Origin of the sequence: Pseudonocardia sp. Ae717_Ps2 (genome assembly GCF_001932475.1) — a bacterium.
GTDB lineage: Bacteria > Actinomycetota > Actinomycetes > Mycobacteriales > Pseudonocardiaceae > Pseudonocardia.
Genome location: NZ_MCIS01000001.1, coordinates 1,909,516 through 2,021,889 on the forward strand (window position 1 = coordinate 1,909,516; position 112,374 = coordinate 2,021,889).

A 112,374-nucleotide genomic window follows, 5' to 3' on the forward strand; every position below is an offset into this window, starting at 1 on the left:
CTCGACGCGGTCTACCCGCCCCGGCTCGCCATGGACTGGGACGCGGTCGGCCTGGTCTGCGGCGACCCCGACGACACCGTCTCCCGGGTGCTGGTCGCCGTCGACCCCACCCCGGAGACCGTCGACGAGGCGATCTCCTCCGGCGCCCAGCTGCTGGTCACCCACCATCCGCTGCTGCTGCGCGGGGTGCACGGTGTCGGCGCCGACACCCCGAAGGGCGCGATGCTGCACCGGCTCATCCGGGCCGGGGTCGCGCTGTTCACCGCGCACACCAACGCCGACGTCGCCGACCCCGGTGTCTCCGACGCGCTCGCCGCGGCCCTCGGCCTGACCGTGTCCGGCCCGCTGGAACCGGTCCCCGGCCCGGCCCTGGACAAGATCGTCACCTTCGTGCCGGTCGGCCCGGCGATCGCCGCCGTGCACGCCGCGCTGTCCGACGCCGGGGCCGGCGCGATCGGCAACTACTCCCACTGCTCGTTCGCCACCGCCGGGACCGGCCAGTTCCTGCCCCTCGACGGCGCCGCCCCGGTCATCGGGTCGGTCGGCCGCCTGGAGCGCGTCGCGGAGACCCGGCTGGAGATGGTGCTGCCCCGGTCGCGCCGCCGCGACGTCGTCGCCGCGCTGCGGGCCGCGCACCCCTACGAGGAACCGGCCTTCGACCTGCTGGAGATGGCGCCGCTGCCGTCGTCGCTGGGGCTGGGCCGGATCGGCGAGCTCGACGACGCCGAGCCGTTCGCCGCGTTCACCCGCCGGGTCGCCGCGGCGCTGCCCGCCACCGCCTGGGGGGTGCGCGGTGCCGGGGACCCGGACCGTCCGATCCGCCGGGTCGCCGTCTGCGGTGGCGCCGGGGACTCGGCCCTGGACTCCGCGGCCCGGGCCGGCGTCGACGCGTTCGTCACCGCCGACCTGCGCCACCACCCCGCCTCCGAGCACGCGCTCGCCGGGACCGGCCCCGGCGGCCCGACACCCGCGCTGGTCGACGTCGCGCACTGGGCCTCGGAGTGGCCGTGGTGCGGGCAGGCGGCCGGGGTCGTGGCCGAGGCCCTCGCAGGTAGCGTCTCGGTCGCGGTCTCGCAGGCCCGTACCGACCCCTGGACCACCGCCGCCCCGAGCAGCGGATCCGACACGACAGCAGGACAACCGGAGGCGAGTGCATGAAGGCCGATCCCACCGCGCAGGCGAAGCTGGTGACGCTGGCCGAGGTGGACGCCGAGATCGGCCGGCTCACCCACCGGCGCTCGACGCTGCCCGAGCTCGCGCAGCTGGACGAGGCCGAGCAGCGCGTCCGGGCGGCACGCGACGCCGTGGTCCGCGCCGAGACCCGTGCCGGTGACCTCGACCGCGACATCGCCCGGCTCGAACGCGACATCGACGGCGTGCGGGCCCGCACCGAGCGCGACCACACCCTGCTCGCCGGCTCGGGCATCTCCGCCAAGCAGGCCACCGAGCTGCAGCACGAGCTCGACACCCTCGCCCGCCGCCAGGGCATCCTGGAGGACGAGCAGCTCGGGATCATGGAGGAGCGCGAGGCGGTCGGCATCGAGCTCGACCACGCCCGTGGCGAGCTGGCCGAGGCCGAGACCGCTGTCGGCGAGGTGACCGCGAAGCGCGAGTCCGCCGAGGGCGACATCGACGCCACCCGCGCCGGGCGCGACCGTGCCCGCACCGAGCTCGTCGCCGCGCTGCCCGCGGACCTGCTCGCCGACTACGAGCGCATCCGCGCCGGCGGCCGGGTCGCTGCCGGGCAGCTGCGCGAGTCCCGCTGCGGCGCCTGCCGGCTCGAGCTCGACCGGACCTTCCTCAGCCAGGTCCGCACGGCGCCCGCCGACGAGGTCGTCCACTGCGAGGAGTGCGGAGCGATCCTGGTGCGTGGCCGGTGAAGCTGGTCGTCGAGGCGGACGGCGGCTCCCGCGGCAACCCCGGGCCCGCCGGCTACGGCGCGGTCGTGCTCGACGCCGGAGCGCGCCAGGTGCTCGGTGAGGTCTACGACGGCCTCGGGATCACCACCAACAACGTCGCCGAGTACCGCGGCCTGATCGCCGGGCTGACCGCTGCCCGTGACCTGGGGGCCACCGAGGTCGAGGCCCGGATGGACTCCAAGCTCGTCGTCGAGCAGATGAGCGGGCGCTGGAAGATCAAGCACCCGCCGCTGCAGGAGCTCGCCGACGCCGCGCGCGAACTGGCCGCGGGCTTCGACGCGGTGACCTTCGTGTGGATCCCGCGCAAGGACAACGCCCGCGCCGACGCGCTCGCCAACCGCGCGATGGACGGCGAGTCCAGCCCGACTCTGGACCCGTCCGCCGCGGCAGGGCCCGCGCCGAAGCCACCCGCCGGGGCGACCGCGTCGACGGACTCGGCGGCAGCGGCGGCCTGGACCGGGCAGACCGGGTCCCCGGTGCGGCTGATCCTGCTGCGTCACGGCCAGACCGAGCTGTCGATCGAGCGCCGCTACTCCGGCCACGGGGATCCCGAGCTGACCGAGCTGGGGCAGCAGCAGGCCGCCGCCGCCGCCCTCGCGATCGCGAAGCGGCTCTCGCGCCAGGGCGTCGAGCCGGCGGCGGTGCTGTCCTCGCCGCTGCGCCGGGCCCGCCAGACCGCCGCGGCCGTCGCCGAGTCGACCGGGACCGAGCTGGAGGTCCGCGAGGGGCTGATCGAAACCGACTTCGGCGGCTGGGAGGGCCTCACCTTCACCGAGGCCCGCGAGCGCGACCCCGAGCTGCACGGCCGCTGGCTGGGCTCCGCCGACGTCGAACCGCCGGGCGGGGAGAGCTTCCGCGCGGTGGGGGAGCGGGTCGAGGCCGAGCGGGCCCGGATCGTGGAGGAGTTCGCCGGGCGGACGGTGATCCTGGTCAGCCACGTCACGCCGATCAAGATGCTGCTGCGCACCGCGCTCGGCGCCGGCGACGAGGTGCTGTACCGCATGCACCTCGACCTGGCGTGTCTCAACATCGCCGACTTCTACCCCGACGGGGGCGCCTCGGTGCGTCTGGTCAACGAGACGTCCTACCTGGACGGCCTCCGGTAGCCAGCGGCCCGTCAGGGGCCCGCCACCACCTGCTGGATCGATACCGTCCTGACCCGTTCGGGCGGTGTCGACTCCGGACAGTTGTCCCCTTTCCTCGCCTGAGCGATGCTTCGCGTGCACCGTACGGGGCGGTCAACCTACGGAGCGTGAACGACGGTCTCGGTGGCGGCGGGGAACAGAGAGACGGTGAGGACAGCGATGTCGCAGATCCACGAGCACGACTACGGCTACGACCTGGCACACGAGATGAAGGTGATCGCCCGGCTGCCCCAGCAGCGGCGCGGCAGCTCGCGCCCGATGGGCGTCCCGGCCCGCGAGATGGACCCGGACACCGACCTCGGCCACGACATGGCCCACGAGTTCTGATCCCTGTCCACCGTCCGCGACGGCCCCGCCCTCTCCGGGCGGGGCCGTCGTGCGCTCGGGGCTACTGCGGCAGGACCGCGAGCGCGGCCCACAGCGCGGTCGTCGCGGCGAGCAGGCCCAACGGGACGGTGAGCGCCCCCAGCCGCAGGAACGTCCCGAGCTGCGGCGGGTCGCCGTAGCCGGTGGCGATGCGCCGCCACAGCAGCGTCGCGAGCGACCCGGCGTAGGTCAGGTTCGGCCCGATGTTGACGCCCAGCAGCATCGCGAGCACCAGCCCGGGGTGCGCGGCCGGACCGAGCGCGGAGAGCAGCACCAGCGTCGCGGGCAGGTTGTTCACCAGGTTCGCCAGTACCGCCGCGACGGCCGCGGTGACCAGCAGCCCGGTCAGGTCCGGGGTGGCGGGCAGCAGTGAACCGATCCAGCCGGACAGCCCCTGCGCGCCGAGCCCGGCGACGACCACCCCCAGGGCCAGCACGAACAGGCAGAACCCGGGGGAGGCGGCCGCGACCAGGCGCAGCGGCCCGGTCTCGCGCCGCACCAGCGCCCGCACCGCCAGCACCGCGGCACCGGCCGCGGCGACCCAGCCCGGCGCGACGCCCAGCGGCGAGGCCACCGCAAACCCGGCCAGGGTCAGCCCGAGCACCACCAGCGCGACGACCGGCGCCGCCGGCACGGGCACCGCGGGGTCGGCGGGGACCGGCACCGGCGATGCGGCCAGGTCCCGCCGGAACACCCACCGCAGCACCAGGTACTCGACGGCGATCACCGCCACCCACGGCCCGGCCATCAGACCGGCGAAGGTCAGGAACCCCACCCCCGACGCCGAGAACGCGAGCAGGTTCGTCAGGTTCGACACCGGCAGCAGCCCCGACGCCGAGTTCGACAGGTGTGCGCAGGCGAACGAGTGCGGCCGCGACGCCACCCCCAGCCGGGCCGCCGTCGCGAGCACCACCGGGGTCAGCAGCACGACCGTCGCGTCCAGGCTCAGCACCGCCGTCGTCCCGGCCGCCGCGACGAACACCGCGGCCAGCAGCCGTCGCGGGGACCCGGCCGACGCCGTCGCCAGCCGCGCGCCCAGCCAGCGGAACACGCCCTCGGCGTCGGCGAGGTGCCCGAGCAGCAGGATCGCGGCGAGGAACCCGACGGTCGGGGCGAGCTCGCCGATCTCGGTCCACGCCCCGGCCGGGGTCACCAGCCCGGCGACGACGGCGACCAGCGCCGCCGGGACCGCCACCACGGCCTCGGGGAGCCCGAACGGGCGCAGCGTCGCGGCGGCCAGGACCGCGGCCAGCAGGGCGACCGCCAGCAGGAGGTCGATCACCACCGGACGGTATCCCGCTGCGACGTCGCGGTGCTCCCCGGCGGCCGACCGTTCGGGTCCGTAGCCTGGAACCCATGACCGCAGCCACCGAGATCGCGTTCGAGAACACCTTCGTCCGCGACCTGGAGGGGCTCTTCGTCCCCTGGCAGGCCGCCCCGACGCCGGACGCGCGGCTGGTGCTGCTCAACGAGTCCCTGGCCCGTGAGCTGGGCCTGGACCCGGCGCAGCTGCGCACCCCCGAGGGGGTCGCGCTGCTCACCGGCACGACCGTGCCCGACTCGGCGACAACCGTCGCGCAGGCCTATGCCGGCCACCAGTTCGGCAACTACTCGCCCCGGCTCGGCGACGGCAGGGCACTGCTCGTCGGGGAGCTCGTCACCCCGGGCGGCACCCGCCGCGACCTGCACCTGAAGGGATCGGGGCGGACCCCGTTCGCCCGCGGCGGCGACGGGAAGGCCCCGCTCGGGCCGATGCTTCGCGAGTACGTGATCTCCGAGGCGATGCACGCGCTCGGGGTTCCGTCGACGCGCTCGCTCGCCGTCGTCGCGACCGGTGAGCCCGTGCTGCGCGACCGCGGCCCGGAGCCGGGTGCGGTGCTCGCCCGCACCGCGGCCAGCCACCTGCGGGTGGGGACGTTCCAGTTCGCGGCAGCGAGCAGCGCAGGCGGATCGCGCAGCGACACCGCGACCGGTGAGGTGGACCTGCTGCGCCGGCTCACCGAGTACGCCATCGCCCGGCACCACCCGCAGGCGTCCACGCCGCTGGAGTTCTACCGCGCGGTGATCGCCGCCCAGGCCGAGCTGATCGCGCGCTGGATGCAGATCGGGTTCGTGCACGGCGTCATGAACACCGACAACATGACGATCTCCGGGGAGACCATCGACTACGGCCCGTGCGCGTTCCTCGACGCCCACGACCCGTCGACCTGGTACTCCTCGATCGACTCCGGCGGCCGCTACGCCTACGGCAACCAGCCCGGCATCGCGCAGTGGAACCTCGCCCGCTTCGGGGAGTCGCTGCTGGGCCTGTTCGCCGACTCCCAGGAGGAGGCGGTCCGCCTCGCGACCGAGGAGCTGGCGGGCTTCGCAGGCGCCTACCGCGCCGCCCACGACCGCGGCTACCTGGCCAAGATCGGCGTCGGGACCCCGGAGCTGCTCGCCGACCTGTTCGCGGTGATCGAGGACCAGAAGCCCGACCACACCCTGTTCTTCCGACGGCTGTCCGAGGCCGCCCGCGGCGACGCGGGGCCGGTCCGCGACCTGCTGTCCGACCCGGGCGCGCTGGACCCGTGGCTGGAGTCCTGGCGGGCCGCCGGCCCGGACGCCGACGCGATGGACCGGGTCAACCCGGTCTACGTGCCGCGCAACCACCTGGTCGAGGAGGCGCTGGGCGCCGCCGTCGAGGGGGACCTGGAACCGGTGCAGTGGCTGCTGCAGGTCCTCGCGGACCCGTTCACCGAGCGCGAGGGCTACGAGCGTTACGCCCTGCCGGCCGGGCCGGACGCGCCGCCGTTCAGGACGTTCTGCGGGACGTGAGCAGCGAGCATCGGGCGACCGAGACCAGCCAGTCCCGGTAGCGCGCGACCGGCCAGCCGCGCAGTGCGACCAGTCGGCGCGCCGCTGTCCGAGGACTCGGGCCGCGCCGAACCGGCGGAGGCCGTGCGGGCCGCCGTGGCGACATGAGTATCCTCGTCGTTGCGGACGAGTCGGTCGGGCGGCCGCGGCGGGACCTCCGGGTCCTGCCGAGGAAAGTCCGGACTCCACAGGGCAGGGTGGTTGTCAACGGCAACCCGGGGCAACCCGCGGGACAGTGCCACAGAGAACAGACCGCCACCGGCCTCAGGGCCGGGGGTAAGGGTGAAACGGTGGTGTAAGAGACCACCAGCACCCCGGGTGACCGGGGTGGCTCGGTAAACCCCACCCGGAGCAAGGTCGAGAGGCCGTACATGTACGGCTGCGCAGGCGTTCGAGGGCTGCCCGCCCGAGCCTGCGGGTGGACCGCTGGAGCCTGCCGGCGACGGCAGGCCGAGATGGATGGTCGCCGAACGGAGCACCGTGAGGTGTCCGGGAACAGGATCCGGCTTACAGACCGACTCGTCCGCCCCGTTCTCCCCGACATGCGCCGGGGGAGCGGGGTTCGTGCGCTGAGCAGCGGAGATGCTCTCGCGACCTCTCGTCGTCTCTCCGCGACGTGCCACAGCCCGGCGATGGGCCCGGGACATGATCATGCGCGGCGCGCCGTGCGCAGGTCACCGGCCCTGCCGCACCTCCCTGATCTCCGAGCGGTGCCGGGTCCGGGCGGAGCCTGATGTGTGCGCTTCCTCGGGGGTGGCGCCGTGGGCCGTCTGCTCGCTAGCGTCCGGCTCCGTGAGCGACTGGGAGATTGCACAGGTCAACATCGCGCTACCGGTGGTTCCGCTGTCCGAGCCCGAACTCGGGTGGTTCGTCGAGGCCCTCGCCCCCGTGAACGCTGTGGTCGACAACGCGCCCGGATTCCGGTGGCGCATGCAGACCGAGGACGGCGACGCCACCGCGGTCCGGGCGTTCGGAGACGACCGGCTCATCGTCAACATGTCCGTGTGGGCCTCGGTCGAGGCGTTGGCCGACTTCGTGTACCGCGACCCGGCCCATGTCGCGGTGCTCCGCCGCAAGCGGGAGAGTTTCGTGCGCCTCGGCGAGATGCATCAGGCGCTGTGGTGGGTCCCGGCCGGGCATCGGCCTTCGGTGGACGAGGCAGAGGAGCGGCTCGCCCATCTCCGGGCTCACGGACCGACGCCTCGGGCGTTCACGTTCCGGATCCAGTTCCCGATCCCCGGCACCGAGGCCGACTCGATCTCCGGACACGACGATTGGTACTGCCGCGCTTGAGACATGAGGCCTCCCGTCGTCGGTGACGCGGGTCGGCCTGGCCGGCCCCGGGCCGGGGGCACACAGGGGGCACAAGGCCTGCTTGCTGGTTCGGTGGCTCGGCGAGACAGTGCAGAGATGCTCGTGGACGAGGTACCCGCCTGGGTCGGGCCGTGGTGCCGGGAGAACCTGGGCAGCGAGCCGGTCGAGGTGCTGTTCGCTGTTGCGCAGATGTCCGTGGTTCTGGGGCTGTGCCTCGATGACGGGGCTGAGGTGGTCCTGAAGGCCAGGGAGGACGACAGCCGTGCGAAGGCATGTGTGCTGGCACAGGCGCAGCTCGCCGAGCGCGGGTTCCCGTGCCCGAGGCCGTTGACCGCGGCGATCAGTTCCGGCGGGATGGTCCTCCATGCCGAGGAGTTCAGGCCCGGTGGGGAGGTCTCGGGTGGTGACACTCCCGAGGTCGCGTCGCGCTATGGGGGAGTCTTCGGCTGGCTGCTCGCCGAGTTGCAGAACGTGCGGGTGGCGCCGCCGTTGCCGAATCCGCGCTGGGTCTGCTGGGACCACGCCGGCCGCGGTGTCTGGCCGAGCATCGGGTTCCTGGACCAGCGGGACCAGAGTGTGGTGCCGCAGTTCGTCGAGGACATCGCGCAGCGAGTGCGGGCCAGGCTGCGCGGGGCGGACGCGCCCTGCGTCCTGGGGCATTCCGACTTCGAGGCGCAGAACCTGCGCTGGCACGGACCGACGCTGTGGGCGCTACACGACTGGGACAGTCTTGCCTGGCAGCCGGAAGCTGCGCTCGTCGGTGCTGCGAGCGGGGCGTTCCCCCGCTCGCCCGGTGAACCACCGACGCTGGCGAGCCTCACCAGCTCCGAGGCGTTCCTGAACGCTTATCAGAACGTGCGCGGTCGACCCTTCACGCCCGACGAGCTGGAACTCGCGTGGGCAGCAAGTCTGTGGCCGGCTGCTCACAACGCCCGCTGGGACGCTCTGCACGGGGAACCGGAGTCACCGTCGACCACGGCTCTGATCGAGCAGGCGGCAGATCGGTTGGCCCGCGCCGGAGTGCGACCGGTCGGAGGCATTCGCGCGCGCTAGCCCGGCGATGATGCGGGTGGTGGCTCCGGTTCCACGAACCCTCGGACGGACTGCGAGGCGCGGACGGCGGGGTCGGGGAAGCGCACAGATCCCCGTCGACGAGCCGACTACCGCCCCCGGAGATACGCAGTGATCATCGCGGTCAGCTCGTTCTCCAGCCGTCGCGCGGGGATCCGGTCCGGTGCCGCCGACAGCGCGTGGACCATGAGCTCCAGGGTGGTCGTGACGATCTGCGCGGCGGCCTCCGTGTCCTCGACGCCCGCCTCGGGATGACGGACCAGGAGGTCCCGGAACCTGCGCATCCGGCCGCGCTGGTACGCCTCGATCTTCGTCATGACGGCGCCGGCGCGGGGCGCTTCCTCCATGAACAGCCGCAGCAGTCGTGGGTCGTCGCGGTGGTTCGCGATCGCCGTGCGCACCATCGCCCGCACGAGCTCCTCCAACGGCTGATCGCCTGCGTCCTCACCGGTCGTCAGCGGCGCGGCGCCCTGGTCCAGGTGCCGGGTCAGGAGCTCGGCCAGGATCGCGTCCTTGTTCGGGAAGTACTGGTACAGCGAGCCGATCGAGCACCGGGCCTCCTCGGCGATCCGGTTCGTGGTGCCTGCGGCGTAGCCGTACGTGGTGAAAACGTGAGCAGCCGCGGTGAGGATCCGCTCGCGGGTGAGTTCTGCCCGGACCTGACGCGGCCGCCGACGTGCGGCGATCCGGCGCTGTTGCGGGGTCATGTCCCTCCCGGGTGCGCGGGCCGAAAGCGAGTAGCCCAGAAAGTGAGCTCCTACTTAGAATATGGCTTCTACCTGCGACGATACAACCAAGGGAAGGCTCACCATGCTCCAGGTGCTCAGCACGCTCGACCCGCGAACCGCCGCCGTCCTCGAACGGCTCTACGTCGAGTCCGACAGCCGGCCCGAGCCTGTCCCGCCGAAGGACCTCGCGGAGTACCCGCGTCCCGTCGAGCTCACCGAGGAGCAGGTCCGCGCGTTCGACGACGAGTTCCTGACCCTGGAGAAGGAGCAGGCGGCGTACTGCTACACCCAGGCCCGCGCCACGGGCGCGCGCACGATCGTCGAGTTCGGGACGTCGTTCGGGATCTCGACGATCTGGCTGGCCGCCGCGGTCCGGGACAACGGCGGCGGAACGGTGATCAGCGCCGAGCGGGTGCCGCGCAAGGCGGAGCGGGCCCGCGCCCACATCGCCGAGGCGGGTCTGGAGCAGTACGTCGAGATCCGGGTCGGCGACGCCCGCGAGACCCTGCGCGCCCTCGACGGCCCGGTCGACATGTTTCTCAACGACGGCTTCCCGGACGTCGCACTCGAGGTCCACCGCCTGGTGACCCCGGCACTGAGGCCGGGCGCCCTGGTCATCACCGACAACGTCGGGCTGATGCCGGACCTCTACGCCGACTACCTCGCCTGGATCCGCGACCCGGCGCACGGGTTCGTCTCGGTCCGCATCCCGTTCCACGGCGGCACCGAGTTCTCCGTGCTGACCGAGGCGGTGCCCGCGTGAAACGACTCATCGACACCCTGCTCCGGACGGCGACCGTCGAGCACGTCGAGCCCCTCGCGGGCCGCTTCCGGGCGATCACCCTCACCGGCGCCGGGATCCGCGACCTCGAGGTGAAGCCCGGCCAGCAGATCCGTGTGCAGGCCGGGGCGGCCAACCCGGTCGTCGACCTGCTCGTCGGCGCGCTGCGGACCTACTCGATCTGGGAGTACGACCGAACCCGCATGGAACTGCGGATCTTCGATCACGGCGAGGGCCCGGGCGCGCAGTGGGCACGGCGGGTCCGTCCGGGCGAGGAGGTCAGCGTGTTCGGACCGGAGGGCTCGTTCGTCACCCGGCCCAGCGCCTACCACCTCTTCGCCGGGGACGAGACCGCCGCGGTCGCGTTCGGCGCGATGATCCGCGGTCTGGACGACGGCGCCCCGGTGCACGCGGCGATCGAGGTCGACACCGAGCAGGAGCGGCTGCCGATACCCGGCGAGGTCACCTGGATCCACCGCAACGGCCGATCGGCCGTCAAGTCCGCCGATCTCGTCGCGGCCGTGGCGAAGCTGGACTTGCCGGAGACACCGGGGACGGCGTACCTGGCGGGCGAGGCCGGGACCATTCAGATGGTGCGCGAGCACCTGGTCCGCGACCGGGGCTGGCACCGGCGCAACGTCGTGACCAAGCCGTTCTGGGCGCCGGGGAGGACCGGAATGGACTGACTCCCGCGGTCGGGGCGGGTCAGCTCGTCGCCGGGCCGGGGCGCAGTGGCCGGCCGCCCACCGGTTTCCCGGCCTCCTCCGCCACCGAGGACCGGACCTGACCGCATCGGGCGGCAGGGTCGTCCTCGACCGCTCCCGAACACCCCGGAGGACGCCATGTACGCACCCGCCCGCCACGACGAGACCACCGGACTCCTCCACTACATCGACCAGCAGCTCACGGCGATCCGTTCGGCCCTGTACGGCCTCACCGAGGAGCAGGCCCGTGCGACCCCGTGCCGCAGCGCGCTGTCGATCGGCGGCCTGGTCAAGCACGCCGCCTACTGCATGCGCGGCGCGGTGCAGCGGCTGACGACCGAGGTCACCACCCAGCCCCTCGACGCGGCCGCGGTCGCCGAGTTCACCGCCGGCTTCGCGATCGGCGACGACGAGACGGTCGCCGGCACCCTGGCCCAGTTCGACGACGCACGGACCGAGCTGCTCGCCGTCGTCTCGCGGACCGACCCGGCGGCGGAGTCCACGGCGCCGCCCACCCCGTGGAACGGGATCCACGACGCGCGCCCGATCCACACCCGCTACTACCTCGTCCACCTGGTCGAGGAGTTCGCCCGGCACGCGGGCCACGCCGACATCATCCGCGAGCAGATCGACGGTGCCACCGTCCCGGCGCTGGAGCTCACCCTCGCCGGGGCCCCCGCGAACGACTTCTTCACCCCGTACGAGGCCGCGCCGGGCACCGTGCTGGCCTGAGCGGTGCCAGGATCGTCGCCATGCGGATCGCGGGGGAGATCGTGCACTGGCGGGGTCCGGCGCCGTACCACTTCGTCCGGCTGCCGGACGATGCCGCGGCGGTCGTCGCCGACGTCGCGCGGGACGTCACCTACGGCTGGGGCATGGTCCCCGTCGACGCCGTGCTGGGCGCGACCCGGTTCAGCACCTCGCTCTTCCCGCGCGACGGCGGGTTCCTCCTACCCGTGAAGGACGCCGTACGCCGGGCCGAGGAGGTCGAGGTCGGCGACGTCGTGCAGGTCGAGCTGGAGATCCGTACCCGTCGGTGACGGTATCCCCGCGCCGGTCCGGTCGTTGACCAGCACGGACCCGCTCGAGGAGGACGGATGCGTCGACGACGACGGAACGGAGCGGTCGCGGTCGCCCTCGCGGTGGCGGCCCTGGTCGGGCTCGCCTCGCTGCAGCCCGCACTGGCGATCGGCCCGTTCGGCCCCTCGGGGCGGGTGACCGTCACCCCGACGGCCTCCAACCAGTTCGCCGGGACCCTCGACGAGGGCTCCGGCAGCCGCGAGTACACCGCCCGCCACGGTGCCCCGCCCGACGGCGGCACCGGCGCGCTCGAGCTGCGCACCCCGGGCGACGGCGACAAGCGTCAGTACGCCACCGACGAGGTCGCCGGGCCGTTGTCCCGGTTCACCGACGCCAGCTACTGGGCGTACCGCGACCCGGCGTCCTCGAGCGGGCAGATGCCGTCGTTCGCGATCGCCGTCGACGTCAACGGGAGCACCCTGGAAGCCCGTGACCTGTACGTCCTCACCTACCTGCCCGACCGGGCGCCCGCCGGCACCTGGACCCGCTACGACGTCGGCGCCGGCACCTTCTGCCTGACCCACCAGATCGGCCGGGTGGACGCCTACCGGCAGTGCCGCGACGGCGGCGAGCAGCGCACCCTGGAACAGATCATGGCCGAGTACCCGCAGATGACCGCCTACGCCGCCGGGTTCAACCAGGGCGGGGGCGACGGCGGCCTGGTCGGCGCGGTCGACCTGATGCAGGTCGGCGGCCGGGTCTACGACTTCGAACCCGCCTGAGCCGGGCGGGTCTCAGCTCACACAGAACTCGTTGCCCTCGGGGTCGCAGAGCGTGGTGGTCACCGGGCCCCGGTCGCTCGTCGTCCACAGCACCCGCGCCCCGAGCGCGACCAGGCGCTCCACCTCCGCGGGCGCCTCGGTCGGCCCGACCTGCAGGTCCAGGTGCACCCGGTTCTTGGCCGACTTCGACTCGGGGACATGCTGCACGAACAGCCGCGGCCCCGGCCCGCGGGCGGTGGCGACGTCCCGGAACCCGCGGCGGTCGCCGTCGGCCAGCACGTCGGCCTCGCCGAGGTGGCCGGCGGCCAGCAGGCCGTCGACGACCGTCGTGTGGTCCTCCACCTCGTAACCGAGGGCAGCCGCCCAGAATCGCACGAGGGCGTGCGGGTCCGCGGCGTCGAACGCGATCTGCAGGGTCGGGCTCATGGCGACGATCCTGGCCCATGACGAGGACAGCCCCTGTCCGCCTGAGGAGACCCACTGGGTTCGGCACTGCCATAGGCTCGCCGGGTGCTGTACGACTTCACCGACCTGCGACTGTTCCTGCACGTCGTCGCCGAGGGCTCCATCACCGGTGGCGCCGCGCGGGCCAACCTGAGCCTGCCGTCGGCGAGCGCGCGGGTCCGGGCCCTGGAGCGGCACGCCGGGGTCGAGCTGCTGGTCCGGGAGCGGCGCGGTGTGCGCACCACCCCGGCCGGGCGGGCACTGGCCCGGCACGCCCGCGACGTCCTCGACCGGGCGGCGCGCCTCGACGGCGCGATCGCCTCCTACTCCCGGCCGGCGAGCGCGCCCCTCTCGCTGCTCGCCGGGAGCTCCGCGATGCACGACCTCGTGCCGCGGGCGGTGACGGCGTTCCTGCTGGCCCGGCCGCACTCCGACGTCGACGTCACCCTGCGGCGCAGCGTCGAGACCGCCCGCACACTCGCCGACGGTGGAGCGGACCTGGGGATCGTGCTCGACCAGGTGGCCGCCGGGCAGGGACTGCGCGCGGAGCCGCTGTGCGACGACTCGCTGGTCGTCGTCGGCACCGGGCACGGTGTGCTCGACGGTCGGGACTCGATCGCGTTCGCCGAGGCGGCCGAGCACCCGATGGTGGGGCTGGCCGCGTCGGCGCCGCTGCAGCTCTCGCTCGACGCGCAGGCGGCCGAGGCCGGGCTCGCGCCGCGGTACCGCACCCGTGCCGCGGACCTGGGCACGGTGGTCGCGCTGGCCGAAGCGGGGGCCGGACTCGCCGTCGTGCCCCGTCGCGCGGCCGCCGTCCCGTCCCGTGCCGGCCGCCTGCAGGTGGTCGCGCTGGACGAGTCGTGGGCCCGGCGCGGGCTGTCGCTGTGCTGGGGCGCGGCCCTGGAGCCGAGCTCGCCGGGGTGGCCCGCGGTGCAGGCGCTCGCCGACCACATCCGCTCTGTCTCTGCCACTGCCGAAGGCTGAGAGCGGAACTTCCGCATTGTCCGGTGGACCGGACGGGCCGACCCTCGACCCATGAACCTCTGCGACGAGCCCGACGGTGTCGAGCGGGCCCTGGCCGGACTCCGGCGGGTCGTCGTGCCCGTCGCGGCCGGGCTGCTCCTGCTCTTGGCGATCGCGGCCGGCGACGCCGCCGAGACCGCCGCCGCCGAGTCGACCGGAACCACACGGGTGGGCGCGACCGTGCTCGGGACGACCGCGGGGCCCGGGCCGGTCACGGTCGGCTGGACCGACGACCGCGGCGTGGTGCGGACCGCCACGGTGACCGTCGGCGGGCGGGTCGACCCCGGCCGGACGGTCGGGTTGTGGCTCGGCCCGGACGGTGCCCCGGCCGCGCCGACCCGCCCGACCGAGGTCCGGACGGCCGGCATCCTGCGGTCGGCGACGGTGCTGGCCGTCGGTGGGTTCCTGCTGGTCGCGCTGTACACGGCCGCCGGCGTCCTGGGCCGGGCCCGGGCGTCGGGACGGGTGGACCGCGAGTGGCGCGCGGTCGAGGCGCGCTGGCGGGAGCTGCCCAGCGGGTGAACGGAACTGTCGGGGGTCCGGTGCAGCATGCGTCCCGAACCCGCCCCCGAGCGCCGGAGGACCCGTGGACCAGCCCGCCACCACCGACCCCGTCATGGACCCGGTCATGGACGCCGTCGTCGTCGCCGTCGAGGCGGGTCGTGCCGGGGACCGGACCGGCGCACGTGCCCGGTTCGACGCCCTGTGGGAGCAGGTGGGTGTCGACGGCGACCCGTTCCACCGGTGCACGCTGGCCCACTACGCCGCCGACGTGCAGGACGACCCGCACACCGAGCTGATGTGGGACGAACGCGCCCTGGCCGCCGCCGACGAGCTGACCGACGAGCGGGTGCAGCGCCACCACGCGTCGCTGAGCGTCGGTGGGTTCCTGCCCTCGCTGCACCTCAACCTCGCCGACGTGCACCGCCGCCTCGGCGACGACGAACGGGCGCGCCACCACCTGTCCCGTGCCCGGGACCGGGTGGGGGCGCTGCCCGACGACGGCTACGGCGCGATGATCCGCGCCGGGATCGACCGCTGTGGTGAACGCCTCGACCTCGGTGACCGCTCGTGACCCGCGCGCACTCAGACGACCGCGCCGTCGCCCGCGCGGCGCCGTGCCCGGTCGGCCTTCGACGGGTGGCGCCGTCCCGCCTTGCCGACCGGCTGCTTCGCTCCGGACGTCCGCGGCGCGGGCCCCGGCCAGCGCCGCTGCAACAGGATCGACACCGGCCCGGCGACGACGATCGTCGACACCGTCCCGACCACGATGCCCACGATCAGCGCCAGCGCGAAGTCGCCGAGGGTCGCCCCGCCGAGGAAGAGCAGCACGGTCAGGATCGTCAGCGTCGAGATGCCGGTGTTCACCGTCCGCGGCAGGGTCGAGAGCACCGCCGACCCCACGAAGGTGTGGAACGGCAGCGTCGCGTTGCGTGCCCAGTGCTCGCGGACCCGGTCGAACACGACGACGGTGTCGTTGACCGAGTAGCCGATGACGGTGAGCAGCGCCGCGAGGAACACCCCGTCGGCGGTGCGGCCGGTCCAGGCGAACACCCCGACCACCACGAGGACGTTGGTCAGCAGCGCCGCGACCGCGCCGGCGCCGAGCGTCCAGCGGAACCGGAACGCCAGGTACAGGAACTGCGCGGCGAGCGCGACACCCAGCGCGATGATCCCGCCGCGGGCCAGTTCGGCACCGAGGCTGGGCCCGATGAGCTCGTCGCGGAGCAGCTCGGCGCCGCCACCCGCCGCGCCGACGGCCTCGCGCAGCTGCCCGACCTGGGCGTCGGTGAGCTCGCCGGAGCGCAGGGCCACCGCGCCGTCGCCGGTCTCGGTGACGGTGAGCCCGCCGATCCCGGTGGCGTCGACGGCGTCGCGGACCTGCTCCACGCTCACCGGGTTCGACGTCGTGAACTCGACCAGCCGGCCGCCGGTGAACTCGACACCGAGCTCCAGGCCGCGTACGAACAGCCCGGACACCATCACCACCACGACGACCCCGGCGACGGCGAGGTAGCGGGCCGGGCGCCGCAGGAACCCGGGGTCGCTCGCCTCCAGCCTGCGCCGGACCGGGCCGATCTCGGTGATGCCGGTGATCCTCGGCCTGCGCTTGACCGCGGGGATCCGCAGGACGGCGAGGGTGAGCAGCCGGGACAGCACCAACGCCGAGAACAGCGACACGACCACACCGATGACCAGCGTGACACCGAACCCGCGGACCGGCCCCGACGCGAGTCCGAACAGCAGCACGGCGGCGAGCAGCGAGGTCACCGCGACGTCGCCGACCGCGGACAGCGAGTTGGCGTAGCCCATCTCCGAGGCGCGTTCCAGGCGTGGCTTCGCCGCGTACTCCTCGCGGGAGCGTTCGGCGATCAGCACGTTCGCGTCGACGGCCATGCCGACCGCGAGGACGAAGGCGGCCAGGCCGGGCAGCGTGAGCGTCGCGCCGAGCCCGGTCTGCACCGCGTAGGCGACGAGCGCGTACCCGCCGAGCGCGACGACGGCGACGAACCCGACGAGCCGGTACACCACGATGAGGAAGGCCCCGGCCAGCGCGGAGCCGATGATCGCGGCCCAGGCGCTCGCGGAGATCGCGTCGGCGCCCAGGGTCGGGCCGACGGTCCGCTGCTCGATGATCTCCACCGGCAGCGGGAGGGCGCCGCCCTCGATCAGCACGGCCAGCTCGGAGGCCTGCTCGGGGGAGAAGTTGCCGGTGATCTGGGTCTGCCCGCCGAGCATGCCGACGTTGCACGGGATGTCCTCGACGACCTGCGGGGAGGAGATGACCTGCTGGTCGAGCACGATCGCGACCCGACGCTGCGGGTCGCCGGACGGCGCGCAGGCGGCCTGGCCGGTGAGGGCCTGCCAGCGGGCGGGGCCGTCACCGTCGAAGGAGATGTTGACGATGTGCCCGACACCCTGCGGGTTGGGCGAGGACATCGCCGAGCCGACCATGTCGCCGGTCAGGGCCGGCGGGCCGAGCTGCAGCGGTTGGCCCTGCTCGTCGACGCCGGTCCCCCCGGCGGCGGGGTCACCGACCCCCAGCACCGGGTGCATCGTCAGCTGCGCGGTGCGCCCGAGCGTCTCCGCGGCCTCCGCGGGGTCGGTCAGCCCGGGGAGCTCGACGATGATCCGGTTCTCCCCGGACTGGGCCAGGCTCGGCTCGGCCACACCGAGCCCGTCGATGCGCCCGCGCAGCACCTCCAGCACGCGGTCGGTGGCCTCACCGTCGGCGGCGACCTCGGGGGTGTCGCGGGTCTCCAGGACGATCTGGGTGCCGCCGCGCAGGTCCAGGCCCAGCGTGGGGGCGGTGGTGAGCGCGACGACGGAGGACAGGGCGAGCACGGCGAGCGCGATGAGCGCCCGCCAGAGCACGGGGCGTGGCTTCACAGGGATCCTCGGCGGCGGGCACCCCGGTCGGGACCGGGGCACGGCGGGGGTGCGGGGGAGTCGCGGGCGGTGGCGACCGGTGGGGTCGTCCGGTCAGGCCCGCGGGGGTCCCCGCGACCCGATGTCCGCGCCGGTCCCGGGCGCCGGGGCGGCGGCCGGCGCGTGGTCGTCGACGCGGCCGGGCGCCTCGTGCGGGAGCCCGGCGGCGTCGAGGACCAGCAGGTCCAGGGCGGGGCCGGGGTGGCCGGCCGCGTCGGGTGCGACCGGACCGTCGTGGGCGGAGCGCCCCAGCAGCGCGGGCCGGGGCGCCTCGGCGGGAGCGACGTCCTGCCCGACCGAGGCCGCCGCCGTGGCCGGGACGGCCTCGGCGGTCAGCGACCCGGCGACCGGGGCGAGCGCGGCCACCAGCGACAGCAGCAGCACCGCGACGAGGCGGCGGGCCGGGCTGCGGGTCGTGCGCACGAGGGTGATCCGTCCGGTTCGGGGGTTTCCGCCCGCGACGGTACCGGTCACCGCGCCGCCGACGACGGAGCAGGGGGCGGACTGGGGGGCGCGCGACCGTCCCGGTTCGGCACAATCGTGACCGCACCACCCCGTGAAGACCCGAGAGGACGACTGACGTGAGCACGGATCCGTCGACCAGCCAGAACACCGACTCCGCGGAGACCGGCGGCGGGACGACCGGCGGCGAGACGATCGAGTTCCAGGCCGAGGCCCGGCAGCTGCTGCGGTTGATGATCCACTCGATCTACTCGAACAAGGACGTCTTCCTGCGCGAGCTGATCTCCAACGCCTCCGACGCGCTGGACAAGCTCCGTCTCGCTGCCTACCAGGACAAGGACCTGGGCGCCGACACCGACGACCTGCACGTCGAGCTCGTGCCGGACGCCGAGGCGCGCACCCTCACCGTGCGCGACAACGGCATCGGCATGACCCGCGACGAGGTCGTCGACCTGATCGGCACGATCGCGCGGTCGGGCACCGCGGAGCTCCTCGCGAAGCTGCGGGAGGCGGGTGACGACGCCCGCCAGGAGCTGATCGGCCAGTTCGGCGTCGGCTTCTACTCCTCGTTCATGGTGGCCGACCGGGTCGAGCTCGTGACCCGCAAGGCCGGCACGTCCGAGGGCGTGCGCTGGAGCTCCGACGGCGAGGGCACCTACACGATCGAGCCGGTCGCCGACGCCCCGCAGGGCACCGCGGTCACGCTGCACCTCAAGGCGTCCGACGCCGAGGACCAGCTGCACGACTACGCCGACCCCTCGGTCCTGCGGCGCATCGTGAAGACCTACTCCGACTTCATCACCTGGCCGGTCCGCATGCCTGCCGGAACCGGCACGGCGGGGGACACCGACGACGCCGCGCCCGAGACGCTGAACTCGATGAAGGCGCTGTGGGCCCGCCCGCAGAAGGACGTGACCGAGGAGGAGTACGCCGAGTTCTACCGGCACGTCAGCCACGACTGGCAGGAGCCGCTGGAGACGATCCGGCTCGCCGCCGAGGGCACCTTCGAGTACCAGGCGCTGCTGTTCCTGCCGAAGGTCGCACCGATGGACCTCTACATGCGCGACGCCCGCCGCGGGGTGCAGCTCTACGTCCGGCGGGTGTTCATCATGGACGACTGCGAGGCGCTCGTCCCCGAGTACCTGCGGTTCGTGAAGGGCGTCATCGACGCCGCGGACCTCTCGCTGAACGTGTCGCGGGAGATCCTGCAGCAGGACCGCCAGATCTCGGCGATCCGCAGGCGCCTGGTGAAGAAGGTGCTGTCGGTCCTCGGGTCGATGCGCGACAACGAGCCGGAGAAGTTCGCGACCTTCTGGGAGCAGTGCGGCCGGGCGCTCAAGGAGGGCCTGCTGTCCGACGCCGACAACCGCGACACCATCCTCGGGGTGTCGGTGTTCGAGAGCACCCACGACGCGGAGAAGCCGACCTCACTCGCGGCCTACAAGGAGCGGATGCGCGAGGGCCAGGAAGCGATCTACTACATGACCGGGGACTCGCGGACCGCGATCGAGGCCTCCCCGCACATGGAGGCGTTCCGGGACAAGGGCTACGAGGTCCTGCTGCTGACCGACCCGGTCGACGAGGTGTGGGTCGACGCCGTCGACGGCTTCGACGGCACCCCGCTGCGCTCGATCGCCAAGGGCCAGGTCGACCTGCAGACCGACGAGGAGAAGGAGGAGGCGGCGGCCAAGCAGGCCGAGTTCGCCGACCTCTGCACCTGGATGGCCGAGGTCCTGACCTCCGACGTCAAGGAGGTGCGGCTCTCCACCCGGCTCACCACCTCCCCGGCCGTCCTCGTCGGCGACGAGTTCGACATGACCCCGACCCTGGAGAAGATGTACCGGGCGATGGGGCAGGAGCCGCCGAAGGTGAAGCGGATCCTCGAGCTCAACCCGTCGCACCCGCTGGTCACCGGGCTGCGGGACGCGCGCGCGGCCGGCAAGGACGAGAGCGGCACCGTCGAGCTGCTGCACGGCATGGCGCTGCTGGCCGAGGGCGGCGAGCTCGCCGACCCGTCCCGGTTCGTGGGGCTGCTCGCGGAGCGGCTGCAGCACACCCTCTGACGCCGCGCGGCGCGGGGACCGGCCCCTGACGAGAGCCGCACATCTGAAGAGCTAATCAGGTGTCGTGGCTATGCTGTCGCGGTGATCGGGAACCCGCGCCGCTGGGCGCCGCTGCTCGCCGGGCTGCTGCTCCTCGCGGGGTGCGGCGCGGGTGACCCGGCTCCGGCGCCCGGCGACCTCGGCGACCACAGCGCCGCACCTGCCACGGCGTCGGTGGTGAACTGCGGCGTCGACGTCCCGGTGCAGCGCCCGGAGCGGGTCGTCGCGATGTTCCAGAACGGCATCGAGGCCGTCCTCGCGCTCGGGGCGGGGGACCGGCTCGTCGGAGCGGCCTACCTGGACAACCCGCTGCCGGCGCAGCTCGACGGTGACTTCCGCCCGCAGAGCTACTGGCCCGAGGAGTACCCGTCGCGCGAGGAGGTGCTGCGGGTCGATCCGGACCTCGTCGTCTCCGGCTTCACCGGCGCGTTCACCCGGGAGGGCCTCGGCACCCGCGCCGAGCTCGGCGCCACCGGCACGGAGACCTTCCTGTTCAGCGCCTACTGCCCGACCGCCGACGGCGGCGGTCAGCAGAGCATCGGCGCCAACGACGTGTCCTTCGCCGGCGTCGAGCGCGACCTCACCGACCTCGGTCGGCTGCTCGGCGCCGAGGACCGGGCCGCGGAGGTCGTCGCCGGCATGCGCAGCACCCTCGGCGACGTGGCGGGCCGGCTCGCCGGGGTCGCCGACCGTCCGCGGGTGGCGATGCTGAACTCCCCGGGCAGCACCGGTGAGCTGCGGGTCTTCGGCATCGGCGACGTCGCGACGACGATCATCGAGGCCGCGGGCGGGCGGCAGGCGTTCGACACCATCGCCGGCCGGCAGCGCACCGTGTCGCTGGAGGGCATCGTCGCGGCCCGCCCGGACGTGATCGTGATCCCGGCCTGCTGCGGGCGCGATGTCGGACCGGAGGGCGCGGAGCCGCTGGCCGAGCGTCTGCGGAACGACCCGGCCCTGGCCACGGTCCCCGCGGTCCGCGACGGCAAGGTGTTCACCACGACCTTCGCCGAGGTCAGCCCCGGCATCCGCAACGCCGACGCGGTCGCGACGCTCGCCCGCCGGCTGCACCCGGACCGGTTCGGCGGCTGAACCCCGGCGTCGTCGCGCGCGGTCCGGTCGGGCGCCGGGCGGCGTCGCGCGGTCCGTTTCGACGGCCGGGTCCCGGCCCGGCGCGGGGCCCGGCGGCTGCGGTCGGACCGCTGCAGCACCCGGTGCGACGAGGCGGAGGAGTGCGGATCCGCCCGGCGCCGTTGCCGAGCGGACGGCCAGAACCGTATCCGGTCCGCGCCGCCCGCGGGAGCCACCGTGCCCCGATCGTTGCTAGGTCTCCGACCCCGCGGGCAGCGGCGGGTTCCCCGGGCGCAGCCCGTCGAGGAGCAGCGCCAGGTAGCGTGCGCGGTCCTCGCCCGACGCCGTCGCCGCCGCGTCCGACCCCTCGGCGACGGCGAGCGCCATGACCAGCACCGCCGACAGGTCCCGTGGGGTGAGCTCCGGGCGGACCGCGCCCGCCTCACGCGCCCGCTCCAGCAGCCGGGTCAGCGTCCGGCCGTAGCGCTCGGCGGACTCGACATCGAACGCACCGGTCTCCCGGGCCAGCTGCAGGAGCGTCCGGCGTCCGGCGATGGCCTCGACCGCCCGGCCCAGCGACCCGGCCAGGTCGGCCCACGGGTCGCCGTCCCCGGCGGCCGCGGTCGGCTCGATCTCGGCGACGAACACCTGGTCCAGCACCGCCCGCACCAGCACGTCGCGGGTCCGGAACCGGCGGTACAGCGTCGCGACGCCTACCCCGGCCCGGCGCGCGATCTCCTCCAGCGGGACGTCCGCTCCGTCCGACTCGAACGCCGCGGCCGCCGTGTCGATGATCCGGCGGTGGTTGCGGGCGGCGTCGGCGCGCAGCGGACGGCCCGCCGGGGAGCCGTCGAGCGACGAGGCGGTCATCGGAGCACGGTATCGCCCTGGCTCACCAGGTCACCGGCAGCGTGTGCATGCCGTAGACGAAGTGGTACGCCCGGAAGGCCTCGGGCGGGACCGGCCCGGCCGGGGCGAGCGTGGGGAAGCGGCGGAGCAGGGCGGGGAACGCCGTCGCCATCTCCATCCTGGCCAGCGGGGCGCCGAGGCAGTGGTGCACGCCGTGCCCGAACGCGACGTGCCCGGCCGCACCCCGGGTGACGTCGAGCCGGGCGGGGTCGTCGAACCCGGACGCGCTGTCGCGGTTGGCCGCGGGGAGCGAGCACATCACCAGCGACTGCGCCGGGATCGGGGTGTCACGCAGCACGGTGTCGGTCGTCGTCACCCTGACCACCCCGGTGTGCACGATCGACAGCCACCGCAGCAGCTCCTCCACGGCGGGGCGGGCGAGCTCCGGGTCGCTGCGCAGCAGCGCGGCCTGCTCCGGGTCCTCCAGCAGTGCCAGGGTGCCCAGCGACAGCATGTTCGACGTCGTCTCGTGCCCGGCGATCAGCAGCAGCGACGCGATCCCGACCAGCTCGTCGTGGCTGATCTCCTCGCCGTGCTCGCGGATCAGCATGCCCAGGATGTCCTCGCCCGGGTCGGCCAGCGCCCCGTCGACGAGCCGGCTCATGTAGGCCCGGTTCTCCCGCCCGACGGCGAGCCGCTCCTGCGCCGGAAGGGACACGTCGAGCAGGCGGGTCGAGCGTGCGGTGAACTCGTCGCGGTCGGTGTAGGGCACCCCGAGCAGCTCGCAGATGACCATCGACGGTACCGGCAGGGCGAACAGGGTGACCAGGTCGGCACCCGGCCCGGCGGCCTCCAGCGCGTCGAGGTGCTCGTCGACGATCTCGGTGATCCGCGGCGCCAGGCGGGTCATCCGGCGCTGGGTGAACTCGCGGGTGAGGAAGCGGCGCAGCCGGGTGTGCTCCGGCGGGTCCTGCGCCAGCAGCTGGCCCGCCCGCATCTGCTCCTGCTCCCGCTCCGAGAGCGGCGGGGCGTCCGGGCGGGTCAGCGCGGCGCTCCCGGCGTTGGAGTAGGTGGCGGCGTCGCCGAGCACCTGGCGCACGTCGTCGTAGCGGGTCACGAGGTAGGCGTCGGCGCCGAACGCGGTCCGTACCCGCGGGATCTCGCCGGAGTCCCGGATGCGCTCCAGGTCGGCGTCGGGTCGGAACCGGTCGCGGCGCATGTGCAGCGGGAGCGAGAAGTCCGTGGCGGTGTCGGTCATGGTGCTGGCCTCCGGTGGGTGGGCGGCGCGTCGCTCTCCACGGTAGCCGCTCAAACGACAGTGCGCTCTCGTTTTGTGTGCCCTGTCCGGTACGCCCCGGACGGCCGCCGAACCGGTGAAACCGGGCGAAGCGTGACAGGCTGCGACCGTCAACGGCGACGGCACCCCGGGGGGCGACCTGTGTTCCAGCACGATCCCGAACCGCTCGGCAGCGTCTGGCTGTCCGCGCTCGTCGCACTGCTCCCGCTGGTGGCGATCTTCGTGACGCTGGGTGCCCTGCGCTGGAAGGCGCACTGGGCCGGGCTGGCCGCGCTCGTCGTCGCGGTGGTGGTCGCGGTGGCGGCCTTCGGAATGCCCGTTCACCTGGCCCTGCTCTCGGCCACCGAGGGAGCGGTGTTCGGTCTCTTCCCGATCATGTGGATCGTCTTCACCGCGATCTGGCTCTACCAGCTCACCGTGGCGGCGGGCCGGTTCGAGGACCTGCGCGCCGCCTTCGGGCTGATCTCCGACGACCCCCGGGTACAGGCGATCATCATCGCGTTCTGCTTCGGCGGGCTGCTCGAGGCGCTGGCCGGGTTCGGCGCCCCGGTGGCGATCACCGGCGTCATGCTGATGGCGCTCGGGTTCTCCCCGGTCCGGGCGGCGGTCGTCGTGCTGCTGGCCAACACCGCACCCGTCGCGTTCGGCGCGGTCGGCACCCCGATCATCACCGCGGGCACCCTGACCGGGATCCCGTACGACGAGATCGGTGCCGTCGTCGGACACCAGACCCCGGTGCTCGCGGTCGTCGTCCCGACGCTGCTGGTGCTGCTCGTCGACGGCAGGCGCGGCGTGCGCCAGGTCTGGCCGGTCGCGCTCGTCATCGGACTCGCGTTCGCCCTCGCCCAGTGGCTGGCCGCCACCTACCTGTCGGTCGAGCTCACCGACATCGTCGCCTCGCTGGCCGGGCTGGCCGCCGGCGTGCTCCTGCTGCGCTTCTGGCAGCCGCGCGGCGGCGCCGAGGCGAGGGAGACACTGCGCATCGAGCGCACCGCCGACGCACCTGTCGAGGAGCCGGGCGGAGCCGACGGCGGCCGGTCCGTCGCGACCGAGCAGCGCACCCTCGCCGAGCGCTCGCAGGCACTGTCGGTCGGCCGGCTGGTCATGGCCTTCGCCCCGTACCTGCTGATCATCGTGGTGTTCTCGGTGGCGAAGCTGGTCGGCCCGGTGACGTCCTTCCTGTCCGGGACCGACGTCAGGATCGGGTGGCCGGGCCTGGACGGGCAGGTCCTCGGCGCGTCCGGAGACCCGGTGTCGACCACGGTCTACAGCCTCCAGTGGCTGTCCTCACCCGGCTCGCTGCTGCTGATCTGCGGCATCGGCGTCGCCGCGCTGTACCGGCTGTCGCCCGCGACGGCCGTCCGCGAGTTCACCGGGACCGCGTACCGGCTGCGGTTCGCCTTCCTGACCGTGGCCACCGTCCTCGCCCTCGCCTACGTGATGAACCTGTCCGGGCAGACGATCTCCATCGGCACCTGGATCGCCGGGACCGGCGCGGCCTTCGCCTTCCTGTCGCCGATCCTCGGCTGGCTCGGCACCGCGGTCACCGGCTCGGACACCTCGGCCAACGCCCTGTTCGCGACGCTGCAGCAGACTGCGGCCGAGCGGGCCGGGCTCGACCCGCACCTGATGGTCGCGGCGAACACCTCCGGCGGCGTCGTCGGGAAGATGATCAGCCCGCAGAACCTGACCATCGCGGCGACGGCCGTGGGCATCGCCGGCCGGGAGTCCGAGCTGTTCCGGCGGACCGTCCTGTGGAGCGTCGGGCTGCTCGCGGTGCTGTGCGTGCTGGTGTTCCTGCAGTCGACCCCGGTGCTCGGATGGATGCTCCCGACCTTCTGAGGCACGGAGTGGGGCCCTGCGGAAGGATCGGCCGGGTGCGCCTGACCGTCCTGCCCACCGCCGATCTCGGGCGCGACGGGCTCCGGGGCCTGCGCGCCCTGCTCGACGCCGCGTTCCCCGCCGACGCCGACGGGACCGGCGGGTTCGACGACGCCTCGTTCGACCACGCACTCGGCGGGGTGCACGTGCTCGCCGGGCCGGTGCACGACCCGGTCGGGCACGCGGCCGTCGTGGGGCGGCGGCTGCTGCACGACGGCGTCGCGCTGCGCACCGGCTACGTCGAGGCCGTCGCCGTGCGGCCCGGGCTCCAGGGCGGCGGGCTCGGCGGGCTGCTGATGGCCGAGGTGGACCGGATCGTGCGCGGCGGGTACCGGCTCGGGGCCCTCGGCGCCGCCGCCCGTGCCGCGCGGCTCTACCGCAGGCTCGGGTGGGAACCGTGGCGCGGCCCGCTCGCGGCGCTCACCCCGGACGGCATCGTCGACACCCCCGACGAGCGCGGCAGCGTGCACGTCCTGCCCGTCGACGCGTCGCTCGACCCGACCCACGCGCTGGTCTGCGACTGGCGCGACGGCGAGCTGTGGTGACCGCCGCGACGCCCCGGAGGCCGCCGGCCCCGGAGTGACGCGGCCGGTTCACCCGGAAGTCGACCGGGAGACGGGTGATCGTCATCCGGCGCCGGTGGAGTTCACCCGTGCAACTGGCGGTGCTCGATCTGGCGGGTACGACGATGGCCGACGACGGGCTCGTGCTCGCCGGTCTGCGTGCCGGCCTGCGCGCCGCCGGGGTCCGTGTCGACGGCCCGTGCTACCCGGCGCTGGACCGCCAGGCCCGCGCGACGATGGACCGCCCGGTCATGACGGTGCTCGGCGAGCTGCTCGACGGCGACATGTACCGGGCCCGCCGCGCGCACTCCGCGTTCGCCGACCACCTGCACGCCGCGTTGGACGCGGGCCGCGTGCGCCCGGTCCCCGGCGCCGCGCAGACCCTCGACGCACTCCGCGACGCCGGCCTGAGCGTGGCTCTGACCTGCGGGTTCGACCCCGAGCTGCGGGACCGCCTGGTGTCGGCGCTCGGGTTCACCGAGCGGGCGGACATGGTCCTGTCGCCCGCCGACGTCGACGGTCGCGGCCTGCCAGAGCCCGACCTGCTCCACGCCGCCGCCCGTCGGGCCGGGACCGAGCCCGCGCAGGTCGCCGTGACCGGTGACGCGACCGCCGACATCGACGCCGCCGTCCGGGCGGGGGCGGGCCTCGCCGTCGGGGTGCGGGGCGGGGCACACGGCGAGCCGCGGCTGCGCGCCGCGGGTGCCGACGCCGTCATCGACTCGGTCGCGGACCTGCCCGCGCTGCTCGGCCTGCCCAGCTGAGCCCCGCGGCGTAGCGTCCGTCCTGATCATGACCGGTCAGCGGTGACGACGGGGGTGGCGGCGTGGCCCGACGCACGGTGGCGGTGGCGTCGCTGGGTACGACGTTGGCCCTGGTCAGCTACACCGCGCCGCTGGCGACCTTGGCCCCGATCGCGGCCGACCTGGGCTCCTCGCCGTCGGGGCGCTCCTGGATCCTGAGCTCGATGAGCCTGGGGCTCACCGCGGTGCTGCTGACCGCGGGGACCCTGGCCGATCGGCTGGGGCGGCGCGCGGTGTTCACGACCGGCGCGGTGGTGCTGGCCCTGGCCTCGGCGGGCGGGGCGTTCGCCACCGGCACCGCCGGGTTCGTCGCCGGCCGGATCGGGCAGGGCGTCGGGGCGGCCGCGGTCGTCGCGTGCAGCCTCGCCCTGATCGGGCACGCGCTGCCGCCGGGCCCGCGCCGCTCGGCCGCGACCGGGCTGTGGGGCGCGGCGCTGGCCGCCGGGATCGCCGCCGGGCCGTTGCTCGCCGGGGTGCTGCCGTGGCGGGTGCTCTACCTGGCCGTCGGCGTCGCCGGGCTGGTGCTGGCCGTGGCCGCGTGGGTGCTGTTGACCGAGTCCACCGCCGGCGCCCCGCGGCCGGTCGACGTCAGCGGGATGGTGCTGCTCGCGGCCGGGCTGACGGTGCTGCTCGCGGGCCTCACCGAGGCGCGACGGCTGCCGGTCACCACCGCGACGGTCGTGCTGCTCGCGGTCGGGGCGGCGCTGCTGGCCGGGTTCGTCGTGGTCCAGTTCGTCGTGCCGCACCCGATGGCCGGCCCCCGGCTGTTCCGCCACCCCGGGCTGGTCGGGGCGACGGTCGCGAGCCTGGCCACCGGGCTCGGCATCATCTCGCTGAGCTCGCACCTGCCCGCCGTGCTCGCCCCGGTGCACGGCACCGCCCCCGCGACGGCGGCGCTGCTGCTGCTCGGCTGGTCGGGCACCAGCATCGTCACCGCGCTGCTGACCCGCCGGATCAGCGAGCGGGTCACCGGCGGGGTCCGTCTCGGTGTCGGCCTGCTGGTCATGACGGCCGGTCAGCTCGGACTGCTCGCCACCGGCTCCGGCACCGGGGTGGTCCTGGCCGCGCTGGTCGTCGTCGGTGTCGGCACCGGGGTCGTCAACGCGACGCTCGGCCGCGAGGCCGTGGCCTCGGTGCCGCCGGACCGCGCGGGCACCGGCAGCGGCATCAACAACACCGCCCGCTACCTGGGCGCCGCCGTCGGGGTCACGGTGACCTCGGTGCTGACCTCGCCGGCCGGGAACGAGCCGGTGGCTCAGCTGCTGGCGGGCTGGCAGGTGGCGGTGCTGGTCGCGACCGGGTTCACCCTGCTCGGCGCGCTCGTGGCGCTCGGCTGCGCCCGCGCCGCCGCCCCGGCCGGGCGGTGACGCGGGCACTGACGCGGGTGGCGCTCAGACGACCGGGGTGATCGCCCGCAGCGCCCCGGAGCCGCGCACCGCGGTGGTCAGGTCGGCCAGTGCCCGCCCGTGCGCCGCCGCGAGCTCCGCGGACTGCTCGGTGAGGGTGTTGCGGTCCAGGTATCCGGAGTGGTCGAGGTAGAGCCCGGGGGAGAGGACCTGCACGGCGAAGAACCCGGCCAGCACCGAGCGCAGCCCGTCGACGGCGAGGAAGTGGTGCCCGCTCGCCCCGGTCAGCACGACCGCGGCCGCCTTGCCCTGGAGCGGGGCGGTCTTCTCGCCCCACTTGCCGCGCTCGGTGGCCTCCAGCAGTGCCCGCAGCGACGCCGTGTGCCCGGCCCGGTAGACCGGGCTGCCGAACACGACGGCGTCGGCGTCGGCGAAGGCCGCGGTGACCTCGGCGACGGGGGTCTGCGACAGCTCGATCAGCGCGGTGTCGGCCCCGGTGCCGGCGAGGATCCCGGCGACGGCGGCCGCTGTGCGCCCGCCCGGCTCCGGCCCGGCGACGACCCCGATGATGCGGCCCGCACCACCGCTCACGACACCGCTCACGACGCGGCCCGCGGGGTCAGGGAGTAGGTGCCGCGGTGGAACAGCAGCGGCAGCCGCTCCGGGTCCGCGCCGAGCGCGTCGACCCGGGCGGCGACGATCGTGTGGTCGCCGCCGTCGTACTCGTTCCACAGGGTGCAGTCGACCCAGGCGCCGACGCCCTCCAGGACCGGCGAGCCGGACGGCGCCGCCGTCCAGGACACCCCGGCGAACTTGTCGACCCCGGAGCGGGCGAAGCCGGCGCTGTGGTGCTCGTGGTCGGCGGCCAGCACGTTCACGCAGAACCGGCCCACCTGGCGGATGCGCGGCCAGGTGGAGGACCCGCGCGAGGGCGCGAAGCTCACCAGCGGCGGGTCCAGCGACAGCGAGGCGAAAGACTGACAGGTGAACCCCATCGGCCCGTCCGGTCCGACCGCGGTGACGACGACGACGCCGGACGCGAACGCGCCCAGTGCGTCGCGCATGGTCTCCGGGGTCACCGAGGGGGTCACCGGGGCGGAGTGCGCGCCCACGGCCGGTCCGGTGGAGGAGCGGGACATGACTCGACTGTAGGCGCGCCGACCCGGCAGCGACAACGATCTCGGCCGGGGGTGGCACGCGCCACCCCCGGCCCGTCGTCGTGTCGCGCCACCCGCCGCGGAATCGATCCGGTAGAACTCCCCGTGCCGTGCATCCCGAACTCGTGGGGAGCCCCGGGGTGCCCGAGACGGCAACGGCCGGCGGAGCGATCGCTCCGCCGGCCGTCCTTCACCGGAGCCGGGTGGGGGGACGCCCGGCCGATCCGGCTCAGCTCGCGTAGGCGCGCAGCTTGTCGGCGCGCTCCCCGACCCGCAGCTTCGACATGACCTCGCGCTCGATCTGGCGCACCCGCTCGCGGGAGAGCTTGAAGGCGCGCCCGATCTGGTCGAGCGTGTGCGGCTGCCCGTCGTCGAGGCCGAACCGCATCCGGATGACCTTCTGCTCGCGGTCCTCCAGGGTGGCCAGCACCCGGCGGAGGTCGTCGTGCAGCAGGCTCGAGATCACGGTGTTCTCGGCGTCGGTCGCCTCGGCGTCCTCGATGAAGTCACCGAGCGGCGCCTCCTCCTCGGACCCGACCGGCATGTCCAGGCTCACCGGGTCGCGGGCGTGGTCGAGCAGGTCCTGGATCTTGTGCTCCGGGATGCCCGACTCGGCCGCCAGCTCGGCCTCGGTGGGCTCGCGGCCCTGGCGCTGGTGCATGTCGCGCTTGATCCGGGCCAGCTTGTTGACCTGCTCCACCAGGTGCACGGGCAACCGGATGGTGCGGGCCTGGTCGGCCATGCCACGGGTGATGGCCTGCCGGATCCACCACGTCGCGTAGGTCGAGAACTTGAAGCCCTTGGTGTAGTCGAACTTCTCCACCGCGCGGATCAGGCCGAGGTTGCCCTCCTGGATCAGGTCCAGGAGCGGCATCCCGCGCCCGGTGTAGCGCTTGGCCAGGCTCACCACGAGGCGCAGGTTCGCCTCCAGGAGGTGGTTCTTGGCCAGCAGCCCGTCGCGGACGACCGCGCGCAGGTCGCGGCGGTACTGCGGGTCCAGCTCGTCGAGCGTGCCGTCGGCGGCGGCGGTGTCCAGCCGGTGCTGGGCGAACACGCCGGCCTCGATGCGCCGGGCCAGCTCGACCTCCTGCTCCGCGGTCAGCAGCGCGGTCTTGCCGATCCCGTTCAGGTAGACGCGCACCAGGTCCGCGGCGGGGCTCTGGGCGTCGAGATCCTCCGCCACGGCGGCCGCGGCACCGGGTACGGTGGTCTCCAGCGCGGTGCCTCCGTCGCCGTCGGTGCGACGGCGGGAGCTGCGGGCGACCGGCGGGGCGGTCCGCTTCGTGTCGGACGACGACACGGTGGCGCGAGCGGGGGCCTCGGTCGTGAGGCGCGGGCCGGGTACGGCCGGAGCGGTCGTGGTCACCGTCATGTGCAATTCCTCCCCTGCGCGGGCTGCGGCGGGCGATTGATGGGCCTCGCCGCTTGCCCTGTACGGAGTCAACGCATCCGTTCCGGGGATCGTTCCCACGACAAGGCCCCGCAGGCCGGTAAAAGTGGCTGCGGGGCCGTGTCGTCGGTCACATGCAGTTGCGGTGCTCTCAGGGTCCTCTTAGTGAGCGACCCGTCGGGGCGGGGCGGTCACGGTGCGGGCACCCGCGGGGTGTCCCGCGGGTCGGCCACCGCCCGGACACTGCTGCGCCGCCGCGACGCCTTGCCGGCGCCGGTGTTCTTCCGGCTCGGCACCGAGTGGCCGTACACGGTCTCCATCAGCACCGGCCAGTCGTGGCGCAGCGCGTCGCGGCCCATGAACAGGCCCAGGTGACCGGCGCTCGCCGTCCGGTAGGTGACGTCCGTGGCCGGGGTCCCGACCTTCTCCGCCGCGGCGAACAGCTGCGGCGCCGGGGTGATGTGGTCCGACGAACCCGCCAGGAGCAGCAGCGGGCAGTCGATCGCCCCCATGTCGACGGTCCGGCCGTCGACGGTGAGCGTGCCCTTGATCAGCCGGTTCTTCCAGAACAGGTTCTCCACCAGCCACAGGTAGAACGCGCCGGGGATGTCCTGGGTGTACTTGAACCAGTCCTCGAACACCCGGTAGCGCTCGACGTGGGTGGGGTCGTCGATGTTCTCCAGCAGCTGCAGCTGGCGGGAGATCTCCGACTGCGGCTGGATCGAGATGAAGTTCGACAGCACCGCCGAACCCGGCATGTTGCCGCCGCCCGCGGCGACCAGTGCCTTGTACGGCGCCATCCCCATCGTGCCCGCCATCAGCCGGGTCGAGGCGGCGATGACCGACTCGCCGGCGTGGAAGTCGATCGGCGCCCCGGCCAGGGTCAGGGTGTTGACCCGGTCCGGGTGCAGCGCGGCGTAGATCGTCGCCAGCCAGCCGCCCTGGCAGTCGCCCAGCAGGTTGGCCTTGCCGCCCATCCGCCGGATGGACCGGTCGATCACCGCGAGGTAGTCGGTGATCGTGACGTTCTTCGTCGCGGTCGTCGCGGGCCGCCAGTCCAGTGCGTAGACCTTCGTCAGGCCCGAGGCGCGGATCATGGCGATCTGGCTCTGCTGCGGCGAGTAGTCCACGACGGTCGAGGAGTGCCCGGCCTGGGGCGGCAGCACCAGGGTGGGGACCACGTCGTCGTCGCGGTGCTCGGCGGCGGTGAAGTCGCGCAACGACGCGAACGGCGTCGACAGCACCACCTCGTTGGCCAGGTGCCAGGTCGGCTCGCGCCGGTCGGCCATCGCCGAGAGCCACAGCAGCCCGCGCCGGGCGGCGTCGCCGGGCCGGGCCATCCGCTGGACCGCGTCGATCCAGTAGGCGCCGGTGGCGCGACCGACCTCGGTCACGACCTTCGTCAGGTTCCGGGTGTTGTACGACACGAGGTACCGGAGGGGGTCCGGCCGGTCGTCGCTCCCGGTGGCCGCGGCCACGGGGGTCTCGGGAAGGGCACGTGGTCCGTGCTCCCCGGAGGGTGCGGACCGTCGGGTGATCGCCGTGCTCATGGGCCTCTCCCATCAACTCTGATGACCGGGGGCTAACCGGGTTACCGAACGGTAAAGCGCGTTCGGTATCTCAAGCAAGCGCTGACTACTCCGGAGTAGTGCTTGCTTCCCTTAGCGCAGGTGAGAGGCCTTACAAGACTCAGGGGCTGCCTACCGGTGAGTACCCGGTCACCATGTGTCCATCCCGTTGCGCGTCCCGACACCCGTGGGAGCCCGGGAACCCAGGCACGGAGACCGAACCGGCCGTCAGGAGTGACGAACAGTGACCACGCAGCCCCTGTCCCAGCCCGAGTCCGAGAACGGCAGCGCCGCCGCGTCGAACCAGGCCGCGGAGGTGCTGCGGCGGCAGGCGGCCGGCCTCGTCCGGGACCTGCGCGAGCTCGCCAGCCCGGAGGGCGTCGCGGCGAAGGTGGACCCGGTGGGCTTCGCCGGGGCCCTCGGCGAGGCCGCCCGCTCGCTCGCCACCCGCCCCGGCGCGCTGCTGCGAACCGGGCTCGGCTTCGGCGTCGACTCGGCCAAGGCGGTGACCGCCGCCGCCGCGCGCGCCGTCGGCGGGACGACCACCGGCCCGGCGTCGCTGCCCGAGAAGGACAAGCGCTACGCCGACCCGGCCTGGGAGGGCAACGCCTGGTACTACCTGGCCCGTCAGGAGCACGCCCTGCTCGCCGACCGGCTGACCGAGCTGTCGCAGGCGGCCCGCGTCTCGCCGACGGCACGCCGCAAGCTGGACTGGCTGGTCGGTCAGATCATCGAGGCGCTGGCCCCGCCGAACGCGATCGTCACCAACCCGGCCTGGCCGAAGAAGATCGTCGAGACCGGCGGGCTGAACATCGTGCGGGGCGCGCGCAACATGCTGCGCGACGCCGTGCAGAACCAGGGGATGCCGCGTCAGGTCACCCCCGGCGCCTTCCAGGTGGGCAAGGACCTCGCGGTCACCCCGGGGCACGTCGTGTTCCGCAACCGGCTGATCGAGCTCATCCAGTACGAGCCGCAGACCGCCGAGGTCCACGAGATCCCGCTGCTCATGAGCCCGCCGTGGATCAACAAGTACTACATCATGGACCTCGCGCCGCAGAAGTCGCTGGTGGAGTGGGCGGTGCAGCACGGCCACACCGTCTTCATGATCAGCTACCGCAACCCGGACTCGTCGCTGGCCGACGTGACGATGAGCGACTACCTGCAGGAGGGTCCGGTCACGGCCATGGAGGTCGTCCGGGAGATCACCGGGCAGGACAAGGTCAACGTCGCCGGGCTCTGCCTGGGCGGCGCACTGTCCGCGGCGATGACGGCGTGGCTGGAGGCCAAGGGCGACCAGCGCGTCAACTCGCTGACCCTGATGAACACGCTGCTCGACTACTCCGGCCCCGGCCAGCTGGGCGTGTTCACCGACGAGAAGACAGTGAACCGGCTCGAGCGGAACATGCGCAAGGACGGGTACCTGCCCGCCACCAGCATGAAGACGACCTTCGACCTGCTGCGGTCCACCGACCTGGTCTGGAACTACGTCGTCAACGACTGGATGCTCGGCGAGGACCCGAAGCCCTTCGACATGCTGACCTGGAACTCCGACTCCACCCGCATGCCGGCCGCGATGCAGACCGAGTACCTGCGGACGCTGTACCTGGAGAACCGCTTCGCCGAGGGCAAGCTGGAGCTGGCGGGGGAGCGGCTCGACGTGGCCGACATCCGGCCCGACAGCTACGTCGTCACCGCGGAGTCCGACCACATCGCGCCCTGGAAGTCGGTCTACACCGGGGCGTCGAAGATCGGGGGCACCGTGCGCTTCGTGCTGTCGAACTCCGGGCACATCGCCGGCGTGGTGAACCCGCCGTCGCCGAAGTCGCGGCACTGGTTCGGCGAGAGCGACGACCTCCCGGCCCGCGCCGAGGACTGGCGCGACGACGCCACCGAGCGCAAGGCCTCCTGGTGGGAGGACTGGACGCCGTGGATCGCCGAGCGTGCGGGCGCGGAGGTCGCGGCGCCGAAGAGGATCGGGTCCGACGCGCACCCGCCGCTGGAGCCCGCTCCCGGCCGTTACGTGCTGCGGGGCTGATCCGCCACCCCGGCCCCGTCGCCGCCCCGATGATCACCGCTGGTCACCCGGGCGGCGCGGTGTCCACGATGGCCGGCGATCAACGCCGTCCATCATGGACACAGCATCGGATGCGTGCACAACCGCCGTCCGGCGGGGAGAATGCGTCGCCATGGACCGCGTACGTTCTGTGCCCGCGCGCCGGCGACCGCCGCGCGGGTCCCTCCGGGCGGGGACGCCGTGAGCCGCGCGGGGGAGACCCGCGCCCGCGGCGGCCGCCGGACACCGAGCGCCGGGGGGACCACTGCCGACGAGCTGCACGAGAACGGCCGCAGGGCCGCCGAGGACGCCTGGAGCGCGCAGGTGAACGCCCTGGGCGGGTTCATCCGGGCGCAGCGGCAGATGGCGAAGCTCTCGCTGCGGGAGATGGCGGCGATGACCCAGGTGTCCAACGCCTACCTCAGCCAGGTCGAGAGGGGGCTGCACCAGCCGTCGCTGAAGGTGCTGCGCTCGATCGCCGACGCGCTGCACCTCAACACCGACCAGATGCTCAGCCGGGCCGGCTGGGCGGTCGGCGACCCGGACACCGCGGGCGACGCCGCCCCGCCCGAGGAGGCCGCGGCCGCGGCCACGTCCCCGCCGGGTGTCGAGGCGGCGATCGAGGCCGACGCACGGCTGTCCGACGAGCAGAAGGCGGCGCTGCTCGGGGTGTACCGGAGCTTCGTGCAGCGGGACTGAGCAGGCGTGCTTGACATACTTAACGGGCGTGCGTAGTTTTCTTGGCATGCCGGGGTGCTCGTCGTGCTCCCCGTCCGCACCCCAGACACGTCTCCCGGGAGGGAAGCACCGATGACCGCCTCCACCGAGCAGTTCGTCGACATCGCCAAGCGTGGCCAGGACCTGGTCACCGAGTCCGTCCGCGGGTGGACCGAGGCCGCGAGCGGCCTGGCCCGCCAGTTCGGCGCCGGGGACCGCCCGCAGCTGCCCGACGCGGGCGCCGCCGTCGAGCGCGTCTTCGACTTCTACGAGCAGGTGCTGGGCCACCAGCGCGAGTTCGCGCGGACCGTCGTCAGCGCCGGTACCTCGGTGTTCGACCAGGTCACCGAGCAGGCGACCAAGGCGGCCGAGGCCGTGACCGAGCACGCCGGGCGCGGCGCCGAGGCCGTCGCGGAGAAGACCGCGCGCGCCACCCGCAGCACCACCAAGTGAGTCCCCGACCCGGGACTCCCTGAACGACCTCGACGGCCCCCGCCCGGTCACCCGGGCGGGGGCCGTCGTCGTGTGACGGGACCGGGTGTCCCTACCGGCGGGTGGGGGAGAGGCTGGGCCCGCCGTCACCCCGAGGACGGTCAGAACGGGATCAGCGGCACCACGAGGACCCGGGCGAGCAGCACGACCACGAACACGATCAGGACCGACAGGTCCAGCCCGACCGCTCCCATCCGCACCGGCTGCACCCGGCGGCGGATCGGGGCGACGACCGGTTCGGTGAGCCCGTGGGTGATCCGCCGGGCGGTGTCGAGCACGGCGCCACCCCGCCCGGACCCGAGCACCTCGATCCAGTCCACGACGACCCGCGCGATCAGGACGAGCTGGAACAACCCCAGCAACGACGACAGCAGATACGCGACCATGCCCACATCGTCCCCTTTCCGGCTGAGAGTCCGGTGAGAGGACGCTGTGACGCGGTGACGAGCTCGGCGTTCAGACCTCGACGAGCACCGTGAACGGCCCGTCGTTGACCGACTCCACGGCCATCCGCGCCCCGAACTCGCCTGTCCGCACCGTCGCGCCGCGCCCGCGCAGCGCGGCCACCACGGCGTCGACGACCGGCTCGGCGTCCTGTGGGCGCGCGGCCGCCGACCAGGACGGCCGGCGGCCCTTCCGGGTCTCGCCGTACAGGGTGAACTGGCTGACGACCAGCAGCGGGGCGCCGGTGTCGGCGCAGGACAGCTCACCGCCGTCCGCCCCGGTGAGGATCCGCAGCTCGTGCAGCTTGCGGGCCATCGTGTCGACCTTCCGTGCGGTCGCGGCGGGGTCGGTGCCGACGTCGTCGACGTGCACACCGAGCAGCACCAGCAGCCCGGGCCCGATCTCCCCGGACACCCGCAGCGGTGTGCCGTCGGGCGCCTCGATGGTCACCGACGCCCGTCGCACCCGCGCGACGACGGCCCTCACCCGACCGGCCCCGACGGCGACGCGGCCGCGGTCCGCGCGGGCACCGGGTGCGGCCAGCCGTCCACCGGCTGCAGGAGCCCGTGCCGCACGAACTCGCGCACCGCGGGCAGGGTCGCCGCGACCAGGGCGTCGGTCGGCAGGTCGTGGGCGTAGGACAGCAGCGCCAGCAGCTCCGACAGCGGCAGCTCGCCGCGGCAGCCGGCCAGCAGCGCCGCGGCCGGGCCGTCGACGGGGTGCTCCCAGCCGGGGCCGCCCCAGCGGCGCACGGTGGTGGACAGCTCGGCCCAGCCGCCGTCGGGGTCGACCGACGACGCCGACTCCAGCACGGTCTCCGGGGCGAGCAGCAGCCGCGCGCCCAGCAGGTCCTCGTCGCGGGTGTGGGCGCGCAGCCAGTCGACCCGGTCCAGCCAGCCGGTCATCTCCCGGCCCAGGCCCTCGCCCAGCTCGCCGGGCAGGTCCTCGACCACGACGGTCGGCTCGGCCTCGGGGTCGGAGGTGCGGCGCAGCATCAGGAAGCCGAACCCGACCCCCTCCACCCGCTCGGCGGCCATCCAGTCCAGCCAGGCCCCGGCCTGCTCGCGCGCCGCCCGCGAGCTCGGGACCAGCCCGGCGTCGCGCTGCCAGGTGCCCACGTGCAGGCCCGGGTCGACGACCTCGCGCTGCAGCACCCAGGCGTCGACGCCGTCGGGCAGCCAGGAACGCACCCGGTCCGGCCAGTCCTCGCCGCGCACGTGCAGCCACGACCCCAGCAGCTGCGCGACCCCGCCCGGGTTGAGCAGGCCGGGCAGCTCGCCCAGCAGCGCGGCCAGCGCGGAGTCCCCGGCGGTGCCGGAGTCGCGGTAGACGTAGTCCACCCGCGGCGGGCCCGGCACGAACGGCGGATTGGACACCACCTGGTCGAAGCGCTCCCCGGCCACCGGGGCGAACCACGGACCCTCCCGCAGGTCGACCTCCACCCCGGACAGCCCCAGCGACAGCCGGGCCAGCGCCAGCGCCCGGGGCAGCACGTCGGTGGCGGTGACCCGCATCGCGTGCCGGGAGCCGTGCAGCGCCTGCACCCCGCAGCCGGTGCCCAGGTCGAGCAGGGTGCCGACCGGGCGGCGGACGGTCGCCGCGGCCAGCGTCAGCGACGCCCCGCCGACTCCGGTGACGTGCTCGCGGTCCTGCCGCGCGGCGGGGGTGTCGATGTCGGACACCACCCACCAGTCGGTGCCCGGCTCGCCCTCGGCGCCGGCGACCTCGCCGTAGGGGCGCACGTCCAGCGCGGCCCGGATGCCGTCGGGGGTGCGACGCAGGATCCGGCCCTCCAGCAGCGGGTCCAGGTCGCCCAGTGCCGCGGTCACCGCCGGCTCGGGCTCGGTGTCCTCGAGCAGGAACAGCCGCACCAGGGTGCCGAGCTCACCGCCGTCGCGGCTGGCACGGGCGGCGGGCTCCGGTTCGCCGCGGGTCAGCGCGTCGTGCGCGGAGCGGCCCAGCAGGGCGCGCACGCCGTCCGGGGTGTAGGCCGCGTCCAGCAGGCAGCCGCGGACGCGTTCGATGGCACCGGCGTCGAGATGGGGGAGCACCCCGCCATTGTCGCGTGCCATCCTGTGCGGCATGAGCGGGATCTGCATCGCCCAGGAACCGGAGGCCGACGCGCTGCTGGAACGCGAGCCCCTCGCGTTGCTGATCGGCATGCTGCTCGACCAGCAGATCCAGATGGAGGTCGCGTTCCGTGGCCCGCTGAAGCTCTACGAGCGCCTCGGTGGGCTCGACGTGCGCGTCATCGCCGACCACGACCCCGAGGCCTTCGCGACGCTCGCCACCACCCCGCCCGCCATCCACCGCTACGGCGGCTCGATGGCCAAGCGGGTGCAGGAGATGTGCCGCGCGATCGTGGAGGACTGGGACGGGGACCCGGCCGCGATCTGGACCCGGCCCGGGGCCGACGGCGCCGCGCCCGACGGACGTGAGGTGCTGCGCAGGCTCAAGGCGCTGCCCGGCTACGGCGAGCAGAAGGCGAAGATCTTCCTCGCGATCCTCGGCAAGCAGTACGGGGTCACCCCGGACGGCTGGCGGGAGGCCGCCGGGGACTACGGCGCCGACGGCACCCGGCTCTCCGCGGCCGACGTCGTCGACGGGCAGACCCTCCTCGAGGTGCGCGACACGAAGAAGGCGATCAAGGCCGCGGCACGCGAGAAGAAGGCCGCTGCGGCGAAGTGATCCGCCGACAGGGCTAGCATCACAGGCGTGCACAAGGTTCCGGAGGCGCTCGCCGGCGCACGCGTGATCGACCCGGACCAGGTCTGCGACGCCGTCGCGGTGCTCGCCGACTCGGAGAAGGTGGCCGAGGCGGCGACCGTCCTGGACGTCCTGGGCGAGGCCAACCGTCTGTCGCTGCTGCTCGCGCTGCAGCACGCCGGGGACCTCTGCGTCTCCGACCTCGCCGTCGCCGTCGGGATGAGCGACTCGGCCGTGTCGCACGCGCTGCGCCTGCTGCGCGCACACGGCATGGTCACCGCCCACCGCGAGGGACGGCTGGTCCGCTACCGGTTGACCGACGGGCTCGCCCGCCGCGTGCTGGAGATCGTGTCGGCGGTCGCCGTCGCCCCGGGCGCGCTGCACGCGCACGGCGCCGACGACGGGGAGGCGTCGTGACCCCCGCCATGATCGAGCAGGTCCGCCCACCGGTGCCGGCCGAGAAGCTCGACCACGAGATCGCCCGGCTGCTCGACGCCCTCCAGTCGGTCTACGACGACGGCTGGTACCCCGAGCTCGAGGTCGTGCGCCCCTGGTCGACGCACAACCCGCGGATCTCCGGCGAGTTCGCCCGGCCGTGCGCGATCCGCCGCTACCTGCACCGGGAGCTGCGCGGCCTGCTCGCCGCCGGGGCCACCGTCACCGCCCGCGCCGCCCGACCGGCCCGGGCGTTCACCGACCCGGAGTTCTTCGCCGCGCTCGACGAGGACCGTTTCGACCTGCGCGTGAAGAAGCTGTTCCTGTTCGGCCCGGAACGCATGGCGCTCTCGCTCGACCGGCTCTCGCACTACACCGGCACCCCGGCCGAGTCCTTCCAGCGGCACGTGCTGTTCACCAACTACGCCATGCACGTCGAGTCGTTCCTGGAGCGCTTCCCCGACGCCGAGCGGCCCGACCGCGCCGGTGTCCAGATGCCCGCCTACCACCACCCGGGCGCCGACGGCGACGGCGTGACCCTGGTGAACATCGGCGTCGGCCCGGCCAACGCCAAGACCGTCACCGACCACCTCGCGGTGCTCCGTCCGGACACCATGATCATGATCGGGCACTGCGGCGGCCTGCGGAACCGCCAGGAGCTGGGCGACTTCGTGCTGGCCACGGCCTACCAGCGGGCCGATCACGTGCTCGACGAGGTGCTCCCGGCGGACGTCCCGGTCATCCCGAGCATCCGGCTCAACGGCTACCTGATGGACGCGCTCGGCGCGGCCGAGGCGACCTGGCGGCCAGGTGTCGTGCACACCACCGACAACCGCAACTGGGAGTTCAACCAGGCCGCGACGCTGCACCGGATGCGGCTGGCCCGGGCCGTCGCGGTGGACATGGAGTCCGCGACGATCGCCGCCAACGGCTTCCGTTACCGGATCCCGAACGCGACCCTGCTGTGCGTGTCGGACAAGCCGCTGCACGCCGAGCCCAAGCTGGCCGGCGGCGCGCGGGCGTTCTACGAGACGAGCAAGCGCAAGCACCTCGGGATCGCGCTGGACGCGCTGGACCGGGTCCGCGCCGAGCACCCCGACGGGCTGCCCGGCTCCGAGGTCCGCTCCGCCGACGAGCCGCTGCTCGGCAACGGGCCCGACGGGGCCTGAGCCGCCCCGCCGGCCGGCAGGGTCAGAGCGGCAGCGCCAGAGGGGCAGGGGTCAGAGCGGCCGGGTGTACCCGGCCCGGTCGGGCTGGTAGCCGAACCGCGCCAGGAACGGGTGCGGCCCGTCCCCGGCGGTGTCCCCGGCCCGGGCCAGGACGGCGCCGCGGGCGCGCCCGTGCTCGTGCGCCCACTCCAGCAGCGCCGACCCGACCCCGCGCCGCCGCCACCCGACGGCGACCCGCAGCCCCTCGACCTGCAACCGGGTCGTGCCACGCAGGACGGGCCCGGGCAGGATCGTGAGCTGCACGGTCGCGACCACCCGGCCGTCGCCGGCGCGGGCGACCGCGAGGAACCGGCCGGGGTCGCGGTCCAGGGCGTCGAAGGCCTCCTCGTAGGGTGCGAGGTCCGGGTCGTCCGGGTCGTCCGGGTCGGCGGCGTCCCCGGCGCCCGACAGCAGTGCGACGACCGCGGCGACGTCGGCTCGGCTGGCCCGGTCGACGACGAGCCGCCCCCCGGCCAGCACGACGTCCGCACCCGCCGGGTGGGCCGAGGCCCGGACGCCGTCGACGACCCGGTCGAGCCAGGCGCCGACGTTCTCCCTGGCCTCGTCGGTGTCGGGGTAGCGGCAGCGCAGGTGCAGGCCGGCCTCGTCGAGGATGAACCAGACCATCACGCCGTCGGCGTCGCCCGCGGAGCTGACGTACTGCGCCTCCAGCCCGGCGTGGTCGATGCGCACCGGCAGCCGCCGCAGGTCCAGCCAGGAGATCGCGAACATGCCGGGGGCCTCGGGCATCCCGCCCCAGGGGGCCAGCACGTCGTCGAGCGGCCAGGACCCGAGCCGCACGGCCTCACGGACGGCGTCGGCGCAGGCCCGCGGGTCCGGGTCGCCCGCGTCGATCACCGCGTTGGTGATGAACCAGCCGACCGAGCCGTGCCAGCGGTCGTCGTAGCGGCTGTGCACCGGGAACACCGCGCGCAGCGGGGCGTGCGCCAGCTCCCGGGTGGTGCGGGTCATGACCGAGGTGACCAACGCCAGCGTCGACACCCCGGATGCGCGTGCCCGGCGTTCGAACAGCGCGCAGTCGTCGACGCCGAGCACGTCGCGCACCTCCACGCGCTCCGGGGGAGCGGGGGCGAGCTCCCCGAGCGGCAGCGGGAAGCGGGGCATCACGTCGCCGCCCGCGGCCAGGATCTCCGCCCAGCGCTGCCGGACCTGGTCGGGTGCGGGCTCGCGGTCGGCCAGGGCGGCGGTGTGCTCGGCGAAGGGGCGCACGGTGCCGGCCGGCAGCGTCCCGCCCAGGCCCTGCACGAGGTCGCGCAGGATCACCAGCAGCGACCACATGTCCACGTGGGCGTGGTCGGCGGCCACGACGAGCGTCGGCCGGTCCGCGGTGAGGATCACACAGAGCCGGTGCGAGGGCGCCGCGTAGGGGGTGCAGCGCTCGTCGAGCATCCGCCGGACGGCGTCGTCGACGGCCTGGCCGGGCGCGATGGGGTGGGTGACCCAGCGGCCGGGACGCAGGTCCACCTCGTGCAGCCGGGGACCGGCCGGGCCGGGGGAGAACACCGTGCGCAGCGTCCCGTGCCGGCGCAGCACCGCCAGCCAGGCCTCGGCCAGCGCGTCGAGGTCGACCGCGGGCAGCCGGCAGGTGATCGCCATCCACGAGCCGGGCCGGTCACCGCGGTCGACGTGGCGGCGCTGGTCGAACGAGACCGGGACCGGGTCGCCCCGGCGGCCGACGGTGACGTCGTAGCCGAGCAGCGTCCCGTAGGGAAGGCGCAGGTGCGTCACGCTCGTCAGCCGCATGGCCATAACCTAGGCCGACGATGATCAGGAGGCGTAGCGCATGGCCACGTTCGGGATCGCCGGGGCGACGCTGGACTTCGACGTACGCGACGAACCCGGCGCTCCGGCGGTGGTGGCGCTGCACGGCCTCACCTCCAGCCGTCGCCGCGAGACCCTGATGCGGCTCGACATCGCCTCCCGGGTCGAGGGCATCCGGCTGCTGCGCTACGACGCGCGCGGCCACGGCCGCTCCGGCGGCACCACCGACCCCGCCGACTACCGGTGGCCCGCGCTGGCCCGGGACCTGCTGGGGCTGCTCGACCACGTCCTGCCCGGTGAGCGGGTGCACGGGGTCGGACCGTCGATGGGAGCCGGGACGCTGCTGCACGCCGCACTGGCCGACCCGGGCCGGTTCGCCAGCCTCACCCTGATGCTGCCGCCGACCGCCTGGGAGACCCGGCGCGCCCGGGCCCGCGACTACGAGCGCTCCGCGCTGGCCGTGGAGGCCGCGGGCATCGCGGCGCTCGACGCCGGCGCCGACGACGCGGATCTCCCCCCGGCCGCCCGGGGCCGCCCGCGGACCGAGCCCGACGTGCGCGCCGACCTGCTCCCGGCCATCCTGCGCGGCGCGGCCGCCACCGACCTCCCCGCACCGGAGGAGCTGGAGCGGATCACGGTGCCGGTGCAGATCCTGGCCTGGACCGGGGACCCGGGGCATCCGGAGTCCACCGCGCAGACCCTGCGGGAGCGGCTGCCCGCGGCCGGGCTGTCGATCGCGGCGACCCCGGACGACGTCGTGTGGTGGTCGCGGCTGCTCGCCGCGCGGCTGCGCCGCTGGGAGTCGCTGGATCCCACCGTCGACGGACCCGCGGATGTGCGCGAGGCGCCCCGCGGGCGCCCGCGCAGAGAACGCACAGGGGTGTCACCATGGAGAGGGAGGTGGTTCGACAGTGGCTGACCAGCGACGCGAGGACCCCGTTCTCATCACGGACGCGCAGATGTCCTACGAAGAGGAACTGGAGATCCGCAAGCGGCGCTACAAGTGGACGATGGGCATGCGGATCCCGTGCATGGTCCTCGCCGGCGTCTTCTACACCTACCCGTGGGTCGCGGTGACCCTGCTCGTGATCTCCGTGCCGCTGCCGTGGATGGCGGTGCTGATCGCGAACGACCGGCTGCCGCGCAAGGCCGAGAAGCCCAACCGGCACCGCCAGGGGCACCGGGCCATCGAGGCCCGCCCGCACCCGGTGATCGACCAGGCGGACGAGCCACCGCCCGCTGACGGGCCCACGACCGACGACGAGCAGCCCACGGGCACGGCCGGCGGCGGCACCACCTCCACGCGTTGAGGCCGTGTTCGGGCATCATGGGCGCCATGTCCACGACGACGCTGCCCGAGGTCGACACCCGGCCGGAGACCACCGACAAGACCGGTGACGACCGGCCGGACATGTTCCACTACGTCAAGAAGGACCGGATCGCCGAGAGTGCCGTCCTGGGGAACATGGTCGTGGCACTGTGCGGCGAGACCTTCCCGGTGACCAAGTCGCCCAAGCCGGGGTCGCCGGTGTGCCCGCAGTGCAAGGAGATCTTCGACGGGCTCCCCCCTGGTGGCGGCGACGGCGAGTGAGACCCGCCCGAGGCGGCGCCGAGAGGGCGCCGCGCCTGCGCTGAGGGCACGCCGGGACCGGCTCAGCCCCGCGCGAGCAGCAGCCGCAGCGGGGTGGAGCACGGGTCACCGGGCACGGCGCGCAGCACGGTCTCGGTGACCATCCCGGCCGACCGGTAGAGCGCCAGCGCCGCGGCGTTGTCCGCGGCCACCTCGAGCCACAGCCGCCCCGTCCCCGCCCACGGCGGCCGCTCGGGGGTCTCCCCGGTCGCACCGGGCACCCCGGCGACGGCGAGGGCGGCACCGAGCAGTGCCCGCCCGGCGCCGGTGCCGCGCCGGTCGGGATGGACCACGAGCCGGTGCAGCTCGACGCCCGGTTCCGGGCCGCGCGGCGCGGCCAGCACGACGTAGCCCGCCGGGCCGGGCTCGCCGTGACGTTCCAGGACCAGGTGCATCCGGGCCGGGTCGGCCGCGGCGTCGTCGTGCCACTCCGGTCCGGTGGTGTCGCCGATGCCGGGGGCGCCGTCGTCGAGCGCGGCCAGTGCCGCCGAGTCCGCCGGGCCGCGCCACGGCCGCAGGACCGTGTCGCGGGCCTGGTGAGCGGGCGTCGTGCGTACACCGGTCGTGCGTGCACCGGTCGTTCGTGCGGGGGACACCACCCGGCCATCCTGCGTCCACCCGCGCGGACCCGCTCGGCCGGGGGCCGGGTGGGACCGGGATCAGGACCGCAGGAAGGCGTCGATCTCCGTGGCGAACGGCTCCGGATCGAGCAGCAGCTCCAGGTGTCCACCGGGGTAGCGGCTGATCCGGGAGCGGCGGATCCCGCGGTGCAGCATCGTGGCGTTGCCGCGCGGGACGATCGGGTCGTCGTCGCCGGCGATGATCAGGGTGTCCGCGGTGATCGCCGGCAGCAGCGGCAGGCTGGTCCAGCCCGAGAGCGCCATCAGCTGGTAGTAGTAGCCGCGCATCGGGCCGCGCCGGGCGCCCGCGCCGAGTGCCTCCGCGGCCCGTTCCGGGTGGTCGCGCAGCGAGCCGCCGTAGATGCGGGCGGCGACGGCGTCGATGTAGGGCGGGTCCTGGTGGCGCTTCGGCGAGGTCATGACGGCCATCACCCGCGGCGAGGCGGGGATCATCAGCGCCCCCGGCCCGGTCGCGACGAGCACGAGCTTGCGGACCCGTCGCCGACGGCTGATCGCCAGCTGCTGGGCCAGCATCCCGCCCCAGGAGAACCCGAGGACGTCGGCCTCGCGCACGCCCAGCTTCGTGAGCACCTGGCCGAGCCGGTGCGCCATCCACGTCAGGTGGTACGGCATCCGCGGCACCGCCGACCCGCCGATGCCCGGCGGGTCGAACCGGATGACGTCGAGGTCCGCGGGCAGCGCCGCGACCAGCGGGTCGAGCACGTCGGTGGCGGCGCCGATGCCGTTGCACAGCAGCAGCGGGGTACGGCGGGGGCCCGGGCCGGAGGCGGGGCGACGCACGACGCGCAGGGCCCGGCCGCCGACGAGCACGTCGTGCTCCTCGAGGCCTGCCCCGCTCACGGGACGGGAGCTGGAAGTGGTCATCACCGCCGAGCCTAGGCGCCGTGGCCGGGCGGTGGGGTGCCGGAAAGGCCGGGGTGTGATGATCCCGGGCCCGCCCTCAGACGGGGGCGGGTTCGCCCAGGTAGGTGCCCGGCGCGGGGAACAGCGGTCGCAGGCGGCGTCCGCCCAGCTCGGGGGGTGCGTCGCGCACCGTGCCGGACCGCTCGACCAGCCAGCGGGCCAGGTCGTCCCACCAGGAGCCCTCGACGGCCTCGGCCCCGGCCCGCCAGCGCTGCGCCACGCCGTCGCCGGTGGAGCAGGGGGCGGCCCGGAACCCGGTCGCCATCGACGGCGGTGCGATCAGCGCCCCCGCCTGGTCACCGGGGGCCAGCACGAGCCGGCAGCCGCCGCCGAGGCGCTGCGCGGTGCGGTACCCGCCCGTCCAGGGCTGTACCGGGTCGTCGTCGGCGGCCACGAGGTAGCTGTCGCGCCGCAGCTCGGCGAACCGGACGGGGGTGCCGAGGACCCGCACGTCGGGCCGGTCGGGGTCCGCGCCGTCGCCGGTGGCCGCGGCGAGCGCGGCGAGGTCGGTGTGCAGCCCGGCGGGCAGCGGCAGCAGGTCGGCCACCCAGGCCCGCATCGCCCGCGCGGCGCGGCCGTCCAGGTCGGCGGTCCCGCCACCGTGCGGCACCGCCCACGGCAGCACCCGGTCCGGGCCGCGCCGCCACGCCCAGGCCCGCACCGCCGTCGCGCCGTCGAGAACGCCGTCGCGGGCGGCCAGGTCGGCGGTCTCCGCGACGGTCGCCGGGTCGGGCGCGAAGCCGGGCAGCGCGTCGGACTGGTCGAGGACGGTGGCGAGGTAGGCGACCGCGGCGACCCGGTCGTCGAGCCCGATCGCGGCCTGGTGGGCCTGCACCGCCGCGGTCAGCAGCCCGCCGGTGCGCACCCCGAGCAGCGACACCCGCGGGGCGCGGGTGATCCGCCCGCAGGCGTCGACGGCGTCGAGGACGGCGGCGGCGTGCGCGTCGAGGTCTCGGTCGGCGTCGGCCGGGCCGGCCGGGCGCCAGGACAGCGCGAACACCTGCAGCCCCTTCTCGAGCAGGTGCTCGACCAGCGAGTACCCCGGCGCGAGGTCGGCCAGCCAGTAGCGGTGCACCAGCGGCGGGACGACCAGCACCGGGGTGTCGCGCACCTTCTCGGTCCGCGGCAGGTACTGGAGCAGCTCGAACATCGGGGTGCGCAGGACGACCGCGCCGGGGGTGGCGGCGACGTCGCGGCCGGGGACGGGGCCGCCCCGGGCGTCGCGGGCGCCGGTGTCGAACGGGACCGAGGGGGTGTCGGCGCCGGGGGGTGTGAAGACCCGCTCGGCGGCCTCGGCCGGGGCCGGGCAGGGCTCGTCGGCGGTCGCGGTGTCGGTGGCCACGCTCTCGGTGGTCACGCCGTCGGTGGCGACCACGCTGTCGGCGGTGTGGGCGGTCACGGTGTCGGTGGCCACGGTGTCGGCGGTGTCGGTGGCCGCGGTGGCGTCGGTCACGGCGGTGGTGGCGGCCCGACCGCGGTCGTCCTGCCGGCCGGGACCGGTCCTTGCCGTGGCAGCGGTGCCGTCCGGGGCACCGGCTCCTGCTGATCCGGTGATCACGAGCGGGCCGCCGCCCGGCAGCAGCAGGGACGTGAGGCCCGCGAGGGTCGCGCGCAGCCGCTCGGCGTCCGCGGCGGGCAGGGGCATGTCGGGGCTCGCGACGGCGTCGTCGAGCAGCCCGGCCACCGCCCCGGTCGTCGCGAGCAGCACCTGGGCCGCGCACCGCGCCACCGGTGCGACCGGGCCGGCCGGCACGTCCGGAGCGAGGTCGGAGCGGCCCAGGCCGACCCGGCCCAGCTCGGCGACCCAGCCGCCGCCGCGGCGCAGGAGCAGCAGCGGCCGTGCGGACACGGCGGCCGCCAGCCGCAGCCCCGCCGCGGGCAGGGCGAGGGGGCCGGCGTCGGCTGGGGTGCGGTCGCGCTCGCTCATCGCCTCCATCATCCCCACCGCGACCGGTCGCGGCGCGTTCACCCCGTCGTCGGGCGGCGTTCGGACCTGACCGGCACGGTGGCCCGGTCGCGTCGCACGAGACCCCGGAGCCCGATGAGCACCGTCGCACCGTCCACCCTGTCCCCGGCAGCGCAGCCGTCACCGCAGACGGCAACGCAGACGGCAACGCAGACGGCAACGCCGACCTCCACGGCCGGGGCGGGTGCGTTCCTGCGGGAGTTCCTGCGCGACCCGCTGCGCACGGCGTCGGCGCTGCCGAGCTCCCGGGCGCTGGCCCTCGCCGCGACGGCGCCGGTCCCCGCGACCGGGGACCCGGTCGTCGTCGAGCTGGGGCCGGGCACCGGGGCGTTCACCGACGTCATCGCCGAGCGGCTCGGCGGCCGCGGCCACCATCTGGCCGTCGAGCTGAACCCGCGCCTGGCCGCGCTGCTGCGGGCCCGCCACCCCGGCCTCGACGTCGCCGTCGCCGACGCGGCCGAGCTGCCCGCGCTGCTGGCCGCCCGCGGGCTCGCCCGTGCCGACGTCGTCGTGTCCGGGCTGCCGTGGGCGGCCTACCCGCGCGAGGAGCCGTGGCTGACCGACGTCGTCGCCGGCTGTCTGCACCCCCACGGCGCCCTGACCCAGTTCGGTTACTCGGTGACCCGGGCCCTGCCGCCCGCCCGCCGGCTCCGGCTCCGGCTCGCCGCGGCCTTCGAGGAGGTCGTGCACGGCCGCGCGGTGCTCGCCAACCTCCCGCCCGCGTTCGTCCTCACCGCCCGCCGCCCGCGGCCGCCCCGGGGCTGACCTGGCCCGTCGCCGTCGGGGAGGCTCCCGGCCCGCCCACCGGGCGGCGCCGTCACGACGCCCGGCTACCCTGATCCGCGCCCCGCAGCCGTGTCGGCGTCGACGCGCGGACGTGGCGGGGAATCGCCGGTTCCCACCCGGGAACGACCCACGGACCAGGGGAGACGTGTGTCGCAGACCCAGCTCGTGTCGCCCGACACCCGCCCGCTGCGCGCGTGGCAGCGCAGCGCACTCGCCCGCTACCTCGCGACCTCGCCGCGGGACTTCCTCGCGGTCGCGACCCCGGGCGCGGGCAAGACGACCTTCGCCCTGCGCGTCGCGTCGGAGCTGCTGCGCGACCGGGTGGTCGACGCGATCACCGTCGTCACCCCGACCGAGCACCTGAAGTACCAGTGGGCCGAGTCGGCCGCGGCCGCCGGGATCGCGCTCGACCCCGAGTTCCGCAACTCCGCGGGCGGCACCTCGCGGGACTACCAGGGCATCGCGATCACCTATGCCGGCGTCGCCGCGCACCCGATGCTGCACCGCAACCGCACCGAGAACCGCCGGATGCTGGTGATCCTCGACGAGATCCACCACGCCGGCGACGCCAAGAGCTGGGGCGAGGGCGTCTACGAGGCGTTCGAGCCCGCCACCCGCCGCCTGGCCCTGACCGGTACGCCGTTCCGCTCCGACGACAACCCGATCCCGTTCGTCGAGTACGTCCCCGACGCCGAGGGCGCCCCACGCAGCCGCGCCGACCACCAGTACGGCTACGCCGAGGCGCTCGCCGACAACGTGGTCCGGCCGGTCGTCTTCCTGGCCTACTCCGGCACCTCCAACTGGCGCACCAGCGCCGGCGAGGAGATGTCGGCCCGGCTGGGGGAGCCGCTGACCCGCGAGCAGACCGCGATGGCCTGGCGGACCGCGCTCGACCCCTCGGGGGACTGGATGCCCGCGGTGCTCGCCGCGGCCGACCGCCGCCTGCAGAGCCACCGCGACGGGGGCATGCCCGACGCGGGCGGCCTGGTCATCGCCACCGACCAGACCGCGGCACGGGCCTACGCCGCGTTGCTGACCGGCATCACCGGGGTACGGCCCGCGGTCGTGCTGTCCGACGAGGCGGGCGGCTCGGAGCGGATCGCGGAGTTCTCCCGCTCCACCGAGCGGTGGATGGTCGCGGTCCGGATGGTGTCCGAGGGCGTCGACGTGCCGCGCCTCGCCGTCGGCGTCTACGCCACCAGCGCCTCGACCCCGCTCTACTTCGCCCAGGCCATCGGCCGCTTCGTGCGGTCGCGGCGGCAGGGCGAGACCGCGTCGGTGTTCGTCCCCAGCGTCCCGGTGCTGCTCGGCCTGGCCAGCGAGCTGGAGGCGCAGCGCGACCACGTCCTCGGCAAGCCGCAGCGGCCCGAGGAGGTCTGGAACGACGCCGAGCTGAACGAGGCCAACAAGGTCAAGGACGAGCCCGGTGAGCAGGAGCAGGCGTTCACCTCCCTCGGCGCCGACGCCGAGCTGGACCAGCTGATCTACGAGGGCGCCACCTACTCCGCCGACGAGGAGGACTACCTCGGGCTGCCCGGTCTGCTGGAGCCCGACCAGGTGCGCACCCTGCTGTCCCAGCGGCAGGCGGAGTGGATCGCGAAGGGCTCACCGCGCACCGGTGCCCAGGCCCGCGCGACGCCGGCGACCGAACCGACCCCGCCGCTGGCCGCCGAACGCGGGCAGAGCGTCCGGGAGCGGCTGCAGACCCTGCGCAAGGAGCTCAACACCCTGGTCGCGCTGCACAACCACAAGACCCGCAAGCCGCACGGGAAGATCCACAACGAGCTGCGGGCGCACTGCGGCGGCCCGCCGGTGGCGATGGCGACCATCGAGCAGCTCGAGGAACGCATCGCGACCCTGCGTTCCTGGCGCTGAGAGCCGCCCTCGCGGGCCGCGACCGCGCGCGAGCCCGTGCCTGCGCGGGCGGGGCCCGCAGGCAGCACCGTCGTGCCGGGACCACCGCGCAGGCCGGGACGGGAGGGCACGGCGGCCCGTGCCCGGGCGATGGGGCGGCCTGTCGCCGTCGCGGGGCTGCAGCGCCACCGCAGCGCCACCGCCGCACCACCGGGACGCCGGTGCGGCCGAGCACACGGTGATCCGTTCCGCGCGCGCTGATCCGCTCGGCGCGCGCGTCCGGACACGCGCGGACCGCGTATCACCGCGCAGACTGCGGATCACCGCGCAGACTGCGGATCACCGCGCGGACTGCGGATCTGCGCGCGCACCGCGGATCACCGTGGGGATGGCGGATCAGCGCGCGGACTCCGGATCAGCGCGGACTGGGGATCAGCGAGCGCCGCGGATCAGTGTGCGGACTCCGGAGGACCGTGCGCGGACGGATCAGCGTGCGGACTCCGGATCAGCGCGCGGACGGCGGATCACCGTGCGGACTGCGGATCACCGCGCGCGGAACGGATCACCGTGGGCGTCGTGTCGCCGTGCCGGTCAGGGCGGATCGGTCAGGACGGGGCGGCCCGGTCCCGGGCGGACGTGGCGGGCAGGGGGACCGGTTCGTCGCCGTCACGGGACCGCAGGGCCACGGCGAGGACCACCAGGCCGATCCCGACCGCCTCCAGCGTCCCGGGCAGCTGACCGAGCACCACGAGCCCGACCAGGGTCGCGGTGGCGGGCAGCAGCGCCAGCAGCACCGCGAACCGGGCCTGCCCGACCCGGCGCAGCACGACCTGGTCCAGCACGTAGGGGATCAGCGAGCTGAGCACACCCAGCCCGATGGACAGGGCGAGCACCGCCGGATCGGCGAGCGGTGCGAGGTTCGCGACGCCGAACCCGGTCACGGCTCCCGGACCCCCGACGAACAGCAGCGGGACCAGGACGACGGCGGCCACGGTGAACCCCGTCGCCAGGTCGTCGATGCCGGAACCGGCGCGTGCGACCCGTTTGCCCAGCACGATGTAGACGGCCCACATCGCCGCCGCGCCCAAGGCCCACAGCACCCCGGCCGGGCTGCCGGACCAGCGGACGTCGGCGATCAGGAGCACGCCGGCGGCGGCCAGGCCGACCGCGCCGATGTCGCGGAACCGGCGGGAGGCGAGCGCCGCGACCAGGACCGGTCCGGTGAACTCGACTGCCACCGCAGTGCCGAGCGGCAGCCGGGCGATCGCCTCGTAGTAGGCGACGTTCATCAGGGCCGTGGCCAGCCCGAACACCCCCGCGCGGACGAGGCGGACGCCGCGCCAGGCGTCGCGGCCGGGGCGGCGCCAGGCCAGCAGCAGCAGCGCGGCACCGATCAGCCGCAGCTCGGCGACCGCCGACGGCGCCAGCCGGTCGAACAGCCCGACGGCCAGTGCGGCCCCCACGTACATCGAGATCCCACCGGCCAGGAACAGCAGCGGAGCGGGAACACGATCGGGCGACGGGCGGGGACTCACTCGCCCACCGTAGTCCGCGACACACCGTATTTACCGTGGCGCGCTTGCACGTCGGCCGAGTTCCCCGCATGATTCACACGCAGTCAACTTCATACGCAATCGGTCACCGCGGGTACATCGCGGCGCCACCAGACCGTGCGGCCCGCGCCACACGTGACGGACGTCGCGACGCATCCCGGGAACACGTACAGGGGCCTCGAGCGTCTGTACAGGTGTGGGCGAGCCGCTCGTGCGGTCGTCACAGTGATACGGCGGCGAGCGCCCGAAGCCCGCCGCCGCGACGGAGGGAGACCGCTATGCAGCCCGAAACGCTGACCCGGCCCGAACTGACCCTTGCCGACCGTTGCGACCGCTGCGGTGCGGCTGCCAAGGTGCGCGCGATCCTGCCCTCCGGTGGGGAACTCCTGTTCTGCAACCACCACGGTCGTGCCCACGCCGAGAAGCTGCGTGAGTCCGGGGTGCAGGTGCAGACGGGGGAGTGACGCCCGGGGCCGCCGCGGCCCCCACACACAGACCCGCGAACGGGGCGGGGATCCGATCGGATCCCCGCCCCGTTCGGCATGTCGGGGGTGTCAGGAGGTCGGGCGCCTCAGGATGCCGGTGCGAACGGCTCCTGCCCTGAGCCCGTGCCCTCGTGCGTCCCGGCCCGCCGCGACGGCGCCGGGTCGGCGGGCAGCGGGGTCGCGCCGGTGACGATGTCGGCGGCCCGCTCGGCCACCGCCACCACGGGGCCGTAGGTGTTGGCGTTGGGCACGTCCGGGAAGATCGACGCGTCGACGATCCGCAGGCCCTCGGTGCCGTGCACCTGCAGCGTCGACGGGTCCACGACGGCGTCGGCGTCGGTGCCCATCCGCGCGGTGCTGGTCGGGTGCAGCCCGTTCTGGGCGCGCCGGGACACCCAGTCGAGGATCTCGGCGTCGGAGCGGACGGCCTCCCCGGGGAAGGTCTCCCCGGCGTCGAGGTCGGCGAACGCAGGCTGGTTCAGGATCTCCCTGGCCAGGCCGACGGCCTCCACCCAGCGACGCCGGTCGCCGTCGGTGACCAGGTAGTTCTGCACCAGGCGCGGCGGGACCGCGGTGTCGCGGGACACCGCGCGCACCGTCCCCCGGACGTCGCCCGCCATCACCGAGACGTGCATCTCGTAGCCGTGCCCGACCGGCGGGACGTCCGGCGCGAAGCGCATCGCGACCGGCGCGAACAGCATCATCACGTCCGGGATGTCCCCGGCCATCGAGGTGGAGGCGAACCCGCCGATCTCGAAGTGGTTGCTCGCCCCGACCCCGGTGCCCGAGACCAGCCAGCGGGCCGCCGCGGCGGGCAGCCGGTGCGGTGCCCGCTGCGGCGCCAGCGAGATCGGCTGGGAGCAGGCGTGCTGCAGGTGCACCGCGAGGTGGTCCTGCAGGTTCGCGCCGACCCCCGGCAGCGCCACCCGGGTCTCGACGCCGATGCCCGCGAGGTGCTCCGGGTCGCCGAAACCGGACACCTGGAGCAGCTGCGGGGTCGCGATGGAACCGGCGGCCAGGATCGTCTCGCCGGCGTCGACGTCGCGGATGGTGCCGTCGGAGGCGCGGTAGCGGACCCCGATGACCCGGGTGCCGCGGGCGTCGGTGCGTAGCGCGCGGACCAGGGCGCCGGTGCGCACGGTCAGGTTGGGCCGGGAGCCGGCGACCGGGTGCAGCCACGCATCGGTGGCCGAGAAGCGGCGCCCGCGCGAGATCGTGCGTTCGGTGCGGGAGAAGCCCTCCTGGACCGGACCGTTCGTCGAGTCGACCAGCGCGTGCCCGGCCTGCTGGGCCGCGGCCAGGAACGCCGCGTTCAGCGGGCCGGCCGCCGGGGCCCGCTCGAGGACCTGCGGGCCGTGGCCGCCGTCGGGCAGCGGGGTGCCGTGCTCGGAGGTCCGACGCTCCAGGCGGCGGAAGTAGGGCAGCAGGTGGGCCGAGCTCCACTGCTCGCAGCCGGGCAGGCGGGACCAGCGGTCGTAGTCGCCCGGGTGGGCCCGCTGGTAGACCATCCCGTTGATGCTGCTGCTGCCGCCCAGGACCTTCCCGCGCGGGACGGCGATCCGCCGCCCGGCCAGACCCGACTCGGGCTCGGTGACGTAGCACCAGTCGTAGCGCGGGTTGCCCCACGCCTTGGACAGCGCGGCGGGCATCCGGATGATCGGGTCCCAGCGGTGGTCGGGGCGGCCCGCCTCGAGCATCAGCACCCGGCGTGTGGGATCCTCCGTGAGCCGCGAGGCCAGCACCGCCCCCGCGGATCCTCCGCCGACGATGACGACGTCGTACCGGCCCATTCGCGTCCTCCACACGTACTGTCGGGATTGCCCTGTTCGAGGGAGCAACCCCCCTTGCGTGGATCACGGTACGCCGCGGCCACCGCCCGTCGTCGCCGCCCCCGTACGCTCGACGGCGTGACGACGACCGAGCGTGGTGCGGACGACGGAGCGGACCTCCGCGACCGGCCCGCGGACGACGCCGACACCGCGCTGGCCGCCCTCGCGGCCCAGCTGGACGCGTCGGTCGCCGCGCTGTCCTCGGCCCGCCGACGGGTGGCCGAGCTGCAGGAACTGCGGGCACAGGGGCTGAGCTGGCGGGAGATCGTCCCGCGCGAGGCACGGCCGCTGATCGTCGAGACCCTCACCCGCACCCTCGACGGCCTGGGCGCCGTGGGTGGCCGGTTCCGCCGTGAGGAGGCCGTCGCGCTGCACGGCGAGGGCGAGTCGATCGCCGGGATCGGCAGGCTGTTCGGGGTCAGCCGCCAGCGCGCGTCGGCCTACCTGCAGGAGCACCAGCAGCTCCTCGAACGGGGCGCGTCCCGCGAGGACCGGCCGGAGACCTGACCCCGGGGATCAGGTCTGGTCGCGCCGGCGGTGCCGGGCCTGCCGCTGGGCGGGCACCCGCGGCGCCACCGGTGCCGCGGGGGAGCGGCGGGCCGCCGGGATCAGCGCGGTGCGGTCGACCGCGTCGGACTGCTCGGGCACCGCGGAGGCCGCGGTGCGCAGCTGCAGCCGGGCCAGCTCGCGGACGTCGGTGAGCCGGGCCGCGAGTGCGGTGACCACCGGCGCCAGCGCGACGACCAGCCGCTCGCCCAGCGGGTCGTCGGGCCCGCCCCGGGCGAACAGCTGCAGGGCGCCCGCGGTGCGCCCGGCGACCGGGACCGGCACGGACAGCGAGCGGACCAGGCCGCAGTCGGCCGCGGCCGCGGCCAGCTCGGGCGGCCCGGTCCGGGTCAGGTCCGGGGTGGTCAGCGTGCGGTCGCCGCGCTCGGCGGCGGGGCCCGGCCCGGCGTCGGCCCGGCGCTGCAGCTCCCCGAGGCGCAGGGCGGCGGTGTCGGACCCGAAGACCCGCCGAGCCTCGGGGTCGCGGGGGTCGGCGGGCTCGCGCAGCAGCAGCGCCGCACCTCCGACCCGGGCGGCGGGCACCAGTGCGACGCAGATCCCGGACAGCATCGCGGCGACGTCCGCGTGCGCGACGGAGACGGAACCGGCCTGCAACGCGACCCGCACCAGGGCGGGTGCCGGGTCGGGCGTCGGCCGCCCGGTCGTGCCGGAGGTCCAGAGCGAGGCCGCCATCTCGTCCCTTCCGCGTCAGCTCCCGCGAGCGAGGTCCGTGACACAGCGTCGCGGGTGTGGTGGGTGAGGATAACGATCGTGGTCACCGCCGCGGACGGCGGCTCGCCCGGCGCGTCCGACCGATCACCGCAGGTGACCGAAGTCGCGGCTCCGGTGACGGGGGGTGTCCGAACGGTGCGGTGCGACCGACGTCGCCCCGGCGGGACCGGGTGGGCCGCGTAAGGTCTCCGGACGTACCGCGGGAGCCCGCGCACCGAGGCTGAGAGGGCGGCAGGACCGGCCGCCGACCGTTCGAACCTGATCCGGGTCACACCGGCGTAGGGAGGCCGCCCCGTGCTGTCACGTGCTCTCCGTCCACTGGCCGTCGTGCTGGCGCTCGCGCTCGCCCTGTCCGGCTGCGCCGCGGGCGACGGCTCCGGGGCCGCGGCCGGGGGTGGGCCGATCCGCGTCGCGCTGGACTGGACGCCGAACACCAACCACATCGGGTTGTTCGCAGCCCAGCAGGCGGGCTACTTCCGCGACGCCGGTCTCGACGTCGAGTTCCTGCCCTACAACCAGACCTCGCCGGACACCCTGGTCGGCTCCGGCGCCGCGGACTTCGGCGTCGGCTTCCAGGACTCGTTCACCTTCTCCAAGGCCGCGGGTGCCGACATCACCTCGGTCATGGCGATCCTGCAGCACTGGGCCACCGAGATCGCCGTGCGCGCCGACCGGTCCGACCTCACGCGGCCGCGCGACCTCGACGGGAAGGTCTACGCCGGGTTCGGCGGGCCCGGCGAGAACCAGAAGATGCAGGCCGTGATCCGGGCCGACGGCGGGCGCGGCGACTTCCGCACCGAGGTGCTGTCCACCGCCGCCTACGAGGCGCTCTACTCGGGGCAGGCCGACTTCACCGAGCCGTTCGTCAACGTCGAGGGGATCGAGGCACAGCTGCGGGGCGAGCCGATCCGTACCTTCCGCTACACCGACTACGGCTTCCCGGACTCCTACAACGTGCTGCTGCTGGGCAACTCGACCTGGCTGCGGGACAACCCGGACACCGCCCGGAGGTTCGTGCAGGCCGTCCAGAAGGGCTACGCGCTGGCCGCGCAGGACCCGGCGACGGCGGCGCGGATGCTGAAGGAGGCCAACCCCGGCGCGTTCACCTCCGACGAGCTGGTCGACCGGGGCGCGCAGATGCTCAGTGAGCGCTTCCTGCGCGACGCGCAGGGCCGTGTGGGGTTCCAGACCCCGCAGCAGTGGGCCGGCTTCTCCGGGTTCCTCTACGACACCGGCACCGTCGCGGGGCCGGACGGGGCCCCGGTGCGGCAGAAGCCGGACTTCTCGACCTGGTTCACCAACGACTACCTGGCACCGTGACCCGTCGGCTGTGGCCGGCCGCCGCGCTGGTCACCGCGCTGCTGCTCACCTGGCAGGTCGCGGTCACCGTCGCCGGCACCCGGCCCCAGGTGCTGCCCTCGCCGCTGCGGGTGGTCGAGCAGGGCTGGGCGTTCCGGGCCGAGCTCTGGGCGAACACCCTCCCGACGGTCCAGGTGACGCTGATCGGGTTCACCGTCTCGATGGCGCTGGCCTGGGCCGCGGCGGTCGCGGTGGACTTCTCGCCCTGGCTGCGGCGGGCGCTGACCCCCCTCCTGGTGGCCTCGCAGACACTGCCGGTGGTCGCGATCGCGCCGCTGCTCATCATCTGGTTCGGTTTCGGCCTGCTGCCGAAGGTGCTGGTCATCGCCCTGGTGACGTTCTTCCCGGTGACGGTCGGGCTGATCGAGGGCTTCGCCGCGACCGACCGCGCCACGACCGCCCTGCTGCGGTCGATGGGTGCCTCGCGCTGGCAGCGGTTCCGCTACGTGCGGCTGCCGGGGGCGCTGCCGTCGTTCTTCACGGCGCTGCGGATCGCGATCACCTACGCGGTGACCGGGGCGATCTTCGCCGAGTACGTCGGCGCCCGGGCCGGCCTGGGGATCTTCATGCAGCTCCAGAAGAACCAGTTCCGCACCGACCTGGTGCTCGCCGCGGTCGGCGTCACCGCCGTGCTGTCGGTGACGTTGTTCGCACTGACCTTCCTGCTCCAGCGCCTGGTCACGCCCTGGTACGTGGCCGACCACGACGGAGGAGGTGCGCGGTGAAGGTCGTGGTGCGCGACCTGTCGGTGTCCTACGGCGACCTGCCGGTGCTGTCCGGGGTGCACCTGGACGTCGCGCCGGGGGAGTTCGTGTCGCTCGTCGGGCCGTCGGGATGCGGCAAGTCGACGCTGTTCGGGGCGCTGGCGGGCATCCTCGACGGGGCGACGGTGACCGGCGACATCGAGGTCGACGGCGGCCCGGTGCGCGGTGCCCCGTTCGGTCTGATGCCCCAGCAGGACCTGCTGTTCCCGTGGCGCACGGTCCTCGACAACACCGCCCTCGGGCTGGAGGTCGCCCGCGTGCCGCGCCGCGAGGCCCGCGAGCGCGCCCGCGCGCTGTTCGAGCCGTTCGGGCTGGCCGGCTTCGAGGACGCCCGCCCGGGCGAGCTCTCGGGCGGCATGCGCCAGCGCGCGGCGCTGCTGCGCACCGTCGTCGCGGGCCGGCAGGTGCTGCTGCTCGACGAGCCGTTCGGCGCGCTGGACGCGCTCACCCGGACCGCGATGCAGGACTGGCTGGAGTCGGTGCGCGCCCGCTACGGCTGGACGACGGTCCTGATCACCCACGACGTGCGGGAGGCGGCCCTGCTCTCGGACCGGGTGCTGGTGTTCTCGCCGCGCCCGGCGACGGTGGTGCGGGAGCTCGTCGTCGACTCCGGGCGCCCGCGCAGCCGTACCGACCCGGCGCTGGCCGCGGTCGAGGCGGACCTGCTGGACACCCTGCGCGGCTGAGGCAGGGCCGGCGTTCCGGCGCTCCGGATCGTGCCCGAGGGCAACAAAGTCGGCGTTCGTGACCGGATCGTGATGACGAAACGGGAACTGTCTCGATTCAGAAGGCTGTTGCGGAGCCGGTTCCGCCCAATACGTTGGCGCTCGCAACATTCACCCGTTCGTGATCATGCGAGCGGTCCACAACGTCGTGGAGGGAGACCCCGATGGGGGCACGGAACACGGGGCGCGGTCCCCGGCTGCGTCGGGCGGTCGCGGCGGCGGGCCTCGGCCTGCTGCTGGCCGTCGCGGGCTGCGGACAGAACAGCGCGGGCGGCGGCGGGGACACCGCCGGCGGTGGCTCCGGCGGGTCCGGCGGTGGGGTGAAGGTCGGGGTGATCCTCCCCGAGACCGACTCCTCGGCCCGCTGGGAGGGCTTCGACAAGCCCATGCTGGACGCGGCGCTGCGCGCCGAGGGCATGGACCCCGACATCCAGAACGCCCAGGGCGACGAGCAGAAGTTCTCCACCCTGGCCGACGGCATGATCTCCAGCGGCGTCAAGGTCATGATCATCGCCTCGATCAGCAGCGACGGCGGCACGGCCGTCGCCCAGAAGGCGAAGGCCCAGGGCATCCCGGTCATCGACTACGACCGGCTCAACCTCGGCGGCGTCAGCGACTACTACGTCTCCTTCGACAACGAGAAGGTCGGCGCCCTGCAGGGCGAGGGCCTGGTCCAGGGCATCGGCAACAAGCCGGGCGCCCAGGTCATCGAGATCGAGGGCGCGCCGACCGACAACAACGCGACCCTGTTCTACAACGGCCAGCAGAGCGTGCTGAAGCCCAAGTACGAGTCCGGGGCCCTGAAGCTGGTGCAGAGCCAGAAGATCGACAAGTGGGACAACCAGGTCGGCGGCACCACCTTCGAGCAGATCCTCACCGGCAACGGCGGCAAGGTCGACGGCGTCGTCGCCGCCAACGACGGCCTCGCCGGCGCCATCGTCACGGTGCTGGCCAAGTACGGCCTGAACGGCAAGGTCGTGGTCACCGGCCAGGACGCCACCGCCGACGGCCTCGCCGCGATCCTGCGCGGGGACCAGTACATGACGGTGTTCAAGCCGATCGAGCAGGAGGCGCAGGCCGCCGCGAAGCTCGCCGGCGCCCTGGCCAAGGGCGACACCGCGGCCGCCGACGGCGTCGCCACCCAGACGGTCAAGGACCCGAAGGGCAACCGTGATGTCAAGTCGCTGCTGCTCGAGCCGCAGCTGATCACCAAGGACTCGGTCAAGAAGGTCACCGACGCCGGCTACGTCAAGGCCTCGGAGATCTGCAACGCCGAGACCCAGGCCGCCTGCGGCCAGCTCGGCATCAAGTAGGACCCGCAGCCGGTCCGGGCCGCGGCGGTGATCCCGCCGCGGCCCGGCCGGCGCCCACGTGGAAGGTGCCCGAAGTGGCCGACCCCATCCTCTCCCTGCGCGGTGTCTCCAAGAGCTTCGGCGCCGTGCAGGTCCTGCACGACGTCGACCTGACCGTGCGCGCCGGCGAGGTCACCGCGCTCGTCGGCGACAACGGCGCGGGAAAGTCCACCCTGGTCAAGTGCGTCGCGGGGATCCACCCGATCGACTCCGGCGAGGTCCTGTTCGAGGGGGCTCCGGTGACCGTCGCCGGCCCGTCGGACGCCGCCAAGCTCGGCATCGAGGTCGTCTACCAGGACCTCGCGCTCGCCGACAACCTCGACATCGTCCAGAACATGTTCCTCGGCCGCGAGCGCGGGCGCTCCTGGATGCTCGACGAGGGCTCGATGGAGCAGGCCGCCCGCGACACCCTCGCGTCGCTCTCGGTCCGCACCGTCACCTCGGTCCGGACCCCGGTCGCGTCGCTGTCCGGCGGGCAGCGCCAGACCGTCGCGATCGCCAAGGCGGTGCTCTGGGACTCGCGTGTCGTGCTGCTCGACGAGCCGACCGCGGCGCTCGGCGTCGCCCAGACCCGCCAGGTGCTCGACCTCGTGCGACGGCTGGCCGAGCAGGGCCTCGGCGTCGTGCTCATCAGCCACAACATGGCCGACGTCTTCGAGGTGTCCGACCGGATCGCCTGCCTCTACCTCGGCCGGATGGTCGCGCAGGTCCCGACCCGCGAGGTCACCCACTCCGACGTCGTCGCGCTCATCACCGCGGGCCGCTCCGGCGAGCTCGGGCTGCCGCGGCCCGAGCAGGCGGTGTCCTGATGGCCCCCCACCCCGACCCGTCCGGCCCGGCCGGCCCGGGAGGAGACACCGTGACCGAACGGACGCCCGCGCCCGAGCAGGAGCAGAGCGCGGCCCGCCGGGCGAACCCCGCCAACCGGGCCGCCGACTTCGGCATCGACACCACCGCCCGCACCACCCGCGAGGCGATCACGGCCTACCTGCGCGGGCTGCGCGGCGGCGACCTGGGCTCGCTGCCCGCGCTGCTCGGCCTGGCCGCGCTGTTCGTGCTGTTCAGCGTGCTCGACTCGGGCGGCACGTTCCCGAGTCTGCTCAACCTCGCCAACCTGCTCCAACAGGGCGCCGGTCCGACCATCATCGCGATGGGCCTGGTGTTCGTGCTGCTCACCGGGGAGATCGACCTGGCCGCCGGCACGGCGTCCGGGCTGGCCGCGGCGCTGATGGCGCTGCACCTGATGAGCGACGGCAACGTGCTCGGCGCCACCGGCACCACCGTGTTCGTCCTGCTGGTGGCGGTCATGCTGGCCGGTGCCGTGCTCGCGGCGCTGGTCCGGGTGTGGGCCGGGTCGGTGATCAGCCTGCTCACCGCGGTCGTGCTCGTGATCGGGGTCCCGGCGAACGCGTTCACCGTGATGGGGCTCGCCGTCGGCGTCGGGGTGGTGATCGGCTGCCTCACCGGGTTCCTCGTGGCCCGGATCGGGATGCCGTCGTTCGTCGTGACGCTGGCGTTGTTCATCACGTGGCAGGGGGTGATCCTGCAGCTCATCGGCGACGGCGGCACCATCGCGCTGCGGGACCCCTTGATCAACGCGGTGGCGAACGGCAATCTCTCGGTCACGGCGTCGTGGGTGCTGTTCGTGGTCGTCGCCGGTGGCTACGCTCTGGTCCAGACGGTCCGGCTGCGGACCCGGCTGCGCAGCGGGCTGGTCGCGCCGCCGACGGGCCTGGTCGCGTTGAAGATCGGAGCGGTGGTGGTGCTCGGCGGCCTGGTGACGTTCGCGCTGGTCCAGGACCGTTCACCGGGCGTCATCGCGATCGCCGGGGTGCCCTACGTCGTCCCGATCGTGCTCGTCCTGCTGGTGCTCGGCACCTGGGTGCTCGACCGGACCCGGTTCGGCCGCCACGTCTACGCCGTCGGCGGCAACCGGGAGGCCGCGCGCCGGGCCGGCATCGACGTCGCCCGCATCCGGGCGTCGGTGTTCGTCATCTCCACCGCCTTCGCCGCGATCGGCGCGATCGTCTACTCGTCGAAGATCGGGTCGGTGAACCCGGCGGCCGGTGGCGGCAACACCCTCCTGTTCGCGGTCGGCGCCGCGGTCATCGGCGGCACCTCGCTGTTCGGCGGACGCGGCCGGATCAGCAACGCCGTCATCGGCGGCACGGTGCTGGCCACGGTGCAGAACGGCCTCGGCCTGCTCAAGCAGCCCGCCGCCGTCGTGTTCGTGGTGACCGGCCTGGTGCTGCTGCTCGCGGCCGGTGTCGACGTGGCGTCACGGCGCCGGGCGGCGGCCACCGGCCGGTGACATGACCCAGCCCGGATCGGGGACCCGACCCGACGACGCGCGCCGGCACAACCGGGCCGTCCTCTTGCGTCGGCTGCACGTCGAGGGACCCTGCACCCGCGCGACGCTGGCCGGCGAGCTCGGCCTCAACCGCAGCACGATCAAGGCGGTGGTGGACGGGCTCGCCGAGGCGGGCGTCGTCACCGAGGCCGTCCCGGCCCGGCGCTCGGGGGCCGGACGGCCGTCGCTGCTGGTGCTGCCCGACCCGCAGGCGGCGGTGGTGCTCGCCGTCGACATCCGGGTCGAGCAGGTGGCGCTGGCGATGGTCGGCATCGGCGGCCAGATCCTCGGGCGGCACAGCTGGAACCTGCACCGCACCACCCGGCTGCCCGGCGAGGTGATCACCCACCTCGCCGAGTCCGCCGCCCTGCTCCGCGACGAGCTGGGCGTCGCCGAGCAGGCGGTCGGGGTGTCGGTGCCCGGCGTCGTCCGGCGCTCCGACGGCTTCGTGCACGAGGCACCCAACCTCGGCTGGCGCGACGTCGACCTGGGCACCCGGCTCGCCGCCGTCCTGGCCCGGCCGGTGCAGGTCGCCAACGACGCCGAGGCCGGAGCACTCGCCGAGCACCTGCGCGGGATCGGCCGCGACGTCGCCGACATGGTCTACCTGTCCGCCGACGTCGGCGTGGGCGGCGGTGTCGTGTCCGGCGGGACGCCGCTGCGCGGCACCGGCGGCTACGTCGGCGAGCTCGGGCACCTCATGGTCCGACCGGACGGGCGGGAGTGCTTCTGCGGCTCGCACGGCTGCTGGGAGACCGAGGTCGGCGAGCCCGCGCTGTGCCGCGCGCTGGGGCTGCCCGAGGACACCCCGCGCGGGGTGCTCGTCGCCGAGCTGCGCGACCTGGCCGCGGTACCGGGGCGGGCCGACCGGCTGCTGGCGGACTACGCCGGATGGATGACCGCCGGGCTCGTCACGGTGGTGAACATGCTGGCCCCGGAGCTCGTCGTACTGGGGGACCTGTTCGGGGCGCTGCCGCCGTCGGTCGTCGAACGGGTCGGCTCCGAGCTGCGCCGACGCAGCCTGGTCAGCCGGGCCACGGGCGGGACCCGGCTCGCGGTGTCCCCGCTCGGCCGCGACGGCGCGCTCGTCGGCGCGGCCGAGATCGCGTTCGAGCCGGTGCTGGCGGCGGTCTGACGCCGTGCCGGGGCCGGCCCGGCACCACGGCCGGCCCGCGGGCTCAGGCCAGGTGGCCGGCCAGCGCCGCCAGCGCGCCGACGGTGAAGGTCGGCGGGGTGAGGTACCCGGGCCAGGTGTCGCCGTGGCGGTCCAGCCAGGCCGTCGCCATCCCGACCCGCGCGGCGCCGTGCAGGTCCCACGGGTGCACCGCGACCATCACCGCCTCGCCCGCGTCGACCCCGCAGGCCCGCAGCGCGTACCGGTAGGACTCCGGCGCCGGCTTCCAGATCCCGGCGTCCTCGACCGACAGCACGGCGTCGAACTGCTCGCGCAGGCCGTGGTCGCCGAGCAACCGCTCGGCCACCGACGCGGCGCCGTTCGACAGCGTCACCAGCCGCAGCCCCGCGGCCCGCAGCGCCGCGACCCCGCCGTGCACGTCGTCGTGCACCGGCAGCTCCAGAAATCCGTCGACGACGTGCCGGGCGCCCCGGTCGGGGTCGGTGACCCCGTGCCGGCGCAGCAGCCCGGCCGCGGTCGCCGTCGCCAGCTCGGCGAAGGTCGTCAGCTCCCCGCCCGCGGCCTGCGCCATGCCCTCGCGCAGGGTCGCGGCGAACCACAGGGGCCCGAGCGACTCCGGTGCGCCCAGCGCGGCGAACCGGGCCCCCATGGGTGTCAGGTCCGACAGGGTCTCGTTGACGTCGAACACCACGGTCGTGATCGCCATCCCCCTACCCTGACGGGTGTGAGTGCTCCCCGCACGGTGCTGGTCCTCGGCGGTACGACCGAGGGCCGTGCCGCGGCCGCCGCGCTGGCCGTCCGCGACGACGTCCGGGTCGTGTCGTCGCTGGCCGGGGCCGTGCGCAGCCCGGCCCTGCCCGACGGCGAGGTCCGGATCGGCGGGTTCGGCGGTGCCGACGGGCTGGCCGCGCACCTGCGTACCGAGCGGGTGGCGGTGGTGCTCGACGCCACCCATCCGTTCGCGTCGACGATGACCGCGAACGCGGCCGCCGCCTGCGCGGGCACCGGGGTGCCGCTGGTCGTGCTGCGCCGGCCGGGCTGGACGCCCGGGCCGGGGGACCGGTGGCACCGGGTCCCCTCGGTCGCCGCCGCGGCGGCCGCGCTGCCCGACCTGCTCCCCGGCCCCGCCGGGCGGGTCCTGCTCACGACCGGCCGCGGGGGACTGGCGCACTTCGCCGATGTCGACGCGGCGTTCTGGATCCGGGCGGTCGACCCGCCCGACGGCCCGCTGCCCGCCCGGCACGAGCTGCTGCTCGACCGGGGCCCGTTCGCCCTCGACGACGAGCGCGCCCTGTTCGACGCCGTCGTCCCGCACGTGCTGGTCACCAAGGACTCCGGCGGCGCGGCGACCGCGCCGAAGCTCGCCGCGGCCCGGGAGCGCGGGGTGGCGGTCCTGCTCGTCGACCGGCCGCCGCTGCCCGGTGGGGTCGCGGTGGAGTCCACGGTGGAGGCGGCTCTGGCCCGGCTGCTCGGGGACTGATCACCAGGGGACCGGCTCGCCCGTCCAGTCGACGAAGGTGCCGGTCGGGCCGCCGTCGGGGGCCAGCAGGAGCCGCACCGCGCCGGCGGCGGCCTCGGCCGGGTCCCCGGCGGACGTGGCCGCGCGGGCGTTGAGGTTGGTCGCCCGCAGCCCCGGGGCCAGCGCGTTCACCGCGATCCCGGCGTCGGCGAGCGACTGGGCGTAGGACACGGTGAGCGCGTTCAGGGCCGTCTTCGACGACCGGTAGGCCGCCGCGCCCCCGCCCGAGCGGTGGTCGAACTGCCGGTTCGGGCCGGTGCTCCAGGTCAGCGACCCGGTCCCGCTGGAGACGTTGAGGATCCGTGGATGAGCCGAGCGCCGCAGCGCGGGCAGGAACGCGTTGGTCACCGTGACGACGCCGAACACGTTCACCTCGTAGACCCGGCGCAGGTCCTCTGCGGTCGACTCCGGGGCCGTCGCGAACGAGTCGCCCACCCCGGCGTTGTTCACCAGCAGGTCCACCCGTTCGACGGCGGCAGCCGCCGCCGCGACCGAGGCCGCATCGGTCACCTCCAGCGCGAGCGGCCGGGCGCCCGCACCGAGTGCGGCGACCGCGTCGGCACCGCGGGCGGCGTCGCGCGCCCCGACGTACACGGTGAGTCCCGCGGCCAGCAGCCCGCGGGCGATCTCGAACCCGATCCCGCTGTTCGCGCCGGTGACGACGGCGACGTCGCCCGCACCCGGTCCGGTCGGCTCGGTCATGACGGCCTCCATCTCGATCTCCAACTCCAACTCCAACGATGGCGTTGGAGATGAGCGTACGCCCCTCCGCTACCGTGCGGCCATGGCCTGGGACACCGAGGGGACGCGACGCAGGCTGAAGGACGCGGCCACCGCCGAGTTCGCCGAGCGCGGCCGCGAGGGCACGACGATGAGCCGCATCGCCGCCCGGGCCGGGATCAACAAGGAGCGCCTCTACAGCTACTTCGGCGACAAGCAGGCACTCTGGGACCTCGTGCTGGCCGAGCAGCTCGAGCTGCTCGCCGCCGGCGTCCGCGCGACCGGGACCGGCCTCGACGACGTCGGCGAGTTCGCCGGGGCCACGTTCGACCACCACGCCGACCACCCGGTGCTCGCCCGGCTGCTGCAGTGGGAGGGGCTGGACGCCACCGGACACGTCGCCGGGCGCCCGGGGCGCAGCCGGCACTACCGGGAGAAGGTCGAGCGGTTCGCGGCCGCGCAGCGCGCCGGGACGATCGACGACGGCCTCGACCCGGCCCATCTGGTGTTCGCGCTGATCGCGCTGGCCGCCTGGTGGCACACGGTGCCCCAGCTCGCCTCGATGGTGACCGGTGCCGAGCCCGGTGACCCGGCCGAGCGGGCCGCGCGCCGTGCCTTCGTCGTGGAGGCCGCCCGGCGCCTCGCCGCGCCGCGGCGGTCCCCGGACGAGGTGCCCGGCCCGGATCGGGGGTAGCGGCCGGCCCACCGGTCGCGCGTCGTCCGTCGGGGCATCCGGAACCCGGGGGCTGCCGGAACCCGGGGGAGGCCGGAACGTGGGCACGCCGCACCCCGGGGCGGACCGGGTCCCGGGGCAGGCCGGGGCTCAGGGCAGGCCGACGAGGATCCCGCCCGGTTCCGGGGCCGCGGCCAGCGCCCCGGCGAGCGCGTCCAGCCCGGTCCGCCGGGTGACCAGCCGGCCCGGGTCGAGGCGGCCCTCGGCGACGAGTGCCATCAGCTCCGGGTAGTCCGCGGCGGCCATGCCGTGGCTCCCGGTGACCGTCAGCTCGTGCGCGATCATCAGCGGCACCGGCACCACCGGCTCCCGGGCGAGCAGGCCGATCTGCACCAGCGTCCCCTGCCTGCGCAGCGACCGGACGCCGAGGTCCAGGGCGTCCGCCCGGCCCGCGGCCTCCACCGCGAGGCGGGCGCCGCCGTCGCCGACGGCCTCGCGGACCGCGTCCGGGCCGTGGGCGGTGTCCACCGCCGCCGCCGCGCCCAGCTCGACCGCCCGGGCCCGGGCCGCGGGCGAGGGGTCCGCGACGACCGACTCGGCGCCCAGCGCCGCCGCGATCAGCACCGCGGCCAGGCCGCCCCCGCCCGCGCCGAGCACGAGGACCCGCTCCCCGGCGACCAGCCCGCCGCGCCCGACCAGCGCCCGGTGCGCGGTGGCGACCCGGCAGCCGAGCAGCGCGGCCCCGGCGGCGTCGGCGTCGTCGGGGACCGGCACCAGGTTGTGGTCGGCATGGTGCAGCGCGACGAGCTCGGCGAAGGAGCCGTCGTGGGTGAAGCCGGGCTGCTGCTGGTGCGGGCAGACCTGTGCGCGGCCCGCCCGGCAGTCCGGGCACACACCGCAGCCGCAGACGAACGGCGCCGTGACCCGGTCACCGGCCCGGAACCGGGTGACCCCGGTGCCGGTCGCGACCACGCGCCCGACCAGCTCGTGGCCGGGGACGTGGGGGAGCGTCACGTCGCCGTCGTGCCCGGCCCAGGCGAAGCGGTCGCTGGCACACAACCCGGTCGCCTCCACCTGCACGACCACCCCGCCCGCGGGCGGCGTGGGGTCCGGCAGGTCGACGACCTCGGGTGGCGCACCGAACGCGGTGATCCGTACTGCTCGCATGGAGGGGATCCTTCCAGGCTCGATATGCTCGCCGTCCGAGGGAAAGGGGTGGTGCGGTGTACGCCGCGATCCTGTTCGACATGGACGGCACCCTGGTGGAGTCCGACGAGGCGGTCGCCCGGTCCTGGGCCGCCTGGGCCCGCGAGTACGGCGTCGCCGAGGCCGACCTGGTCCGCGTCGCGCACGGGGTGCCGAGCGACGGCACGATCCGGCTGCTGCGCCCGGACCTCACCGGTGCCGTGCTCGACGCGGCCGCGGCCCGCCAGCTCGAGCTGCAGTACGACGACCTCGACGACGTCGTCGCGCTGCCCGGCGCGCACGCGCTGCTCGCCGCCCTCGACGCGGCGCGGATCCCGTGGGCCGTCGTGACCAGCGCCGACCGGCGGCTCGCCGAGGCCCGCCTCGGCGCCGCCGGGATCGTCGCACCGGTGCTCGTCGCCCGCGACGACGTGCGGCACGGCAAGCCGGACCCGGAGGGCTACCGCGCCGCGGCGGCCGCACTCGGGGTGGACCCGGCCACCTGCCTCGTCGTCGAGGACGCACGGGCCGGGCTCGACGCGGGCCGGGCCGCCGGCGCGGCGACCGCGGCGCTGCGGGGACTCGACGGGGACCTGCGACTCTCCGGGCTGCCCGAGCTCACGGCCCTGCTGGGGCTCGCGGACGCGGTCAGACCGGGCGGCTCATGACGGTCAGCCCCGGACCGGGCACGCCGTCGGCGACGAACCCGGTCCGGAGGTAGAAGGCGATCGCGCGGGCGTTGTCCGGCTCCACCTTCAGCGACAGCGTGCGCGACCCGTTCTCGCGAGCGACGGCGGTGACCGCGTCGACCAGCGCGTCGGCCACCCCGGTACCGCGAAGGTCGGGGTGCACCCACATGCCGTACAGCAGGCCGTCGCCGTCGTCACCGGCCCGCCAGCACGCGGTGCCGACCGGGCGGTCGCCGTCGAAGGCGGCGAAGCGGACGTGCTCGGTCAGGACCACCCGCCAGGCGGCCGGTTCGAGGGCGGCCTGCTCGCGGTAGAAGTCGCTGTCCTCACCGAACCCGTCCCGCACCGACGCGAGGCGGGCCACGCGGGCCTGCTCCCAGTCGTCGGGCCCGAATCGCCACACCCGCAGTTGCACGGCGTGACGCTAGCGCGGAACCGGCATCCGTCAGGATGTCGTCAACGAGCCGATGTGATCAGTCGGTCGTCGTGCCGCCGGGGCCGTAGTGCCGGGGGGTGAACACGACGGTCGTGCCGCCGCGCTCGACCGCCCGGGTCGTCGACGAGCCGACGACCACCAGGGTCCGCATGTCCACCTGCTCCGGGTCCAGCTCGCCCAGCGTGGTGACGACGACCCGCTGCCCGGCGCCGCCGACGTCGCGGCCCAGCACCACCGGCGTGTCCGGGGCGCGGTGCTCCAGCAGCACGTCGCGGGCCGCCCCGACCTGCCACGGCCGGGCCTTCGAGCGCGGGTTGTAGATCGCGATCGCCAGGTCGGCCGCGGCCACGGCACGCAGCCGGTCCGCGACGACGTCCCACGGCTTGAGCCGGTCCGACAGCGAGATCAGGGCGTGGTCGTGCCCCAGCGGGGCGCCGACGGCGGCCGCCACGGCCTGCGCCGCGGACATGCCGGGCAGCACCCGGACCGGGACGTCGTGGTACTTCGGCTCCGCGGCCACCTCCAGCACCGCGGTCGCCATCGCGAACACCCCCGGGTCCCCGGCGGAGACGACGGCGACCCGCCGACCCGAGGCGGCGAGGTCCAGCGCGTGCGCGGCCCGCTCGGACTCGACCTTGTTGTCCGAGGCGTGCCGCGTCTGACGCGGGTTCGGCGGCACCCGGTCCAGGTAGGGGCCGTAGCCGACGAGGTCGTCCGCCTCGGACAGCGCGCGGGCGACCTGCGGGGTCAGCCAGTCCCGCCCGGCGGGCCCGGTCCCGACGACGACGACCTCACCCGGCCCGCGCACCGACCGCTCCTCGGCCGCCGCGCCCCCGCGCTCCGCGACGGACGCCACGGCCTCCTCGGGCACCGATGCGGCGACCTCGCCGGGCACCAGGGTGATCGCGAAGTAGGGCACGTCCGAGGGGTCCACGTCGGACAGTGCCCCGGTCCGCTGCCCCTCCATCGTCGCCCGCTCGACGTAGCGGGCCCGGTCGAGCACGCCGGCGTCGGCCATCGCCCCGCGGACCGCGGTGAAGGTGCGCCCGAGCTTCATCACCGCCGCCGAGTCGGTCCCCGCGAGCCGCCGGGCCAGCTCCTCACGGGGCAGCGTGCCCGGGAGCACGGTGAGTACCTCGTCGCGCTCCACCAGCGGCTGCCCGATCGCCGCGGCCGCACCGCTGATCGAGGTCACGCCCGGCACGACCTCGGTGCGATAGCGCCCCGCCAGGCGCTTGTGCATGTGCATGTAGGAGCCGTAGAACAGCGGGTCGCCCTCGGCGAGCAGCACGACGTCGCGGCCCGCGTCCAGGTGCGCGGCGAGCCGGGCGGCGGCCTCGGCGTAGAACGCGTCGATCGCGCCCTGGTAGCCGCCGGGGTGGTCGGTGGCCTCGGTGGTGACCGGGTAGACCAGGGCCTCCTCGATCGCGGTGCCCGACAGGTGCGGCTCGGCGATCCGGCGCGCGATGGAGCGGCCGTGCCGCGCGGAGTGGTAGGCGATGACGTCGGCGTCGCGGACGAGCCGGGCGGCCTTAATGGTCGTCAGCTCGGGGTCGCCCGGACCGAGGCCGACGCCGTAGAGGGTGCCCGTCACGCTGTGCTGCTGCGCGTCACTCGCAGGCTCGTTCTCGCTGTGCTGATGCGCGTCACTCGCAGGCTCGTTCTCGCTGTGCTGCTGCGCGTTCACGCGATGATCTCCTGTTCGTGGGCCAGCGCGTTCAGCGCCGCCGCGGTGATCGCCGACCCGCCACGACGGCCGTGGACGACGAGGTGCTCCAGGTCGGTCCGCTCGGACAGGGCCACCTTGGACTCGGCGGCACCGATGAACCCGACCGGGATGCCGATGATCGCGGCCGGGCGGGGTGCGTCGCCCCGGTCGATGAGGTCCAGCACGTGGAACAACGCGGTCGGGGCGTTCCCGATCGCGACCACCGCGCCCTCGAAGCGGTCGGCGAGCAGCTCCAGCGCGGCCGCGGACCGGGTGTTGCCGATCCGGCGCGCGTGGTCGGGGACCCGGGCGTCGCGCAGCAGGCAGAGCACCTCGTTGTCCGCGGGGAGCCGGGCGGCGGTCACCCCGGAGGCGACCATCATCGCGTCGCACAGGATCGGGGCACCGGCCCGCAGCGCGGAGCGGGCGGCCGCGACGACGCCGTCGGAGGCGGCGATGTCGTCGACGAGGTCGACCTGGCCGCAGGCGTGGATCATGCGGACGGCGATGTCGTCGACACCGGGCGGGAGCCCGGAGAGATCGGTCTCCGCGCGGATCGTCGCGAACGAGCGGCGGTAGATCTCGTTGCCGTCGGTGATGTAGTCGTACCCGCTCAGCGGAGCTCCTCGGTCGTGATCGTGCGTCCGTCGATGACGTAGGTGTCGCGCCCGGTGGCGACCGCGTCGCGGTGCGCCGTGTGCGGGGCGCCGCAGCGCCGGCCACAGCCGACGACGTGCACCGCGTCGGGCCCCGCGCCCGCTCGCGGCCCGCCCCGCGCGATCAGCACGAGCGCGTGCGCGCGGACGTCGGCCCGGGACTTCGCGCAGCCCGGAGCGCCCGCGCAGGCACTGACCCGCACCGCCGGGTGCCCGGGGTCGACGACGAGCCCCGCCGCCGCCAGCCGGGCCGCGGCACCGGGTGCGGGGGTGGGCAGCACCAGGGTGCGCCACGGGGTGACCAGCAGCTGCGCAGCCGACTCGGCCAGCAGGTCCAGCTGCCCGGCCGACAGCTCCCCGAGCACCGGCGCGACCCCCAGCGCGCCGCCACCCAGCGCTCCGACGAGCACCGGGCCGGGACCCCCGGGCGTGCTGTCGTCGAGCCCCGGACCGGGGGAGGACACCGACCGGTGTCCGCGCAGCCGGGCCGCCACCCCGGTCGCGGCGCCGGGCAGCTCCGCGGCGCGCCAGGCCCGCGCGGCCGGGTCGGCGGCGTGCGCGGCCCGCAGGTCGAGGAACGCCGCGGCCGCGTCGAGCAGCAGCGCGGGCGCCTCGGCGGGGGAGCAGCACAGGCCGGTCGGGACGCCCGCCACGAGGAGCTCGCCCTCCTCGGGGCCCCGTGCCCGCCAGCACAGGTCGGCACGCTCGGCGGCGACGTCGCCGCGGCCGTCGTCGAGGGCGAACAGGAACCGGCCGGGCAGCGCCGACAGCGCGGGGCGTGCGCACAGGCCGCGGTCGAGCGCGGTGGCCAGACCGCGGACGTCGGCAAGACCCCCGGCGATCCCCGAGAGCGGGGAGGCCAGCACGTTGCGGACCCGCTCGTGGGTGGTCGACGGCAGCAGCCCGGCCACGGTCAGCCGCTCCACCGGGCGCGGGTCGGCCGGGTCGAGGCCGCGCAGCTGCAGGTTCCCGCGCGAGGTCAGGTGGACGGCGCCGTCCCCGGCCTCGCGGGCCAGGGCCGCGACCGCCCGCAGCGCCGCCGCGGTGACCATCCCGCCCGGCAGCCGGATCCGCGCGAGCGCCCCGTCCGCGGCCGCGTGCGGCGAGACGACGCCGGGACAGGCGTCGGTGCGGGTGCGGGTGGTCGGCGACGGCACGCCGGACACTGTAGGCATCCGAGACCGCCGAAGGGACCTGCCGGGGCGGCGGTCACACCTCGTCAGGTGTTCAGATCACGGCAGGTACCGGCGGGCCCCGGAGTACGTCGCGTCGAACCGCACCGGGGTCACCCGGACCGGGGTGGCCGCGTCGAACGCCTCGATCATCCTGCCGCCGCCGGCGTACATCGCGACGTGCGTCGCGGGGGAGTTCCAGAACAGCAGGTCACCGGGCCGCAGGTCGGCGGGGTCGCCGACCGGCCGTCCACCGCGGGACTGGTCGGAGGCGTCGCGCCCGACGGTGATCCCGTGCAGCGCGTAGGCCAGCCCGGTCAGGCCCGAGCAGTCCGGGCCGAACCCGGAGCGCCCGCCCCAGAGGTACGGACGGTCCAGGAACAGCCGCGCGGTCGCGACCAGCCCCTCCCCGGTCGGAGAGGGTGGCGCCCCCGGCCGGAGGGTCTCCGCCGCCGTCCATGCCTGGTCGCCGCCGGGCAGCGCGACCCGGACCGCGTCGCCCGCCTCGCCGACGACCGGCAGCCGGGTACCGACGCTGATCTCGCGCAGCCGCTCGGTGCGGGCCGGGTCGCGGTACAGCCAGGTCGTCGCGACGTCGTCGACGGTGCCGGCGGGCGCCCCCGCGGCGAGCGCGCCGAACGCGGGGTCGTCGACGAGCTGGGCCTCGGGGACCCAGCCGGGGTAGCCACGGTGGTCCTTGGCCGACGGCTGGCCGGGCACGACGATCTGCGCCCAGCCGTCGCGACGCGCCGTCACGGTCACGGGGGCGCCGAGCAGCACCTGGGTCTGGGTGCGCGAGGCGGTGGTGAGCTCGCGGCGGTCCTCGCTGCTCATCGACCCCAGCCACCCGGCCGGGTCGGCCGGGGTGGCGACGGCGGCCCGGTCCCGCGGGCGCGGACTGTCCGGTGAGGTCCACACCGTCGCGACCGACACGGCGACGAACGTCCGCCCCTGTCCCTCGGCGGCCGCGGGGACGGCGGCCGCGGGTAGGACGGCGCAACCGAGCACCGCGGCGAACAGGACGGGCAGGACACGGGGCACGGCCGGGACTCTCGACGGCGGGAGGCGTCGGGGCAAGCACCCACACCGCCGGGTCATCACGACGAGTGGGGTGGCCCCGCTCACCGTTCACGACCCGCCTCGCAGGTCGTCGCCGGGTACCGGGAGGTGAAACGCGCGGCCCGAACGCCGTCAGCCTCTTGTCAGGTCCCCCCGCTGCTCTTAGTGTATGCGTATGCATCTTACTGAAGCGGACCTGCGGCGCATCGGGTCGCCCGTCACCGTGGCGAAGGCGCCTGCCGTCGTCGACAGCGCGGACCTGCGCGACCCGGCCGTGGTCGCCACCGTCTCGGAGATGCTGCGCACCATCTCCGCCGGCGGGATGGACGCGGTGCTGCGCTACGCCCGGGAGCTCGACGGGTTCACCGGCACCGACCTGCTCGTCGGCCCCGCCGAGCTGGCTCGTGCCGGGGACGAGCTGCCCGCGGACCTGCGCGAGGCGCTGGAGGCGGGCGCGGACCGGACCCGTCGGTTCGCGCGGATGCAGCGGGACCGGCTGCAGGACTTCGAGGCCGAGGTCCTGCCCGGGGTGGTGTGCGGTCAGCGTCTGATCCCGGTCGGGAACGTCGGCGCCTACCTCCCGGCGGGCCGGTTCCCGCTGCTGGCCGGCGCGTTCATGACGGTCGGGGTGGCCGGGGTGGCGGGCGTGCCGAACATCGTCGCGGCGACCCCGCCCTCGCGCGACGGGCGCCCGCACCCGGCCGTGCTCTACGCGGCGCACATCAGCGGTGCCGACGCGGTGTACGCCGTCGGCGGTGTGCAGGCACTCGCCGCCATGGCGTTCGGGCTGCTCGACGGGACGCCCTCGGACATGATCGTCGGCGCCGGCAACGCCTACGTGGCCGAGGCCAAGCGCCAGCTCTACGGGCAGGTGGGCATCGACGTGCTGGCCGGGCCGTCGGAGATCGCGGTGATCGCCGACGACACCGCCGACGCCGCGACCGTCGCCGCGGACCTGCTGGCCCAGGCCGAGCACGGGCCGACCTCGCCCGCGTCGCTGGCCACCACCTCCGAGCGGCTGGCCGAGGAGGTCCCGCGGGAGATCGAGAAGCAGCTCGCGGGCCTGGCCACCGCGGAGATCGCCGGCGCGGCCTGGCGCGACCACGGCACGGTCTACCTGGCGCCCGACCGCGAGACCGTCGCCCGGGTCATGGACACCCTCGCTCCCGAGCACCTCGAGGTGATCGCCGAGGACCTCGACTGGTGGCTGGGGCGGCTGCGCAACTACGGCTCGCTGTTCCTCGGCCCGCACTCGACGGTGGCCTACGCCGACAAGGGCATGTCCGGCACCAACCACGTGCTGCCGACGACCCGGGGGGCGCGCTACACCGGCGGGCTGTCGGTGGCCGGCTTCCTCAAGCAGCTGACCTACCAGCGGGCCACGCGCGAGGCGACCCGGGCCCAGGCCGAGCCGACCGTGACCGTGTCCGACTTCGAGCAGCTCGTCGGACACCGGGACAGCGCCCGCATCCGACTCGACGCGCTCAGGAGCTGAACGCGCATGCGTATGTATACACGGGGCGTGGTCGCCGGCCGCGGCGCCCGCCTTCCGGTGGTCGCGGTGGGGCTCGCCGTCGTCCTGCTGCTCGCGGGGTGCGGCGCCGGGTCGCGGACCCCCGCCGCCACCGCCACGCTCGTCCCGTGTGACTTCCCGCCGCCGCCGTCGTCGGTGGACGTCAACGTCCTGGCCTACAACTCCTCGGCCATCGACCCGTTCACCAACTCCATGGTGCGCAGCTGCTCCAAGGACGGGGTGACCCTGCACCACGAGCCGGTCGACTACGCGGGCCAGTCGCAGAAGACGACGGCCACCCTGGCCGGGCGCTACGGCACGTACGACATCCTCGAGACCTACGGATTCGTCGTCCCGCAGCAGGCCTCGACCGGCAAGCTGCACCCGCTCGACGATCTGATGGTCCGCTACGGCGCGGAGCTCGGTCTCGACCGGCTCAACCCCGAGATGCGCGAGGCGCTGTCCTACGACGGGAAGCTCTACGGCATCCCGATGCAGGCCCAGACCTTCGTCATGGCCTACCGCCGCGACGTGTTCGACCGCCTCGGCATCGCCCCGCCGCGGACCTTCGCCGAGCTGCGCCAGGCCGCCGACCGCATCCAGCGCGAGGGCGGGATCCGCTACCCGCTGGCCCTGCCGCTGCTGGCGAGCTCGGACGTCGCGACCGCCTACGACGCGGCGCTGGGCTCGCTGGGCACCGACTACGTCGACCGTGACACCGGCCGCCCGAACTTCGACACCCCACAGGCCGCGCGGGCCTTCACCGAGCTGCGGTCGCTGCTGCCGTTCATGGACCCGCAGGTGACGACCTTCGCCCAGCCCGCGGTGCAGCAGCAGATGTACAACGGCTCGGCCGCGATCGCGATCATGTTCAGCGGCCGCATGCTGGATCTCACCGACCCCGCCAACAGCCGGTTCGCGACCGACTTCGCGTTCGCCGCGCCGCCGTCGGTCGCCGGTGGGGACGTCCTCTACAACGCCCTGTCGGTGGACGGCTGGGCCATCCCGGAGAACACCGAGGTGGACAAGGACCTGCTGTTCCGGCTGGTCGCCGCCTCGGTGGGCGAGGAGGCGTCGCGGGCCGCGGTGCCGGCGGCCTTCCCGGCCCGCGAGGGCAGCGTGACGCCGGCGAGCAGCCCGTTCGCGCCGGCGCAGCTGACCGCGCTCGGGAAGGCCCCGCCGCCGGAGCCGTTCCCGTGGACCTCCCGGATCAGCAACGAGACCCGCCCGGTCGTCGCCGACGTGCTGGCCGGCCGGACGACGATCCCCGACGGTCAGCGGCAGATGCAGGAGATCGCGACCGCGATCGTCGCCGAGTACCGGCGCTGACGTACTGGCGCTGAGGTACTGGCACTGACCCCTTCCCACTACCCACGAGAGCGAGGTGAGGCGATCATGCGCAGGCGCGAGTTCCTGGGGCTGGTCTCCCCGAGCCTGCTGGTGATGCTCGGCCTGCTGCTGTTCCCGCTCTACAAGACGGTGGAGTGGAGCCTGCAGCGGGTCAACTACGGCGAACCCGGCACCTTCCTCGGCCTGGACAACTACGCCCAGGCCCTGTCCGACCCCCGGCTCGGGCGGGCCGTGCTGTTCACCGTCGGCCTGACCGTCGCGGTCGTCGCCGTCCTACTGGTCGGGGGCTACGTGCTCGCCGTCCTGGTCAACGGGCTCGGCCGGTCCCGCCCGTGGGTCCTCGGCGTGCTGCTGGTGTCCTACGTCGTGCCCAACGTCGTCGGCGCCACGATGTTCTCCTGGCTGTTCGACTCCAACTTCGGCGGCGTCGTCGACTACCTGATCACCGAACTCACCGGGGCCGAGATCCTCTGGTTCACCGAGCCGTGGGCGAACCGGGTCATGATCGGGCTCGACACGGTCTGGTTCATGCTGCCGTTCGCCATGCTGGTGATCCTCGCCGGGCTGCAGGGCGTGCCGGGGGAGATCGTCGAGGCCGCCCGGATCGACGGCGCGACCGGCTGGCGGGTGCACTGGCACGTGATCGTGCCGAGCATCCGGGGCGTCCTCACCTTCGTCTCGATCATCTCGATCATGGACGTGCTGCGGACGTTCGACCAGCTCGTCCCGCTCTCGCCGCAGGCACCGCAGATCGGCAACGAGTCGATCATGCTCTACATCTACAACATCGCCTTCCAGGACGGCGGCCAGCAGCTGGGGCTCGGCAGCGCGATCAACGTGCTGCTCATCGTCCTGATCGTGCTGCTGCTCTCCCCGTTCATCCGGGACATGGCCAAGGAGGCCCGCCAGTGACCAGCGTGCAGACCACCCCGCCGGCCACCACCGCCCCCGGCCCGTCCGACGATGCCGGCCCCGCCCGGGCCCGCCGCCGCCCGCGGGGGAGGACCGTGCTGGTCGGCGGCCTGCTGCTGGTGGTCTGCTGGGTGATGCTGAGCCCGGTGCTGTGGACGGCCATGTCGGTCACCAAGCCGACCGACGTCGCCTTCCTCGACCCGCCGGTGTTCACCTGGACCCCGACGTTCACCGCGTTCGTCGACCTGTGGCAGACCACCGAGTTCTACCGGTACCTGCTCAACACCCTGGTCGTCGCGCTGATCAGCACGGTGATCGCGCTGCTCATCGGCATCCCCGCCGCCTACGCGCTGTCGCGCTACCCGGGCTGGGTGTCGGTGGCCCTGCTCATCACGGCGCTGATCTTCCGTGCGCTGCCCCGCTTCGCGGTCGTACTGCCGATGTACGAGCTGTCGCGCTCGCTGGGGATCTACGACACGACCGTCGCCGTCGCCGCCGCGCTCGTGGCGATCAACCAGCCGTTCTCGATCTGGCTGCTGCGCAACTTCTTCGCCGAGATCCCCAAGGAGCTCGACGAGGCCGCCATGCTCGACGGCTGCAGCCGCTTCCAGATCCTCTGGCGGGTCATGGTGCCGCTGATGGGCCCCGGGATCCTGACCGCGGGGATCTTCATGTTCCTGTTCGCGTTCCAGGAGTACCTGACGGCGAACGTGCTCACCGACGTCGTCGCCCGCACCGTCCCGGTCTTCATCGCCACCCAGCTCGGGCAGACCCTGCCGATGCTCCAGCAGGCCGGCGCCGCCGCGATCCTGCTGACGCTGCCGGTGATCGGGTTCGCCTTCGTCGCCCAGCGCTACCTCGTCGCCGGTCTGGGCGCGGGCTCGGTCAAGGGCTGAGCGGTGCCCGCCGTCCCGTCGTCCCCGCCGCTGGTCCTGCTGCCGGGCATGAACTGCTCGGCCCGGCTGTGGGGCCCGGCGGGGGCCGGGGCGCTGCACCCGGTCCTCGACCGGCCGACCCTCGACGAGCAGGTCCAGGCGCTGCTCGACGCCCTGCCCGACCGGTTCGCCCTCGGCGGGCTCAGCCTGGGCGGGATCGTCGCGATGGCGTTGACCCGGCGGGCCCCGGAGCGGGTCGCCGGGCTGTGCCTGATGGCGACCAACGCCCGCGCGCCCACCCCCGAACAGCGCGCCGGCTGGGACGCGGCGCTCACCCGGCTCGACGACGGCGCCCCCGCCCGGGCCCTGCAGCCGCTGGACCTGCTGCTGCACGACCGGTCGCTCGACGCCACCGCCCTCCAGATGGCCGACGAGACGGGGGAGCGGCGCCTCGCGGCCCAGCTGCGACTGCAGGGCACCCGCGTCGACGAGCGCCCGGCCCTGCCCGCCGTCGCGGTGCCGACCCTGGTGCTGGCCGGCGAGCAGGACCGGCTGTGCCCGGTCGAGCGGCACACCGAGATCGCCGAGCTGGTGCCGGACGCCCGGCTGCACGTGCTGCCGGGCGTCGGTCACCTGCTCCCGGTCGAGGACCAGGACACAGTGGCGGCATTGCTGGGGGAGTGGCTGTCCGAGGTGCACGGGCGCTCCGCCCGCTGATCGCTCGCGTGTGTGATCCGGAGCCCGCGCGGTGATCCCGCGTTCGCGTGCTGATCCGACGCCCGCGCGGTGATCCGACGCTCGCGCGGTGATCGGCTGTTCGCGCGCGTCGGGACGCGCGCGACGACCGGTTCTGCGCGCGTACCGCGGATCACCGCGCGGCCGTCGGGCACGTGGGGGAGCCGACGCGCCCGGGGGCAGGGGGACGCGCCGAGCCCCGGCTCGGGGGTGTTGTGCGCCGGGCCGACCGCAAGATTGCCGCGAGCGAGGGTTCCGGTGCCACGGACGGCACCGGAACCCTCACTCGCGGCGATCATGGTCGGAGCCTGCCCTGCCGGCGGCGGCGCTCAGCCCGTCGCCGTGGCCAGCTCCCGGAACGACGCCATCATCACCGCGGTCAGGTTGTAGACCACCAGCTGCGCCCCGCCGTCGAACGACGCCGCGGCCGCGTCCGCCGATCCCGCCAGGTCGGCCCGCACGGCGCCGCGGACCGCCGGGTCGGCGCGCACCGCCGCCAGCAGCTCCGCGACGGGCGGGTCGGTGTCGGTGCGGGACGCGCCCAGGTCCGCGACGCCGACGAGCCAGCCGTCGATCCCGTCCACCCCGACGATCTCCCCGGCCCGGGCGAGGGCGCCGGGTGACTCGAGCATCGCCACGACCAGGACGTCCTGCGCCGCCGCCCGGTTCTGCGCCGCGGTGACCTCGCCGAACCGGCCCGCCCGCGGGTACGTCGCGAACCCCCGGGTCCCGTGCGGTGGGTACCGCAGCGCCCGCACCAGCGCGGCGGCCTGCTCCGCGTCCTCCACGTGCGGGGCGACGATCCCGCGGGCGCCCTGGTCGAGCGCGCGCTGGGCCAGGTGGTGCTCGCCCTCCCCGGGCCGGACCAGCACCGGGAGCCCGTGCGCGTCGGCGAACGCGATGTGGGTGCGCAGCGACGACACGTCGGCCAGGCCGTGCTCGCAGTCGATCAGGACGAAGTCCAGACCGGCGACGGCGAGCATCTCCACGATCTCCTCGCACGGCATCCGCACCAGGGCCCCGGCGAGCCGCTCCCCGGCGGCGACCCGCGCCCTCACGCGATCATCCCGGCCGACAGGTCGACGTCGGCGCCCGACAGCCCCGGCATGGCGAGCATCGCGACGACGGCCGCACCCACCTCGTCGGCGGTGATCATGCGGCCGAGCGCGGCCCGCCCGACGAACGCCGCGCGCGCCGCGGCGACGTCGGTGCCGGTCCGCCGCGCATCGAGGGCGAAGTTCCGGTCCATCCGGTCACCCTCGACCGGGCCGGGCGACAGGGCGTTGACCCGCACCCCGGCCGGGCCGGCCTCGAACGCGAGCGTCGAGGTCAGCCCGAGCACCGCGGTCTTCGACGCGCAGTACGGCGTGCGTCGGGCGAGCGGCCGCTTCCCCGACACCGAGGCCACGTTGACCACGTCGCCGTCGCCGCGCTCCAGCATCGGCGGCAGGAACGCCCGGCACACCAGGTAGGTGCCGCGCACGTTGACCGCGAACACCTCGTCCCACTCCTGCGGGCTCACCTCGACCAGCGGGGCGACCGGACCGGCGATCCCGGCGTTGTTGACGACGATCGAGACCTCCTCGTCGCCGAGCCGGTCCGCCAGGTCCGCGACGGAGTCCGGGTCGGCGACGTCGCACGTCTCGGCCCGGGCGGCGGGCCCGATCCGGGCCGCGGTCGCGGCGAGGGCGTCGGCGCGCCGTCCGGCGAGTACGACCCGGGCGCCGGCGCGGGCCAGGTGCGACGCGATCGCCGCACCCAGCCCGCTGCCGCCGCCGGTCACCAGCGCGGTGCGCCCCGTGACCGATCCGCTCACGACCCGGCCACCGGGACGGCCGGGGTGGCGGCCGTGACCTCATCGAGCCAGCCGAACCGGTCGCCGCCGTGCCGCCAGGCTCGCAGGTCGCCGGAGCGGGCGTGCCCCTCGAACAGCTCCACCCGCGACGCCCGCCCGCAGACCCGGCCGAGCTCGGCGCTCGCCGCGGGGTCGCGCACCTCCTGGTAGGTGCAGGTCTTGAGGTACTTCCCGACCCACAGCCCGCCGGTGTAGCGGGCCGCGCCCAGGGTGGGCAGCACGTGGTTGGTGCCGATCACCTTGTCGCCGTAGGAGACGCAGGTGTTCTCCCCGAGGAACAGTGCCCCGTAGTTCCGCATCCGGTCCAGCGCCTCGCGCGGCCGGGCGGTGAACACCTGGACGTGCTCGGCGGCGAGGTCGTCGGCGACGCGCCACATCTCGTCGGCGTCGTCGCAGACCACGATCCGGCCGTGGTCGCGCCACGCGGGCCCGGCCAGGTCGTTCGTGGGCAGCCCCGGCAGCAGCCGGTCGACCAGGTCGAGCACCGCCCGTCCCAGTGCGGCGGAGGTGGTGACGAGTACGGCGGGGGAGTCCGGGCCGTGCTCGGCCTGCGACAGCAGGTCGACGGCGACGGTGAGCGGCTCGGCGGTGTCGTCGGCGACGACCAGGATCTCGGTGGGCCCGGCGAACAGGTCGATGCCGACCTCGCCGAACAGCTGCCGCTTGGCCTCGGCGACGTAGGCGTTGCCCGGTCCGGCCAGCATGTCGACCGGGGAGATCGAGTCGGTGCCCAGTGCCATCGCCGCGACCGCCTGGACCCCGCCCAGGACGTGGATCTCGTCCGCGCCGGCCAGGTGCATCGCCGCGACCGTCGCCGCCGGGACCTCGCCGCGGATCGGGGGCGTGCAGGCGACCACGTGCGGGACGCCCGCGGCCTTCGCGGTCACGATCGTCATGTGCGCCGACGCCGTCAGCGGGTACCGCCCGCCCGGCACGTACGCACCCGCCGAGCCGACCGGGACGTGCCGGTGCCCGAGGACCACACCCGGCAGGGTCTCGACCTCGACGTCGTGCAGGGACTCCCGCTGGACCCGCGCGAAGTTCCGGACCTGGTCCTGCACGAACCGGATGTCGTCGACCACCTGCCGCGGCAGCGACGCGACCAGCTCGTCGACCCGCTCGGGGGTCAGGCGCTCCGGGGCGCGGCCGTCGAACCGGTCCGCGTACTCCCGCACCGCCGCGTCGCCGCGCGTGCGCACGTCGTCCACGATCGCCCGGACCCGCTCGGCGACGCCCGCGTCGCTGCGGCGCGGGGCCGTCCCCGTCGCACTCTTCAGTTCCTGCGCCATACCGCCCTCTCTTGGTAGCATACGCATGCGCTACGGCTCAGCAGTGAACGGCGGCGACGCGCCGCTGTCAAGGGTGTGTCCGGCGGAGCACTAGGCTCGACGGCCGGTCGGGGGAAGGGCGGACATGGTCACCAGTCGCGACGTGGCGAGGCTCGCCGGGGTCTCGCAGCCGACGGTGTCGCGCGCGCTCACCGACCACCCCCGGGTGTCGGAGGCGACCAAGCGCAAGGTCCGCGAGGCGGCCCTGGCCCTGGGCTACTCGACCAACGCGATCGGGCGGGCGCTGTCGGTGGGCCGCTCGAACCGGATCGGGCTGGTCGTCGCCGACCTGGAGAACCAGTTCTACGCGAACATGATCGGCCCGCTGCACCACGAGCTGGAGGGGCTCGGCCACGAGCTCGTGCTGATCACCGAGTCGGCCGGGACCGCGCCGCTGCCCGAGCGGGTCGCCGCGCACGGCCTGGCCGGGGTGGTGCTGTCCACGACGACGGTGGACTCCATCCAGCCCGCCCGGCTGCGCGACCGCGGCGTGCCGTTCGTCTACCTGAACCGGACCGCACCCAGCGTGGCCGCCGACGCGGTGACCGTCGACCCCGAGCAGGGTGTGCGCGAGGTGCTCGACGAGGCCGTCCGGCTGGGCCACACCCGGATCGGGGCGATCTTCGGGCCGCGCAACACCAGCACCGGTGAGGTGCGCGAGCAGGTCGTGCGCACGGTGCTCGACGAGCACGGCCTGACGCTCGCCCAGCGCGACGTGCTGCACGGCCCGTTCGACTTCGCCACCGGCCGGGAGGGGTTCCGCACGCTGTACGAGCGGGCCGGCGGACCGACCCTGCTGCTGTGCGGCAACGACGTCGTCGCGCTCGGGGTGCTCGACGCCGCCGCCGAGGCCGGCGTCCCGGTGCCCGGTCACACCTCGGTGGTCGGCTTCGACGACCTGCCGACCTCGCGCTGGGCCATGGTCCGTCTCAGCACCGTCGCCTACGACCTCGACGAGGTCGCCCGGGAGTCCGCCCGCCTGGTCGTCGCGCGGCTGACCGACCCCACGGCCGAGCCGCGGCACGTCGTGTACCCGACGCACTACGTCGCCCGCGCGACCGTGGCCGCTCCCCGGGCGTAGCCGGTCCGGTCGCCGGAAATCCCCGCGCGGCCCTTGCCGGCAGATGTGCATACGCATACAGTCGTGGCACGGATCCCGACGAGGAAGGACGACCATGGCGCTCGACCCGGTCGCGTATGAGCCCTACAACGACCCGGACGACTTCATCCGGGAGGTGACCGACCGGATCTGGGTCCAGCGGGACGTGTCCTACATCGTCGACAACTACGAGCCGGACTCGATCGTCCACGGCGGGCTCGGCACCGTGGTCGGCCGCGACGGGGTGATCGAGGGCAGCCTGATGCGCATCGCGGGCACACCGCAGCACGTCGGGCAGGCGGAGGACGTGGTGTGGGAGGCCCGCGGCGACGACGCGTTCCTCAGCTCGCACCTGGTCTTCTCCGCCGACGAGATCCTCGTCGACGGCGTCGTGCGGCGGATCCGCAAGCGCACCATCGCCAACTGTCTCTACCGCCGCGGGCGGATGGTGGAGGAGTGGGTGGTGCGCGACGAGCTCGCCGACTGCCTGCAGCGGGGCATCGACCCCGCCGAGGCCGCCCGGGAGCTGCGGTTCCGCGGCTACCAGGGCTCGATGACCGAGCAGCCGCCCAAGGACGTGCTCGCGGTCGGCGACAGCGGCCCGCGGCCGGACGACTTCCGGCCCGAGTGCGAGATGGTACTGGAGTTCCTCGAGGAGGTCTGGAACTCCCGGCGCTACCAGAAGGTCACCGACTACATGCACCGTGACCTGTTCCTGCACACCGTCGGGGACCAGACCGTCGTCCGCCCGGACGGCTACCAGCGCGACCTGCTCGCGCTCGTCGCGCCGTTCCCGGACGCCAGGTTCGAGGTCCGCGACGTCCAGACCAACCACGCCGAGCGCTACGCGGGCCTGCGGATCGCGGTGACCTGGGTGATGCGCGGGACCTACCGCGGCACGCCCGCGTTCGGTCCGCTCACCGGCGGCGAGGTGGAGCTGCTCGGCGTCTCGCAGTTCCTGGTCCAGGGCGGCCGCATCGTCAAGGAGGTCCGGGTCTTCGACGAGATCGCGCTGCGTGCGCAGATCGACGCCGGCCGGACCGAGGCGTTCACCGACACCAACATCTACTGACCGGAGCACCGACATGCACGACACGGTGGTCAGCGTGGGCGAGCTCGCCCGCCGCACCGTCCGGCACGCGGACTGGGTCCCGTGCAAGGCCGCGTTCATCGACTGCCGCACCCCGGGCTCGGACCGCAAGGACAACTACTCCTTCATCGGCCCCGGGGTCACGCAGAACGCGTCCCAGCACGTCAACCTGCGCGAGCCGCACGGCTTCAACCTCGGTGCGGCGGGCATGCCGCACGGCACCACGAACAGCCTGCACCTGCACTTCACCGCCGAGGTCTTCATCAACTTCGACGGCGACTACGAGCTGCGCTGGGGCCCGGACGGCACCCAGGGCACCTACCGCAGCGTCGACGGCGACGTCGTCTCGGTCCCGCCGTGGATCTTCCGCGGCTTCACCAACGTCGGCGACGACGACGGCATCCTGCTCACCGTCCTGGGGCGCGACGACACCGGCGGCATCATCTGGGGCCCCACGGTCCTGGCCGAGGCGGCCGGTCACGGCCTGCACCTCACCGCGGACAACCGGCTCGTCGACACCGTCGCCGGGGACGCGCTGCCCGACGACGTCGCGCTGATCCGGCCGATGGAGCAGGCCGAGATCGACCGGCTCGACGTCTACACCCGCGAGCAGTTCCGTGGCCGCGTGGTGCACGCCGCCGACCGGCCGTGGGTCGCCGAGCCGTACCTGTGCTCGCGGCTGCCCGGCGGCGGCGCCGAGTTCGCCCCGGTCATCGGCTGGGGCAGTGTGGAGAGCCGGGCCGCCGTACCGCGGCTGCTCGACCCGCACGGGTTCGCGCTGGCGTGGCTGCGGGCCCTGCCCGGCGACGGCGTGCTCACCCACCGGCACGACGCGACCCAGGTGCTGACGGTGAAGGCCGGGCACTGGGCGGTCACCCTCAACACCGGCGACGACGCGCGCAGCGTCGAGCTCGGCCCGCGGGACACCCTGTCGGTGCCGCCCGGCGCCTGGCGCTCGGTGACGGCGCTCGACGCCGAGGGCGGCCGGACCGCCACCCCCGGCACCGCGGAGCTGCTGGTGGTCACCGGCGGCGACGGCCGGGTCCGGCACGAGTGGGCGCGCGAGGTCGTGGCCGCTGCCCGTGACCGGGGCCGGGTCCTCGACGCCGACGGCTACCTCGCACCGGCCGCGGTGCTGGCGTTCGCGGCCGAGGACGACTGAGGCGGCCGGGATGTCGGCGACGGACCCCACGGAGGCGGGGCCGGCGGCGGGCCCCACGGTGCCTGCACCGGAGGCGGGGCCCGTGGCCCCCGCACCGGCGGCGGCCACCGACGGCCGGGTGACGGTGGCGGCGTGCCGGATCCCGGCGCGGATCGACGCCCCGGACCCGGCGATCGCCGAGCGCGCGGTGCGCGAGGCGGTCGCCGGCGGCGCCCGGCTGGTCGTCCTGCCCGAGCTCGCCGTCTGCGGGTACGCCTTCGCCGACGCCGCCGAGGCGCGGGCCGCCGCCGAACCGGCCGACGGGCCCACCGTCGCCCGGTTCGCGGCCCTGTCGGCGGAGCTGCGCTGCGTCGTCGTGGCCGGGTTCGCGGAGCTCGGCGCCGACGGCCGGGTCTACAACAGCGCCGTCGTCGTCGAGGACGGGCTGCGGCGCGCGGTCTACCGCAAGGTCCACCTGTGGGACCGCGAGCACACGCTGTTCACCCCCGGCGACGCCGCACCTCCGGTGGTCGCGACCGCGGCCGGCCGGATCGCCCCGATGGTCTGCTACGACCTGGAGTTCCCCGAGTGGGTACGCCGGGCCGCGCAGGACGGCGCCGAGATCGTCGCCGCGCCGGTGAACTGGCCGTGGCGCCCGACCCCCGGCGGGCAGGACCCGCTGGAGGTCGCCAAGGTCCGCGCCGTCGCCGGGGCGTACCGGGTGCACGTGGTCGCCGCGGACCGCTGCGGAACCGAGCGCGGGGTCGCCTGGTTCGAGGCGCCGGTGATCGCCGACGCCGACGGGAACCTGCTCGCCGGGCCCGGCGGTCCGCCGCCGGGGGAGCCCGGCGTGCTGCTGGCCGCCCTCGACCCGGCCGCCGCCCGCGACAAGCGCCTCACCCCGCACAACCACGTCCTGCGCGACCGCAGACCCGACCTGTACCGCGAGCCCGACCCCCCACCGGAAGGACCACCACCATGGCCGGCGTGACCTACGACGCGGTGACACGGCGCTACCCGGGCTCGCCCCGGGCCGCCGTCGACGCCCTCGACCTCGAGATCGCCGACGGCGAGTTCCTCGTCCTGGTCGGGCCCTCGGGCTGCGGCAAGACCACCTCGCTGCGGATGCTCGCCGGGCTGGAGGACGTCGACGGCGGCCACATCCGGATCGGCGAGCGCGACGTCACCGGCGTCGCGCCCAAGGAACGCGACATCGCCATGGTGTTCCAGAACTACGCCCTCTACCCGCACATGTCGGTCGCCGAGAACATGGGCTTCGCGCTGCGGATGGCGGGCACCGCCAGGGCCGAGATCGCCCACCGGGTCGCCGAGGCCGCCCGCATCCTCGACCTGGAGGCCTACCTGGACCGCAAGCCCAAGGCGCTCTCGGGCGGGCAGCGTCAGCGCGTCGCGATGGGCCGCGCGATCGTCCGCCAGCCGCAGGTGTTCCTGATGGACGAGCCGCTGTCCAACCTCGACGCGAAGCTGCGCGTGCAGACCCGCACCCAGATCGCGTCGCTGCAGCGACGGCTGGGGGTCACCACCGTCTACGTCACCCACGACCAGGTCGAGGCGATGACGATGGGCGACCGAGTGGCCGTGCTCAAGGACGGCCTGCTGCAACAGTGCGCCGCCCCCGGCGAGCTGTACGCCCGGCCGGCCAACGCGTTCGTCGCCGGGTTCATCGGCTCGCCGGCGATGAACCTGCTGAGCCTCCCGGTGACCCCCGACGGGGTCCGGCTGGGCGGCGTCGACGTCGCGGTGCCGCGCGGGGCGGGGGACACGGTCACCGTGGGCGTCCGCCCGGAGGACCTGCGCCTGGCCGAGGACGGGATCCCGCTGGAGATCGACCTCGTGGAGGAGCTCGGCGCGGACGCCTACGTCTACGGCCGCGCCCGCGTCGACGGCGTCGAGCACCCGATGGTGGCCCGGGTGGACGGACGCCGCCCACCGGCGCGGGGCACCGGGGTGCACCTCGCGCCGGACCCGGCGCGCACGCACCTGTTCGCCGCCGACGGCGCCCGTCTCGGCTGACCGTGCGGGTGGGCCCGCCGGCCGCTGCTCAGTCCCGGCCCGCGGCGGCGCCCACCCGCGCGTCCCACCCGGCCCGCACGTCGGCCTCGACCGGGCGGGTCGCGAGCGACACCACGACGAAGGCGACCAGCCCCGTCCCGAGCCCGGCGAACACCGGCTCGTTGGCGTAGAGGTCGCCCAGCGCGAGCATCGTCGCGAGGGTGACCACCGTCCCGGTGCCCATCGCGGCGAGCGCCCCGGCCCGGGTGGCGCGCCGCCAGAGCAGCCCGCCCAGCACCGGCACGAGCAGCCCGCCGACCAGGATCCCGTAGGCCAGGGTGAGGGCGGCGACGACGTCGCGCAGCAGGCAGGCGATCCCGACCATGACGACGCCGAACGCGGCCACCGCCCAGCGGTTCCCGGACAGCTCGTCGTGCGCCGGGTCCGCGGTGCCCGTGGCCCCCGCGGCCGCGCCCCGCCGGCGGCGCAGCGCGCCGAGCAGGTCCTGGTCGAACACCGTCGCCGTCGCCAGCAGCGCGCCGCTGGAGGTCGACATGACCGCCGAGAGCGCAGCGGCGAGCACCAGCCCGGCCAGCACCGGCGGCATCGCGGCCTCGACGATCGCGGCGAACGCGTCGTCGCGCGAGTCCAGGCCGGGCACGACGACCTGCGCGGCGGTGCCGATCAGCGCGCCGACCACGCCGTAGGCCAGGCAGTACAGCCCGGCGCCGAACCCGGCCCAACGCGCCACGCCGGGGGAGCGGGCGGTGAACACCCGCTGCCAGATGTCCTGGCCGATCAGCAGCCCGAAGCCGTAGGTCACGAAGTAGGTGAGGATCGTGCCGCCGCCGATCGAGGTGAGCGACAGCGCGTCGGCGGGGACCGCGGCGACCAGCCCGTCCCAGCCGCCCGCCCGCCACAGCGCGACCGGCAGCAGCACCAGGAAGATCCCGACGGTCTTGATCAGGAACTGGACGAAGTCGGTGAGCGTCACCGACCACATGCCGCCCAGCGTGGAGTACACGACCACGACCGCACCGCCGATCAGGATCGACGGCACCCGCGGCAGGTCCAGCAGCACCCCGAAGATGGTCGCGTAGGCGATCGTCGAGGTGACGGCCAGCATCAGGGTGTAGGCCCACATGACGATCCCGGACGGGGCGCCGAGCCCGGTGCCGTAGCGCAGCTCCAGCATCTGCCCGACGGTGAACACCCCGAGCCGCTGGATCCGCCCGGAGAACGCCAGCGACAGCACCAGGATCCCGGCGCCGATCGCGACGACCAGCCACATCCCGGACAGCCCGTACTGGTAGCCGAGCCCGACCCCGCCGATCGTGGAGGCGCCGCCGAGGACGACCGCGGCCATCGTCCCGGAGTAGAGCCACGGCCCGAGCCGGCGCCCGGCCACGAGGAAGTCGGTGCGGTCGGTGGTGCGGCGACGCCCCCAGAACCCGAAGGCGATCATGGCGGCGAGGTAGAGCACGACGACGGCGACGTCCATGGCGGATCAGCCCTTCCGGTTGGCGGCGAGCACGGACACCAGCTCGTAGGCGACGTGGGCGGCGGCGATCCCGGTGATCTCCGCGTGGTCGTAGGCGGGGGAGACCTCGACGACGTCGGCGCCGACGACGTCGACCCCCACCAGCCCGCGCAGGCAGTGCAGCAGCTCACGGCTGGTCAGCCCGCCGGCCTCCGGGGTGCCGGTGCCGGGGGCGTGCGCGGGGTCGAGCACGTCGATGTCGACCGACACGTACACCGGCCCGGTGCCCAGCCGGCGCCGCATCCGCTCGACGACGGCGGGCACCCCGTCGGTCTGGAAGTCGTCGGTGCCGATCACCTGGAAGCCGAGGACCTCGTCGTCGGCGAGGTCCTGCTCGCTGTAGAGCGGGCCGCGGATGCCGACGTGCACGCAGCGCCGCGGGTCGAGCAACCCCTCCTGCGCGGCGTTGCGGAACGGGGTGCCGTGGGTGATGTCGGCGCCGAAGTAGGTGTCCCAGGTGTCGAGGTGGGCGTCGAAGTGCACGACGCCGACCGGCCCGTGGGTGCGGGCCACCGACCGCAGCAGCGGCAGCGCCACGGTGTGGTCCCCGCCGAGCGCGAGCAGCGTGGTGCCACCGGCGCGCAGCCGGTCCGCGGCCTGTTCGACGGTGGCGATCGCCTCGTCGATCGAGAACGGGTTGATGCCGAGGTCACCGGCGTCGGCCACTTGCTGGGCGGCGAACGGGGAGACGCCCAGCGGCGGGTGGTAGGGCCGCAGCAGCTTCGACGCCGCCCGCACGTGCGCCGGGCCGAACCGGGCGCCGGGCCGGTAGGACACCCCGGCGTCGAACGGGAGCCCCAGCACCACGACGTCGGCGTGCTCCACCTCGTCGAGGCGGGGGAGCCGGGCGAACGTGGTGGGTCCGGCGAAACGGGGGACGACGCTGGCGTCGACCGGGCCGACGGTCACGGTGGGCCTCCTCGGGGCGGCGGTCTCGGGTGCGCCCACGGTCGGGCACCGGGCACGCAGGGGGAAGTGACGAAACGTCGAAGTCCGCGCGATGATCCTCGACGTGGTGTCCATCCCGTCGTCCGGTGTCACGCTCGCGACCCTGCTCGCCGACCCCGCGCTGCGGCTCGGGCGCGCCGCCGTCGACGACGCCGACCTCGACGTCGTGGTCGCGGCGGCCGCGGTGTCGGAGCTGACCGAGCCCGGCTCGTGGCTGGAGGGCGGCGAGCTGGTGCTCACCGTGGGGTTCCTGCTGCCCTCGGACGTCGAGGGGCTCACCGCCTACGCCCGGCACCTGCGCGCGCACGGCGTCGTCGCGCTCGGGCTCGGGCTGGGTGCGGACCTGCCGCACCGCCGGGTCCCGGCCGAGCTGGTCACCGCCGCCCGCCGGGCCGGGCTGCCGCTGCTGGGGGTCCCGGACGGGGTGCCGTTCGTCGCGGTGACCCGGGCCGTGTTCGCCCACCGCGACGCCGCCGAGCGGGCCCGGCTGCAGTGGGCGCTGCGCACCCAGCGGGCGCTCACCGCGGCCGCCGTCGTCCCGGGTGGGCCGGCGGCGGTGCTCGCGGTGCACGCGCAGGCCACCGGGCGCACCGCGGTGGTCGTCGACCTGCTCGGACGGGTGCTGGCCGCCGCCCCGCCGGACGGCGCCGACGCCCTCGCCGCCGGCCTGGCGGGCACCGTCGCCGCCGTGCGTGCCCAGGGGCTGCTGGGGGCGGCGGTCGAGACCGGCGGCGGGCGCCGCCGCGAGGTGCACCCGCTGGGCTCGCACCGGATCCGGGCGCTGCTGCTCGTGGACGGGCCCGCCGCGGGACCGCACTCCAACCAGGTCACCGGGGACCTGGTGTCGCTGCTGTCGCTGGACCTGGAACGCCGCGCCGGTCTCGACGCCGCGGTGCGCCGTGGCCGGGCCCGGTTGCTCGCGTCCCTGGAACGCGGGGTGGTCGACGACGCCGTCGCCGGACGCAGGCTGGCCGCCGCCGGTCTGTCCGAACAGCCGCTGCGCGCCGCGGTCGTCGCCGCGCCGCGCCCGGACGAGCTGGCCGCCGACCTCGCCGCCGTGCTGCCCGACGCCCTGGTCCGGGTGGTGCGCGACGGCCCGGGGACCGAGCCCGCCGACCCCGCGGGCCGGGTCGAGCTGGCCGTGCCCGCGCCGGTCGACCTGGACACCGTGCTCACCACCCTGGCCGCGGGCCGCCCGGCCGGGATCGGGATCGCGGTGCGCCCCGGCGCGCTGGCGGTGTCGCTGCGCCAGGCCCGCTCGGCACTGCCGGTGGCCCGGCTGACCGGACGGACCGCGCACGCCGAGGACGTGGCGTCGAGCCGGATGCTGCTCGCGCTGCTCGACCACGACCGCCTCGGCGGGTTCGCCGACGCCGTCCTCGGCCCGTTCGACGCCGACCCGCGCGGCGCGCAGCTGCTGCGCGCGGTGGCCGCGTTCGTCGAGCGCAACGGCCACTGGGAGGCCACCGCCGCCGCGCTGGGCGTGCACCGGCACACCGTGCGGAACCGGATCGCCGCGGCCGAGCGGCTCAGCGGTCGCCGGTTGTCCTCGGCCCAGGACCGCCACGAGCTGTGGCTGGCGCTGCAGGCCCGCGACCTCGGCCGGGCCGGTGACGACACCCCGCCCGCGGGCGGGGCGGGCGCCGATCGGTTCTGACGGCGGGGTGCCCCCGTTCCGCTCCCGCCCCGCCCACCACGCCGCCGCACGTGCGGATCACCACCCTGGTCCGGCGCACCTTGACGGGACCCCGGGCCGCCACCGAAGGTGACTCACGACAACCGAAGACGGCGAGCGGGAACCAGGAAGCCGGTGCGAGTCCGGCGCGGTCCCGCCACTGTGACCCCCGGCCACGGCCGGGGGGAGCCAGACACTGCGCCCGTTCGCCGCGCCACCCCACCCGGGACGAGGATCCCGAGGAAGGTCCGTCGATGACGCGCGCCCATGCTGTGCCCGGAGCCCTCCGGTGATCCTCCTGTTGTCCACCTCGGACACCGACCTGCTCTCGGCCCGGTCCTCGGGCGCGGACTACCGCCTCGCCAACCCGAACCGGGTCACCCACGACGAGCTGGCCGAGATGGCCGACGCCGCCGACGTCGTCGTCGTCCGTGTCCTCGGCGGGTACCGCTACTTCGAGGAGGGCCTGGACCTGCTGCGGGCCCGCGCGACGCCGCTGGTCTGCCTGGGCGGGGAGATGGCCCCGGACGCGGAGATGATGGAGCTGTCCTCGGTGCCCGCGGGCGTCGCGGCCCAGGCGCACACCTACCTGGCACAGGGCGGCACCGAGAACCTGGCGCAGCTGCACGCGTTCCTGTCCGACACCGTGCTGCTCACCGGTGAGGGCTTCGCGCCGCCGGTGGATCTGCCCGAGTGGGGTGAGCTGTCCGTCCCGGCCACCGACGTCGACGGTCCGACGGTCGCGGTGCTGTTCTACCGCGCCCAGTTCCTCGCCGGGAACACCCGCTACATCGAGGCCCTCTGCGAGCAGATCGCGGCGAAGGGCGCCCGCGCGCTGCCGATCTGGTGCGCGTCGCTGCGCCAGGCCCCGGCCGCTCTGCTCGAGCGGCTGCGCGAGGCCGACGCCATGGTCGTCACCGTGCTCGCCGCGGGCGGTACCAAGCCCGCCGGCGCCCAGGCCGGTGGCGAGGACGAGGAGTGGGACGTCACCGAGCTGGCCGCGCTCGACGTCCCGATCCTGCAGGGCCTGTGCCTGACCAGCTCCCGGGCCACCTGGGAGGCCAACGACGACGGGATGTCCCCGCTCGACGTCGCCACCCAGGTCGCGGTGCCGGAGTTCGACGGCCGGCTGATCACCGTCCCGTTCTCGTTCAAGGAGACCGACGCCGACGGCCTCTCGGTCTACGTCCCCGACGACGAGCGGGCCGCCCGGGTCGCCGGGATCGCCGTGAAGCACGCGACGCTGCGCCGGGTCCCGAACGCGGACAAGAAGATCGTGCTGATGCTGTCGGCGTACCCGACCAAGCACGCGCGGATCGGGAACGCGGTCGGGCTGGACACCCCGGCGTCGACGGTGGCGCTGCTGCGCACGATGGCCGCGGCGGGCTACGCGGTCGCCACCGAGGGCGAGGCGGCGTTCCCGGGCGTCGAGGCCGGCGACGGCGACGCGCTCATGCACGCCCTGATCGAGGCCGGCGGGCAGGACCCGGACTGGCTCACCGAGGACAAGCTGGCCGGCAACCCGGTCCGCATCTCCGCCGCGACCTACCGCAGCTGGTTCGACACGCTGCCCGAGGACTTCCGCGACGGCGTCGTCGAGCACTGGGGCGAGGCGCCGGGCGAGCACTACGTCGACCGCTCGCAGAACCCGGACGGCGACATCGTCGTCGCGGCGCTGCGCCGCGGGAACGTCGTGCTGATCGTGCAGCCGCCGCGCGGTTTCGGGGAGAACCCGGTCGCGATCTACCACGACCCGGACCTGCCGCCGTCGCACCACTACCTGGGCGCCTACCGCTGGCTGGCCGCGCCGGAGTCCGAGGGCGGGTTCGGTGCGCACGCGATCGTGCACATCGGCAAGCACGGCAACCTGGAGTGGCTGCCCGGCAAGACACTGGGGATGTCGGCCTCCTGCGGCACCGACGCCGTCCTCGGCGACCTGCCGCTGGTCTACCCCTTCCTGGTGAACGACCCCGGCGAGGGCACGCAGGCCAAGCGCCGTGCGCACGCCACCCTGGTCGACCACCTCATCCCGCCGATGGCGCGCGCCGAGTCCTACGGCGACATCGCCCGCCTGGAGCAGCTGCTCGACGAGCACGCCAACATCTCCGCGCTGGACCCGGCGAAGCTGCCCGCGATCCGCCAGCAGATCTGGACGCTGATGACCGCGGCGCAGATGCACCAGGACCTCGGGCTGGAGCAGCGTCCCGACGAGGACGTCTTCGACGACATGCTCATGCACGTCGACGGCTGGCTGTGCGAGATCAAGGACGTCCAGATCCGCGACGGCCTGCACGTGCTCGCCCAGGCCCCGGCCGGGGAGCAGCGCGTCGACCTGGTGCTGGCGGTGCTCCGCGCCCGGCAGATGTGGGGCGGCGAGCAGTCGGTCCCCGGTCTGCGCCAGGCCCTCAGGCTGGTCGAGGACGGCTCGGAGACCAACGCCCGCACCGACGCCGTCGAGCAGGTGGCCCGCGCCCTCGTCGCGGCGATGGAGTCCCGCGGCTGGGACCCGGCCGCAGTCGACGCCGTCGTCGACGAGCACCTGACCCCCGGCCCGGCCGGCTCCGAGGTGCTCTCCGCCGTGGACGCCGACGGGGTGCGTGCGGTGCTGCGCTTCGCCGCCGACGAGGTCGTGCCGCGGCTCGACGCCACCGCGCACGAGCTCGACCGGGTGCTGCACGCCCTCGACGGCGGCTTCATCCCGGCCGGCCCGTCCGGCTCCCCGCTGCGCGGGCTGGTCAACGTGCTCCCGACCGGGCGGAACTTCTACTCGGTCGACCCGAAGGCCGTCCCGTCGAAGCTGGCCTGGGAGACCGGGCAGGCGATGGCCGAGTCGCTGGTCGAGCGCTACCGGGCCGACCACGGCGAGTACCCGCGCAGCGTCGGCCTGTCGGTGTGGGGGACCAGCGCGATGCGGACCTCCGGCGACGACGTCGCCGAGGTGTTCGCCCTGCTCGGCGTCCGCCCGGTGTGGGACGACGCGAGCCGCCGCGTCCGCAGCCTGGAGGTGATCGACCTCGACGAGCTCGGCCGCCCGCGCGTCGACGTCACGGTCCGCATCTCCGGGTTCTTCCGCGACGCGTTCCCGCACGTGCTGGCCCTGCTCGACGACGCGGTGAAGCTGGTCGCCGAGCTGGACGAGACCCCGGAGCAGAACTACGTCCGCGCCCACGTCGAGGCCGATCGCGAGCGCACCGGCGACGACCGCCGCGCCCGCACCCGGATCTTCGGCTCCAAGCCGGGCACCTACGGCGCCGGGCTGCTCCAGCTCGTCGACTCCCGCGACTGGCGCGGCGACGCCGACCTCGCCGAGGTCTACTCCACCTGGGGCGGCTACGCCTACGGCCGCGGCCTCGACGGCGTCCCGGCCCGGGACGACATGGAGAACGCCTACCGGCGGATCGCGGTGGCGGCCAAGAACATCGACACCCGCGAGCACGACATCGCCGACTCCGACGACTACTACCAGTACCACGGCGGCATGGTCGCCACGGTGCGCGCGCTGACCGGCACCGCGCCGGCCGCCTACGTCGGGGACTCGACCCGTCCGGAGGCGGTGCGCACCCGCAGCCTGCACGAGGAGACCGCCCGGGTCTTCCGTGCCCGCGTGGTGAACCCGCGCTGGATCGCCGCGATGCGCCGGCACGGCTACAAGGGCGCGTTCGAGATGGCCGCGACCGTCGACTACCTGTTCGGCTGGGACGCCACCACCGGCGTCATCGCGGACTGGCAGTACGAGACGCTGACCGCCGAGTACGTGCTGGACCCGGACAACCGCAAGTTCCTGTCCGAGTCCAACCCGTGGGCGCTGCACGGCATGGCCGAACGACTGCTGGAGGCCGTCGACCGCGGGCTCTGGGAGAGCCCGGAGCAGGCGACGCTGGACGCGCTGCGCCAGGCCTACCTGGAGTCCGAGGGCGACATCGAGGGTGACTGATCCCGTCGTGCCCCGGCCCGGGCCACGCCCCCTCGTCGAGCGGGTCGTGGCCCGGGCCGTCGGCGGTGGTCAGCCGCCCGTGGTGATCTCGATGCGGTTCACCACGGTGTCCGCGGCGAAGTCGTGCGCCTCGACCACGGTCCGCCCGCCGTCGACGACCAGCCGCAGCCCCTGGTTCATCGCCCGGGTCGGGGCGGCCACCTCGCTGCCGTCCGGCGCGGTCGACCACTGCGTCTGCAGTGAGCCGGTGTTGACGGCGGTGAACCCCTCGGGGTGGCCGCCCGGGACGGTGCGGCGGACCGCCCAGTCGTCGAGCCCCAGGTCGTAGTGGGTGTGCCCGGTCAGGAACACGACGTCGGGATGGTCGCCCATGATCTGCAGCAGCCGGTCGTGCTCGGGCCGCGGGTACTGGCAGCAGTAGTTGTCCGCGCCCGTGGCACCCCGGGTCCCCGACACGGTGTCGAGCAGCGGGTGGTGGGAGAACACGAGCACCGGACCCGGCCGGGCCGAGGCGCGGTCGAGCTCGCGGTCGAACCAGTCCAGCTGCTCGTCGCCGAGGACGGCATAGGCGTCGTCGCCCGGCGCCGCCACGCTGCCGAGGAACAGCACCGGCACCCCACGGACGTCGCTGCGGTGGTAGGGCGCCGGCATCCCGGTGTAGCGCAGGAACCGCTCGGTGAGCACGGCGTCCGGCTCCCCGGTGTAGTACTCGTGGTTGCCGATCGCGGCCAGCGTTCGGGCCCGCGGCGGACCGGCGGCCAGCGCGGCGGTGAACGCCTCGTACTCGGCGACCGTGCCGGAGGGGACCAGATCGCCGTTGACGACGAGCGCGTCGGCGGGACCGGGGCCGTCGGCGTCGCGGCCGAGGTCGTCCAGATCCGCGAGGGTGTGTGCGAGGTCGGGCAGATCACCCTGCACGTCGCTGACCACGTCGAGCACGGCCCGCGGCCCGGCCTGCGGCGCGGGAGCGGCGAGGGCGGCCGGCGCGACGGCGAGGGACAGGGCGAGCACCGCTGCGGCGACGAGGCGGATGCGGGGGGACGGGCGGGTCACGGGACCTCCGGGGGAGTGGGGACGACGACGCCCACCCTCACCCGGCCGGGTGATCACCAGACCGACGGCAGGTGTCGATCCGGACACGGCGGCCCGAACCGGTCGCCTCAGGCGCGGACGCGGGTCCGCCCCGCGGTCACCGCGCCGATCCCGGAGAGGCAGGCCACGACCGCGACGAGCACCGGCAGCGCGACCGCGGGCGAACCCAGCGCCACCAGCAGCGCCCCGCCCAGACCGACGAACACCGCCGTCGCGAGCTGGTCGAGCAGCTGGGCCGCCGAGGAGTGCGCACCGACGTCACCGGCGTCGGAGTGGGCCAGGGTCAGGTAGGCGATCGCGGAGAACGCCACGCCCATCCCGAGCCCGGACACGCCCCAGAACCCCACGGCGAGCCAGCCCGGCAGCAGCCCGGCGGCGACCGGGACCAGCGCGACCTGGCCCGCGGCGATCATCGCGAACCCGGTGCGCAGCATCAGTGCGCGGTCGGCGTCGGGTCTGCGGGCCTGCCAGGCGGCGGCGCCCGACCAGCCCAGCGACGCGACGATCAGCGGCGTCCCGGCGGCGGTCAGCGACCAGCCGTGCGTCGCGGTGAGCACCAGGGGCAGGAACGACACGACCGGGAAGAACGCCCCGGCGACCAGGCCGCGGGCCGCGACGACCGCGGCGATGCCCGGGCGCGCGACGACGGTCCCGCGGGGCAGCAGCCTGCGCAGCGACGGCACCAGCACCGCGAGCGCGACGACGCCGGCCACCGCCCCGCCGACGTCGAGGTTCTCCAGCGCCCAGCTCAGCCCGGCGACGCCGACCGCGGCACCGAGTGCCGCGGGCACCAGACCCGTCCCACGGTCGCCGGCCGCCGGACCGGTGGGCGGTCGCAGGACGCGCACCACCGGCGCGATCAGCACCAGGGCCAGCCCCACCACCGGCAGCAGACCGAGGAAGACCCAGTGCCAGGAGAGGTGCTCGGTGACCAGCCCGGCCAGTGGCGGGCCGACGAGCGCGGGCAGCACCCACGCCGAGGAGATCAGCCCGAACACCACCGGGCGCGCCCGCGTGGGGTACACCTCGGCGACGAGCACGTACACCGCGACACCCTGGGCTCCCGCACCCAGCCCCTGCAGGACCCGTCCGGCCAGCAGCCCGGCCATCGTCGTCGCGAACCCGGCGACGATCAAGCCCGCCCCGAACAGGACCGGCGCGGCGACGAGCGGCACCCGCGGGCCCCGGACGTCGCACCAGCGACCGCCGGCGACGGTGCCGAAGACCGCCGCGGCCAGGAACAGCACGAACGGCCAGGCGTACCGGGAGACCCCGCCCAGGTCGGCGACGACGGCGGGCATCGCGGTCCCCACACCCATCGCCTCGAACGCGGTCAGGCTGATCAGCAGCAGGATCCCGACGGTCGTCGGCGCGCGGCCCGGGGACCAGACCCCCGCACCGTCCGTCCGCGCCTCGACCACGGCGCCACCCTGCTCCCTGAACCCGGGTGCAGGTCAAGCCGATTCAGGGAGCGCCTGGTCGGCGACCTGGCCGTGGTGGCGCAGGTCGCCGACCGGGACGCGGTGCCGGCGCGGCCGTGCGGTCGGCACCGGGAGCGCTCAGCCCAGCGCCGGGACGATCGCCTCGACCAGGTGCGGGCCCGGCTCTGCCTGCGCCCGCCGCAGCGCGTCGAGCAGGCCCTCGGTGGTGGTGACCCGCTCGGCGGGCACCCCCAGCCCGGTCGCCAGCGCGGTGAAGTCCGGCGTCGGGTCGGAGAGGTCGAGCATCCGTCCCGCCCGCCCCGAGTGGGCCGCCTCCCCGGCACCGGTGCGGGCGAGCTCCACCCGCAGGATCGAGTAGGCCGCGTTGTTGATCAGGACGACGGTGACGTCGAGCCGCTCGCGGGCCATCGTCCACAGTGCCTGCAGCGTGTAGAGCGCGCTGCCGTCGGCCTGCACCGCCACCACCGGACGGTCCGGGGCGGCGACGGCGGCGCCCACCGCGGCGGGCAGCCCCATCCCGATCGCGCCGCCGGTCAGCGCGAGCTGGGTGTGCCGCGGCGCGGTCTGCAACGACATCGCCAGCGACGCCGTCGCCGTCAGCGCCTCGTCGACCACGATCGCGTCCTGCGGCAGCGTCGCGGCGACGCCGGCGCACAGCCCCCGCACGTCGAGCGGCCCCGGCGCGGGCTCCGGCGCCTCGTGCGGGGCGAGCGCGGCGGCCGCGTCCCCGGAGACGACGTCGGCGAGGGCCTCCAGCGCGGCCGTCGCGTCGGTCGTCGCGTCGGCCAGCCCCACCACGGCGGCACCCTCGGGCACCAGGTCCCCGGGCACGCCCGGGTAGCCGAAGAACGACACCGGCGACCGCGCCCCGGCCAGCACCAGCGACGACGTGCCGTCCAGCTGTGCGATCGCCTGCTCGGCGAAGTAGGCCAGCTTGTCGATGCGGGTCCGGCCGGCGCCGGTCTCCCAGCGCCGGGGGAAGGTCTCCACCAGCAGCCGTGTCCCGGTCGCCGCGGCGATCCGCCCGGCGGCGTCGACGCCCGCCGCGCTCAGTGCGGGCCCGCCCAGCAGCAGCGTCGCGCCGGGCGCGCGGACGGCGTCGGCGGCCGCGGCGACCCGTGAGGCGTCCGGCGGGACCGGCCCGGTGACCGGCAGCGGCGGGGCGAGCGACGCACCCTCGGACCAGGACACGTCGGCGGGCAGCACCAGCGTCGCGACCTGCCCGCCGCGCTCGCCGGTCGCGGCGAGGGCACGCATGGCGTCGGCGGCGACGTCGCGGACGTCGCCGCTGGTGTGCACCCACCCGGACACGGTCCGTGCGACCGCGGTGATGTCGGACTGCAGCGGCGCGTCGAACCGGACGTGGTCTGTCGCGTGCCCCCCGACGACGCACAGCAGCGGGATCCCGGCCCGGCGCGCGTTGTGCAGGTTCGCCAACCCGTTGCCCAGCCCCGGCCCCAGGTGCAGCAGCACCGCCGCGGGCTTCCCGGCGATGCGCGCGTAGGCGTCGGCGGCGCCGGTCGCGACGCCCTCGAACAGGGCCAGCACGCCACGCATCTCCGGCACCGCGTCGAGCGCCTGCACGAAGTGCATCTCCGAGGTGCCCGGGTTCATGAAGCACACGTCGACACCGGCCGCGGTGAGCGACCCGACCAGCGCCTCGGCGCCCCTCACGACCGGTTCCCGATCTGTACGGTCCACATGGTCGGTGAGTCCACACGATGTGACGCGCGCCCGCAGGACCCGGGTTCGAGTTGCGCCCCGCAGCGCCAGGGCGGGGAATGAGGGACTGTGAGCGACGACCGCACCGCCCCCGAGGTGTACACCCCCGACCCCCGACGCTGGCGGGCACTGTCGGTCTGCCTGGTCGCCGGGTTCATGAGCCTGCTCGACGTCAGCATCGTCAACGTCGCGCTGCCCGCCATGCAGACCGCGCTGCGGGCCTCGGCCGCGCAGCTGTCCTGGATCGTGTCCGGCTACGCGCTCACGTTCGGCCTGGTCCTGGTCGCGTCCGGACGGCTGGGCGACGACCGTGGCCGCCGTCGCATGTTCGTCACCGGGCTGGCGCTGTTCACCCTCACCAGCGCCGTCGCCGGGTTCGCGCCGAACCCGGAGGTGCTCGTCGCGGTCCGGCTGGTGCAGGGTGTCGCGGCCGGGCTGCTGTCCCCGCAGGTCGTCGGGTTCATCCAGGACCTGTTCCGCGGTCCGGAGCGGGGCACCGCGTTCGGCATGTTCGGCGCCGTCGTCGGGATCTCCACCGCGGTCGGCCCACTGCTCGGCGGGCTGTTGCTGGCCTGGGCCGGCGACGCCGACGGCTGGCGCTGGGTCTTCTTCGTCAACATCCCGATCGGCGTCGCGGCGCTGGTCGCCGCGTTCCGGCTGTTGCCGGCCGACACCGCGCCGGCGGGGGAACGGCGCCCGCTGGACCTGGGCGGTTCGGCGCTGCTCGGTGTCGCCGTCGTCGCGCTGATGCTGCCGCTGGTGCTCGCCGAGCGGGACCCGGCGTCGGCGCCCTGGTGGCTGGTCGCGGTCTCGGTCGTGGCGCTGGTGGCGTTCGTGGCGTGGGAGCGGCGGGCCAAGCGCGTCCACGGCCACCCGCTGGTCGACTTCGCGCTGCTGCGGACCCGCAGCTACGCCGTCGGCGCCTCGCTCGGCGCCGTCTACTTCGCCGGGTTCACCTCGATCTTCTTCGTGCTCACCCTCTACCTGCAGAACGGGCTGGGATACACCCCGTTGCAGACCGGTCTCACGCTGACGGCGTTCGCGCTGGGCTCGGCCGTCACCTCCGCCCTGAGCGGACGCCTGGTGGCGCGCTTCGGGCAGCCGATGATCGTCGTCGGGCTGGCGACGGTGATGGTCGGGCTCGGTGTCACCGACCTCGTCCTCGCCGCGACCGCGCACAGCCCGTGGACCGGGCTCGCGATCGCCGGGCCGCTGCTGCTCGCCGGGGCGGGCGGCGGGCTGGTGATCGCCCCGAACCAGACCCTCGCGCTGTCGGAGATCCCGCACACCTCCGGCGGCACCGCGGGCGGGGTGCTGCAGACCGGGCAGCGGATCGGGACGGCGATCGGGCTGTCCGCGGTCGGTGCGGTGTTCTTCGGCAGGCTCACCGCGTCCGGCGGGGACTGGGCGGACGCCATCTCGCACGGCCTGCTCATCACCGTCGGGCTGGTGGCGCTGGCCCTGGTGCTCGGTGTCGCCGACCTGGTCGCGGCCCGGCGCGCCCGGGGCAGGGGCACGCCGGCGACCGCGACCGGCCGGCGGTAGAGGTCAGAAGTCAGGGGTCAGGTCCGGGCGACGGCGACGGCGTCGTCGCGCAGCCCCGACCGGAGCGTCTCGGTCATCAGCCAGGAACAGACCAGCGACACCAGCGCGATCCCGACGACGTAGCCGGCGACGGCGTAGAGCGACCCGGTCAGCGCGACGAGCGCGGTGCACAGCAGCGGTGCGAGGCCGCCCAGGATCGACGCGATCTGGTAGGCCAGCGACGCCCCCGAGTACCGCATGCTGGTGGAGAACTGCTCGGCGAAGAACGCCGACTGCGGCCCGTACACCGCCGAGCGCGCCACCTGGACGATCAGCCCGCCCAGCAGGAAAAGCCAGATGCTGCCGGTGGACACGAGCCAGAAGTACGGCACCGCGAACACGGCCAGCAGCGCCATCCCGCCGACGAACATCGGGCGCCGACCGATCCGGTCCGACAGCAGACCGAACGCCAGGATCAGCGGGATGTCCGACAGCGACAGCACCGAGTTCGCGGCGAGGATCGTGGTGCGGTCGTAGGACAGCTGCTGGGTGGCGTAGGTGACCAGCCAGACCGAGGAGACGTAGAACGTCGAGTTCGTCGCGAGGAACGAGCCGGCCGCGAGCCCGATCTCCTTCGGGTAGGTGCGCAGCGCCTCCAGCACCGGCATCCGGTTCGCGGCCTTCTCGTCCATCGCCTGCTGGAACACCGGTGACTCGTGGACGCCGAGCCGGATCCACATCCCGACCGCGATCAGCGCGACGCTGGCGAGGAACGGCACCCGCCAGCCCCAGGCCAGGAACTGCTCGTCGGTCAGCGTCGCCGACAGCACCGCGAACGTCGCGGTCCCCAGGACCAGGCCGAGGGGGACTCCGACCTGCGGCCAGCTGCCGTAGAACCCGCGACGGTGCGCCGGGGCGTGCTCGACGGCCATCAGCGCCGCCCCGCCCCACTCGCCGCCGACACCGAAGCCCTGCAGGAACCGCAGGACCACCAGCAGGACCGGTGCCCAGATGCCGAGGGTGTCGTAGCCGGGCAGCAGGCCCATCCCGACGGTCGCCGCGCCCATCAGGAGCAGCGAGTACACGAGCATCGGCTTGCGGCCGACCTTGTCGCCGAAGTGCGCGAACACCGCCCCGCCCAGCGGGCGGGCGATGAACCCGACGGCGAACGCGCCGAACGCGGACAGGGTTCCGGTGACGGGGTCGAGCGACGGGAAGAACACCTGGTTGAAGACCAGGGCCGCGGCCGTGCCGAAGATGAAGAAGTCGTACCACTCGATGGTGGTGCCGACGAGACTGGCGGTGGCGACCTTGCGGGACGACCGGAGCGTGGGTCCCGGCGGCGCCGGCGGGACGGTGGGTGACATGCGTCACGACGCTAGGGCGCCGACCGATTCGTGTCGAGACGTACGGATGATCCTGTCGGATCCGGTCGTGATCATGTCGACCGGTGCTCAGCCGGGCCGGCGCCGCCCGGCCAGCACCCCGGCGAGGAGCACCACCACCAGCCCCGCGAGGGGGACGACGAGCAGCCCCACCCGCAGCGACGTCGCGTCGGCGACCAGCCCGACCACCGGCGGTGAGATCAGGAACCCGACCCGCATCAGCCAGGTGACGATCGTCAGCCCGGTGCCCGGTGCCAGCCCCGGCAGGTGGTCGGCGGCGGTCATCGCGGCCGGGACGAGCGTCGCCACCCCGAAACCGGCGAGACCGAACCCGGCGACGGTGCCGGGCACGGTCGGGAACGCCAGCGCGAGGCCCATCCCGGCGAGTACGAGCCCGCCACCGGCGCGGGCCACCGCGCGCTGGCCGAACCGGTCGACCACCCGGTCACCGACCAGCCTGCCGACGAACTGGCAGCCCTGCAGCGCCACGAACCCGAGGCCGGCGACGGCCGCACCGGCCCCGAGCCCCTGCAGGTAGACCGCCGCCCAGGTGGCGCCGGAGTCCTCCACCAGGGTGCCGGAGATCGCGACCAGCCCGAACACGGCGAGCAGCGCCACGGTGCGGGTGCCGAGCCCGGTCCACGGCCTGCGCGGCGGTGCACCGTCGGCCGCACCGTCGGCCGCGCCGGGGGCCGGACGGTCGTCGCGGTCGTCGCCGCGCAGCAGCAGCGGGTGGACCGCGACCGCGATCACCACTGAGAGCAGCGACGACAGCCCCAGGTGCACCGGCAGCGCCAGCCCGGCCCCGGCTGCGGCCGAGCCCATCAGTCCGCCCGCGACCGCCCCGACCGACCAGAGCGCGTGGAACCCGTTGAGGATCGACCGGCCGTAGCGGCGCTGCACCCGCAGCCCGTGCGCGTTCTGCGCGACGTCCACGACGGCGTCGGCCGCCCCGACCAGCAGCATCGCCGTGGCGAACAGCCCCCAGGACGGCGCGAACCCGACGAGCACGACGCCGAGGGCGATCACCGCCATCCCGAACGACGCCACCTTCGCCGAGGTGAACCGGGCGATCAGCGGGCCCGCGGTGAGCCCGGCCAGCAGCGCCGCGAACGGCATCGCGGCCACCGCGAGCCCGAGCTGGGTGTTGGACAGGCCGAGGTCGGCCTTGACCTGCGGGAAGCGGGGCAGCAGGTTGGCGTAGACCAGGCCGTTGGTGAGGAAGACCAGGGCCACCGCCAGCCGGGCCCGTCGTTCCGTCCGGCCCGCTCCGACTGCCACCACGGGCCCATCATGCTGGAGCGGGCGGGCGCCTGCGGGTCGCGGGTCAGCCGTGGCGTTCCCGCAGGCGCGGTGCCGGGGTCATCCCCGCAGCGAGTTGAGCTTCACCGCGGTGCGCAGCGCCCCGGATACGCCCTTGTAGGCGCTGTTGCGGGCGGTGTCGCGGACGTTGCGCAGCTGCGCGCGCCGCTCGCGGCCCGCACTGTTCCACGCCAGCAGCGACCGGCCCCACGAGTCCTTCGCGAGCTCCTTCGTGCCGGCCTCGCGGGCCAGCAGCGCCCACCGGTCGCCGAAGTCGTCGAGCCCGTCGCGGTAGGCGAACACCGCCGGCCGGACGTAGGCCATCCCCGGGTGCTGGCGCCGCATCCGCGGTGCGTAGTCGGCGATGACCTTGTCCAGGCACTCGAACCGGCGCTGCCGGTTGGAGCTGATCGAGCCGGTGCGCATCAGCCGCATGTCGAGCAGCCAGCGGCGGGTGCCCCACATCAGCGGGTAGTTCGACCCGGCGGCGATCCGCAGCCACATCTCGAAGTCCACCGCGGAGGGCAGCGAGCAGTCGAAGCCGCCGACCTGGTCGAAGCAGGCCCGGCGGATCATGGGCGAGCTGCCGTTGTGCGGCGGGTTGTTCTCCACCAGCTGCTTGTCGATGTCGACCTTGCCCGACGGCTGCCAGCGCAGCGCCACGACCTGCCCGGACTCCATCATCACGCGGGTGTGGCAGTACGCCATCCCGACCCCGGGCGGGGCGGTGTGCAGGGTCTCGAGCATGTGCGACAGGAACTCGGGGTGCCAGCGGTCGTCGCCGTCGAGGAACGCGACGAACGGGGCGGCGCTCTCGGCCAGCGCGCGGTTGCGCGCGGCGCCCGAGCCGCCGTTCTCCACCTGGATCAGCCGCACCCGCGGGTCGCGCTCGGCGCGCGAGCGCACGATGTCGGCGGTGTCGTCGGTCGACCCGTCGTCCACGACGAGGTACTCGAACCGGGACTCGGTCTGCGCGAGCACCGAGTCGATGGCCTCACCGATCCACGGGCCGACGTTGTAGGCCGGCGTGATCACGGTGACGAGAACGTGGGGGTTCCGCACGATCGGCACAGTCGGTGCTCCTTCCGGGGTGCGCCGTCTTCGGCGCCGTCGGCCCCTCAATCACCGTAAGGGGTGACGCAGTGCGTTCGGCACGCCCTCGACCGAGGCCGTGCTGCGGGCATTCCTCGCGAATGGCAACGAGCGTGCCCACTGTTGGTGACGTCCGTGCGGCATCCGGGGTTGCCCCGGGTGGTCGGGCCACCCGGTCCGGGGCCGGTGCGCCGGGCGGTGGGAGAGGGGCGCTATCGTCCGGAGAATGTCGTTCGACGCACGGGTGATGCTGTCCCGACGGCTCCGGTTCCTGCCGCATCGCGCCTTCGCGATGGCCCACCACGCCCTGTTCCAGGGGGAGTTGACGACGTTCCGGCGGCCGCGGACCTGGTCCCAGCTGCTCGCCAAGAAGAACCTCGACGACCAGCCCGAACTGGTGCACGTCACCGCGGACAAGTACACCGTCCGCGAGCACGTCGCCGAGCGCATCGGGGCGGAGCACCTCATCCCGCTCCTCCAGGTGGTCGAGCGCGCCGAGGACCTCGACCTGGAGGCGCCCACCGGCCCCTACGTCGTCAAGGGCACCCACGGCTGCGACATGACGATCCTGGTGCGCCACCCGGCGGCCGCCGACCACGCGAAGATCCGCTCGACGGTCGCCCGCTGGCTGCGCACCGACTTCTTCACCCACGGCTGGCGCGAGCGCCCCTACGAGGGGCTCACGCCGCGCGCCGTCGTCGAGGAGATGATCGGCGACGGCACCACGCCGCCCGCCGACTACAAGTTCTTCGTCTTCCACGGCGAGCCCGCGATGGTCGTCGTCGACCAGGACCGGTTCACCGCCCACACCTCGACGATGCTGCACCCGGACTGGGTGCCGTTCCGGATCTCCGGGCGGTTCTCCCAGGCCGACGCGCTGCCGGAGAAGCCCGCCTCCTACGAGCGGATGCTGGAGATCGCCCGCGCGCTGGGCAAGGACTTCACCTTCTGCCGCGTCGACCTCTACGACGTCGACGGCCACGTCTACTTCGGCGAGATCACCCACAACCCGGGCGGCGGGCTCGTCCGGCTGCGGCCCCGCGCCTTCGACCGGGCCCTGGGGAACCTGTGGCGCAACGGGACACCGATCCCGGAGAAGTTCATCCAGCGTTCCTGACCGGGCTCGCGCACCCACCCGGCGGCCCTCGCAGCCCCCGCGGTCCCGCTGCCCCGCGGCGACCCGCCGCCCGCCGCGGCACCCCACGCGGCCAGTCGTCGCGGGTCGCCGCAGGTCCACACCCCTTCGCCGGCAGCCACACCCGCTGCAACAGGTGTGGCTGCCCGCGAAGGGGTGTGGCGACGGCGCGCCACCCGTCGATCAGCACCTGAGCGCTGTCGACGGCCGATCGGACAGCGCTCAGGTACTGATCGACGGGGCCTCGGGACGCTGCGTGGGCCGCCGGACGGAGCCCCTGATCGCCGAGGGGTCAGTCGCGGACGCGGGGGAACTCGTGGGTCCGCGCCTCCGGCCCGCTGATGGGCCGGGTGTCGTCGTCGCGGTCGAGGAGGTCCTTGCCGTCCGGGCTGGCGGGACCGCCGTCGCCGGGCGGGTGCGGCGGGGCCGGCCGGCGCAGCCAACGCACCACCGACGGCGCGAAGACGACCGCCAGCACCAACTCGCCCGCGAGCCACGTCCAGCCGACGGCGTCGACCCCGAGCGTCGGGGCGAGCAGCGGGATCCCGCCGAGCACGATCGCGCAGTGCACGAGCTGCTGCGCGGCCAGGGGGAAGGTGCGGTTCGCGAGCCGCGACTTCGTCATCCACATCGTCACGATCACGCGCGGGAACATCGAGGCCATCAGCAGCTGCAGCAGCGTCGTGGAGTTCTCGACGTACTGCGGCCCGTAGAACCACAGCAGCAGCGGTGCGGCCAGCGCGATGACCAGCGAGGCGGGCCACACCAGCAGGCAGATCCGGCGCAGCACAGCGCGGGCGAACACGTGCGCGTGCTCCGGGTTCCGGGAGCCCTCCACGACCAGCGCCGAGGTGATCGCCATCGACAGCATGCTCATCGCGAGGAAGACGGTCTGGGCCGGCAGCAGGTAGGCGCTGGCCGCCTGGCTGATCGTCATGACCACCAGCACCGGCAGGAACGACGACATGGCCTGGTTGAACACCTGGCCCAGGTAGTCGCCGCCCATGTAGCGGGCCAGCGTGGCGCGGTCCGGGGCACCGGCGTCGTCGCGGTCCACGGTCTCCGCGGTGTGCCGGGGGAGCAGCCGCCGCGAGATCAGCAGGGTGAACGGCACCAGCAGGGCGATGACCGGCGCGCTCCAGGAGGTGAACACGCCGTCGGACACCGAGGTGAACGCGACGACGACGAGCAGGCCGAGCTTCACGACGCCGTAGACGCCGTTCTCCAGCACCACCCACATCGCCGAGCGCAGCCCGGTGAGGACCTGGTCCTGCAGGTTGAAGATGGACCACGCGGCGGTCGAGACCACGAACCACGCGGCGAAGCCGGGGGAGACGTGCAGCGGGTCGCCGGGGGCGTAGGCGAAGTGGCAGTAGGTCATGACCGCGGCCGAGCCGACGACGGCCATCCCGGCGCTGACCCCGTAGGCGAGCCGCACCAGCGACCGCGAGTCGCGCCCGGCCGTCGGGAGGAAGCGGATGAGGGCCTGACCGAAGTTCAGCGAGGTCAGGACCGAGATCAGCATCATCAGGTTGACCATGGCGTTGCCGCGGCCGACGTCCTCGGTGCTGAACACCCGCGCGGCGAAGACCCAGTAGAGCAACCCGAAGCCGGAGTTGACGACGGTGTTGAGCATCAGGGCGTACGCGTTGCGGTAGAGCGGATTGCCCATCTCCCGGCGGACCGAGCGGACCCGGCCGGCGACCATCTCGCCGACGCTCATCGCGCGCACCGCCGGACGGCGGCGTGGGAGGTCCCGCTGAGTGCGTGCACACCTCCACGCTAACCAGGGGTCGACCAGCCGGGTGCCGGGGGAGGGGCGCCGGACGGTCCGTCACCGGACGGGGTCGGACACTGCGGACATACACACCCCGTCGCGCTCCGCAACCCCTGCGCTACGGTTCATTTCTTCCGGTGATCTGATGAACCGAAGGGGGTCTGCGTGCGTATCGCCTGCGCAGGAGGTGGGCCGGCCGGTCTGTACCTGGCGGTTCTCGCCAGGCTCCGGTCCGGGGGACGCGACGAGGTCGTCGTGTACGAACGCAACGAGGCGGGGCGGACCCACGGGTTCGCCGTCACCTACGGCGAGGACATGCTCGACGACGCGTTCCGCAACGACCCCGAGGGCGGTGAGGCCCTGCGTCGCGCGTCCCGGCTGTGGAACGCCCAGGAGATCCGGGTCGCCGACCACCGCCCGGTGCACGTCGGCGGCAAGTACGGCTACGCGATCGCCCGCGTCGACCTGCTCGACGTGCTGGCGCGCCGGGCCGAGCAGCTGGGCGTGAAGATCGAGTACGGCTCCCCGGTCGAGCGCGACTCCCTCGACGCGGACCTGGTCGTCGCGGCCGACGGCGTCGGCAGCCGGATCCGCACCGCGCGCGCCGAGCACTTCGGCACCACCGTCGACGAGGGCACGAACCCCTACATCTGGCTCGGCGCCGACAGCGACTCGGACACCTTCGTCTGGGACTTCCAGCCGACCGACGCGGGCTGGATGTGGATCCACCTCTACCCGTCGTCCAACGGGGTCAGCACCTGCATCGTGGAGTGCGAGCCCGACACCTGGGAGGGGCTGGGCCTGGACCACATGTCCGGGGCCGACGCCGTCCGGCTCGTCGAGTCGGTCTTCCACCGCACGCTGGCCGGGCGCCGGCTCATCGAGCCCCTCGGCGGGCTGGGGGAGAAGCCCTGGCTGCGCTTCCGCGAGGTCCGCAACCGGACCTGGCGCGACGGCGACCTCGTGCTGGCCGGCGACGCCGCGCACACCACGCACTTCGGGATCGGCTCGGGCACCGTGCTGGCGATGCAGGACTCGATGGGTCTGGTCGACGCCCTCTACGGCGTCGCGGGCCAGACGGCCGCGGCCGACCTGACCTGCCCGAACGGCCGCGGTGCCGCGCTGTCGGCCTACGACGCCCGGCGGCGCGCGGAGATCGGCCCGATCCAGGACGCCGCCCGGCGGAACATGCAGTGGTTCGAGCAGGCGGGGCGCCAGCTCGAACAGGTCACCGATCCCGTCGAGTTCGCCTGGTCGCTCACCGACCGCCGGGGCGACATGGGCCGCATCCACCGCACCCTGCACCGGGCCACCCAGGTTCCCGCGCTGCGTCAGGTGCGGCGCGGTCTGACCACCGCCCGCCGCGTCCGGCGGTCGGCCCTGCGCGGGCGGCAGAGCTAGAAGTTCCGGGGCGAAACCGCTCGCCGACGGCACGCGCAGCGTCACCGATCGTGGCGGCCCCGGTGTCCACACGGGTCCGCCGCGTTCGTAGGGTCGTTGCGTCCCAGATCGATGACATCCGATGGAGGTCCGGTGTGAAGATCGTGGTCGTCGGTGGTGGGCCGGCCGGTCTGTACTTCTCGATCCTGGCCCGGCTCCGGTCGGGCGGGCAGGACGAGATCGTCCTGGCGGAGCGCAACGCGCCCGGCACCGCCTCCGGCTTCGCGGTCACGCTCGGTGAGGACATCCTCGACGAGCTCTTCCGCACCGACCCCCTCGGGGCCGAGAAGGTGCGGGCCGCGGCGCACGTGTGGGACTCCCAGGTCGTGGAGGTCTCCGGGCGCCCGGTGCACCTCGGCGGTCGCTACGGCTACTCCATCGGCCGCGCGCGGCTGCTGGAGGTGCTGGCCGAGCGGGCCCGCCAGGTCGGGGTGAAGCTCATGTTCGACACGGCCGTCGCCGTGGACGGTGACATCGGGCGCGACCCGCTGACCGCCGACGCGGACGTCGTCGTCGCCGCCGACGGGGTCGGGTCCGCGATCCGCGCCGCGCGGGCCGACACCTTCGGGACCCGGATCTCCCACGGTTCCAACCGCTACGTCTGGTTCGGCACCAGCAAGCCGTTCCGGCCGTTCACCTTCGCGTTCGAGAAGACCCACGCCGGCTGGATCTGGTTCCACGCCTACCCGGCCGCGGACTGCGTCAGCACCTGCATCGTGGAGTGCACGCCGCAGACCTGGGCGGGGCTGGGGCTCGACACGATGGCGCCCGACGAGGCCATGCGGATGCTCGAGGGCGTCTTCTCCCACTCGCTCGACGGGCACTCGCTGATCGCCCCGCCCGGCATGGGCTCCTCGCCGTGGCTGCAGTTCCGCGAGGTCCGGAACATGTCTTGGCGCGACGGCAACGTCGTCCTCGCCGGCGACGCGGCCCACACCACCCACTTCGCCATCGGCTCGGGCACGGTCCTCGCCGTCGCCGACTCGATCGCGCTGGCCGAGGAGCTGTACCCGCGCGGGACCCGCGGCACCGACGACGTCGAGGCCGCCCTCGCCGGGTACGACGCCCGCCGCCGCGCCGCGATGGCACCGGTCCAGCGGATGGCCCGGGCGAGCATGGAGTGGTTCGAGACCGTCCCCGAGCGTCTCGAGGGCGCCGAGGACGCGCTGGCCTTCTCCTGGTCGCTGCTCGACCGCCGGCACGACCAGGGCCGGCTCAACGAGCGTCTGCACCGTGCGACCCAGGTCGAGCCGGTCCGTCAGGTCCGGCGCAGGCTGACCGCGGCCCGCCGGGTCCGCCGGGCGCTGGCCCGCGGGGAGATCACCCCCCGCGAGGCCCTGCACCGCTGATCCGCGGCCCGGCGGGGCCGGCTCAGTCCCGGTCCCGCCCGGCCCCGGAGCCCTCCTGCTCCTCGCGTGCGAGGAAGGAGTGCCTGCGGCCGTAGAGGGCGTAGACCACCAGGCCGAGCGCCAGCCAGACGGCGAACCGGATCCACGTGTCCAGGTTCAGGTTCAGCATCAGGTAGAGGCACGCGATCGCGGTGATCACCGGCACCACCGGCGAGAACGGCACCGTGAACGGCCGGTCGAGGTCGGGGCGGGTCCGGCGCAGCACCGGCACCGCGACGGCGACGATGATCATCGCCGAGAGCGCGCCGATCGACACCATGTCGGCCAGCGCGGTGATCGGGGTGAACGCCGCGATCACCGCGCAGACGACACCGCCGATGATCGTCATGCGGTGCGGGGTGCCCCACCGGGGGTGCGCGGTGCCGATGGCCTTCGGCAGCAGGCCGTCGCGGCCCATCGCGAAGCCGATCCGGCCGATCGTCACGAGCTCCACCATCATCACCGAGGTCAGACCGGTGACCGCGCCGAGCGCGATGAGCGCGCCCACCCACGGCAGTCCGACGCCGGCGAACGCCGAGGCGAGCGGGGCGCCGGTGTCGATCTCGGTGTAGGGGACCATCCCGGTGAGCACGAGCGAGACGCCGACGTAGAGCACCGCGCAGATGGCGAGCGCGCCGAGCAGCCCGACCTTCAGGTCGCGGTTGGGGCGCTCGGCCTCCTCGCCGAGGTTGGCCAGCGCCTCGAACCCGGTGTAGGCGAAGAAGACCACCGCGGCCGCGGTGAGCATGCCGCCGACGCCGAACACGGTCGGGGCGAGCCCGAACACCCCGGAGATGATCGGCTGGGTGAAGACCGAGCCGCCGTCCTCCGGTGCCTGGGCCGGCGGGATGAACGGCTGCAGGTTGGCCGGGTCGATGTAGAACACGCCGACGGCGAGGATCAGCACGCAGACCGCGAGCTTCACCAGGACCAGCAGGTTCGTCAGCCGTGACGACTGCTGGATGCCCGCGACCGCGACGACGGTCAGCACCGCGATGATCAGCACCGCGCCGACGTTGATCGTGGCGTCCTCCCCGAACCAGTCCGTCGGCAGCCCGAACAGCGACGCCAGGTAGCCCGACCAGCTGCGGGAGACGACGGCGAGGCCGAGGCCGAACTCCAGCAGCAGGTCCCAGCCGATGATCCAGGCGAAGACCTCGCCGAGGGTGGCGAAGGCGTAGGTGTAGGCCGAGCCCGCCGTCGGGACGGAGGAGGCCAGCTCGGCGTAGCAGACGGCGGCGAGCCCGGCGACGACCGCGCCGATCAGGAACGACAACGTCACCGCCGGGCCCGCGTGCTGCTGGGCCTCGACCCCGGCCAGGGTGAAGATCCCGGTACCGATGATGATGCCGACGCCGAATCCGACCAGGTCACGGGCCTTCAGCGTGCGCTTGAGCGGCGTGCCCCGCCCCTCGCCGCCGACGTCCTCGGAGCCGTCGCCGGCTCTGCCCCTGGCCAGGATCCGTTCCACCGGCATAGTGCGCGTCCAGCCCACGCCGCCACCCCCACTCGTCGTCGGTCGGTCGATCGTTGCGGCACGGTATGCCGGGACGGGGTGCGGTGCCGGGCGGAGCGCAGGGCACATCCTGAAAATGCTGTGTGAACCCTCCGTCCTCCGTGTCCGGATCGCCGTTCGGCGGTGCACCATCGAGGACGGGACGGCCGTCCGGTCGTCCGCGACCGGAGGGGTCGTGTCCGGACCTGAGCGACGCCGTGGACGGGATCCCCGTACCCGCGTGTCGGTGGCCGTGGTCGTCGCGGTGGTGGTGGCGGTGTCCGCGCTGTGGGGCGCCGGTGTTGCCTCGGACGGTCCGGTCCCGCGCCCCGGGGGCGGCGCCGTCGTGCCGGCGCAGCACCAGAGCTCGACGACCGGCCCCGACGACGACGCGGCACCCGGCCCGGACACCCTGCGCGAGCTGCTCGCGGCGATGACCGGATCCGCCACCGCCGACCCGCTCGACCTCGCTCCCGGATCGCTGCTCGTCGACCGCGAGGGCGAGGACGACCTCACCCTGTCCTGGGCGCTGCTCGACACCGACGACGGCCGGTGGACCGGCTCGGCGGACGCCGCGACCACCCGTTTCGAGGCCGAGTCCACGATCAAGGCATGGCTGGCGGCGGACACCTTGCGCGCCGCCGCGCAGGCGCGCCGCCGCGCAGGCGGGCCGCCCGGTGACGGCCGCCCAACGGGCCGACATCTCCGCCGCCGTGCGCGCCTCCGACGACGACGCCGCCGAACGGCTCTACCGCGCCCTCGGGCGGGACGCGAGCACCGCGCGGCTGGACGAGGAGTGCGGGGTGGAGGTGTCGACGTCGCGGCCGGGGTGGTGGTCCTACACCCAGATCGCCGCGCTCGACGCGGCCCGGATCCTGGCCTGCGTGCGCGACCGCGCACCGGAGTGGCCGGGCGGGGACGCCCTGCTGGCCGACCTCGACGCCGTCACCCCGGACGGCCGCTCGGGTGTCCGTCCGGCGCTGCCCGGGGTGGTGGCGGAGAAGAACGGCTGGACGCTGCACGGCGCCGCGGGGTGGAACGTGCACTGCGTCCTGGTCTGGGCGGACCGGGCCCTCGCGGTGCTCACCACCTACCCTGCCGAGCGGGGCGTGGAGTACGGCTGGGCGGTGTGCCGCGACGTCGCCGGGGACGTGCTCTCCGCCTCCTGAGCGGCCCCGCTGGAGCTTCACATGCGAATACGTGCATGTATGGTGGCGGTCATGGGGCACGGACACGGTGG

104 protein-coding genes, 1 other RNA gene and 2 riboswitches (2 of these 107 cut by a window edge) are annotated in these 112,374 nt (G+C 74.6%); of the genes, 63 read left to right on the forward strand and 42 right to left on the reverse strand.

Annotation, left to right across the window (positions count from 1 at the left end):
• The 4 genes from Ae717Ps2_RS09160 to Ae717Ps2_RS37290 form a co-directional block, all read left to right on the forward strand.
• On the forward strand, positions 1-1,158 hold the 3' portion of the coding sequence (locus tag Ae717Ps2_RS09160) for a Nif3-like dinuclear metal center hexameric protein (protein ID WP_075333229.1). The gene continues 30 nt to the left of window position 1, outside the view; only the last 1,158 of its 1,188 coding nucleotides appear in the window; the start codon falls outside the window, past its left edge; the stop codon is at positions 1,156-1,158.
• Positions 1,155-1,880, forward strand: coding sequence for a zinc ribbon domain-containing protein (locus Ae717Ps2_RS09165; RefSeq protein WP_020622577.1), 726 nt, complete (start codon positions 1,155-1,157; stop codon positions 1,878-1,880). Before Ae717Ps2_RS09160 ends, Ae717Ps2_RS09165 begins: the two co-directional genes overlap by 4 nt.
• On the forward strand, positions 1,850-3,025 hold the full coding sequence (locus Ae717Ps2_RS09170) for a bifunctional RNase H/acid phosphatase (protein ID WP_083696066.1): 1,176 nt from the start codon (positions 1,850-1,852) through the stop codon (positions 3,023-3,025). Before Ae717Ps2_RS09165 ends, Ae717Ps2_RS09170 begins: the two co-directional genes overlap by 31 nt.
• Positions 3,026-3,223: 198 nt before the next feature.
• On the forward strand, positions 3,224-3,391 hold the full coding sequence (locus Ae717Ps2_RS37290) for a hypothetical protein (RefSeq protein WP_020622575.1): 168 nt from the start codon (positions 3,224-3,226) through the stop codon (positions 3,389-3,391).
• 61 nt (positions 3,392-3,452) lie between these two features.
• On the opposite strand, the gene Ae717Ps2_RS09175 is transcribed toward Ae717Ps2_RS37290, so the two are convergent.
• On the reverse strand, positions 3,453-4,709 hold the full coding sequence (locus Ae717Ps2_RS09175; RefSeq protein ID WP_170918322.1) for an SLC13 family permease: 1,257 nt from the start codon (positions 4,707-4,709) through the stop codon (positions 3,453-3,455).
• A 77-nt stretch (positions 4,710-4,786) separates the two neighbouring features.
• Between Ae717Ps2_RS09175 and Ae717Ps2_RS09180 the strand changes: the two genes are divergently transcribed.
• The 4 genes from Ae717Ps2_RS09180 to Ae717Ps2_RS09195 all read left to right on the forward strand — a co-directional run bounded on the left by Ae717Ps2_RS09180 (position 4,787) and on the right by Ae717Ps2_RS09195 (position 8,653).
• Entirely contained in the window at positions 4,787-6,247 is a 1,461-nt protein-coding gene (locus Ae717Ps2_RS09180) for a YdiU family protein (RefSeq protein WP_075305708.1), read from the forward strand.
• A 166-nt stretch (positions 6,248-6,413) separates the two neighbouring features.
• Positions 6,414-6,812: RNase P RNA component class A (rnpB, locus tag Ae717Ps2_RS09185), an RNA gene on the forward strand.
• Between the two features lie 266 nt (positions 6,813-7,078).
• The gene (locus Ae717Ps2_RS09190; RefSeq protein ID WP_075311619.1) at positions 7,079-7,579 is read left to right on the forward strand and encodes a DUF3291 domain-containing protein; all 501 of its coding nucleotides are present in this window, start codon (positions 7,079-7,081) and stop codon (positions 7,577-7,579) included.
• A gap of 117 nt (positions 7,580-7,696) precedes the next feature.
• Positions 7,697-8,653, forward strand: a complete 957-nt coding sequence (locus Ae717Ps2_RS09195; RefSeq protein WP_075305718.1) for a hypothetical protein — start codon at positions 7,697-7,699, stop codon at positions 8,651-8,653.
• Between the two features lie 107 nt (positions 8,654-8,760).
• Here the strand turns inward: Ae717Ps2_RS09195 and Ae717Ps2_RS09200 are convergent, their stop codons facing one another.
• Positions 8,761-9,378: a TetR/AcrR family transcriptional regulator gene (locus Ae717Ps2_RS09200; RefSeq protein WP_075305719.1), complete on the reverse strand. Its 618-nt coding sequence runs from the start codon at positions 9,376-9,378 to the stop codon at positions 8,761-8,763.
• A 112-nt stretch (positions 9,379-9,490) separates the two neighbouring features.
• Between Ae717Ps2_RS09200 and Ae717Ps2_RS09205 the strand changes: the two genes are divergently transcribed.
• The 5 genes from Ae717Ps2_RS09205 to Ae717Ps2_RS09225 all read left to right on the forward strand — a co-directional run bounded on the left by Ae717Ps2_RS09205 (position 9,491) and on the right by Ae717Ps2_RS09225 (position 12,686).
• Positions 9,491-10,162: an O-methyltransferase gene (locus tag Ae717Ps2_RS09205; protein WP_198932155.1), complete on the forward strand. Its 672-nt coding sequence runs from the start codon at positions 9,491-9,493 to the stop codon at positions 10,160-10,162.
• Complete coding sequence (locus tag Ae717Ps2_RS09210) at positions 10,159-10,866, forward strand: siderophore-interacting protein (RefSeq protein WP_020623720.1); 708 nt, start codon at positions 10,159-10,161, stop codon at positions 10,864-10,866. The genes Ae717Ps2_RS09205 and Ae717Ps2_RS09210 overlap by 4 nt, the downstream gene beginning before the upstream one ends.
• Positions 10,867-11,022: 156 nt before the next feature.
• Positions 11,023-11,616, forward strand: coding sequence for a DinB family protein (locus Ae717Ps2_RS09215; protein WP_075305721.1), 594 nt, complete (start codon positions 11,023-11,025; stop codon positions 11,614-11,616).
• A 20-nt stretch (positions 11,617-11,636) separates the two neighbouring features.
• Positions 11,637-11,924: a DUF1905 domain-containing protein gene (locus Ae717Ps2_RS09220; RefSeq protein WP_020623722.1), complete on the forward strand. Its 288-nt coding sequence runs from the start codon at positions 11,637-11,639 to the stop codon at positions 11,922-11,924.
• A 57-nt stretch (positions 11,925-11,981) separates the two neighbouring features.
• Positions 11,982-12,686, forward strand: coding sequence for a hypothetical protein (locus tag Ae717Ps2_RS09225; RefSeq protein ID WP_075333230.1), 705 nt, complete (start codon positions 11,982-11,984; stop codon positions 12,684-12,686).
• A 12-nt stretch (positions 12,687-12,698) separates the two neighbouring features.
• Here the strand turns inward: Ae717Ps2_RS09225 and Ae717Ps2_RS09230 are convergent, their stop codons facing one another.
• Positions 12,699-13,112 carry a VOC family protein gene (locus tag Ae717Ps2_RS09230; RefSeq protein ID WP_075333231.1) on the reverse strand — a complete coding sequence of 138 codons (414 nt, stop codon included), beginning with the start codon at positions 13,110-13,112 and terminating at the stop codon, positions 12,699-12,701.
• Between the two features lie 84 nt (positions 13,113-13,196).
• Between Ae717Ps2_RS09230 and Ae717Ps2_RS09235 the strand changes: the two genes are divergently transcribed.
• The 3 genes from Ae717Ps2_RS09235 to Ae717Ps2_RS09245 all read left to right on the forward strand — a co-directional run bounded on the left by Ae717Ps2_RS09235 (position 13,197) and on the right by Ae717Ps2_RS09245 (position 15,228).
• Entirely contained in the window at positions 13,197-14,114 is a 918-nt protein-coding gene (locus Ae717Ps2_RS09235) for a LysR family transcriptional regulator (RefSeq protein WP_075305724.1), read from the forward strand.
• A 51-nt stretch (positions 14,115-14,165) separates the two neighbouring features.
• Positions 14,166-14,675, forward strand: a complete 510-nt coding sequence (locus Ae717Ps2_RS09240) for a hypothetical protein (RefSeq protein WP_075305725.1) — start codon at positions 14,166-14,168, stop codon at positions 14,673-14,675.
• A 64-nt stretch (positions 14,676-14,739) separates the two neighbouring features.
• Positions 14,740-15,228, forward strand: a complete 489-nt coding sequence (locus tag Ae717Ps2_RS09245; RefSeq protein WP_233147505.1) for a hypothetical protein — start codon at positions 14,740-14,742, stop codon at positions 15,226-15,228.
• An 11-nt stretch (positions 15,229-15,239) separates the two neighbouring features.
• On the opposite strand, the gene secD is transcribed toward Ae717Ps2_RS09245, so the two are convergent.
• Both secD and Ae717Ps2_RS09255 read right to left on the reverse strand, forming a co-directional pair.
• Positions 15,240-17,543 (reverse strand): protein translocase subunit SecD, encoded by a 2,304-nt coding sequence (secD, locus tag Ae717Ps2_RS09250; RefSeq protein WP_233147506.1) that lies wholly within the window; start codon positions 17,541-17,543, stop codon positions 15,240-15,242.
• Positions 17,544-17,636: 93 nt separating this feature from the next.
• Entirely contained in the window at positions 17,637-18,005 is a 369-nt protein-coding gene (locus tag Ae717Ps2_RS09255; RefSeq protein ID WP_139318687.1) for a hypothetical protein, read from the reverse strand.
• A 233-nt stretch (positions 18,006-18,238) separates the two neighbouring features.
• On the opposite strand from Ae717Ps2_RS09255, the gene htpG reads away from it, so the two are divergent.
• Both htpG and Ae717Ps2_RS09265 read left to right on the forward strand, forming a co-directional pair.
• Entirely contained in the window at positions 18,239-20,107 is a 1,869-nt protein-coding gene (gene htpG, locus Ae717Ps2_RS09260; RefSeq protein WP_075334214.1) for a molecular chaperone HtpG, read from the forward strand.
• Between the two features lie 81 nt (positions 20,108-20,188).
• Positions 20,189-21,235, forward strand: a complete 1,047-nt coding sequence (locus Ae717Ps2_RS09265) for an ABC transporter substrate-binding protein (RefSeq protein ID WP_075333232.1) — start codon at positions 20,189-20,191, stop codon at positions 21,233-21,235.
• A 231-nt stretch (positions 21,236-21,466) separates the two neighbouring features.
• Here the strand turns inward: Ae717Ps2_RS09265 and Ae717Ps2_RS09270 are convergent, their stop codons facing one another.
• Together Ae717Ps2_RS09270 and Ae717Ps2_RS09275 are read right to left on the reverse strand one after the other, a co-directional pair.
• Positions 21,467-22,084 carry a TetR/AcrR family transcriptional regulator gene (locus Ae717Ps2_RS09270; protein ID WP_075305728.1) on the reverse strand — a complete coding sequence of 206 codons (618 nt, stop codon included), beginning with the start codon at positions 22,082-22,084 and terminating at the stop codon, positions 21,467-21,469.
• Positions 22,085-22,106: 22 nt separating this feature from the next.
• Positions 22,107-23,321: a cytochrome P450 gene (locus Ae717Ps2_RS09275; protein ID WP_075305729.1), complete on the reverse strand. Its 1,215-nt coding sequence runs from the start codon at positions 23,319-23,321 to the stop codon at positions 22,107-22,109.
• Between the two features lie 180 nt (positions 23,322-23,501).
• Between Ae717Ps2_RS09275 and Ae717Ps2_RS09280 the strand changes: the two genes are divergently transcribed.
• The 4 genes from Ae717Ps2_RS09280 to Ae717Ps2_RS09295 all read left to right on the forward strand — a co-directional run bounded on the left by Ae717Ps2_RS09280 (position 23,502) and on the right by Ae717Ps2_RS09295 (position 27,974).
• On the forward strand, positions 23,502-25,202 hold the full coding sequence (locus Ae717Ps2_RS09280; RefSeq protein WP_075305730.1) for an L-lactate permease: 1,701 nt from the start codon (positions 23,502-23,504) through the stop codon (positions 25,200-25,202).
• A gap of 35 nt (positions 25,203-25,237) precedes the next feature.
• The gene (locus tag Ae717Ps2_RS09285) at positions 25,238-25,786 is read left to right on the forward strand and encodes a GNAT family N-acetyltransferase (protein ID WP_083696058.1); all 549 of its coding nucleotides are present in this window, start codon (positions 25,238-25,240) and stop codon (positions 25,784-25,786) included.
• Positions 25,787-25,893: 107 nt separating this feature from the next.
• A complete protein-coding gene (locus Ae717Ps2_RS09290; protein ID WP_083702309.1) occupies positions 25,894-26,568 on the forward strand; it encodes an HAD family hydrolase in 675 nt (224 codons plus the stop codon).
• Between the two features lie 62 nt (positions 26,569-26,630).
• The gene (locus tag Ae717Ps2_RS09295) at positions 26,631-27,974 is read left to right on the forward strand and encodes an MFS transporter (RefSeq protein ID WP_075333233.1); all 1,344 of its coding nucleotides are present in this window, start codon (positions 26,631-26,633) and stop codon (positions 27,972-27,974) included.
• 24 nt (positions 27,975-27,998) lie between these two features.
• Here the strand turns inward: Ae717Ps2_RS09295 and Ae717Ps2_RS09300 are convergent, their stop codons facing one another.
• The 4 genes from Ae717Ps2_RS09300 to Ae717Ps2_RS09315 form a co-directional block, all read right to left on the reverse strand.
• On the reverse strand, positions 27,999-28,556 hold the full coding sequence (locus Ae717Ps2_RS09300; RefSeq protein WP_020627817.1) for an NAD(P)H-dependent oxidoreductase: 558 nt from the start codon (positions 28,554-28,556) through the stop codon (positions 27,999-28,001).
• Positions 28,553-29,092: a flavin reductase family protein gene (locus Ae717Ps2_RS09305; protein WP_075305733.1), complete on the reverse strand. Its 540-nt coding sequence runs from the start codon at positions 29,090-29,092 to the stop codon at positions 28,553-28,555. Before Ae717Ps2_RS09305 ends, Ae717Ps2_RS09300 begins: the two co-directional genes overlap by 4 nt.
• A gap of 247 nt (positions 29,093-29,339) precedes the next feature.
• Positions 29,340-30,488 carry a sigma-70 family RNA polymerase sigma factor gene (locus Ae717Ps2_RS09310; protein ID WP_233147507.1) on the reverse strand — a complete coding sequence of 383 codons (1,149 nt, stop codon included), beginning with the start codon at positions 30,486-30,488 and terminating at the stop codon, positions 29,340-29,342.
• Between the two features lie 203 nt (positions 30,489-30,691).
• A complete protein-coding gene (locus Ae717Ps2_RS09315; RefSeq protein ID WP_083702310.1) occupies positions 30,692-32,050 on the reverse strand; it encodes an alpha/beta fold hydrolase in 1,359 nt (452 codons plus the stop codon).
• Positions 32,051-32,312: 262 nt separating this feature from the next.
• Between Ae717Ps2_RS09315 and Ae717Ps2_RS09320 the strand changes: the two genes are divergently transcribed.
• The 3 genes from Ae717Ps2_RS09320 (at position 32,313) to Ae717Ps2_RS09330 (ending at position 35,291) form a co-directional block, all read left to right on the forward strand.
• Positions 32,313-34,103 carry an alpha/beta hydrolase gene (locus tag Ae717Ps2_RS09320; protein ID WP_075305736.1) on the forward strand — a complete coding sequence of 597 codons (1,791 nt, stop codon included), beginning with the start codon at positions 32,313-32,315 and terminating at the stop codon, positions 34,101-34,103.
• Positions 34,104-34,322: 219 nt separating this feature from the next.
• The gene (locus Ae717Ps2_RS09325) at positions 34,323-34,820 is read left to right on the forward strand and encodes a helix-turn-helix domain-containing protein (RefSeq protein WP_233147508.1); all 498 of its coding nucleotides are present in this window, start codon (positions 34,323-34,325) and stop codon (positions 34,818-34,820) included.
• A 111-nt stretch (positions 34,821-34,931) separates the two neighbouring features.
• Positions 34,932-35,291, forward strand: coding sequence for a hypothetical protein (locus tag Ae717Ps2_RS09330; RefSeq protein WP_075305737.1), 360 nt, complete (start codon positions 34,932-34,934; stop codon positions 35,289-35,291).
• 140 nt (positions 35,292-35,431) lie between these two features.
• Here the strand turns inward: Ae717Ps2_RS09330 and Ae717Ps2_RS09335 are convergent, their stop codons facing one another.
• From Ae717Ps2_RS09335 to Ae717Ps2_RS09345, 3 genes are all read right to left on the reverse strand, one after another.
• On the reverse strand, positions 35,432-35,716 hold the full coding sequence (locus Ae717Ps2_RS09335; protein ID WP_020622897.1) for a YggT family protein: 285 nt from the start codon (positions 35,714-35,716) through the stop codon (positions 35,432-35,434).
• A gap of 70 nt (positions 35,717-35,786) precedes the next feature.
• Positions 35,787-36,260, reverse strand: coding sequence for a D-aminoacyl-tRNA deacylase (gene dtd / locus Ae717Ps2_RS09340; protein ID WP_075305738.1), 474 nt, complete (start codon positions 36,258-36,260; stop codon positions 35,787-35,789).
• A complete protein-coding gene (locus tag Ae717Ps2_RS09345; protein ID WP_075333235.1) occupies positions 36,257-37,825 on the reverse strand; it encodes a methyltransferase in 1,569 nt (522 codons plus the stop codon). Before Ae717Ps2_RS09345 ends, dtd begins: the two co-directional genes overlap by 4 nt.
• 31 nt (positions 37,826-37,856) lie before the next feature.
• Here Ae717Ps2_RS09345 and Ae717Ps2_RS09350 point away from each other — a divergent pair, with 31 nt between their 5' ends.
• Genes Ae717Ps2_RS09350 through Ae717Ps2_RS09360 form a run of 3 tightly spaced genes read left to right on the forward strand, consistent with a single transcriptional unit; the run spans position 37,857 to position 40,084 of the window.
• Complete coding sequence (locus Ae717Ps2_RS09350; protein ID WP_020622894.1) at positions 37,857-38,462, forward strand: HhH-GPD-type base excision DNA repair protein; 606 nt, start codon at positions 37,857-37,859, stop codon at positions 38,460-38,462.
• A 27-nt stretch (positions 38,463-38,489) separates the two neighbouring features.
• Positions 38,490-38,897, forward strand: coding sequence for a helix-turn-helix transcriptional regulator (locus tag Ae717Ps2_RS09355; protein WP_020622893.1), 408 nt, complete (start codon positions 38,490-38,492; stop codon positions 38,895-38,897).
• A complete protein-coding gene (locus Ae717Ps2_RS09360; protein WP_020622892.1) occupies positions 38,894-40,084 on the forward strand; it encodes an AMP nucleosidase in 1,191 nt (396 codons plus the stop codon). Before Ae717Ps2_RS09355 ends, Ae717Ps2_RS09360 begins: the two co-directional genes overlap by 4 nt.
• Before the next feature lie 51 nt (positions 40,085-40,135).
• Here Ae717Ps2_RS09360 and Ae717Ps2_RS09365 read toward each other — a convergent pair whose 3' ends face one another.
• On the reverse strand, positions 40,136-41,887 hold the full coding sequence (locus Ae717Ps2_RS09365) for a GNAT family N-acetyltransferase (RefSeq protein ID WP_075334216.1): 1,752 nt from the start codon (positions 41,885-41,887) through the stop codon (positions 40,136-40,138).
• Between the two features lie 40 nt (positions 41,888-41,927).
• Between Ae717Ps2_RS09365 and Ae717Ps2_RS09370 the strand changes: the two genes are divergently transcribed.
• From Ae717Ps2_RS09370 to Ae717Ps2_RS09380, 3 genes are read left to right on the forward strand one after another with little or no spacing between them, the layout of a single operon-like run.
• Positions 41,928-42,824 (forward strand): alpha/beta fold hydrolase, encoded by an 897-nt coding sequence (locus Ae717Ps2_RS09370; RefSeq protein WP_075305741.1) that lies wholly within the window; start codon positions 41,928-41,930, stop codon positions 42,822-42,824.
• The gene (locus tag Ae717Ps2_RS09375; RefSeq protein WP_075305742.1) at positions 42,817-43,215 is read left to right on the forward strand and encodes a DUF3099 domain-containing protein; all 399 of its coding nucleotides are present in this window, start codon (positions 42,817-42,819) and stop codon (positions 43,213-43,215) included. The genes Ae717Ps2_RS09370 and Ae717Ps2_RS09375 overlap by 8 nt, the downstream gene beginning before the upstream one ends.
• A 26-nt stretch (positions 43,216-43,241) precedes the next feature.
• Positions 43,242-43,496, forward strand: coding sequence for a DUF3039 domain-containing protein (locus Ae717Ps2_RS09380; RefSeq protein ID WP_043279309.1), 255 nt, complete (start codon positions 43,242-43,244; stop codon positions 43,494-43,496).
• A 62-nt stretch (positions 43,497-43,558) separates the two neighbouring features.
• On the opposite strand, the gene Ae717Ps2_RS09385 is transcribed toward Ae717Ps2_RS09380, so the two are convergent.
• The 3 genes from Ae717Ps2_RS09385 to Ae717Ps2_RS09395 all read right to left on the reverse strand — a co-directional run bounded on the left by Ae717Ps2_RS09385 (position 43,559) and on the right by Ae717Ps2_RS09395 (position 47,006).
• Complete coding sequence (locus tag Ae717Ps2_RS09385; RefSeq protein WP_139318689.1) at positions 43,559-44,131, reverse strand: GNAT family N-acetyltransferase; 573 nt, start codon at positions 44,129-44,131, stop codon at positions 43,559-43,561.
• Positions 44,132-44,194: 63 nt separating this feature from the next.
• Positions 44,195-45,040, reverse strand: coding sequence for an alpha/beta fold hydrolase (locus Ae717Ps2_RS09390; protein WP_075333236.1), 846 nt, complete (start codon positions 45,038-45,040; stop codon positions 44,195-44,197).
• A gap of 76 nt (positions 45,041-45,116) precedes the next feature.
• Positions 45,117-47,006, reverse strand: coding sequence for an alpha/beta hydrolase (locus Ae717Ps2_RS09395; RefSeq protein ID WP_143510351.1), 1,890 nt, complete (start codon positions 47,004-47,006; stop codon positions 45,117-45,119).
• A gap of 114 nt (positions 47,007-47,120) precedes the next feature.
• Between Ae717Ps2_RS09395 and Ae717Ps2_RS09400 the strand changes: the two genes are divergently transcribed.
• Together Ae717Ps2_RS09400 and Ae717Ps2_RS09405 are read left to right on the forward strand one after the other, a co-directional pair.
• The gene (locus Ae717Ps2_RS09400) at positions 47,121-47,810 is read left to right on the forward strand and encodes a class I SAM-dependent methyltransferase (RefSeq protein WP_233147509.1); all 690 of its coding nucleotides are present in this window, start codon (positions 47,121-47,123) and stop codon (positions 47,808-47,810) included.
• Between the two features lie 168 nt (positions 47,811-47,978).
• Positions 47,979-49,706, forward strand: a complete 1,728-nt coding sequence (locus Ae717Ps2_RS09405; RefSeq protein ID WP_075305745.1) for a DEAD/DEAH box helicase — start codon at positions 47,979-47,981, stop codon at positions 49,704-49,706.
• A 584-nt stretch (positions 49,707-50,290) separates the two neighbouring features.
• Here Ae717Ps2_RS09405 and Ae717Ps2_RS09410 read toward each other — a convergent pair.
• Entirely contained in the window at positions 50,291-51,154 is an 864-nt protein-coding gene (locus Ae717Ps2_RS09410) for a DMT family transporter (RefSeq protein WP_170917141.1), read from the reverse strand.
• 362 nt (positions 51,155-51,516) lie between these two features.
• On the opposite strand from Ae717Ps2_RS09410, the gene Ae717Ps2_RS09415 reads away from it, so the two are divergent.
• On the forward strand, positions 51,517-51,702 hold the full coding sequence (locus Ae717Ps2_RS09415) for a hypothetical protein (RefSeq protein WP_020623547.1): 186 nt from the start codon (positions 51,517-51,519) through the stop codon (positions 51,700-51,702).
• Positions 51,703-51,809: 107 nt separating this feature from the next.
• On the opposite strand, the gene Ae717Ps2_RS09420 is transcribed toward Ae717Ps2_RS09415, so the two are convergent.
• Positions 51,810-53,513, reverse strand: a complete 1,704-nt coding sequence (locus Ae717Ps2_RS09420) for a choline dehydrogenase (RefSeq protein WP_075305747.1) — start codon at positions 53,511-53,513, stop codon at positions 51,810-51,812.
• Positions 53,514-53,630: 117 nt separating this feature from the next.
• On the opposite strand from Ae717Ps2_RS09420, the gene Ae717Ps2_RS09425 reads away from it, so the two are divergent.
• Positions 53,631-54,059, forward strand: coding sequence for a hypothetical protein (locus Ae717Ps2_RS09425; protein WP_075305748.1), 429 nt, complete (start codon positions 53,631-53,633; stop codon positions 54,057-54,059).
• Positions 54,060-54,068: 9 nt separating this feature from the next.
• Here Ae717Ps2_RS09425 and Ae717Ps2_RS09430 read toward each other — a convergent pair whose 3' ends face one another.
• A complete protein-coding gene (locus Ae717Ps2_RS09430; RefSeq protein WP_075305749.1) occupies positions 54,069-54,791 on the reverse strand; it encodes a hypothetical protein in 723 nt (240 codons plus the stop codon).
• A 236-nt stretch (positions 54,792-55,027) separates the two neighbouring features.
• Positions 55,028-55,117, forward strand: a riboswitch (TPP riboswitch).
• A 7-nt stretch (positions 55,118-55,124) separates the two neighbouring features.
• Between Ae717Ps2_RS09430 and Ae717Ps2_RS09435 the strand changes: the two genes are divergently transcribed.
• The 7 genes from Ae717Ps2_RS09435 to Ae717Ps2_RS09465 all read left to right on the forward strand — a co-directional run bounded on the left by Ae717Ps2_RS09435 (position 55,125) and on the right by Ae717Ps2_RS09465 (position 62,515).
• Positions 55,125-56,150 carry an ABC transporter substrate-binding protein gene (locus Ae717Ps2_RS09435; RefSeq protein WP_075305750.1) on the forward strand — a complete coding sequence of 342 codons (1,026 nt, stop codon included), beginning with the start codon at positions 55,125-55,127 and terminating at the stop codon, positions 56,148-56,150.
• Positions 56,147-56,914, forward strand: a complete 768-nt coding sequence (locus Ae717Ps2_RS09440) for an ABC transporter permease (protein ID WP_198932156.1) — start codon at positions 56,147-56,149, stop codon at positions 56,912-56,914. The genes Ae717Ps2_RS09435 and Ae717Ps2_RS09440 overlap by 4 nt, the downstream gene beginning before the upstream one ends.
• Entirely contained in the window at positions 56,911-57,639 is a 729-nt protein-coding gene (locus tag Ae717Ps2_RS09445) for an ABC transporter ATP-binding protein (RefSeq protein WP_020626772.1), read from the forward strand. Before Ae717Ps2_RS09440 ends, Ae717Ps2_RS09445 begins: the two co-directional genes overlap by 4 nt.
• A 203-nt stretch (positions 57,640-57,842) precedes the next feature.
• A complete protein-coding gene (locus Ae717Ps2_RS09450) occupies positions 57,843-58,991 on the forward strand; it encodes a sugar ABC transporter substrate-binding protein (RefSeq protein WP_075305752.1) in 1,149 nt (382 codons plus the stop codon).
• A gap of 74 nt (positions 58,992-59,065) precedes the next feature.
• The gene (locus Ae717Ps2_RS09455; protein ID WP_075305753.1) at positions 59,066-59,839 is read left to right on the forward strand and encodes an ATP-binding cassette domain-containing protein; all 774 of its coding nucleotides are present in this window, start codon (positions 59,066-59,068) and stop codon (positions 59,837-59,839) included.
• Positions 59,839-61,341, forward strand: coding sequence for a sugar ABC transporter permease (locus tag Ae717Ps2_RS09460; protein ID WP_020626775.1), 1,503 nt, complete (start codon positions 59,839-59,841; stop codon positions 61,339-61,341). The genes Ae717Ps2_RS09455 and Ae717Ps2_RS09460 overlap by 1 nt, the downstream gene beginning before the upstream one ends.
• A 1-nt stretch (position 61,342) precedes the next feature.
• The gene (locus Ae717Ps2_RS09465; protein WP_043281129.1) at positions 61,343-62,515 is read left to right on the forward strand and encodes an ROK family protein; all 1,173 of its coding nucleotides are present in this window, start codon (positions 61,343-61,345) and stop codon (positions 62,513-62,515) included.
• Between the two features lie 43 nt (positions 62,516-62,558).
• On the opposite strand, the gene Ae717Ps2_RS09470 is transcribed toward Ae717Ps2_RS09465, so the two are convergent.
• Entirely contained in the window at positions 62,559-63,221 is a 663-nt protein-coding gene (locus Ae717Ps2_RS09470; protein WP_075333238.1) for a haloacid dehalogenase type II, read from the reverse strand.
• An 18-nt stretch (positions 63,222-63,239) separates the two neighbouring features.
• On the opposite strand from Ae717Ps2_RS09470, the gene Ae717Ps2_RS09475 reads away from it, so the two are divergent.
• On the forward strand, positions 63,240-63,995 hold the full coding sequence (locus Ae717Ps2_RS09475; protein ID WP_075305755.1) for a cobalt-precorrin-6A reductase: 756 nt from the start codon (positions 63,240-63,242) through the stop codon (positions 63,993-63,995).
• On the opposite strand, the gene Ae717Ps2_RS09480 is transcribed toward Ae717Ps2_RS09475, so the two are convergent.
• A complete protein-coding gene (locus Ae717Ps2_RS09480) occupies positions 63,996-64,736 on the reverse strand; it encodes an SDR family NAD(P)-dependent oxidoreductase (RefSeq protein ID WP_075311636.1) in 741 nt (246 codons plus the stop codon).
• 82 nt (positions 64,737-64,818) lie between these two features.
• Between Ae717Ps2_RS09480 and Ae717Ps2_RS09485 the strand changes: the two genes are divergently transcribed.
• Positions 64,819-65,448, forward strand: a complete 630-nt coding sequence (locus Ae717Ps2_RS09485) for a TetR family transcriptional regulator (protein ID WP_075305756.1) — start codon at positions 64,819-64,821, stop codon at positions 65,446-65,448.
• A 129-nt stretch (positions 65,449-65,577) separates the two neighbouring features.
• Here Ae717Ps2_RS09485 and Ae717Ps2_RS09490 read toward each other — a convergent pair whose 3' ends face one another.
• Positions 65,578-66,594 carry an alcohol dehydrogenase catalytic domain-containing protein gene (locus tag Ae717Ps2_RS09490; RefSeq protein ID WP_075333239.1) on the reverse strand — a complete coding sequence of 339 codons (1,017 nt, stop codon included), beginning with the start codon at positions 66,592-66,594 and terminating at the stop codon, positions 65,578-65,580.
• 56 nt (positions 66,595-66,650) lie between these two features.
• Here Ae717Ps2_RS09490 and Ae717Ps2_RS09495 point away from each other — a divergent pair, with 56 nt between their 5' ends.
• Positions 66,651-67,280: an HAD-IA family hydrolase gene (locus tag Ae717Ps2_RS09495; RefSeq protein ID WP_233147510.1), complete on the forward strand. Its 630-nt coding sequence runs from the start codon at positions 66,651-66,653 to the stop codon at positions 67,278-67,280.
• Here the strand turns inward: Ae717Ps2_RS09495 and Ae717Ps2_RS09500 are convergent.
• The 5 genes from Ae717Ps2_RS09500 to Ae717Ps2_RS09520 all read right to left on the reverse strand — a co-directional run bounded on the left by Ae717Ps2_RS09500 (position 67,261) and on the right by Ae717Ps2_RS09520 (position 72,314).
• Positions 67,261-67,716, reverse strand: coding sequence for a GNAT family N-acetyltransferase (locus tag Ae717Ps2_RS09500; RefSeq protein WP_075305758.1), 456 nt, complete (start codon positions 67,714-67,716; stop codon positions 67,261-67,263). The genes Ae717Ps2_RS09495 and Ae717Ps2_RS09500 overlap by 20 nt on opposite strands.
• A 58-nt stretch (positions 67,717-67,774) precedes the next feature.
• On the reverse strand, positions 67,775-69,331 hold the full coding sequence (locus Ae717Ps2_RS09505; protein WP_075334218.1) for a precorrin-2 C(20)-methyltransferase: 1,557 nt from the start codon (positions 69,329-69,331) through the stop codon (positions 67,775-67,777).
• An 89-nt stretch (positions 69,332-69,420) separates the two neighbouring features.
• A complete protein-coding gene (locus Ae717Ps2_RS09510) occupies positions 69,421-70,062 on the reverse strand; it encodes a precorrin-8X methylmutase (RefSeq protein WP_060714708.1) in 642 nt (213 codons plus the stop codon).
• Positions 70,059-71,258: a precorrin-3B synthase gene (locus Ae717Ps2_RS09515; RefSeq protein WP_139318692.1), complete on the reverse strand. Its 1,200-nt coding sequence runs from the start codon at positions 71,256-71,258 to the stop codon at positions 70,059-70,061. The genes Ae717Ps2_RS09510 and Ae717Ps2_RS09515 overlap by 4 nt, the downstream gene beginning before the upstream one ends.
• Before the next feature lie 75 nt (positions 71,259-71,333).
• Positions 71,334-72,314, reverse strand: coding sequence for a C40 family peptidase (locus tag Ae717Ps2_RS09520; RefSeq protein WP_075305760.1), 981 nt, complete (start codon positions 72,312-72,314; stop codon positions 71,334-71,336).
• Positions 72,315-72,507: 193 nt separating this feature from the next.
• Between Ae717Ps2_RS09520 and hisD (Ae717Ps2_RS09525) the strand changes: the two genes are divergently transcribed.
• From hisD (Ae717Ps2_RS09525) to Ae717Ps2_RS09545, 5 genes are all read left to right on the forward strand, one after another.
• Complete coding sequence (gene hisD / locus Ae717Ps2_RS09525; RefSeq protein ID WP_075305761.1) at positions 72,508-73,827, forward strand: histidinol dehydrogenase; 1,320 nt, start codon at positions 72,508-72,510, stop codon at positions 73,825-73,827.
• Positions 73,828-73,833: 6 nt separating this feature from the next.
• Positions 73,834-75,174, forward strand: a complete 1,341-nt coding sequence (locus Ae717Ps2_RS09530) for an ABC transporter substrate-binding protein (protein WP_083696049.1) — start codon at positions 73,834-73,836, stop codon at positions 75,172-75,174.
• A gap of 66 nt (positions 75,175-75,240) precedes the next feature.
• Positions 75,241-76,107, forward strand: a complete 867-nt coding sequence (locus Ae717Ps2_RS09535; RefSeq protein ID WP_075305763.1) for a carbohydrate ABC transporter permease — start codon at positions 75,241-75,243, stop codon at positions 76,105-76,107.
• A complete protein-coding gene (locus Ae717Ps2_RS09540) occupies positions 76,104-77,003 on the forward strand; it encodes a carbohydrate ABC transporter permease (RefSeq protein WP_075305764.1) in 900 nt (299 codons plus the stop codon). Before Ae717Ps2_RS09535 ends, Ae717Ps2_RS09540 begins: the two co-directional genes overlap by 4 nt.
• 3 nt (positions 77,004-77,006) lie before the next feature.
• Positions 77,007-77,699: an alpha/beta fold hydrolase gene (locus tag Ae717Ps2_RS09545; protein ID WP_083696048.1), complete on the forward strand. Its 693-nt coding sequence runs from the start codon at positions 77,007-77,009 to the stop codon at positions 77,697-77,699.
• 347 nt (positions 77,700-78,046) lie between these two features.
• Here Ae717Ps2_RS09545 and Ae717Ps2_RS09550 read toward each other — a convergent pair whose 3' ends face one another.
• From Ae717Ps2_RS09550 to hisD (Ae717Ps2_RS09560), 3 genes are read right to left on the reverse strand one after another with little or no spacing between them, the layout of a single operon-like run.
• Complete coding sequence (locus Ae717Ps2_RS09550; RefSeq protein ID WP_075333240.1) at positions 78,047-78,775, reverse strand: HpcH/HpaI aldolase/citrate lyase family protein; 729 nt, start codon at positions 78,773-78,775, stop codon at positions 78,047-78,049.
• Positions 78,772-79,533 carry an SDR family NAD(P)-dependent oxidoreductase gene (locus tag Ae717Ps2_RS09555; protein ID WP_075333241.1) on the reverse strand — a complete coding sequence of 254 codons (762 nt, stop codon included), beginning with the start codon at positions 79,531-79,533 and terminating at the stop codon, positions 78,772-78,774. The genes Ae717Ps2_RS09550 and Ae717Ps2_RS09555 overlap by 4 nt, the downstream gene beginning before the upstream one ends.
• Complete coding sequence (hisD, locus tag Ae717Ps2_RS09560) at positions 79,530-80,861, reverse strand: histidinol dehydrogenase (protein ID WP_075333242.1); 1,332 nt, start codon at positions 80,859-80,861, stop codon at positions 79,530-79,532. Before hisD (Ae717Ps2_RS09560) ends, Ae717Ps2_RS09555 begins: the two co-directional genes overlap by 4 nt.
• Positions 80,862-80,985: 124 nt before the next feature.
• Between hisD (Ae717Ps2_RS09560) and Ae717Ps2_RS09565 the strand changes: the two genes are divergently transcribed.
• The 5 genes from Ae717Ps2_RS09565 (at position 80,986) to Ae717Ps2_RS09585 (ending at position 86,264) form a co-directional block, all read left to right on the forward strand.
• The gene (locus Ae717Ps2_RS09565; RefSeq protein WP_020626026.1) at positions 80,986-81,981 is read left to right on the forward strand and encodes a LacI family DNA-binding transcriptional regulator; all 996 of its coding nucleotides are present in this window, start codon (positions 80,986-80,988) and stop codon (positions 81,979-81,981) included.
• 94 nt (positions 81,982-82,075) lie between these two features.
• Positions 82,076-83,071, forward strand: coding sequence for an ester cyclase (locus tag Ae717Ps2_RS09570; RefSeq protein ID WP_075305768.1), 996 nt, complete (start codon positions 82,076-82,078; stop codon positions 83,069-83,071).
• Positions 83,072-83,084: 13 nt separating this feature from the next.
• Positions 83,085-84,251 (forward strand): hypothetical protein, encoded by a 1,167-nt coding sequence (locus Ae717Ps2_RS09575; protein ID WP_075305769.1) that lies wholly within the window; start codon positions 83,085-83,087, stop codon positions 84,249-84,251.
• Positions 84,252-84,333: 82 nt separating this feature from the next.
• On the forward strand, positions 84,334-85,221 hold the full coding sequence (locus Ae717Ps2_RS09580; protein WP_075311644.1) for a nitrilase-related carbon-nitrogen hydrolase: 888 nt from the start codon (positions 84,334-84,336) through the stop codon (positions 85,219-85,221).
• Positions 85,209-86,264: an ABC transporter ATP-binding protein gene (locus Ae717Ps2_RS09585; protein WP_020624048.1), complete on the forward strand. Its 1,056-nt coding sequence runs from the start codon at positions 85,209-85,211 to the stop codon at positions 86,262-86,264. The genes Ae717Ps2_RS09580 and Ae717Ps2_RS09585 overlap by 13 nt, the downstream gene beginning before the upstream one ends.
• A 28-nt stretch (positions 86,265-86,292) precedes the next feature.
• On the opposite strand, the gene Ae717Ps2_RS09590 is transcribed toward Ae717Ps2_RS09585, so the two are convergent.
• Positions 86,293-87,744 (reverse strand): sodium:solute symporter, encoded by a 1,452-nt coding sequence (locus Ae717Ps2_RS09590; RefSeq protein WP_075333243.1) that lies wholly within the window; start codon positions 87,742-87,744, stop codon positions 86,293-86,295.
• 6 nt (positions 87,745-87,750) lie between these two features.
• Positions 87,751-88,692, reverse strand: coding sequence for an agmatinase (speB, locus tag Ae717Ps2_RS09595; protein ID WP_198932157.1), 942 nt, complete (start codon positions 88,690-88,692; stop codon positions 87,751-87,753).
• 91 nt (positions 88,693-88,783) lie between these two features.
• Between speB and Ae717Ps2_RS09600 the strand changes: the two genes are divergently transcribed.
• Together Ae717Ps2_RS09600 and cobN are read left to right on the forward strand one after the other, a co-directional pair.
• On the forward strand, positions 88,784-90,388 hold the full coding sequence (locus Ae717Ps2_RS09600; RefSeq protein WP_075305772.1) for a PucR family transcriptional regulator: 1,605 nt from the start codon (positions 88,784-88,786) through the stop codon (positions 90,386-90,388).
• Positions 90,389-90,528: 140 nt separating this feature from the next.
• Positions 90,529-90,605, forward strand: a riboswitch (cobalamin riboswitch).
• Between the two features lie 90 nt (positions 90,606-90,695).
• Positions 90,696-94,340, forward strand: a complete 3,645-nt coding sequence (gene cobN, locus Ae717Ps2_RS09605) for a cobaltochelatase subunit CobN (protein WP_075333245.1) — start codon at positions 90,696-90,698, stop codon at positions 94,338-94,340.
• Positions 94,341-94,409: 69 nt separating this feature from the next.
• Here cobN and Ae717Ps2_RS09610 read toward each other — a convergent pair whose 3' ends face one another.
• The 3 genes from Ae717Ps2_RS09610 to Ae717Ps2_RS09620 all read right to left on the reverse strand — a co-directional run bounded on the left by Ae717Ps2_RS09610 (position 94,410) and on the right by Ae717Ps2_RS09620 (position 98,548).
• A complete protein-coding gene (locus Ae717Ps2_RS09610) occupies positions 94,410-95,393 on the reverse strand; it encodes a DUF4073 domain-containing protein (RefSeq protein WP_075305774.1) in 984 nt (327 codons plus the stop codon).
• Between the two features lie 107 nt (positions 95,394-95,500).
• Complete coding sequence (locus Ae717Ps2_RS09615) at positions 95,501-96,853, reverse strand: MFS transporter (protein WP_075305775.1); 1,353 nt, start codon at positions 96,851-96,853, stop codon at positions 95,501-95,503.
• Positions 96,854-96,991: 138 nt separating this feature from the next.
• Positions 96,992-98,548, reverse strand: a complete 1,557-nt coding sequence (locus tag Ae717Ps2_RS09620) for an acetolactate synthase large subunit (RefSeq protein ID WP_075333246.1) — start codon at positions 98,546-98,548, stop codon at positions 96,992-96,994.
• A gap of 117 nt (positions 98,549-98,665) precedes the next feature.
• Between Ae717Ps2_RS09620 and Ae717Ps2_RS09625 the strand changes: the two genes are divergently transcribed.
• Complete coding sequence (locus Ae717Ps2_RS09625; protein WP_075333247.1) at positions 98,666-100,141, forward strand: MFS transporter; 1,476 nt, start codon at positions 98,666-98,668, stop codon at positions 100,139-100,141.
• Between the two features lie 17 nt (positions 100,142-100,158).
• Here the strand turns inward: Ae717Ps2_RS09625 and Ae717Ps2_RS09630 are convergent, their stop codons facing one another.
• From Ae717Ps2_RS09630 to Ae717Ps2_RS09640, 3 genes are all read right to left on the reverse strand, one after another.
• Entirely contained in the window at positions 100,159-101,487 is a 1,329-nt protein-coding gene (locus tag Ae717Ps2_RS09630) for an MFS transporter (protein ID WP_075333248.1), read from the reverse strand.
• Between the two features lie 87 nt (positions 101,488-101,574).
• Entirely contained in the window at positions 101,575-102,789 is a 1,215-nt protein-coding gene (locus tag Ae717Ps2_RS09635; RefSeq protein WP_075333249.1) for an MFS transporter, read from the reverse strand.
• A gap of 78 nt (positions 102,790-102,867) precedes the next feature.
• The gene (locus tag Ae717Ps2_RS09640) at positions 102,868-103,869 is read right to left on the reverse strand and encodes a glycosyltransferase family 2 protein (protein WP_158071480.1); all 1,002 of its coding nucleotides are present in this window, start codon (positions 103,867-103,869) and stop codon (positions 102,868-102,870) included.
• Positions 103,870-104,125: 256 nt separating this feature from the next.
• On the opposite strand from Ae717Ps2_RS09640, the gene Ae717Ps2_RS09645 reads away from it, so the two are divergent.
• Positions 104,126-105,016, forward strand: a complete 891-nt coding sequence (locus tag Ae717Ps2_RS09645; protein WP_075305780.1) for an ATP-grasp fold amidoligase family protein — start codon at positions 104,126-104,128, stop codon at positions 105,014-105,016.
• A gap of 310 nt (positions 105,017-105,326) precedes the next feature.
• On the opposite strand, the gene Ae717Ps2_RS09650 is transcribed toward Ae717Ps2_RS09645, so the two are convergent.
• A complete protein-coding gene (locus tag Ae717Ps2_RS09650) occupies positions 105,327-106,757 on the reverse strand; it encodes a lipopolysaccharide biosynthesis protein (RefSeq protein ID WP_139318693.1) in 1,431 nt (476 codons plus the stop codon).
• A gap of 219 nt (positions 106,758-106,976) precedes the next feature.
• On the opposite strand from Ae717Ps2_RS09650, the gene Ae717Ps2_RS09655 reads away from it, so the two are divergent.
• Together Ae717Ps2_RS09655 and Ae717Ps2_RS09660 are read left to right on the forward strand one after the other, a co-directional pair.
• Positions 106,977-108,212 (forward strand): FAD-dependent monooxygenase, encoded by a 1,236-nt coding sequence (locus Ae717Ps2_RS09655; protein ID WP_075305782.1) that lies wholly within the window; start codon positions 106,977-106,979, stop codon positions 108,210-108,212.
• A gap of 134 nt (positions 108,213-108,346) precedes the next feature.
• Positions 108,347-109,600 (forward strand): FAD-dependent monooxygenase, encoded by a 1,254-nt coding sequence (locus tag Ae717Ps2_RS09660; RefSeq protein ID WP_075305783.1) that lies wholly within the window; start codon positions 108,347-108,349, stop codon positions 109,598-109,600.
• A 22-nt stretch (positions 109,601-109,622) separates the two neighbouring features.
• Here Ae717Ps2_RS09660 and Ae717Ps2_RS09665 read toward each other — a convergent pair whose 3' ends face one another.
• A complete protein-coding gene (locus Ae717Ps2_RS09665; protein WP_020623913.1) occupies positions 109,623-111,134 on the reverse strand; it encodes an APC family permease in 1,512 nt (503 codons plus the stop codon).
• 677 nt (positions 111,135-111,811) lie between these two features.
• Here Ae717Ps2_RS09665 and Ae717Ps2_RS09670 point away from each other — a divergent pair.
• Together Ae717Ps2_RS09670 and Ae717Ps2_RS09675 are read left to right on the forward strand one after the other, a co-directional pair.
• Positions 111,812-112,303, forward strand: a complete 492-nt coding sequence (locus tag Ae717Ps2_RS09670; protein ID WP_143510355.1) for a hypothetical protein — start codon at positions 111,812-111,814, stop codon at positions 112,301-112,303.
• Positions 112,304-112,354: 51 nt separating this feature from the next.
• Positions 112,355-112,374 carry the beginning of a cation diffusion facilitator family transporter gene (locus Ae717Ps2_RS09675; protein WP_075333252.1) on the forward strand. 898 nt of this gene lie beyond the right edge of the window, so 20 of the gene's 918 nt are visible here — the first part of the coding sequence; its start codon is at positions 112,355-112,357; its stop codon lies off the right edge, out of view.

What these genes read in the sequence shown, in the direction of transcription:
- Ae717Ps2_RS09165 (WP_020622577.1), top strand. Translation starts at nt 1,155, where the DNA reads ATGAAGGCCGATCCCACCGCGCAGGCGAAGCTGGTGACGCTGGCCGAG.
- Ae717Ps2_RS37290 (WP_020622575.1), top strand. Translation starts at nt 3,224, where the DNA reads ATGTCGCAGATCCACGAGCACGACTACGGCTACGACCTGGCACACGAG.
- Ae717Ps2_RS09180 (WP_075305708.1), top strand. Translation starts at nt 4,787, where the DNA reads ATGACCGCAGCCACCGAGATCGCGTTCGAGAACACCTTCGTCCGCGAC.
- Ae717Ps2_RS09195 (WP_075305718.1), top strand. Translation starts at nt 7,697, where the DNA reads ATGCTCGTGGACGAGGTACCCGCCTGGGTCGGGCCGTGGTGCCGGGAG.
- Ae717Ps2_RS09200 (WP_075305719.1), bottom strand. Translation starts at nt 9,378, where the DNA reads ATGACCCCGCAACAGCGCCGGATCGCCGCACGTCGGCGGCCGCGTCAG.
- Ae717Ps2_RS09215 (WP_075305721.1), top strand. Translation starts at nt 11,023, where the DNA reads ATGTACGCACCCGCCCGCCACGACGAGACCACCGGACTCCTCCACTAC.
- Ae717Ps2_RS09220 (WP_020623722.1), top strand. Translation starts at nt 11,637, where the DNA reads ATGCGGATCGCGGGGGAGATCGTGCACTGGCGGGGTCCGGCGCCGTAC.
- Ae717Ps2_RS09225 (WP_075333230.1), top strand. Translation starts at nt 11,982, where the DNA reads ATGCGTCGACGACGACGGAACGGAGCGGTCGCGGTCGCCCTCGCGGTG.
- Ae717Ps2_RS09230 (WP_075333231.1), bottom strand. Translation starts at nt 13,112, where the DNA reads ATGAGCCCGACCCTGCAGATCGCGTTCGACGCCGCGGACCCGCACGCC.
- Ae717Ps2_RS09240 (WP_075305725.1), top strand. Translation starts at nt 14,166, where the DNA reads ATGAACCTCTGCGACGAGCCCGACGGTGTCGAGCGGGCCCTGGCCGGA.
- Ae717Ps2_RS09270 (WP_075305728.1), bottom strand. Translation starts at nt 22,084, where the DNA reads ATGACCGCCTCGTCGCTCGACGGCTCCCCGGCGGGCCGTCCGCTGCGC.
- Ae717Ps2_RS09275 (WP_075305729.1), bottom strand. Translation starts at nt 23,321, where the DNA reads ATGACCGACACCGCCACGGACTTCTCGCTCCCGCTGCACATGCGCCGC.
- Ae717Ps2_RS09305 (WP_075305733.1), bottom strand. Translation starts at nt 29,092, where the DNA reads ATGTCCCGCTCCTCCACCGGACCGGCCGTGGGCGCGCACTCCGCCCCG.
- Ae717Ps2_RS09315 (WP_083702310.1), bottom strand. Translation starts at nt 32,050, where the DNA reads ATGAGCACGGCGATCACCCGACGGTCCGCACCCTCCGGGGAGCACGGA.
- Ae717Ps2_RS09330 (WP_075305737.1), top strand. Translation starts at nt 34,932, where the DNA reads ATGACCGCCTCCACCGAGCAGTTCGTCGACATCGCCAAGCGTGGCCAG.
- Ae717Ps2_RS09335 (WP_020622897.1), bottom strand. Translation starts at nt 35,716, where the DNA reads ATGGTCGCGTATCTGCTGTCGTCGTTGCTGGGGTTGTTCCAGCTCGTC.
- Ae717Ps2_RS09350 (WP_020622894.1), top strand. Translation starts at nt 37,857, where the DNA reads ATGAGCGGGATCTGCATCGCCCAGGAACCGGAGGCCGACGCGCTGCTG.
- Ae717Ps2_RS09365 (WP_075334216.1), bottom strand. Translation starts at nt 41,887, where the DNA reads ATGCGGCTGACGAGCGTGACGCACCTGCGCCTTCCCTACGGGACGCTG.
- Ae717Ps2_RS09370 (WP_075305741.1), top strand. Translation starts at nt 41,928, where the DNA reads ATGGCCACGTTCGGGATCGCCGGGGCGACGCTGGACTTCGACGTACGC.
- Ae717Ps2_RS09380 (WP_043279309.1), top strand. Translation starts at nt 43,242, where the DNA reads ATGTCCACGACGACGCTGCCCGAGGTCGACACCCGGCCGGAGACCACC.
- Ae717Ps2_RS09390 (WP_075333236.1), bottom strand. Translation starts at nt 45,040, where the DNA reads ATGACCACTTCCAGCTCCCGTCCCGTGAGCGGGGCAGGCCTCGAGGAG.
- Ae717Ps2_RS09395 (WP_143510351.1), bottom strand. Translation starts at nt 47,006, where the DNA reads ATGAGCGAGCGCGACCGCACCCCAGCCGACGCCGGCCCCCTCGCCCTG.
- Ae717Ps2_RS09400 (WP_233147509.1), top strand. Translation starts at nt 47,121, where the DNA reads ATGAGCACCGTCGCACCGTCCACCCTGTCCCCGGCAGCGCAGCCGTCA.
- Ae717Ps2_RS09410 (WP_170917141.1), bottom strand. Translation starts at nt 51,154, where the DNA reads ATGTACGTGGGGGCCGCACTGGCCGTCGGGCTGTTCGACCGGCTGGCG.
- Ae717Ps2_RS09415 (WP_020623547.1), top strand. Translation starts at nt 51,517, where the DNA reads ATGCAGCCCGAAACGCTGACCCGGCCCGAACTGACCCTTGCCGACCGT.
- Ae717Ps2_RS09420 (WP_075305747.1), bottom strand. Translation starts at nt 53,513, where the DNA reads ATGGGCCGGTACGACGTCGTCATCGTCGGCGGAGGATCCGCGGGGGCG.
- Ae717Ps2_RS09430 (WP_075305749.1), bottom strand. Translation starts at nt 54,791, where the DNA reads ATGGCGGCCTCGCTCTGGACCTCCGGCACGACCGGGCGGCCGACGCCC.
- Ae717Ps2_RS09450 (WP_075305752.1), top strand. Translation starts at nt 57,843, where the DNA reads ATGGGGGCACGGAACACGGGGCGCGGTCCCCGGCTGCGTCGGGCGGTC.
- Ae717Ps2_RS09460 (WP_020626775.1), top strand. Translation starts at nt 59,839, where the DNA reads ATGGCCCCCCACCCCGACCCGTCCGGCCCGGCCGGCCCGGGAGGAGAC.
- Ae717Ps2_RS09465 (WP_043281129.1), top strand. Translation starts at nt 61,343, where the DNA reads ATGACCCAGCCCGGATCGGGGACCCGACCCGACGACGCGCGCCGGCAC.
- Ae717Ps2_RS09470 (WP_075333238.1), bottom strand. Translation starts at nt 63,221, where the DNA reads ATGGCGATCACGACCGTGGTGTTCGACGTCAACGAGACCCTGTCGGAC.
- Ae717Ps2_RS09480 (WP_075311636.1), bottom strand. Translation starts at nt 64,736, where the DNA reads ATGACCGAGCCGACCGGACCGGGTGCGGGCGACGTCGCCGTCGTCACC.
- Ae717Ps2_RS09485 (WP_075305756.1), top strand. Translation starts at nt 64,819, where the DNA reads ATGGCCTGGGACACCGAGGGGACGCGACGCAGGCTGAAGGACGCGGCC.
- Ae717Ps2_RS09490 (WP_075333239.1), bottom strand. Translation starts at nt 66,594, where the DNA reads ATGCGAGCAGTACGGATCACCGCGTTCGGTGCGCCACCCGAGGTCGTC.
- hisD (WP_075305761.1), top strand. Translation starts at nt 72,508, where the DNA reads ATGCATCTTACTGAAGCGGACCTGCGGCGCATCGGGTCGCCCGTCACC.
- Ae717Ps2_RS09530 (WP_083696049.1), top strand. Translation starts at nt 73,834, where the DNA reads ATGCGTATGTATACACGGGGCGTGGTCGCCGGCCGCGGCGCCCGCCTT.
- Ae717Ps2_RS09535 (WP_075305763.1), top strand. Translation starts at nt 75,241, where the DNA reads ATGCGCAGGCGCGAGTTCCTGGGGCTGGTCTCCCCGAGCCTGCTGGTG.
- hisD (WP_075333242.1), bottom strand. Translation starts at nt 80,861, where the DNA reads ATGGCGCAGGAACTGAAGAGTGCGACGGGGACGGCCCCGCGCCGCAGC.
- Ae717Ps2_RS09565 (WP_020626026.1), top strand. Translation starts at nt 80,986, where the DNA reads ATGGTCACCAGTCGCGACGTGGCGAGGCTCGCCGGGGTCTCGCAGCCG.
- Ae717Ps2_RS09570 (WP_075305768.1), top strand. Translation starts at nt 82,076, where the DNA reads ATGGCGCTCGACCCGGTCGCGTATGAGCCCTACAACGACCCGGACGAC.
- Ae717Ps2_RS09575 (WP_075305769.1), top strand. Translation starts at nt 83,085, where the DNA reads ATGCACGACACGGTGGTCAGCGTGGGCGAGCTCGCCCGCCGCACCGTC.
- Ae717Ps2_RS09585 (WP_020624048.1), top strand. Translation starts at nt 85,209, where the DNA reads ATGGCCGGCGTGACCTACGACGCGGTGACACGGCGCTACCCGGGCTCG.
- Ae717Ps2_RS09590 (WP_075333243.1), bottom strand. Translation starts at nt 87,744, where the DNA reads ATGGACGTCGCCGTCGTCGTGCTCTACCTCGCCGCCATGATCGCCTTC.
- Ae717Ps2_RS09600 (WP_075305772.1), top strand. Translation starts at nt 88,784, where the DNA reads ATGATCCTCGACGTGGTGTCCATCCCGTCGTCCGGTGTCACGCTCGCG.
- Ae717Ps2_RS09630 (WP_075333248.1), bottom strand. Translation starts at nt 101,487, where the DNA reads ATGTCACCCACCGTCCCGCCGGCGCCGCCGGGACCCACGCTCCGGTCG.
- Ae717Ps2_RS09645 (WP_075305780.1), top strand. Translation starts at nt 104,126, where the DNA reads ATGTCGTTCGACGCACGGGTGATGCTGTCCCGACGGCTCCGGTTCCTG.
- Ae717Ps2_RS09650 (WP_139318693.1), bottom strand. Translation starts at nt 106,757, where the DNA reads ATGAGCGTCGGCGAGATGGTCGCCGGCCGGGTCCGCTCGGTCCGCCGG.